Source organism: Paenibacillus allorhizoplanae, from assembly GCF_927798215.1.
GTDB lineage: Bacteria > Bacillota > Bacilli > Paenibacillales > NBRC-103111 > Paenibacillus_E > Paenibacillus_E allorhizoplanae.
The window spans coordinates 230,687-346,029 of record NZ_CAKMMW010000001.1; the positions used below are offsets into that span (position 1 = coordinate 230,687).

The 115,343-nt window shown below is 45.8% G+C and carries 71 protein-coding genes (2 of these 71 running past the window's edge); 7 read left to right on the top strand and 64 right to left on the bottom strand.

Annotated features, from left to right (window positions below):
- The 6 genes from L6I86_RS00850 to L6I86_RS00875 form a co-directional block, all read right to left on the bottom strand.
- Window positions 1–365 carry the beginning of a glycoside hydrolase family 172 protein gene (locus tag L6I86_RS00850; RefSeq protein ID WP_236284025.1) on the bottom strand. Its footprint begins 736 nt before the window's first position, so the window shows 365 of its 1,101 coding nt (coding positions 1–365); it begins with the start codon at window positions 363–365; the stop codon falls past the left edge of the window.
- Window positions 366–393: 28 nt separating this feature from the next.
- Window positions 394–1,473, bottom strand: coding sequence for a Gfo/Idh/MocA family protein (locus L6I86_RS00855; protein WP_236284026.1), 1,080 nt, complete (start codon window positions 1,471–1,473; stop codon window positions 394–396).
- Between the two features lie 157 nt (window positions 1,474–1,630).
- Entirely contained in the window at window positions 1,631–4,897 is a 3,267-nt protein-coding gene (locus L6I86_RS00860; protein WP_236284355.1) for a glycoside hydrolase family 99-like domain-containing protein, read from the bottom strand.
- A gap of 97 nt (window positions 4,898–4,994) precedes the next feature.
- Entirely contained in the window at window positions 4,995–6,560 is a 1,566-nt protein-coding gene (locus L6I86_RS00865; RefSeq protein ID WP_236284027.1) for a DUF3502 domain-containing protein, read from the bottom strand.
- A gap of 86 nt (window positions 6,561–6,646) precedes the next feature.
- Window positions 6,647–7,549, bottom strand: coding sequence for a carbohydrate ABC transporter permease (locus L6I86_RS00870; RefSeq protein WP_236284028.1), 903 nt, complete (start codon window positions 7,547–7,549; stop codon window positions 6,647–6,649).
- Between the two features lie 12 nt (window positions 7,550–7,561).
- On the bottom strand, window positions 7,562–8,473 hold the full coding sequence (locus L6I86_RS00875) for an ABC transporter permease (RefSeq protein ID WP_236284029.1): 912 nt from the start codon (window positions 8,471–8,473) through the stop codon (window positions 7,562–7,564).
- A gap of 302 nt (window positions 8,474–8,775) precedes the next feature.
- Between L6I86_RS00875 and L6I86_RS00880 the strand changes: the two genes are divergently transcribed.
- Window positions 8,776–9,468, top strand: coding sequence for an endonuclease domain-containing protein (locus L6I86_RS00880; protein ID WP_236284030.1), 693 nt, complete (start codon window positions 8,776–8,778; stop codon window positions 9,466–9,468).
- Between the two features lie 953 nt (window positions 9,469–10,421).
- On the opposite strand, the gene L6I86_RS00885 is transcribed toward L6I86_RS00880, so the two are convergent.
- From L6I86_RS00885 to L6I86_RS00935, 11 genes are all read right to left on the bottom strand, one after another.
- Window positions 10,422–12,785, bottom strand: coding sequence for an AraC family transcriptional regulator (locus tag L6I86_RS00885; protein WP_236284031.1), 2,364 nt, complete (start codon window positions 12,783–12,785; stop codon window positions 10,422–10,424).
- Window positions 12,786–12,843: 58 nt separating this feature from the next.
- Window positions 12,844–13,611, bottom strand: a complete 768-nt coding sequence (locus L6I86_RS00890; protein WP_236284032.1) for a sugar phosphate isomerase/epimerase family protein — start codon at window positions 13,609–13,611, stop codon at window positions 12,844–12,846.
- 39 nt (window positions 13,612–13,650) lie between these two features.
- Window positions 13,651–16,707, bottom strand: coding sequence for a glycosyl hydrolase family 2 protein (locus tag L6I86_RS00895; RefSeq protein ID WP_236284033.1), 3,057 nt, complete (start codon window positions 16,705–16,707; stop codon window positions 13,651–13,653).
- A gap of 566 nt (window positions 16,708–17,273) precedes the next feature.
- Window positions 17,274–18,326, bottom strand: coding sequence for an alpha/beta hydrolase family protein (locus L6I86_RS00900; protein WP_236284034.1), 1,053 nt, complete (start codon window positions 18,324–18,326; stop codon window positions 17,274–17,276).
- A 197-nt stretch (window positions 18,327–18,523) separates the two neighbouring features.
- On the bottom strand, window positions 18,524–20,764 hold the full coding sequence (locus L6I86_RS00905; protein ID WP_236284035.1) for a glycosyl hydrolase family 95 catalytic domain-containing protein: 2,241 nt from the start codon (window positions 20,762–20,764) through the stop codon (window positions 18,524–18,526).
- A gap of 15 nt (window positions 20,765–20,779) precedes the next feature.
- On the bottom strand, window positions 20,780–21,658 hold the full coding sequence (locus tag L6I86_RS00910) for a carbohydrate ABC transporter permease (protein ID WP_236284036.1): 879 nt from the start codon (window positions 21,656–21,658) through the stop codon (window positions 20,780–20,782).
- A 16-nt stretch (window positions 21,659–21,674) separates the two neighbouring features.
- Window positions 21,675–22,640, bottom strand: coding sequence for an ABC transporter permease (locus tag L6I86_RS00915; RefSeq protein ID WP_420851822.1), 966 nt, complete (start codon window positions 22,638–22,640; stop codon window positions 21,675–21,677).
- 87 nt (window positions 22,641–22,727) lie between these two features.
- Window positions 22,728–24,362 (bottom strand): type 2 periplasmic-binding domain-containing protein, encoded by a 1,635-nt coding sequence (locus L6I86_RS00920; protein WP_236284037.1) that lies wholly within the window; start codon window positions 24,360–24,362, stop codon window positions 22,728–22,730.
- A 212-nt stretch (window positions 24,363–24,574) separates the two neighbouring features.
- Window positions 24,575–26,890 carry a helix-turn-helix domain-containing protein gene (locus L6I86_RS00925; protein ID WP_236284038.1) on the bottom strand — a complete coding sequence of 772 codons (2,316 nt, stop codon included), beginning with the start codon at window positions 26,888–26,890 and terminating at the stop codon, window positions 24,575–24,577.
- 83 nt (window positions 26,891–26,973) lie between these two features.
- The gene (locus tag L6I86_RS00930; RefSeq protein WP_236284039.1) at window positions 26,974–28,101 is read right to left on the bottom strand and encodes an alginate lyase family protein; all 1,128 of its coding nucleotides are present in this window, start codon (window positions 28,099–28,101) and stop codon (window positions 26,974–26,976) included.
- A gap of 140 nt (window positions 28,102–28,241) precedes the next feature.
- Window positions 28,242–33,167: an S-layer homology domain-containing protein gene (locus L6I86_RS00935; RefSeq protein WP_236284040.1), complete on the bottom strand. Its 4,926-nt coding sequence runs from the start codon at window positions 33,165–33,167 to the stop codon at window positions 28,242–28,244.
- Between the two features lie 345 nt (window positions 33,168–33,512).
- Between L6I86_RS00935 and L6I86_RS00940 the strand changes: the two genes are divergently transcribed.
- A complete protein-coding gene (locus L6I86_RS00940; RefSeq protein WP_236284041.1) occupies window positions 33,513–34,979 on the top strand; it encodes a right-handed parallel beta-helix repeat-containing protein in 1,467 nt (488 codons plus the stop codon).
- Window positions 34,980–35,183: 204 nt separating this feature from the next.
- Here the strand turns inward: L6I86_RS00940 and L6I86_RS00945 are convergent, their stop codons facing one another.
- From L6I86_RS00945 to L6I86_RS01070, 26 genes are all read right to left on the bottom strand, one after another.
- Window positions 35,184–35,504 (bottom strand): helix-turn-helix domain-containing protein, encoded by a 321-nt coding sequence (locus tag L6I86_RS00945; RefSeq protein WP_236284042.1) that lies wholly within the window; start codon window positions 35,502–35,504, stop codon window positions 35,184–35,186.
- Window positions 35,505–35,565: 61 nt separating this feature from the next.
- Window positions 35,566–42,369 carry a polysaccharide lyase family 8 super-sandwich domain-containing protein gene (locus L6I86_RS00950; protein ID WP_236284043.1) on the bottom strand — a complete coding sequence of 2,268 codons (6,804 nt, stop codon included), beginning with the start codon at window positions 42,367–42,369 and terminating at the stop codon, window positions 35,566–35,568.
- A gap of 78 nt (window positions 42,370–42,447) precedes the next feature.
- Window positions 42,448–44,028, bottom strand: coding sequence for an extracellular solute-binding protein (locus L6I86_RS00955; RefSeq protein ID WP_236284044.1), 1,581 nt, complete (start codon window positions 44,026–44,028; stop codon window positions 42,448–42,450).
- Window positions 44,029–44,093: 65 nt separating this feature from the next.
- Complete coding sequence (locus tag L6I86_RS00960) at window positions 44,094–44,960, bottom strand: carbohydrate ABC transporter permease (RefSeq protein WP_236284045.1); 867 nt, start codon at window positions 44,958–44,960, stop codon at window positions 44,094–44,096.
- 2 nt (window positions 44,961–44,962) lie between these two features.
- Window positions 44,963–45,817, bottom strand: coding sequence for an ABC transporter permease (locus L6I86_RS00965; RefSeq protein WP_420851832.1), 855 nt, complete (start codon window positions 45,815–45,817; stop codon window positions 44,963–44,965).
- Window positions 45,818–46,113: 296 nt separating this feature from the next.
- Window positions 46,114–47,652: a response regulator transcription factor gene (locus tag L6I86_RS00970; protein WP_236284046.1), complete on the bottom strand. Its 1,539-nt coding sequence runs from the start codon at window positions 47,650–47,652 to the stop codon at window positions 46,114–46,116.
- Between the two features lie 34 nt (window positions 47,653–47,686).
- Window positions 47,687–49,504, bottom strand: a complete 1,818-nt coding sequence (locus L6I86_RS00975) for a cache domain-containing sensor histidine kinase (RefSeq protein ID WP_236284047.1) — start codon at window positions 49,502–49,504, stop codon at window positions 47,687–47,689.
- A 181-nt stretch (window positions 49,505–49,685) separates the two neighbouring features.
- Complete coding sequence (locus L6I86_RS00980) at window positions 49,686–51,161, bottom strand: protein adenylyltransferase SelO (RefSeq protein ID WP_236284048.1); 1,476 nt, start codon at window positions 51,159–51,161, stop codon at window positions 49,686–49,688.
- A 34-nt stretch (window positions 51,162–51,195) separates the two neighbouring features.
- On the bottom strand, window positions 51,196–53,295 hold the full coding sequence (locus L6I86_RS00985) for an ABC transporter ATP-binding protein (RefSeq protein WP_236284049.1): 2,100 nt from the start codon (window positions 53,293–53,295) through the stop codon (window positions 51,196–51,198).
- Between the two features lie 17 nt (window positions 53,296–53,312).
- Window positions 53,313–54,206 carry an ABC transporter permease gene (locus L6I86_RS00990; protein ID WP_236284050.1) on the bottom strand — a complete coding sequence of 298 codons (894 nt, stop codon included), beginning with the start codon at window positions 54,204–54,206 and terminating at the stop codon, window positions 53,313–53,315.
- Between the two features lie 39 nt (window positions 54,207–54,245).
- Window positions 54,246–55,172: an ABC transporter permease gene (locus L6I86_RS00995; protein WP_171631346.1), complete on the bottom strand. Its 927-nt coding sequence runs from the start codon at window positions 55,170–55,172 to the stop codon at window positions 54,246–54,248.
- 21 nt (window positions 55,173–55,193) lie between these two features.
- Window positions 55,194–56,846, bottom strand: a complete 1,653-nt coding sequence (locus L6I86_RS01000; RefSeq protein ID WP_236284051.1) for an ABC transporter substrate-binding protein — start codon at window positions 56,844–56,846, stop codon at window positions 55,194–55,196.
- Window positions 56,847–56,878: 32 nt separating this feature from the next.
- The gene (locus tag L6I86_RS01005; RefSeq protein WP_236284052.1) at window positions 56,879–58,213 is read right to left on the bottom strand and encodes an LLM class flavin-dependent oxidoreductase; all 1,335 of its coding nucleotides are present in this window, start codon (window positions 58,211–58,213) and stop codon (window positions 56,879–56,881) included.
- Window positions 58,214–58,347: 134 nt separating this feature from the next.
- A complete protein-coding gene (locus L6I86_RS01010; protein ID WP_236284053.1) occupies window positions 58,348–59,241 on the bottom strand; it encodes a LysR family transcriptional regulator in 894 nt (297 codons plus the stop codon).
- A gap of 33 nt (window positions 59,242–59,274) precedes the next feature.
- Window positions 59,275–59,568: an HPr family phosphocarrier protein gene (locus tag L6I86_RS01015; protein WP_236284054.1), complete on the bottom strand. Its 294-nt coding sequence runs from the start codon at window positions 59,566–59,568 to the stop codon at window positions 59,275–59,277.
- Window positions 59,569–59,762: 194 nt separating this feature from the next.
- Window positions 59,763–60,962 carry an MFS transporter gene (locus L6I86_RS01020; protein WP_236284055.1) on the bottom strand — a complete coding sequence of 400 codons (1,200 nt, stop codon included), beginning with the start codon at window positions 60,960–60,962 and terminating at the stop codon, window positions 59,763–59,765.
- Between the two features lie 85 nt (window positions 60,963–61,047).
- Entirely contained in the window at window positions 61,048–61,668 is a 621-nt protein-coding gene (locus L6I86_RS01025) for a thioredoxin family protein (RefSeq protein ID WP_236284056.1), read from the bottom strand.
- Between the two features lie 25 nt (window positions 61,669–61,693).
- Window positions 61,694–62,752, bottom strand: a complete 1,059-nt coding sequence (locus L6I86_RS01030; protein WP_236284057.1) for an LLM class flavin-dependent oxidoreductase — start codon at window positions 62,750–62,752, stop codon at window positions 61,694–61,696.
- Between the two features lie 29 nt (window positions 62,753–62,781).
- Window positions 62,782–63,060: a hypothetical protein gene (locus tag L6I86_RS01035; RefSeq protein ID WP_236284058.1), complete on the bottom strand. Its 279-nt coding sequence runs from the start codon at window positions 63,058–63,060 to the stop codon at window positions 62,782–62,784.
- Window positions 63,061–63,265: 205 nt separating this feature from the next.
- Entirely contained in the window at window positions 63,266–64,696 is a 1,431-nt protein-coding gene (locus L6I86_RS01040) for a PAS domain-containing sensor histidine kinase (protein ID WP_236284059.1), read from the bottom strand.
- A 210-nt stretch (window positions 64,697–64,906) separates the two neighbouring features.
- Window positions 64,907–69,907: a polysaccharide lyase family 8 super-sandwich domain-containing protein gene (locus L6I86_RS01045; RefSeq protein ID WP_236284060.1), complete on the bottom strand. Its 5,001-nt coding sequence runs from the start codon at window positions 69,905–69,907 to the stop codon at window positions 64,907–64,909.
- Window positions 69,908–70,004: 97 nt separating this feature from the next.
- A complete protein-coding gene (locus tag L6I86_RS01050) occupies window positions 70,005–71,135 on the bottom strand; it encodes a glycoside hydrolase family 88 protein (protein WP_236284061.1) in 1,131 nt (376 codons plus the stop codon).
- Window positions 71,136–71,183: 48 nt separating this feature from the next.
- Window positions 71,184–72,593, bottom strand: coding sequence for a sulfatase family protein (locus L6I86_RS01055; protein ID WP_236284062.1), 1,410 nt, complete (start codon window positions 72,591–72,593; stop codon window positions 71,184–71,186).
- A gap of 7 nt (window positions 72,594–72,600) precedes the next feature.
- On the bottom strand, window positions 72,601–73,479 hold the full coding sequence (locus L6I86_RS01060; protein ID WP_236284063.1) for a carbohydrate ABC transporter permease: 879 nt from the start codon (window positions 73,477–73,479) through the stop codon (window positions 72,601–72,603).
- 34 nt (window positions 73,480–73,513) lie between these two features.
- Complete coding sequence (locus L6I86_RS01065; protein ID WP_236284064.1) at window positions 73,514–74,173, bottom strand: carbohydrate ABC transporter permease; 660 nt, start codon at window positions 74,171–74,173, stop codon at window positions 73,514–73,516.
- Between the two features lie 303 nt (window positions 74,174–74,476).
- Entirely contained in the window at window positions 74,477–75,796 is a 1,320-nt protein-coding gene (locus L6I86_RS01070; protein ID WP_236284065.1) for an ABC transporter substrate-binding protein, read from the bottom strand.
- Window positions 75,797–75,924: 128 nt separating this feature from the next.
- On the opposite strand from L6I86_RS01070, the gene L6I86_RS01075 reads away from it, so the two are divergent.
- Window positions 75,925–77,400, top strand: coding sequence for a sensor histidine kinase (locus tag L6I86_RS01075; protein ID WP_236284066.1), 1,476 nt, complete (start codon window positions 75,925–75,927; stop codon window positions 77,398–77,400).
- Window positions 77,401–77,436: 36 nt separating this feature from the next.
- Complete coding sequence (locus L6I86_RS01080; protein ID WP_236284067.1) at window positions 77,437–78,123, top strand: response regulator transcription factor; 687 nt, start codon at window positions 77,437–77,439, stop codon at window positions 78,121–78,123.
- A 168-nt stretch (window positions 78,124–78,291) separates the two neighbouring features.
- Here L6I86_RS01080 and L6I86_RS01085 read toward each other — a convergent pair whose 3' ends face one another.
- Both L6I86_RS01085 and L6I86_RS01090 read right to left on the bottom strand, forming a co-directional pair.
- Window positions 78,292–79,455: a serine hydrolase domain-containing protein gene (locus L6I86_RS01085; protein ID WP_236284068.1), complete on the bottom strand. Its 1,164-nt coding sequence runs from the start codon at window positions 79,453–79,455 to the stop codon at window positions 78,292–78,294.
- 154 nt (window positions 79,456–79,609) lie between these two features.
- Window positions 79,610–80,440, bottom strand: a complete 831-nt coding sequence (locus L6I86_RS01090; protein WP_236284069.1) for a phytanoyl-CoA dioxygenase family protein — start codon at window positions 80,438–80,440, stop codon at window positions 79,610–79,612.
- A 66-nt stretch (window positions 80,441–80,506) separates the two neighbouring features.
- Between L6I86_RS01090 and L6I86_RS01095 the strand changes: the two genes are divergently transcribed.
- Window positions 80,507–81,397 carry an AraC family transcriptional regulator gene (locus tag L6I86_RS01095; protein ID WP_236284070.1) on the top strand — a complete coding sequence of 297 codons (891 nt, stop codon included), beginning with the start codon at window positions 80,507–80,509 and terminating at the stop codon, window positions 81,395–81,397.
- Between the two features lie 8 nt (window positions 81,398–81,405).
- Here L6I86_RS01095 and L6I86_RS01100 read toward each other — a convergent pair whose 3' ends face one another.
- From L6I86_RS01100 to L6I86_RS01130, 7 genes are all read right to left on the bottom strand, one after another.
- Window positions 81,406–87,744: an endo-alpha-N-acetylgalactosaminidase family protein gene (locus L6I86_RS01100; protein ID WP_236284071.1), complete on the bottom strand. Its 6,339-nt coding sequence runs from the start codon at window positions 87,742–87,744 to the stop codon at window positions 81,406–81,408.
- Window positions 87,745–87,830: 86 nt separating this feature from the next.
- Entirely contained in the window at window positions 87,831–89,492 is a 1,662-nt protein-coding gene (locus tag L6I86_RS01105; protein ID WP_236284358.1) for a helix-turn-helix domain-containing protein, read from the bottom strand.
- A gap of 48 nt (window positions 89,493–89,540) precedes the next feature.
- Window positions 89,541–90,437 carry a carbohydrate ABC transporter permease gene (locus L6I86_RS01110; RefSeq protein ID WP_236284072.1) on the bottom strand — a complete coding sequence of 299 codons (897 nt, stop codon included), beginning with the start codon at window positions 90,435–90,437 and terminating at the stop codon, window positions 89,541–89,543.
- A 1-nt stretch (window position 90,438) separates the two neighbouring features.
- On the bottom strand, window positions 90,439–91,320 hold the full coding sequence (locus L6I86_RS01115) for a carbohydrate ABC transporter permease (RefSeq protein WP_236284073.1): 882 nt from the start codon (window positions 91,318–91,320) through the stop codon (window positions 90,439–90,441).
- 68 nt (window positions 91,321–91,388) lie between these two features.
- Window positions 91,389–92,705 (bottom strand): ABC transporter substrate-binding protein, encoded by a 1,317-nt coding sequence (locus tag L6I86_RS01120; RefSeq protein ID WP_236284074.1) that lies wholly within the window; start codon window positions 92,703–92,705, stop codon window positions 91,389–91,391.
- A gap of 127 nt (window positions 92,706–92,832) precedes the next feature.
- Window positions 92,833–94,593, bottom strand: a complete 1,761-nt coding sequence (locus L6I86_RS01125) for a sensor histidine kinase (protein ID WP_236284075.1) — start codon at window positions 94,591–94,593, stop codon at window positions 92,833–92,835.
- Between the two features lie 108 nt (window positions 94,594–94,701).
- Window positions 94,702–95,715, bottom strand: a complete 1,014-nt coding sequence (locus L6I86_RS01130) for an S-layer homology domain-containing protein (RefSeq protein ID WP_236284076.1) — start codon at window positions 95,713–95,715, stop codon at window positions 94,702–94,704.
- Between the two features lie 358 nt (window positions 95,716–96,073).
- Here L6I86_RS01130 and katG point away from each other — a divergent pair, with 358 nt between their 5' ends.
- Window positions 96,074–98,263 carry a catalase/peroxidase HPI gene (katG, locus tag L6I86_RS01135; RefSeq protein ID WP_236284077.1) on the top strand — a complete coding sequence of 730 codons (2,190 nt, stop codon included), beginning with the start codon at window positions 96,074–96,076 and terminating at the stop codon, window positions 98,261–98,263.
- A gap of 189 nt (window positions 98,264–98,452) precedes the next feature.
- On the opposite strand, the gene L6I86_RS01140 is transcribed toward katG, so the two are convergent.
- The 5 genes from L6I86_RS01140 to L6I86_RS01160 all read right to left on the bottom strand — a co-directional run bounded on the left by L6I86_RS01140 (window position 98,453) and on the right by L6I86_RS01160 (window position 104,440).
- Window positions 98,453–99,409, bottom strand: a complete 957-nt coding sequence (locus L6I86_RS01140) for an NAD-dependent epimerase/dehydratase family protein (protein WP_236284359.1) — start codon at window positions 99,407–99,409, stop codon at window positions 98,453–98,455.
- 121 nt (window positions 99,410–99,530) lie between these two features.
- The gene (locus tag L6I86_RS01145; RefSeq protein WP_236284078.1) at window positions 99,531–101,015 is read right to left on the bottom strand and encodes a multicopper oxidase family protein; all 1,485 of its coding nucleotides are present in this window, start codon (window positions 101,013–101,015) and stop codon (window positions 99,531–99,533) included.
- A 262-nt stretch (window positions 101,016–101,277) separates the two neighbouring features.
- On the bottom strand, window positions 101,278–102,159 hold the full coding sequence (locus L6I86_RS01150; RefSeq protein ID WP_236284079.1) for an NAD-dependent epimerase/dehydratase family protein: 882 nt from the start codon (window positions 102,157–102,159) through the stop codon (window positions 101,278–101,280).
- Between the two features lie 90 nt (window positions 102,160–102,249).
- Window positions 102,250–103,695 carry an MFS transporter gene (locus L6I86_RS01155; RefSeq protein WP_236284080.1) on the bottom strand — a complete coding sequence of 482 codons (1,446 nt, stop codon included), beginning with the start codon at window positions 103,693–103,695 and terminating at the stop codon, window positions 102,250–102,252.
- 223 nt (window positions 103,696–103,918) lie between these two features.
- Window positions 103,919–104,440 carry a TetR/AcrR family transcriptional regulator gene (locus L6I86_RS01160; protein WP_236284081.1) on the bottom strand — a complete coding sequence of 174 codons (522 nt, stop codon included), beginning with the start codon at window positions 104,438–104,440 and terminating at the stop codon, window positions 103,919–103,921.
- Between the two features lie 369 nt (window positions 104,441–104,809).
- Here L6I86_RS01160 and L6I86_RS01165 point away from each other — a divergent pair, with 369 nt between their 5' ends.
- Window positions 104,810–105,454 (top strand): 50S ribosomal protein L25, encoded by a 645-nt coding sequence (locus L6I86_RS01165; RefSeq protein ID WP_236284082.1) that lies wholly within the window; start codon window positions 104,810–104,812, stop codon window positions 105,452–105,454.
- Between the two features lie 201 nt (window positions 105,455–105,655).
- Here the strand turns inward: L6I86_RS01165 and L6I86_RS01170 are convergent, their stop codons facing one another.
- The 7 genes from L6I86_RS01170 to L6I86_RS01200 all read right to left on the bottom strand — a co-directional run.
- Complete coding sequence (locus L6I86_RS01170) at window positions 105,656–106,126, bottom strand: DinB family protein (protein ID WP_236284083.1); 471 nt, start codon at window positions 106,124–106,126, stop codon at window positions 105,656–105,658.
- Between the two features lie 236 nt (window positions 106,127–106,362).
- Window positions 106,363–109,608 carry a hypothetical protein gene (locus L6I86_RS01175; protein ID WP_236284084.1) on the bottom strand — a complete coding sequence of 1,082 codons (3,246 nt, stop codon included), beginning with the start codon at window positions 109,606–109,608 and terminating at the stop codon, window positions 106,363–106,365.
- A 122-nt stretch (window positions 109,609–109,730) separates the two neighbouring features.
- Entirely contained in the window at window positions 109,731–110,732 is a 1,002-nt protein-coding gene (locus tag L6I86_RS01180) for a zinc-dependent alcohol dehydrogenase (protein ID WP_236284085.1), read from the bottom strand.
- A 27-nt stretch (window positions 110,733–110,759) separates the two neighbouring features.
- Window positions 110,760–113,039 (bottom strand): helix-turn-helix transcriptional regulator, encoded by a 2,280-nt coding sequence (locus tag L6I86_RS01185; RefSeq protein WP_236284086.1) that lies wholly within the window; start codon window positions 113,037–113,039, stop codon window positions 110,760–110,762.
- A 22-nt stretch (window positions 113,040–113,061) separates the two neighbouring features.
- Window positions 113,062–113,925 carry a carbohydrate ABC transporter permease gene (locus L6I86_RS01190; RefSeq protein WP_056619592.1) on the bottom strand — a complete coding sequence of 288 codons (864 nt, stop codon included), beginning with the start codon at window positions 113,923–113,925 and terminating at the stop codon, window positions 113,062–113,064.
- Window positions 113,919–114,803 (bottom strand): ABC transporter permease, encoded by an 885-nt coding sequence (locus L6I86_RS01195; protein ID WP_236284360.1) that lies wholly within the window; start codon window positions 114,801–114,803, stop codon window positions 113,919–113,921. Before L6I86_RS01195 ends, L6I86_RS01190 begins: the two co-directional genes overlap by 7 nt.
- 174 nt (window positions 114,804–114,977) lie before the next feature.
- Window positions 114,978–115,343, bottom strand: the end of a protein-coding gene (locus L6I86_RS01200) for an extracellular solute-binding protein (protein WP_236284087.1). The gene runs 1,248 nt beyond the window's last position; 366 of the gene's 1,614 nt are visible here — the last part of the coding sequence; its start codon lies off the right edge, out of view; the stop codon is at window positions 114,978–114,980.

A 115,343-nucleotide genomic window follows, 5' to 3' on the forward strand; every position in this document is an offset into this window, starting at 1 on the left:
TTACAGAAGAAATCTCCTAAAGGTACTTCCACAGATGGCGCGTCTTCATCATCCCAATACATGCGAATCACTAGGTCACGCAGGATATAGCTGCCTTCCTGAGCACGATGGTGAAGTTTATCTGTGACCGTTACCCAGAAATGCTGTAGAACACCAGGCCCTTGTATGTTGGCTATTGTGACCGTTTCACCTGCCTGAATAGCAATACAAGGACGCCCTTTGCGGCCGATGCCAAGATGGTTTGCTGCTTGCCCTCCTTGCCCTTTATCACCGTTCGGATTCTCAGGCGAGATGGAACGACTTCGGGCATTCGTTACAAGTGAAGCGGCGGCTAACTCACTTCCATTGCCTGATTGTAGGTTCATAGGTAACACCTCTTTACATGGAGTGACTTCACGCGAAATCTGTGCCTTTCTTCACTTCGTCGATGATACGAACAACTTCAAGCGCTTCTTCCATCCGAATTGGAAAAGGCTGATCAAGCCGATAAGCGGCATACAACTCATCCCAAATATTGAAGGTTTGAGATGGTTTCACTGGTATACGCTTTTCGATCCATACCAACTGTTCGCTGGATTCATAAGTGCCCGTCTTGCCGAACGCTTCTCCAGGTGTTCCCGGATTAGCTACCAATTTAGCAAGCGGCACATCAGGATCCAAGTAGCGAAGATGAATGTCGTTATCAGTTAGCGAAAGGGCTCCTTTCGTTCCATACACCATATAAGTAGGTGAGTTGATTGCGATTCCGCCGCTTATCTCCAAATCAACAATACGCCCGTTTTCTCCAGCCATAATAATTTTCAAATGATCTTCTGCATTTCCCGCAGCTACGACATGCTTCAGATCGCTCCACACCTGCTTCACAGGACTTTTCAGTAGCTGTAGCCCATGATCAATAATGTGCGGCCCCCAATTTAACAGCTGCCCGCCGCCATAAGCTTTAATCGTCTGCCAGTCCGCACGGCGCTGATAATTATGCCGCGTGAGACGAATCTGATAGACATCGCCTAGAATACCGCTAGCGATAATTTCACTCACGTGCAGGAAATCAGGATCAAATCGCCGGTTATGACGGATGAAGATACGTCTGCCGCCTGCTTCCGCTGCCTTGCAAAGCTCGAGCGCTTCTTCATAGGTTTGTGCAAACGGTTTTTCGATCTGAATATCCTTGCCTGCGGCTAACGCGAGCATTCCGTGGGCGTAGTGGTCACTGGAGCGAGTCGCGATATCCACTAACTCGATCTCCGGATCTTGCACCATCTCTTCAATCGTCTCATACGCGCGGATCCCGTTTTCTTCCGCAGTTTGGCGCCGTAAGGCAATCGGATCTGTCACTGCCGTCACGATAAACTGCTCGGGCTTATGTTTCAATTCCCCATAATGGGCATTCCATCCAGCCCGCCCCAGCCCTGCTATACCAACACGAATTGGCTTGATACTTTTTTCTACAGTTGGTTTCTCAACTTGTTTCATCTCTTTTCCCTCCCGAGTGTTGACTTAATTCATACGTCTGGTTTGGTTGCGCTATCATTTTCGGCGACAGAGATGACACCTCCGTTGCTTGAAGCCACCGATGCGATTTCGATGAAAGATTGAAACAGCATCGGTCGCTATGAACGAAGGAACCAAACTAGGAAACCTTTCTTACTTCAACATCATCCAGATAGTACGTATCCATTTGTGCAGGTGCGTCAGTGTAAATAAACATAGCCACATCGGTTACCGTACCGACTTCATTAATCGTATAATTCCCTGTAACTTGCTTCCAACTGGTTGTATCCAGGCCAGGGCTTGACAACATAATAAGCTGCTTCAGTACGCCATTCAGCTTATATTGTATGCCTAATCGCAATACCTTTCCGGATGTTGAATCCGGATTCAATTTGGCCCAAGCTGAATAATGATAAGCTTCACCTTTGGCAATATTGAGCGGAATCTGGAAGCTGCCATAATTATTCGTTTTCGTAATTTGTAAGGCTTGTGCCCCACTATGATGTTCTGTCGTCTTCAATTGTTGCTGAATGCTGTACCCGGAATAATGCGTGATACTGTCTTCAAAACCAGGATCGACGACTAAATTCGGACCTAGCGTTGGCTCAGGATCTGGATTTGGCGGGGGCGTGATTCCCTCAACCGGGTCAACGGTTCGAATATAATCGATGCTAAATGAACCGGGATCATTCAGCATATCTACCCGAATTTGTCGTATCGTTCCTTGCCATCCCGTCTGCTGATACATCGGTATGTTGTACACAAACTGATTCTCGCCATCATGCTCCACATAGAATCTGATCACTTTATTTTCACTCCAAACACCATCTGCTTCAGTAATAAAATAAATCTGTCCACTAGCTCCTAAGCTTGTGGTCATCCCAATTTGGAGATAAGCGGCATCCGCTGCAGCTATTCCCAAATGATCCGCTGAAACAATGCCTGGATCGATGCCTGTTGTCGTACCGGAATAATTCCCTCCCGATACTGTCAAATTGCTAACTTGTTTCGTGGCGCTCCACCCCTCACTATCTCCGTCCACATTAAACTCCCACTGGTCAGAATAATAGGTTGTGATCGGTGGTGCTGGAGGTAGTGGCGGCCACACCACTGGTACGTGTCGATCTGTTGGGTACAGCACGTTAATTCTGTTCGTTTGCGCAAGTGTAGGCTGACTATCGGCGTGATTGCCTCCCATGGTAAAGGTGCTTCGAAGCGCATCCAAATAGTCAAAACCATGCAGACCAGAAGGCATCAGATAATGTCCTTCACCAAACTCATTCCAATTGTCCAGCATAATGACCTTCTTACCTAAACTGGAAGCAGACAAAGAAGGAATAAACGTGTTCTTCGCCCATGTGGCAAGCGATAGAAATTCGCTAGGTGTCGTCCAATAGCCCGGCTTATTGGTCCACGCTGTGTCATCTCGGCCCATGCTGAGCGTAGGTATAATATCAATAATGCCTAAATCCTTCTGCTTAACCATGTTTTGTTCTTGAAGAGCAGCATGCGACTCGAGTGCGCCAAATGAATACGTATAAGCCGCATCAAATCCAGTTGTTTGCAATTCGGTTAATTTCTGAACGTCCGTGCTGTTGCTAACTGTAATAACAATGACATCATCGAATCCGGCCGCTTGCACAGCTAATCGTAAATAATTGATTTCGGCTTGGGCGTTTGCCACGTTACCGAAATCCCGCACCATGCCACTCAACTGATAAATGGAGATGACAGGTTTATTGTCAATTTTTAGATACCGAGGATCTTTGAAATAGTACTCAATCCAATAAGGTACGATATTCGTCCGGAAGTCTTCACTGTTCTTCGAATAGGAGCTGGAGTTCTCCCATGTAATGATAAATTTCATTTTATCGCTGTACTTCGCATTCAAATATCCGTCATGCAGTGCATAACCTAGATACGGATCTTTGATCGGCAAGCCTTCGTTGCCTCGTGGTCGGAACCAGCAGTAGTTCTCGAAAGTGATGCCATGTTCCACCATCCACTTAATTTCCCAATCGGCCGCTTCCGGATTTCCTTCATCATAATAGCCAAGGTAAGGTTTGCGATCTGGGTACGGATTAACGGTATCCCAACCAAGATGGCTTCCTTCTCTCCACATCGAGCAAGATTGAGCCCCGACTTCATAGCCTTCTGATTGTGGCACTACGGGAGCAGGTACATAATCGCTCGGAAGCGGTTTGTCTTCATATAGTTTAATATCATCCAGCCACATTAGCTTGCCGGTACCTGGTGGTGAGTAGAATCGCAATTGCCCGATGCCATTAACCTTGGAGGTACTCGGGATTTTATCCACAAGCAGTTTCCCATTCAAATAGATGTACGATTTATCCTTGTCCGTAATCTTAACCTTGATGGCGTACCAGATATTCGCTTGGTAATCATAGAAGGGAACTTGCTTTCCTCCACGGTTGATATAGTTTAACTTTCCATTCGCCGTAACAAGCTTTAACGCGCTTTTGCCATCACCTTGCAATTCGAAGGTTAAACCATCTGCTTTGGAAGGAATGAGCATCTTGAATTCAAATACCTGATCCTCTGTTTGTATGGGAATCGTTTTAGAGATGCTAACGCCGTTAGCAGAACCTGAACCGTCTAGTTTCAAGCTGTAAATATCGGGGCGTGTCGCGCTTTTGTTTTCTGCGACTTCAATTAAGCCGCCTGTATTCACAATCTGCCAATCCGTTGGCACGTTCGTCATCGTAGAAATGAACGTTTCATTAACGTTGTATCCTTTATATATTTTCACTGGCGTTACAATGACTTCTCCAGTAGAAACCGCACCCGTTTGCATCCAGAATCCGTTGATCTGGTTGGTCGCTTGGGTAAAATCGGCTTGACTGACCTTCAACGCGCCATTGACGTAAATATCTGCTTTATCCGTAGAGATATTGGCTATCACTTTCACACCATATTCCGTATTAGGTGCATAGGTCTGTAAAACTTGTATGCCTGAAGGCGTTTCCAACACAAGATTATTATTGTAAGTCGCTATACTCACGGATGGCGTGTTGTCATTTCGCAGCTGCCATTTCATTCCATCCATGATGGTTGTTGGTTTGAACCGATATTCTAGCGTAACCGTTCCTGCCGTTTGTGTGAGTATCTTATGGAAAAATGTTACGGGAAGCGAAGCACTAGTATCACTAATTTTCATATAGTTGTTGTAGCTGTAAGTCACATTACCTCCATTGCGCTGAATATCCCACCCAGAAGGTTGATAGACGTTGTTTGGAGCCGTAAAGAGGAAAGAGAAATTCTCATCCAGCAAATAGCCAATGTCGACTGGTCCGCCTTCTGCCTCTGCTTTATTGAGGGCAATTGTCATACCGAATAAACAAACTAACAACGGAAGAATGAGTTGAACAACCCATTTCATAGGCATTCTCACAATTTTTACCTCCTTAGTATGTGTTCATAGATACGGCCGATGTGAGCTTCATATTGAAACCCAGACCGGCCGTTGTCCTTGTCTTCCTCACCTACTTTTTGTTGATGGTTTTCCATTCATCCAACTGTTTCTGCATTTCCACCATCACTTTGTCATAACCGGCATCGACATACTTTTTCTTTGCTTGCGCAAGGAAAGCATCGAAATCATTCATTGAACCTGTGATGAGTACAGGATTTACCTCTTTGGCAATTGCGCTTATTTGCGCAATTTCTGCTTTAACCGGATCTGGATTAAACGTGAAGCCAACAATTTTGGAAGCAGTTGCGTTCTTGTTGTTATCTTGCATAACCTTCAGAGCAGCAGTAGAGTTCCAGTTGGAATCCCATTGATCCCAAAGTGGTCCAAGCCAGTTATGCCAGATCGCCCAAGTTTGCTCCGCGCCGGATTTAGCCGTAATGGAAACTTGAGGTGTTCCTGCACCAGACTTAACGGTATAGTTTTTACCCTCGACCCCATAAGCCAATGTATTGGACAAGGTCGGATTCTTCCAAATTTCATTGAGAAGCATAATGGCACGATCTGGATGTTCGGACGTTTTACTAATTACAGCCATCGCACTGGTTATAGCACCTGTTGTAATCAAGGTTTGACCGTACTTCGTTTCAAGTGTCGGGTAACCGAAAAGCGCTGTCGATTTGGAGCCATCTGCGGTATAACCGCCCGAATCCTCCAGAACCGCATATTTTCCTGATTTGGCTTCCGCTATGAAATCAGTTTTGATTGCAGCATCTTTCGCTACATAGCCTTTCTTATAGAAATCGTTCATCGTTCGATAAACGTCTACGTTGTCTTCCGCTTCTAGCGGATTAACCAGTTTACCTGATCTCTCGTCATAAAACACGTTATTTCCTAGATTGTTATAGTGATACAAACTCGTTCCGATCGCCGCCACTTTTCCTGTGACCAACAATGGTGTCATGCTCGGCTCATTCTTTTTAATAATCTCTAAGTATGGCTCAATACTTTTCAACGTTGTAACTTTAGTCGTGTCAAATTTATATTTCTCTGCAATATCCTTCTTAAATACCCAACTATGAGCATCCGAATACGGCGTTTGGCCTGGGATGGCATAAATTTTCCCATCAAACGTTACGGCTTCCCAAGCACGTGGATCGACCTTTTTCTTGATATCAGGACCATATTTATCCAAAAGATCATTTAATGGCAGGATAGAACCCATTTTCACATTGTTCATAAATTTATTCGATCCAGACGTTGAGAAAGCGATATCATATTTCGTGCCCGTTGAGTTCATTAAGCTCATTTTCTGTTCCCAGCTCGCATTGTCAATAAAATTAAAGTGCAAGCTGGCGTTAATGCTTTCTTTCAACATCTTATTTGCAACTGCTTCGACAGCCTCTTGATCTGTTTCGCTGTTAATCGGACTCTGCATATACCAATTCAGATTTACAAATTCCTTGGCAGGTTCCGCTGCTTTTGGTGTTGCTTGAGCGGATGTTGCAGGCGCCGTTGTACTGTTAGGACTAGGAGTGGAAGTGGAGCTGCTGCAAGCGCTTAACACTACAGGTATCGTCAAAACAAGGGGTAAGGTAGTTCCTAACACTTTGAATTTTCTGGTTTTTAGCTGACTCATTTTTAAGTCCCTCCCGTATCATCTTCCATTTACTCTTATCATGCTATATAAAACAGTTACTGCGCAATAGCACAGTAGCTGGGATACTACCCTTTCACCGAACCAACGGTCAAACCGCGGACGAAGAATCTTTGGAAAAAGGGAAATACCACAAGCATCGGACCCGCAGCAAGCACACACATCGCCATGCGAGCACTGAGCGAAGGAACTACCATACCAGGCTTCACGAGTCCATATTGGATGGCCTCCGCACTATTTAAGAATTCCATATTCCGTAGAACTCGGATCAGCAGGTATTGAAGCTTCAGCATATCCTTGCTATCGACATACAACAGAGTCAGCCACCAATCGTTCCAATACTGTAGAACGAAGAACAGTCCGACCGTTGCCAGTGCAGGCAACGATAAAGGCAGCACGAGTTGAATGAAAATTCGCGTCTCGCCCGCTCCATCCATTTTGGCTGATTCAAAGAGAGCGTTCGGTAGCGCTTGCAGAAAACCTTTCATAAGCAGAACAAACCATCCACTGATCAAATAAGGCACAATCAGAGCCAAAATATTGTTCTGCAGACCTAGCCATTTGGAAATTAGGATGTAAGAAGGTACGAGCCCTCCCTTAAAAAGCATCGTGAAGAAAATGAGAAAAGCGAGAATCCCTCGGTACGCATAGTCATGCCGTGAGATGGCAAACGCATAGGAAGTCGTCACCCACAGACCGACAATTGTTCCAATCAACGTGGTTACAATGGTAACTACATACGAATTCAACAACTGCTTCGGCTCGACCAAGATTACCCGATAGGCATCCAGATTAAACTCATTAGGAATGATTGAATAGCCGTTCTGAACAATACTGTTCTCGGACTGAAATGAAGTCGCCACAATAACGAGAAAGGGGTAGAGACATGCCACGCAGACCACGATAAAAATGACATGAATCCATGTTTGTGTGACTGCACTCGTATTTCGTAAAGCCATAGGTTTGCTCATAGTTCATGCTCCTTAGAATAGCGCATTTTCCGCATTGACTCGGCGAACGATGAAGTTCGTCATTAGAACCAATACGAAGCCGACAATGGATTGGAAGAATCCCGCAGCAGACGACATACCGATATCCCCCATATCAATCAATGATCTGTATACGAATGTATCAAGGACGTCCGTAGTCGGATAGAGTAACGTCGAGTTTAACGTGACATTGTAGAACAATCCGAAATCACTGTAGAACATACTTCCGATATGTAGAATCGTTAACATAATGATCATCGGTTTGAGCATCGGTATGGAAATGGAGATCACCTGACGCAATCGGCTTGCGCCATCGATCTTGGCCGCTTCGAAATATTCAGCATCAATTCCCATTAGCGATGCGTAGTAAATGACTGATCCGTAGCCTAACCCCTTCCATACGGCAGCAGCAACAAGGAGTACTGGCCAATACTTCGGTTCGTTGTACCACATGATCGGATCCTTGCCCAAGGCCGTCAACACTTGGTTGAAAACACCATAATCCATATCGAGCAACGCTTTAAAAGCAAACCCTGCCACAACCCAGGAGATAAAATAGGGAACAAACATAATCGTCTGATACACTTTGACAAATTTACGGTTTAGTTCAAACAACAGCAGCGCAAAGCCAACAGAGAAAAACGTTCCGAGCACTATAAAAACCAAATTGTAGAGAATCGTATTTCTTAACACTCGAATTAGAACGTTACCATTAAACAAGAAATCAAAGTTTCGCAATCCCACCCAAGGGCTATTCCAGATCCCTAGATCGAATTGATACTGCTTAAACGGCAACAGTAATCCATACAATGGCACATAATCCAAAATAATAATGAGTATGAGCCCTGGCAAAGCCAGTAAGGATAACCCGCTATTTTTTCTAAAAATCTTAATTGCTCTTTGCATTCGTTCTCACCTCCTACTTGGTTGCCATGTCGCGATTCACAATCAAATCGTAGTTAAAATTGGTGGGATTGTATATTGCAACCTAGGAAAAACTCTTCAAAATCATGCACAAACAGCTGAAAATACAGACTGTGATTGAAGTAAAAGTCTTGTTTTTGGAGCAGTAGATTATTTTAGTAAATTATGGTATATTTACTCCCGTTGCAAAACTTACATAACGGTTGTGAAGCACACGCCGCTTTTCCAAGTTCAGCTCATGCTGGCTCGGGAGGCGGCTTATTTATTTCCAGGGGGCATAGTTCATGAAAATACCGTTTATCAGCTTATATGATACCTATGTCGACAAACATCTTAAGTTACGCACTGGCGAACGGCACCGTCGACTCCTTGAAGGGCTTGGGCACGCAGAGAAACTATTTCTTGAGAAAGTTTGGTTTCCTGCATTTGACCATTTTGAGTTTCTTCATCCTGAGTATGAAGTAAAGGATTTCCGCGATGGCACACGTTTCATCGACTTCGCATTCATACGGCAATCCCTCAAACTTGCCATTGAAATTGATGGCTTTACAACACATGTACAATTAAGCCGTTCTCAATTTGCTGATCAGCTAATCCGCCAGAACCACCTCACCCTAGACGGTTGGAAAATACTACGGTTTACCTATGACGATCTCAAAGATCGCCCACGTATGTGTATACAAATGCTCCAACAATTCATGGGCCGATTCCTTGGTGTTGCTCAAGCTGCATCTATTCCGATGAATGCTCTTGAGAAAGAAATCATTCGATTAGCTCTTTCTAATGATTCACCAATCAAACCATTACACGTTAGTAAACTGCTCGAAATCAGTAATCGGAAGTCATGTCTTATGCTCAAAAGCATGTGCAAAAAGTCCCTTCTCCAGCCTGCAGGAAAAGGAACGTCTTGTGTACGTAGTTACAAATTACATGATTATGCGTTAGGTATTTGGGAAGCTAATCATCATGTGATTTGAAGTCACGAGTTGATTTTACTTTCTCGAGTGCAGTTTTCGGCGGCTCAGAGTGAATGTGAGGATGTTGTGCTTCTGAGACTGCTGTTTTCGACCGCTTGCGTTGGCTTTTCGTTTCTTCGGCTAGTTTGTTTCGCTGAGCGTGCATTTTTCGGCGGCTTGGAGTGAACGTGAGGATGTTGTGCCTCTGAGACGGCTATTTTCGACCGCTCGCGTTGGCTTTTCGTCTCTTTGACTAATTTGTTTCGCTGAGCGTGCAGTTTTCGACGGCTCGGAGTGATTGTGAGGATGATGCGCTTCTGAGACGGCTGTTTTCGACCTCTCGCGTTGGCTTTTCGTTTCTTTGGCTAGTTTGTTTAGCTGAGCGTGCATTTTTCGGCGGCTCGGGGTGAACATGAGGATGATACGCTTCTGAGACTGCTATTTTCGACCGCTCACGTTGGCGTTTCGTCTCATTGACTTGTTTGTTTAGCTGAGCGTGCATTTTTTGGCGGCTAAGAGTGACGTGAGGATGATGTGCGTATGAGACTGCTATTCTCGACCGCTCACGTTGGCATTTCGTCACTTTGACTAGTTTGTTGCGCTGAGCGTGCATTTTTCGGCGCCTCAGAGTGAACGTGAGGATGATGCACTTCTGAGACTGCTATTTTCGACTGCTCACGTTGGCGTTTCGTCTCTTTACTAGTTTGTTTCTCTGAGCGTACATTTTTCGGAGGCTCGGAGTGAACATGAGGATGATGCGCGTATGAGACTGCTATTTTCGAACGCTCACGTTGGCGTTTCGTCTCATATGTAGTTGACGGGGAGCGGGTTGGTTAAGGCGCCCAGCACTTTCAACCGCTGCTTTCACATCGTGCACAGCACATCTAGCCACGCCAGAGGAGGCAATGCACGAAAAAAGACAGAGCGTTAGCCCTGCCTGATTCGCATTTATTTAACTTTTGCCGAACGACACATTAATCCGCTTGATACAGCTTAACTGTCTTCTTCTGTAGGGCGTATTCCCGTGGCGTAACGTGGAACCTTTTCTTAAATAAGCTGAAGAAATAACTTTCGTTCACAAAACCGACCTGTTCCACAATTTCACGCACACTGATTTGTTGATCGACCAGCAGCTCAGCAGCTTTCTCCATCCGCAATTTATTTATATAGTCCGGAATGGAGATATCCATCGACTCTCGGAAGATTTTACTTAGTTGCCTTGCAGAGATTTTCATGGTTGCAGCAATGGAAGGCAGGTTGAGCGATAGATCGCGATAATTCAGATGGATATATTCTTTTATGGCATCGACAATGTAATAATTGTGTTCATTATGCTTGTCAGTACGGTCGTTCGCCATGGCATCCTTCAAAGCAGTCTGTAGCAGATCTCGAATCTCTTCGATGGTTTCCTTCTCGAGGAGGTTCCGACTGATTGCGGAGATCGCCGATGACAAATTCGATGTTGCTGAAAACTTCGTTTCCACGAGTGTATCTTTCACTAAATCCACGAATCGAATCACCGAAACTAAGGCATTATTATAGCTCAAAGCTCCAATCTCGTTGAAAATTTGTTCCAAATGTTCGCCTGTAAGTGAAGCATTTCCTGCTTTCAAAGCGTGCAGAAAAGTCTCCTCCAGGTTGCGATCATAGCTCATTTGCTTATTCTCACTATTTCGCTTAATCAGATCGGACGTGATGATGCTGGAATGACCAAGAATAAAGCGGTACATCGCTTGGTTCAACGATTGATTATACAAGTTAGCTAATTCGTTCAATGCATATACCGTGTCACTCACCATGCAAGAAAATGTGACTTTAAAGTACTGAAAGACATTTTCTTGCACTTCCTGCATTAACGTGTGAATGGTGTGTAAGTAAGCTTGCTCCTCTTCTGGAATGCGAACGATTAACACCACTTGATCATCCATCATATCTAGTCCTTCGTTCGGATATACCCGTCCAACGATTTCAGAAGCGATGTTGCTGATGGCATAACGGATGGTTTCCTGATCTTTGGCATGAAAGTTTTGTTTGAAATCTTTGTATTTGTCAATTTTCAAAATAAGCAGGGCATACGGGCCTTCCAGTGGAAGCACGATGCGCATTTCTGCAAATATAGGCTTCAGCTCGGAACTGCTAAGTGTCAAACCGTCACTTATAATCCGGTTCAACCAATAGTTTTTCATCACATTTTGATACCGAAACTTCTCTTGATTAAAATGCTCCAGCTTCACCATCGATTGTTTATACACGGTTCCTAGATAATTAATTTCATCGATCGTGTCGACCTCTTCCAATTGCGAGTGACCCAATCGGTCCGACATAATCGTGTGAACCAATTTATCGAATGGCTTGTAAATTCTGCGTGAAATACTGAATGACAGGATCAACGCAAGAACAACAAAGATAAGTGTAATGAGTACGATGGTAGTTTTCAGCCGCTCAATGGATTGAAACACCTGATTAACAGGCTGAGTTTTGATCAGTGTTAAGCCTGTTTCTTTCTCGATCACATACGTAACGTAAAGCTTTTCCCCCTCATACTTACTTTGGAAAAATCCATTTTTTTGAGCATCCACATGCGATGTGGCGTATTTCATATATTCATTTTTCAACCACATTTTATATTCGACTTGATCGTTGTTGCTTTCAAGGAATTCACCAGCATCATCCAGCACATACACCCGATCGCCCTTTTTAGGATCAATGGAATTGATCTTTACGATATTATTAATGAGCCACTCGGGTTTGACATTGACGACAACGACCCCATCAGGTTTCGGGTTATTAATCGATGAACTATAAATAAAATACGAGAATACCCGCTCTGGCACCGTTTTCCCGTTCACCAGATTTTGGATATTGCGAATGACGGGTTTCAAAATAGGCAGCATTTGATTAGCATTATAAAAGCCATCTACAAAAGGATCTTTGAAGAAAATGGAACTTCCCACATTATAAAATTGATCTAGATTGCGGTTATAGATACTGACCGAATGGATATATGGATTCGCAGTCACCAAGGAAGTTACAACTGTATTCAATCGGGTGGCGACATCAGCCATATTTTCCGTTTTTGCATACATAATCGAAGCCACATCACCATTTACAAATAGAAATTTGCTAAGGTTTTGGATAGATTCATCCATCACGTCCATATTGTATTCGATCTGATACAAAATTTTCTGATTGGACGAAGACTCATTCCGAAGTAACAGCTTCTGCGTACTTATGTATTCAACCAGAGAAAGAACAAGGACTAGCAGCAGCACCGCCGCGCTAATCCACAATACCATTCTTGCAAAATACGTTTTGGTTCCAAACCATTTTCGCTTCATCAAAATGGCCTTAACCTCCTCGTGTATCCATTAGGTTGATGTAACCGATATGTTCCTGCTACACGTCAATTCCGAGTCGTTTCAATCTCTCCAGACTGATGGCTACACTATCAAATGGATTCCGATCAAAGCAGAAATCCTGCTCCACCGCTCCCCATTCCACGCCAATTTCTCGGCAAGCTGCTAAGATTCCGGCAAAATTCATATTCCCCTCACCGATTTCGGCAACACGCTGCTCTCGGTTATGCGTCACTAACATATCCTTCAAATGAACAACTTTCATCCGTCCATTGAATTTGCGAATCCATTCAACCGGGTCCGCTCCGCCTGCTTGTGCCCAATAGACGTCCAGCTCGAAGTGAAAGGCTTGACTGTCCGAGTTCTCTCTTAAGATGTCCATGCCCGTTTGACCTTCAAATTTGGCAAATTCAAAATCATGATTATGATAGATAAACGTCAATCCCGCTTGTTGCAGCTTTTTCCCAATCTCAGAAGCTTCTCTGGCGAATGCCGCGTAACCTTCTCCGCTACCTTTATATTCGTTAGGTAATCCACCAATTCCTACATACGTACAATCCCAAATGTGATGTTGTTCAATTACGCTATCGATCCGATTAACCAAGTCCGCATAGCTGATATGCGTTGCGCATATTTTCAGACCTTCACGATCGGTCATTTCTTTCAATTCCTTGTGTCCGATCGGTCCCATTCCCGAAATTTGGACGGCATTGTACCCAATTTCCTTTACTTTTTTGAGCGTAGATGCAATATCGTTTGGCGTCTTGAGGTAATCACGAAGCGTATATAATTGTGCTGCAACTTTCATGTCCTTCACCGCTTTCTATTAATTGTGTATATAATGAAATCAATTCTCTACTAAAATAATAGGCCCTTTCGATAATCCAAAAGGCACGATCGTGTAGTCATCACGCCATAAACTCGCTTGCCCTGTCAGCCTGCAATCGTACCAATCGACTTCGCCAGTTCCCCGATACGTCCAGCTCGTCTGGCCAGTGAAGCTTTCTGGACTGACCTTAGTTAGTTCACCACCAATATGGTGATGAGGGCCCAGCATATTACGAAGAGAGTTAGCTAATGTGAGTTGCAAATGATTTTCACCCGCTTGTATAGCTTCTGTCACTTCAAACCTCCAAGGACTGCTGGCGATGGTTCCCAACATTTGGCCGTTCAATTCCGCTGTAAGCGTTATCACATCGGCCCTAGGGAAGGCGAAAAAATATCGCTTGTCGGTCTTCTTTACTGGCAAAGAGAAGCTGCATGAGAGATGAAATTCGCCTGCATAGAAAGGATAGCCTTCAATCGCTAAGTCACCTTTGAACGTCTCTCGTTCTGCCGTCATTACAAAATTAGTAAGCCAGTGAACACGAGGGGTTTCTTGATCTGCCACTTCAGAACTTTCAGCCTCAATACCGAAGTCTCCCGCCACATAGATGCTTTCGATTTCCGTTCCATATCTTAAAACCGCCTGACTGCTATCTAAAATAGGAGCGATGTAATGTAGCATGAGCGTGATGCGATTGGCACCTATCTCTAGGCTATCCGTGATGTTTATTTTACGAAATGAAGCATCTCGATACGATTCGCAATCTTGAATAGGAATGGTTCGTCCATTTACGGCTATGCACTCATACATTTCAGGCTGCTCTACAATAAGAAAGTCTTGTAAGGGGAGAACGGCCACCTCACATGCATAGGCTAGTATAAGCGAGCCGTTATACCCTGTATCCGTAAAGCGCTCATGAATCCCAATGACAGGTTCCAGTTCGCTGTAAGTTTCACCCTCATCGGTTGAATATCTAGCATAATCGAGTGTGAGCAAATTCGGATCTTGACGAATTCCTTTCCATGGCCCTTCCAATGTCAGGATAGGATCGAGTTTCCCTGGCAAATGATAATCGCCTGAAATCGTTGCTCCTCGCGATGCCTCGCCCGTTGTTACGATGAAGGAATGAGCGGGCTCGAGTCTCACATGGAACTTCCCCTCTTCGTCCGCTTTAAGATGATGAGCATGACCAGTTTCAGGATCCCACAGCAGCGCACTTTCAACTGTTTCTTGTAGCTTAAACGCATAATCGATCTCCTGTGCACGGGAAAGGTTAATGAAGTAAACCAGGCTACCACCCTCTAAAGTTCTATGCTGTGTCCATATGGAAGAGACCTCTTCGCCGAACAAACGAATCAATGGTGCAACCGCTTGGGCGAGCGCTGTTTCTAACTGATCCTCTTGAATAGGAATGGCATACGATTTCAGCTTATCCAGGGTAGCCGTATCCTCCTCTCCATCCACATAGGTCGGATATCCACCAACTGTGAGAACTTTACCACCGTTCTGCGTAAAAGCTTCGAGTAAGGTGAGCGTCGATGGTCGGATGGTGCTCATATAAGGCAGCAAGACGATCTTGTAGTGCATTTGGCCAACCTGCAACTGATCCCCCTCGATCTTGCCAATGTCTTGAAGAATTTGTTCATCGCCCAAATCATAATCTCGATGAATTCCCATTAACTGCTCTAGGAGCGTAATGAATTGGGTGTCGCGTTCATTGATGCTAATCGTACTTACCGCATTAATGGAAACAACATCCGCCCCTGGAAGTTCCATGATACAGCTCTCCAGCGGGTGCAAGACCAGCAGCTCGGGTGCAAATTCCCCTAGAGCCGTTACGTAGCAAATCCGCGCCATGTAATCTTCCACCAGCTTATTGTCTTTCCAGTAAGGTTGCTGCGGTGAAATCGTAGGCGGATAATCGCGCTTCCTGCAGCCCTTCATGCTATATAAAGCGAGATGCGGGCAAAAGTGATTGATACCAAGCACAGCGTGCCAGCCAGCGATCCATTTGCGGTCTTCAAAGCTCATATTTTGACCACTGATGCCAAACAATTCAGAGAGCCTGCGCGTCATCCCGTACTGATTGGCGACGCTAGTCAGGCTTTTGGCGGCAATTAGCCCGCCATCAATCCGTAAACCCAAGTGATCAATGCCAGGTTGTTGCATATGACGATACTGAATCATCATATTACCAACATTCAAAATAATGGAACCAAAAGAGTTCTCCCCATTAAAATGACCCGTCCACGTCAATCCCGCCTCCGCACAATATTCGCCAATCTGGCGGCTAAAGCTGTTTTCTAACAGAGCAGATAGGCTCCGATAGTAGTCTAGTCTAACTTTCCTGTACGCACCTGTGTTGTCAAAAAGGGATTGCACGTGCTCCAATATGTCATAGCCATGCTGGCCTTGGAAAAATTCCCTCAACCAAGGCGAGTAGCTGATCATCCCCTGATGGGGAAAGCTGACAGCTCTTGGACTGATCTGGGGTTCATCTGTGAAAATCCCTTTGGCCGTATGCCCAAGATAGGCTTTGTATTTCTCAGCGTAGGGCGCGTAAGAGCAATCGATAAATGACTTTACCATCTCCGGATTCATTAAATCGACCCAACAGGTGCCGTTGTACCACGCATTGCCTAGCGCATCTTTGCAGCTTACATAGATATAGGAATCATCCTCTTGTAACCATTCACAGTTAGGGGGAAGCTCTGTCCCTTTGACCAGTCTAATTAGTGATCTCGCATGATAATCCGAACTTAGGTTAGGAACAATCCCGCCCGCAAAACCGGAAGGCCATTTCTCCTCGTCATAAAACCAAGCCTCAATCCCCAGCTCCTCACACAGTTCACAGGCAGCTTGGATCGCAGCCCACCATTCTTCTCCCAAATATTCCGTCATTAACCCTGTTCGACTATGGAGGTATACCCCTCCAAATCCACCTTCAGCAAACTGCTGCAGTTGTTTTTTTATTTCAGCGGGTTCCAATCGGTCGTTTAAAGACCAGAACGGAATCGAACGGAATTGAGCGGGAGGATTCTGAAACGCCTCAAAATTAATTTCCATTGCGTCTGACATTGCGCTACCTCCTGAGTTGAACCTTGCCCGTAAAGGTGAACCTTCTATTTACCTCTACAGTTATTCTAGGAGGCGCAATTCACAAAGTAAATTGCAATATAGGTAATTCTCTTGGATATGCGACATGCTGCGAAGGTGTATAAATAAAAAACGGTTAAGGCAGGATCAAACTCCCACCTTAACCGTTTTATGTTCATTACAACTCTAGAACTTCTAAATTAATTTGTGTGCGTCCCAAAATATTGAAAATTCCCTTTCGGATACTCAATCCATTGGAAAGGAAGATACGTACTAACTCCTCCACCGAACTAGCCACTTCTTTAACACCAGAATGCCCACTGAGCAAAAGCAGTATATTGAAAAGCATCAGGCATTTGCCAAAATTAGTGAAAAAACTCGCGCAAAAAAGTAAAAATCAGAAAACAGGTCTCTAGACCTATTTTCTGATTTCGCTTTATCAATTCTTATTTGTAATCAATTAATTAAATTCTTTCACCTTACTTATGTAATTCGACAGAAACAATCTAAGCATGAGCCCTCTCTTCATGCCAAAAATCTCCATTTTTCTATCTTGCATGTATCTCACAACATCCGCTTACAACAGTCCCATCCGCCCATTCTAAATAATACGTATACTCTGCTGAAGCGGTTAATCGGACACTGCGTTCCTCAACGTCATACACCAGTTCAGCGAGATGATTCACAGAGTCTAAATGAAGCTTGAAGTACTTCGTGTACACATACCCGCCCACTAGAAGTTTACCCTGTAACGGAAGCTGAATTGGCCTCGGGTGGTCGCTCCTATTTCGCTCTGATTCTACTTTCACTCGGAGTGACTGTTCGGGTCGAATATGCGCTAGATGTCCTTGATCTCCGACACCTGCAAGCTCATCATAACGAACGAGCTGCTCTTTGTTCAATTGCTGCATCTTCTCTATATAATTACGAGAGTGAGTGACAGGCACTCGAATATCCCCATCACCATGGGTGATGTAGATCGGAGTATGCACATTCATAGCCAAGTGCAAGCCACTTCTTGCCTGGTATCGCTCCATATCTTCTTGCGGCGTGCAGCCAATCCAGACATCCATCTCGTCGCGAAATTCTCCTATTTGATCTTGTTCGTACCAAACAGCGTAATCAGACATCCCGTACAAGGCCGACGCTGCTGCAAATAGATCAGGAAACTTGGCTACGGTAGCTAGTACATTACCGCCGCCACCACTTCCGCCTTCCAAGTAAGTAGGCTCCTCAGCGAGCAGCCAGTCTTTGTACACTTGACGAACGAACTGGACGGCATCGTAGATATCAATCAGCTCGAACCCATTACAATCTGCGTTCCCTTGGGAGAAGGCACGCCCACGCATATCCACTTGTACAATCAAATACGAGCTTTCATTAGGGGTATCACGCCGTTGCGGCTTCGGCATACTCATATGCCAGCCGTGCAATTGAATAAGCAGTAGACCCGGATTCTCCGGTTTGATCACATTCATTCCGAGTCGAATTCCTGGAGTAACCGAAGAAGGATATAATCGAAAATCCTGATACGGCGAATAGGCTTCTGTCAAACCTTCCATCTTATCTAATCGTTCGGAGTCCTCGTACTGTGCAAACATGCAGCCACCTCATTTTAATTAAAGTAACACATCATCACACTCTGCTATTCGACACGAGGTAAGTCTTCCCCTTTGGCATGCCTGATACAATAAAATGTGTCTATATAAATAAAGCAAAAGCCGTCCTAAAGTAGAAGAATCTACTTATGGGACAGCCTCATATTCATTCCATTATCATGCCAGAACTATTTACCGCTTTATTTGTCTGAATGAAACCCGTATAACCGCCAGGGCTTGTGTCCGCCGAAGTAGCGCACAACCTTGTCCCTTCCTCCGACCGGACTTACATGGAAATCAGGAACCTCTTCACCTGGGTAGAGAAAAGCCTCTTCACCCTTCTTCAACTCCAGTGATAGTTCATCATGGATAACCATTTCACCAGACACTCGCTCTGTTCCGTCTACGCCGATGATGTTCCATCGAATCCGTCCATGCCAGCCCGTCTTAATCAGACATGCTTCTCCAGCCAAGCTCTTCACCCTGATCCACTGTGTGGCACCATCCTTGCGGACAGCGCTGACCAAGAAGGCGCCTTCCCCTCGTAAGTCATGGAAGGCCAGTTCTGTCCATGCTTCCGGCACAGCTGGAAATACCCGCAGCTTACCGCCCCAGCTCTGAAGCAGCATATCCTGGATCGATTCCGCACCGGCCAGCGGCGTTTCGATCACCGGTCCCGCTTCCTTGTACATCGTATTCGGCTTGATGATGAGCAGCAGCGACTGCAGAAGCCGCATCGCCTCATCTCCCCATCCAAGTACTGCGGCAATCGAGGCCGCTCCGGTCATACTGAAGCCACGCAAATCGCCTTCTTTCGCCAGCCAATGACGCAGAGAAGTTGCGATTAAAGCACGCTCTTCCTCCGTTTCTCCGCTGATTAGATGCAGCGGGAAAATCGCCAGCAAGTGACTAAAGTGACGATGCCCGTAAGCAAGTGGCATTTCGCGCCCCACCATAAAGCCAGTCTCATCGACAGGCAAGGGGACCAAACGCGCCAGAATGTCTTCCCATTTCGGATTGAGTGGTTCGCTAATGCTCAACCTCTTGCATATCGCAAGCAAGGTCTCACAGCCCCAGCGCAGCAAGGAAAGATCATAATGACAGTCCGGCACCGTTGTCCGCATGAATGAGCCATATTCGGGAGATATTGTCGGAGGCAGATGCAAGCATCCGTCTTCTCCCTCCTCCAGCAGATGGATATAATAATTCACACTCCGCTTGAGAATCGGAAATAACACTTCCTCCAACATGCCATCATCCATGGTATATCGGTAGTGCCGCCACACGTTATGACAAATCCACGTTAAATTGCCAATCTCATCCTCTACATTCGTCTGCAAGTCGAAGCTGCAGCTTCGTCCTAAACCAGCTGAATCGTGCTGGAAAGGTTCTGGCACATTGCGAATCAGCTGATGTCTATTCGCATGCAGAGAATGAACAAGAGATTCCCCCATCTCCAAACGATTAGCCGTATAAACCGGTGAATAACTCATCTGTACATTCATATTGAACCAGACACCTGGCCAAGGCGTCGATGTCAGCCAAGGACCTTGATTATCAATCAAGGGTTTGTCTACTCGCGTAGCTGAAGCCAACTTATACATTTGTATCCAGTAAAAGCTTTCCAATCGTCCATCCGGCAGCGAAACGAAGCTTTGCTGGTAATAGCGGTGCCACCAATCCCTATGTGCTTGCACCCATTCTTCGAAATTCGCTGCTGAAGCCTGCGCTACCGCCTCTACAGCTTCAGCCTTTGTCGCTTCACTATGCCCCCGTGCAATGGACAGCCAGCAGATACGCCGATTCGGTGAAACCTGCACGTCCTTCCAAGCGGTTACGCAGCCATCTTCGCCCGAATACCGCTGGGTACACACGCGGATGCCATCCTCATCTTCCGTATAGGCTACTTCCGTCTGCGGCACATATTGATTTAAATTCACGCCGTCTGCGTTCTTCAGAACAGGATCGACTTCTGGAAAAGGGTACCATGCAAACCGAGCACCATTTTCTCCATCTGTCGTCTCGATCTCTATGGCGATCACCGGATCAAGACTGTGGACGAGTGAGCGCAGCTTGACCTCTCCGCTTGTTGTCGTCAGCGTAGCCTGCAGTTCAGCGTTCCATAAGCTAATGCGCATCTGTGTGGGATGATAGATCTTCCCTTCCAATTCCAGATCCAGCTCACCAAGCTGAACGCGGGGCGGGAATCCTGGTTTATCCATACGGATGGCCGTGACATCCGTGCGTCCGGTCACCATGCGAAGCACATTTCGCTTACTCGCATGCTCCTCGCCATAAACCATCGTGCCGAGCAAGCCATTGCCGAGGAAAGCTCCTTCGTCCCAGCTAACAGGCTTAACTACCCATTCCATATCGTTATTGGCCATGTAGGCTTCCCAATCGACCTCTAGTTTAACCGCTGAGCTGTTTACTTCTTTCACGCAAAGATCCCTCCTCTATCCTTTGACGGCTCCGATCAGAGCACCTTTCACAAAGTATTTCTGTAAAAATGGATATACGAACAAAATCGGAACCGTCGCAACGATGATCGTCGCATACTTCAAGGTAGCGGCAAGCATGGCGGCATCGTCATCGGAAGCGCCTGAATTGGCATTGGTTTCCCCTTGCAGCAAAATCCCCCGCAGCACTAGCTGTAATGGATAAAGCGAACGCTCCTGCAGGAAAATCATCGCATTAAACCAGGAATTCCAATGGCCAACGCCGTAATACAGCAGCATGACAGCGATAACGGGCATCGAGAGCGGGAGCACAATCCGAAAGAGAATGACGAAGTCGTTCGCTCCATCTATTTTGGCCGATTCCTCAAGTGCATCTGGAATCGCTTCGAATGCCGTCTTCATTAGAATCAGATTAAACGTATTAATGGCAGTTGGAATAATAAGCGACCATAAGGAATCGATTAATCCCACACCTTTGACCGTCAAGTAAAGGGGGATCAACCCGCCACTAAAGAACATTGTAAAAATGATAAACAACATAAGCGGCTTGCGGTACTGCAAGCTCTTTCGCGAGAGCGCGTAAGCCCCGAACGCAGTGAGCGTAATGTTCAGCACCAAGCCCGCTAGTACGACAAACAGCGTATTGCCGTAGCCTCTTACAATCATCGGATTGCGGAATACATTCGTATAAGCATCAAGCGAGAAACCGAGGGGACGCCATAACATGCCCGTATAGCCCATCAAGCTTCCTGCGTCACTAACCGAAGCAAACAGCACATAAATAAGTGGATATACGGTAAGCAGCATCATTAAAATCAGCAGCAAAACATTGAACGTATCAAAACATATTTCTGAAAAGCTCCTCTTGTTTACCATCCTCACGCACACTCCTTTACCACAAGCTTGTATCGTTGAATTTGCGGCTCAACCAGTTGGAGGAAATGAGCAAGGCAAAGTTGATGACCGAGTTAAACAAGCCCACCGCTGAACTGTAACTATAATTGAAGTCCTGCAGACCAACGCGGTACACATAGGAAGAAATGACATCTGCCGTTTCATAAGTACCCGGATTGTACAGCAAAATGATTTTCTCAAAACCGACATTCATCATTTTACCTATGTCGAGAATAAGCAAAATAATGATGATGGGCATAATCCCCGGTAACGTGACGTGCGTCATTTGTTTCCAGCGGCCAGCGCCATCGATTCTAGCTGCCTCGTACTGTTCTTGATCAATTCCGGTTAAAGCCGCCAAGAAAATAATCGTCCCCCATCCGATATTTTGCCAGATCCCGGAAGTCACATAGACAGAACGGAACAGACTTGGTTCTAGCAAGAACGTCGAGCGTTCCCCTCCGAAAAAGGCAATGATATCGTTGATAACTCCATCGCTGGTTGTAAAATCTTTCAATATCCCGCAAATGACAATCAAAGAAATAAAATGCGGCATGTAAGTAACGGTCTGGACCAATCTTTTAAACATAGCATGTCTTAATTCGTTCAGTAAAAGGGCCAAAATAATAGGCGCCGGGAATCCGAACAACAACTGGTAGAAGCTGATCAGAACCGTATTCTTAATCGTACGCCAGAAGTAGGCTCCGTTGAAAAAATTAATAAAATGCTCGAACCCAACCCAGTCGCTCCCCCAAATACCGATCCTTGGAGAGTAATCCTTGAAAGCGATCAAGGCGCCATACATCGGCGCATAATGAAAGACGACATAATACAGCAGAACAGGCAGCAACATTACATAAAGCAGTTTGTTTTTACGTATATCCAGCAATAACCCGAAACGAAATACTTTTCGTTTGTCTTCAATGGCTGTAACTGGCTTCGTTTTGGAAATCATGGTGTTCATCGCATCACCTTCTCCTGCCACGGCCCTATTCTTGCGGAAGATCGGAACAATACGCTCCTACTCCCGCAAGATTTTGCCGTAAACTAATTATCGCTTATTGTATCGATCTAGAGCTTGTTGATAAATTTGGGTCACCTTGTCGATCCCCATTTCATTAATCCGTTTGACATAGTCATCGAATTTGCTGATCGGCTCTTTGCCCATGACAAATTTCACGAACATTTCTTCTTTATAGCTCGTAATCGCTGTACTCAATTTTGCCAGCTCTTTGCTTTCTTCTGTTGTCGGCGTCAAGAAAGGAGGCATCACATGCTTAGCAGCGTCCGTTTGCTCCCAAATCTTGACAGCGTCATCTTGCTCTTTGTACGTATTGAAGCTCTTCCGGCTGTCACCCAAGAACGGACCGTTTGGCTTCGTATACTGGGATACCATTTGCTGCAGGCTGAATTTCGGATCTTTGGTGATTTTATCAGTAAACGTAGGCACGCCATTGTTCATCGTATAACTTTCGCCTTCAATACCGAAGTTGAAGAGTAATGCGCCCTTCTCGCCAAACGCATAATCCATCCACTTGACAGCCAGCTCCGCATGTTTGGAATCCCCTGCAACAGCTTTACTTACAGCTGGGTTGTATTTAAAGTCACGTTGACCGATGAAAGCACGTTCGCCTTTGTTCAACGTCGGGTATGGAGCAGCCACTAGCTGGTAGTTCGGGTTCGTCTTCTTGCCCGTATCCATCCATTTACCCACAGCGCTGAGTAGGCCAACTGTCGCTCCGGAAGCGTTGCTCAGTAATTTCGTATCCTGCGATTTGGAATCTGTATTCAACGCGAAATCCTTATCCAGCAAACCTTCCGCATACCATTTGTTCAGCAGAGTCAAAGCATCTTTGAATTGAGGGTCGATCGGCCCGTATTTCACCTTGCCTTGATCATCAACGTAGAAACGGTTGGCTGTTTTATAAGCGCCAATGAAAGCATCCTGAATATTCAATTCATTGCTGTATTGAGCGGTCAAAGCTGCGGAAGCTCCTTTTTTCTCCTTAAACGCTTTCAATACGGTGTACCATTCATCAATTGTTGTAGGCACTTTGAGGTTCATCTCATCCAGCCAGTCTTTGCGAAGCATCGGTCCGCGGAAAACCAGGCCATTGTCCGGACGAATCATTGGAAAAGCGTAGTAGGTGCCGTTGTCCGTTTTAATCATTTTGTCCAGTTCTTTATCCTGTTGCAACAGCTTCTTCAAATTAGGTGCATTCTTATCGATCAAGTCGTTAAGAGGAAGGATGACCTTGTCGGCAATCGCCTTCTCCGGTCCACCTGGATACGCAGCCGTTCCGCCGCCGCCCCAATTATATTCAATCACATCCGGTAGATTGTTCGAAGCGATCAGCAAGTTGAATTGTTCCTTCGATTGACCGTCAGCAGGATGCGTATACTTGACCTTAACGCCGGTTTCGCTCTCCAATCGCTTGCCAAATGGGGAATCGCCAAGGTTAGGAAATAACGTTGTCAAGTTCGGGTTAATTTGCTCCCAAGATGTTAGTGTTTCTTGCGTAGCAATTGGATATTTGCCTGCTGCGGCAGTTGGTGCTGTCGTTGTAGTAGCTCCCGTTTCACTTGGAGACTTCGTTGCCTCTTTGGAACATGCGGCGAACATACTGGAAGCGACCACAACGCTTAGTGCCAGGCTAATGGATTTTCTTTTTGAACGACTGCTCATGTGGAATCCCCCTCATATTTTCTAGTGCGATTGATTTCGTTGTAGCACTGTAACTTCAGTATGGCTGGTAAAGCACCCTTTTGAATATCGTCAAAACTGCAAATCCCTATTTAAAATCCATAGAAAGCAATCATCAGAATCCAAAATCACTGTGCAAAAAATGAAAAGTCGCGCAAGCAAGCTTGTACGACTCCATGTCAAACAGTAACGTATCACTTTAGTTCTTTATATTTCCCTGGCGTAATGCCCTCAAATTTCTTGAAGGTTCGATTAAACGTATTGATATCCGCATACCCAACTTTCCGGGCAATCTCCATAATGGAGAGCGATTGTTCGCTTAGCAGCTTCTTGGCCTCTTCCAACCGTGTTCGACTAATAAAATCAAGCAGTGCATCCCCGGTTTGTGCCTTAAATTGTTTGGATAAATAAGAAGGTGTGATTCCGAACTTCTCTCCAATCATCGAAATGTTTAAATTATCTTCCGCGTAATTGGCTTTCACAAATGAAATTACAAGCTCGCCAAGCGGACTGTAATCCTGTTTACGCTCAGCTTGGATGGACTGGCAGACCTGCTCAAGAATCGAGAGGATTTCCCCTTTCATTTCTTTCATCGTTTCGCAGCCGAAAAGTCGTTCCACAGGATGAAACTGTTCGATAAAGGACGCTTTATTGCTTTGCGAGCCGATTTCATTCATCGTTTTCAACATCGTGCTAGCCAAATCAAACATGAGACACTTGCCGAGTGGGACGGACAACACCGCATTAGATGCATTTGTTTCTATAATTTGCTCAATGATGGAGCTCGACTTCTCATAATCGCCTGTTTTGACAAAATTAATTAATTGCTGCTCCACATGCAACGGGTAATAATAATTTCCGGCCTGGTGGGCAGCTTCGGAACTCGGTAATTCATCGTATCGAATGATCGCTCCGCCTCCTATAACAAGTCGATAAGCCATCGCCGACAGCGCTTCTTGATAGGCCCCGGCAATCCCGAACAACTCGGTATGAATTCCGCTAATCGACACTGTCAAATGGACATGGAAATGGTCAAGCAAGAACAATTTCACCTGTTCAGCAACCTGCCGCAGGTCCTCGGGGTCCTGCCCCATGCCGAAATTAAAAATACAAGCCTGCATATCATCAATTTCAGTTACGTAACCTCGATGCTGGCTGCCGATTACTTCTTCTACAACATTCATCAGGATGAACTGCATCAACTTCACCTTTTGCGGATCAACGGTGACATCGTCCTGGAACTTGCCAAAATGATCGATATGGAATAAGAGTACTGCAAAATGATCGGAAGACAATCGAATATCGTGCGCTGAGAGCGATTCATGTACAGGAATATCCTGTTCCAGGTTCCCCTTTAGAAGCCCCTGCAGAAAATGCGAACGAATGGCATCGCGGTGCTGATGCAAACGGCGATCAACCTGCTCTTTCTCGGCGAATGTATTGTTGAGCGCATCTTGCAGGAAGCCGTACTCATTCGTGCCCTCGGCAAATGAAATCCCTGCTTTCATTGAGAAGCTGCGGATGAGAAGATTAATCGGATTGTAATTTTTGCGTAGGAACAAGAACGTGACCACCCCGCCTAGCAGAAGGCTGAGCAAAATGCTAGCATAAACAAGCCTTTTCATATATCTCATCTTGTCATCAAAGCGCTCAGCAGGAATCATCGACATGTATTTCCAGCCTGTCCTAGCTGACGTGGTATAGGATACAGCAACCTGTTCCCCGGCTACATCCCCATAGAAGAGTCCATTTTCACCAGTAAATTTGTCATAGGTAAGAAATTGCGGCCTTTGCTCAAGACCACTAGAAGCAACTAGTCGGTTTTCTTTATCCAGCAACGCCACAGATGTCGCTTCAGATGGCGGAAGATTGGCAAGCAGTTTCGTATCTTTCATTACAAATAGGAGCACCGCTCCTGGCTGATCGCGATTCGCCAATGAAACGGATTTGGCAAATAAAACAGCTTTGTACGAATTGTCATTCTCTTTCATCGTCACTGGCATATAGGTCTGGACATAGCGAGCGTCTAGAAACGACTTCCATGCGTCATAACCTCTCAAGGTTTGTCCGTCTAACATCTGAAACAATTGGCGGCCATCCGTCCGATTACGGGTCGATATAACCGTATCACTATTTTTGTAATACAGATAAATTTGTTCTATGAACTCATTCGCTGTCTGATACACCCGCAAATCATTCGAAATGGTGACTAAATCGTAATAATCGTTATCCGAAAGCGGCAGTGAGGTATTGATAAACGCATTTACCTGTTTATTGAGGGATATTTCCAGACTTAATCGCTCAATACCTCCCAAACTGTTATCTATCGCCAATTCCATCTGCTTCAATGCGTTCGTGTTGGCACGATTTACTTCCGATTCGACCACATGCCAGGAAGCCGCGTAAAGAATTCCGCTGATGATGATTGGGACGAGCAGCACGGAAATATAAGAAGTAAACCAAGTAAACATTACGCTGCGTTTATTAAACCGGATCCGATTAAACTTCATTAGCACTAACCCCTTATCCCCATTTGTAACTGTTTTCATATATTATAGCGAAAATAGAGGAACTCGTCTCGGTTTTAAGTCCCTCATATCCAAAGCAGCGGCTGCTTAATGGCCATATTCCGCCTCAGTTCATCTTCTTTCGGTTTTTGATCTAATTTATGCCATAAGGCCATTAGCCTATCAGAATCATAAGCCAACCCTGCAAGCAGTAAAAATGACATAGCTACAGGCCATTGCGCATCATATTCGACATCTCGGCCATAGGGCCAAGTTTGCTTATTTTCTATATAGGGTAATAAAAAGTTGATCCCTTTCTCTATCCCTCTGCCATCCGACAGTTGAAATTCCCACAAATTATCGTTAGGTGTGGAAAGAAGATGCGTAAGCGTAACGAAATTATCGAGAGTAAAAAGGGAGTAGGCATACGGCTTCGTACGGGACAATTCCCGTGGAAAACTGCCATCTGCAGCCATCTGCTCGACCAGTAGTTTGGTCTTGTATTGTTCTCTGCACCAATCCAACATCGGTTGTTGACCGGTTAACCGCGCGAATGCGGCCGCCTGCACATACCAGCATACCCCATGATTGTTTGGTTCGTTTCTCTCTTCTACCCCTTGTGGATGCTCATTCATCCATTTCAAGTAATCTGCGAACCATACGGAAACATTTTGTAGGACGAGAGAATCTGCTAAGGACATAGGACTACGTTGTAGAATCTGAACAGCTGCTGCCACATCAATCAAATGCAGCGTATCAATTACACCGATCCCTCTCCCGTCGCATACGCCAGGCACAGCTTGCGCGTAAAGCAGATGCGGATTCATTCGTGTGCTCTCATTGACAAAGAATGCGTCTAGCAGCCGAACCGCGTGGGACGCGTAATGCGGCTCACCTGTTATCCGAAATGCGGCAGCCAGACAAGCAACACGAGATCGCATTCGGCGAAGGAGGATCCGATGTGCATGAAAATTATTTGGATTACTCTCGCCATCACGGCGTACATACGGCAATCCATCTGGCGTATCGGGATTTGGCCACCAATAATCGCCGTTTGAATAATAGTCATGAGCATTTCCCGGGCTATGCAGAGCTCTCTCATCCGTAATCTGTACAGGAAAAGTCGTCAGGTAGGCATCAGCCTGTTGGATTATCGCTGTCAGATCAACATATAAACTCCAATGTTCTTTAATTATTTGGCCAAAATGTTCCATCTTTAAATTCTCCCTTCATATATGCAAACAAAGCACTAAATGCAGCAGGCCAGGTCCCAAAAAAAACGGGATGCCAGGCCTACTGCATATGATCTACCCTTTATGTGTAATTGTGCATGAGATATGAGATTAAAATGGTGTTATCGATCCAATAACCGCATAATAATCGTTACCGCTTCCGCTCTCGTTGCTCCAGCTAACGGCTCGAACATATTTTGCTCACGTCCAGTTACTAGCCCTAGGGAAACAGCTTGCGAAATGGCTGGCAATGCCCAAGCTGGAATTTGGGAAATGTCGCTAAATGACACTTGAGATGAAACTCCCCCTTGTTGATTATAAGCCCTTATTAGCATAGCAACCATTTCTGTTCGGTTGATCGGTTTATTAGGCCGCAAAGACTCGTCTTCATAGCCTTGCAGAATGCCCGCTTTCAGCGCTGCCCCCAATTCGCCGACTGCCCAGGCTGGTATGTCTGCCCCATCGGCAAACTTAGTTGCTGACGTTTCGGCCTTCAAACCAAGAGCTCGAACCAGCATAGCAGCAAATTGCATTCTCGTCATGGGCTCGTCAGGTTTGAAGCTGCCATCTGCGTAACCGTTCACGATGCCTTTGGCAGCTGCGCGAGAGATAACCTCCGACGCCCAGTGATTCGGCACATCAGCGAATGATTGCTGTTTGGACGGATCTGTAGGAATTACAGGCGGTTTGCTCGGTTCCGGTATTGGCTTCGGCGTTGGTGTTGGTACAGGCACCGGGGTAGACCCAGATGTGGATCCCGATGAAGATGAACCACTTGCCGGTGGACGCTGAGCCAGTATCGTGTATGTTTTATGTGCACCAGAAGGCATTGTCACATCCAACAGAACTACACTGCCGTTAACAGCAATGGCGAGTGGTCTGCTCTCGCTGCCGCTGAGAACGGACTGCAGCGTTCCGCCGTCTACGCTCACATGAATTGCCGCCCCCTGACCGATGGAAGTCGGCGTCAAAGTCAAGCTGTTGATCCCCGTTGGGACCATCACCGTGTAGTAAGTGATCTCCGAACTGAATGCCGGTGAGATCGTCAGATTCGAACTGATTTGAAGGCCGCTTAAAGCCGGCTTCTCCTCTTCCACCGGCACGTTCCGTCCTGCAGTTGGCCCAACATCGGCCGATGTTAGCGGCCGTTGTGTCAGCTCGCCTACAGGTACATATTCATCCGCACCGACGTCAACGGTATTGGTCCGTCTTTGACCGTCCATATCATCCCTCGGCAGGTATGGGCCTTGGGCTGCATCGATCGCTGGACTTAATGGCGATAAGCGGATCAATCCGTCGATGCCACGAACCAGCTTCAAATCACCTTTGTACGTGGCGTTTACAACAGTCGCAGCTGCTGACACAGCCGCAAGGCCATCAGTCATGTTGCCGGCATAGGTCGGTCTGCCATCAACCGTAATTTTACTGGTCTCATTAAATATGGTTCCCGCATTGCTGAAGATCACATTATTATACACTTGCGTCCCAGTCGGCTCGAATGTCCGTTTGTCCATTTTCAGCGCGGAAGCTTTGCTGGCTAAATTAACAATCGTATTATTAAAAATCTGTACGTTATATTGCCGCCAATGTCCGCGAAGCAATTCCGTCTGTCTTTCCTCTGACAAGCTCCGGAGTGGAGCCACCTCATTCACGCCGATCCCCCAGTGGATCATCGGATTCGCGCTGCCATCCGGTCCCGCATCCTCCGTGCCGCCATCAACTGTAATGGCATCGTCAGTCAAGCCTTCCATGTAATTGTTATATATTTGATGATCATTCCCATAAATACGGAATCCACTGGTACCTTCTTTTTTCCCGTCTGCAATAATAAAGTTACCATAGAAGCTGTTACGATGACCATGCCGAGCCACCAAGCCTCCAAAGGAATTCAGAATCGTGTTGTACCGAATCGTATTGTCGCTGCTTTTCACCGACACGATCTCATCTTCGCCGTTCAAACCATCGAATAGGTTGTATTGCACAGTCACATGCCCAGGTACCAGAGACAATCCCGAAAGTCCGAGACGAATCGCTTCCATCCCATTGGAGACCCTTGGACCCATATCGTGGAAATAATTGTACTCAATCACGTCGTATTGCGAAACCATATCTTTGCCATCGTACGTAATTGCAGCGCCAAAGCCGGTCTTCGGTCCAATATCGTTGTAAGCAATCCGGTTATGACTGCCGTTGCCCTCTACTCGGATATAGTGCCGATCCGTCCCACCATCCGTTTGCAGCGTAGAGCCCGGTGTATGCGACGTTTCTCCTGTATAGACGGCGTTGTTGGCGTTATATTCGCTGCCATAACGGCAGCTGTTCTCCACACCGATGACGCACCAGATGATCTTATTCACACCGTTCTCAGTTTTTGAGAAACGGTATCTCTGCCCCGTTTCATCCAAAGCAAACGTGTTGCGCAGGATGGAGACATTGTTAGTGTCATACAGTTCTACACCAGGGTGTAACCCTTTCAAAGTGCCTAAAAAATTTATGTCAACAATACCTCGACTTTTCAACGAATCTTCGCTATTCTCCGACCCGCCGCCGGAGTGGAACGTAAGCCCTTCCACGCTGACGTAGCTGGCATTGTGGATATACATATAGCTGTCCCCAGCGATAATCGCCTTCCCTTGCTCCACAGCCACCACCCGAATCGGTTGCGCAGCCGTTCCGTGCTTATCCTTCATGATGAATGCCCCTTGCTGCTCATAGGTACCATTCTGCAATTCAATTGTCGTCCCTGGCGTAGCTTGATCGAGCGCAGCCTGCAACTCGCTTGCGGTATTCACACGAACAACTTGAACTGGCGGAAGCGGATCTACCGGTTTATCCCCCGCTTGCGGCGGCCCAGTTGGCCCTGTTGGCTCGTTCACTTCCGGAGGTGTTCCCGTGTATAGTTCAACTTCGGTTATACTATTCCAACTGCTTGAGCTTCCTGACGCATTATTGCCATACCCAACTAACCTCAAGTAGCGATAAGCTGCTGGCTGACTAAATACATAAGGCTGTAAAATGCTTTCGCCAGCGCGCAGTGACCGGCTAAGTCGCTTGGGCAACAGAACCGTCGATTGCTGGAAATCCGCCTGATTCGAGCCTAAAATTTCAAAGGAGGACAGACGATCGACCGCATTCAGAAAAGCAATGTTCATATACGTCACTGTCTCCGACTGCCCCATATCGAACTGCAGCCACTCCCCTTGCCCCGAAGCCGACCAACGCACATCGCCATCCCAGATCCCGTCCACGACATTGGCCGGAATATTCGTTGTGTTCGGTTGGTACGAACTGCCGGTCACCGTGGTAGCGTTCATCGGAATACGGCCGTTCGTTCCTTTGGCCGACAACCGATACGCTTGCAAGGCATATGTATTCATCGAGCTGCCGCTGGATGAGTTCACCTTTATTTTATTAATTCCAGGCGTCATGGCAATCTGGTTCATATCGCCCACCGGCTGGTTCGTCACCGCATTGTTCGTCAGCGTCGCATCCACGGAAATCCCTGCGTCCGCTTGCGGATTCAAGCGGATCGTATCGGCATCCTCAGGAACTGTTACCTCATAACCGTCTAGCTTGGTCGGTGAGAAAGAGGGTGTCATCCCCAGATGCTGACTGCCCGCCCAAACGTCCAAGGCAGATAGCTGAATGTCTGGCAATTTCTCTGCAAAGGTAAAATACGAACCATTGGCAAGCGTCGCATCCGCTGCATAGTACGTTTCCCCATGCAGGTTAACCTGGGTTAAAGGCAGAGACACGGCATCGCTGAAATCACCGCTGCTGCTCGTTAACAAAAGCCCGCCTGACGGAAGCATCCCTAGCGGAAATGCGACCTGCACAGCGCCAACATTACCGGTGTTCTGAGCCTTCCAAATTCGTGTCGATCGCTTAAAGCCTGTGCCGTAAGGAATAGAAGGCGCCGTGCTCTTATTATCTCCCCAGAGCAGATACTGTTTATCGCTGAGCGATTGTTTTGCGCTGATGATGATTTGCGATGCTGTCGGATCTTCACTGCTTCGGCTCGTATCCAGAGCTAACGCGCCATCCTCGTCCTTGGCAATTCCCGCTACATTATTGTTAAATGCCGCGTTAAGCGTGGACGGCCATACTACTTGCGGAGACACCCCTGCCGAAACGTAATCCTTCCCTTTCAGCGGCGTTCCGAATTTGAGGGCCATATATGTTTGTACTTGCTGATGCTGCATAGCTGTCAGCGCATCATTAAATACAATCAACTCGCCTAGTTGTCCGTCGTAACCGGAACCACCGCTGAGTGCAGAGCCAATTGTCATCGGATTGCTCCCGACTCCTTTCATCGGAAGACGTGAAGATGTTGAAGTCGCATACGATTGACCGTCAAGCGTAACGGATTGGTAGACGTTTCCTGTCACTGGCTGCGAATCAAATTGAAACCCCCAACTGTTATATTGACGAAGAGGGACGCTATACCCTGTTGTAAGACGTGGATTGCTACCCGAGGCGAGATCACCCGCATCCCACAAAATTTGGGTGTTAGGATTAGAGTAGAAAGGAAGGTACGCCCCCAATTTCCCTTTCCCTTGTAACGTTTCATAGAAAATTTGTGAAGACTTATTCGTTTCCGACAATCCGCCGGCCGTCACATACACACTTGCACGATCTACGACTTCATCTTGTGCGAACAGCCCGTCACCGTCTACTAATATACTGCCGGTGCCTGCTCGGATAAATTGCACCGAAGGCTGGAAATTCAGCGACGGATTTGCTGCCACATATTTAGGCTTCGTCCGGGGACTAGAAGTCCCAACTGTCCCATCATTGATAAAATTATTCCCTTTCGGACTGCTGTCCTTCCAAACGGTCACTTCCCCGCTCCCATTCACGGTCATACTAGCCGGATCTGCTTTTAACCATAATTTCAGCAAGCTCTCATCTACGCCCCCCGGCGTTCCTGCCACAGTACTATCGGCATGCGCTTTGGAGAACCCTGCAGGTAGTCCCGCTAAAGTTAAAGCGCTTGCAAGCAACAAGCTGGCTATCCGTTTTGCATATAAGCTTGATCCTTTCTTCAATTCACCATCACCTCTTCGTTAGGATTGCGCTCTTCGGCAACAGGGCTGATTAGCGTACAAGCAATTACACTCATCATATGGAAACCCTTACAAATAGGAAATCGTCAAAACCCAAACTCATCATCAAAAACTGGAATGGCACTGATCAATATGTAGACTGTACCTGCAAATTAGGGAATCTATGTATTCTGTCTCCCTATTTAATTAAGTTTCCCGGGTTTTAAAATAAGGTATGTATTTCGATATATTGGAATTTACGCGGTTCCTTCTGCGGTTTATCCTTACTACAGGTGGATCTATTCACTGAGCAAGCTATTAAACGATGAGTATGGGAGGAGAATGATTATGTCCATGAAGAGCAAGTATGCCTTACTATCACTCTTGGCGTTCGTACTTTTGTTAGCGGTTACATGGAATCCAACACGAAGTAGTGCTGCTGAACCGCCAACCGGCAAAGTCCGGATCAGCCACAACAATGACGCTTATTTCGCAGAGGTGACATCCATCTCGGATTGGAGCAATGTGAATAATTACAGCAAAAACGCCACGCAAGGCGGAAGTGTTTGGACGATTACGAGCATAGGAAATGGAAAGTATAAAATCGAGGCGGCTGGCAAAGCTTTAACCTTGAACAGTTCCACCGATTGGGATCCGGTAAAAACGGCAGCTTACAGCGGTTGGACCACACAACAGTGGACCATTACGGATCTGGGGAACGGGAATTTCAAGCTGGAATGTAATGGGAAAGCGCTGACCGGAGATACCGCTGGTAACGGAGTTACAGTGAAAAATGTAACGTATAGTGGCTGGACTACGCAGCAATGGAAGCTGACATCGGTGGATACAACGGGGTGGCCCTCAGGTTCATGGAACTGGGTATATCAAAATGTAGACAAGACCACACGTTTGGAAGTTGCATCTCGTGAGAATATTTTGATTATCGGCACCACCATTCATAATGTAAGCAATGATCTAGGTATGCTGATCTCCAATTCCAACCATATTCAAATAAAAAATTCGACTGTGAGGAACATCACCGACAATGGCAATGAATTTGGTATGGGGATGTATTTGTACAGGTCTGATAATATTGTGGTCGACGATTCCGTGATTAAGGAGCTGACCTGGACAGGCACTGACTTTCATGCGCATGCCATACATATTTATGGCGGAAGCAATATCACGGTAAAGAACTCGCAGATCTACAATGTAGACGGCAACGGCATTACGGTAGAAGCCGATAATGCCAACGTGCTCATTGACAATAACGATATTTATAGTACGGGACGCAATCCGTTCTCCTCCAGCGCTCCATACCACGGCATCTATGCGAAGGCTCCAGATATGACCATTCAAAATAATCGCATTCACGACAGTCTTGACGGATCCGCCATTTCGATGCGCAGCACGGGCGTCGTTAAAGGGAATACCCTGTACAACAACAAACACGCATCCATTGCCTACTGGCCGGATTATCCAAAAGGCACCAGCAATAAATTGGATATCATCAATAATATCATCTCGCAAGTTTCCTACACAGCTATCAATTCCAAGGCTTCCGGAATTGCTATCAATTATACGAGCGGCAAGCCTGCTGACAATTATTTCAACAATTTCTACATAGATCATAACCAATTAACCATCACTGACGGAAACAGTTACGGCTTGATCGCTTGTTTTCAAGCGACTGGCACCTGGTCCATCAGCAATGTCCAAGTTACGAATAACACTATGACCGACGGCCGCGTTACTCCTAATTATTTGGACGGTGAATCGTTCATGAGCGTCATATCAGGTAACGTAAATCAATGATAAAAACTACTAGTGAAGTCCAGCGAGGATGTGCGGCTGCGAATTTTGATTAACTGGAAAATATGTAGTTAAAACTGCCTTGTTTGTTCAGATCAGATAAAATAGTCAAAAATAACTACAGGCTATATTATATAAAGGGAAACTTCGCAACCCCTACTGAAAATACGAGGGACAGCGGAAGAATCTGCTGTCCCTCGTAGTAGTTCAGCGTTTATATTGTCCAGGTGTAACCCCTTGCATATCTTTAAAGATTTTGATGAAATATTTCGAGCTTCGAAACCCCGTTTTTTCTGCGATTTCTCTGACTTTCAACCGATCTTCCTCCAGATACTCACAAGCTTTCTTAACCCGCATTTCATTTAGTACATGGATAAAAGTTCGATCGGTACAGCTTTTGAGAATATGATTGACATAGGTGGTACTTAAGGAAACCTCTTCACACAGCTGCTCCAAAGACAAATCCTTCATATAATTCCCTTCCATATAGGCTATGATTCGATGGTAATATCGATATTGTCGCTCCAAAGCTCTCCCTCCTTTACGAAAGAAGCCACAGCCGAGAGATTTCAGCTGTGGCGCATGTCAGTTAATTCATAAACCCAAGATGCTGTAATACCCGCTTCATCATGACAGCAGCTTGAGCCCGCGTTGCTTCCGTGGAAGGCTCGAATGCAGTATCTGTCATACCGCTCATAATGTTCATGTTCAATGCTTCGCCAACAGCTGTGACCGCCCAGTTGGAAATAGCATTTCGATCGGTAAATTGGTTAAGTATGCGTTTACTGTTTACACTTGCTTTCTCTTTCCCATTTACCGTTGCCATTGCTCTAACCATCAGAACGGCTAGCTGCTCACGTGTCAAAGTTTCGTCCGGTTGAAATGTTCCATCTTCGAAGCCGTCGATTAACCTAGCTTTCACAGCTGCCCCGATTGATCCGGCAAACCAATCTCTACTAGAAATATCCGCAAAGCGCAACGCGCTTCGATCCTCCGTAAGGCCAAGCCCCCTTACCAATAAAGTGACAAACTCAGCACGTGTCATACGTCGATCCGGACTAAAAACATCTTTGCTTACGCCGTTCACAATCATCTTAGAAGCCAGCTGTTCGATATCCGCTTTCGCCCAATGCTGTCCAAGATCCATGAACGATTTATTCGTTTCGGCGATCGTGTAGATACTATTTCCATTACGGATAATAGTTACAGTCGTTTGGCCATCCTTGACCTTAAAAGTGGCTGGGACGAAAGTCAGGCTGCCAGTTGCCGGGTCATAGAGTAGAACCGTCGTCTGATCGATGTCCACAGATCCGTCTATAACAACGGAACGGGATACATACGTACTGCCGAAGTTGTCGATAACTTGCGACTTCCCGTTGCCTTCCACGCTGACGTGAAAGTCGACAGGTGCTGCCAGAAGCTTAACCCCGGCAACACGGGAGCTGTCTTCAATGGCCTTGCTCTCCGTGTCATCGACCTGCATGATGGAGACAACGATTTTTAAATCCTTGACATCAGTTCCTAGCGATTTCGCCGCATCTGCCAGCTGAATCGCCTTAACTGGTAATACATAACCGTATTTGCCAGCTTGGATGGAGATAGCCGCCAATGGTGTATTATTGGCGGCTTGAGTAATCGCTGATGCAGGCAGCACTACGCTCATACCCGCATACTCGGCATCCACATGAATCGTAATCATTTGCCGCGATTGTCCCTCGATCCTTTCAAAGGCTTGAGTCAATGTCTCCGAACTGACTTGCAGCTTGATAATCTTGGTACCGTCCGGTCGCGTCTCCGTTTCCCCTTCACCTGTCACTTTCACGCCGTCGACGTCATTCACAAGCACAGGATCGGAATCGGAAGGTGTGACTGGCGTGGTTGGGGCGCTTGGCGCCGAACTTGATTCCTCATCCGGTTCGCCTCCTCCAGCGCTAGGCAGAGGCGTTGTATCCGTGATAGTAACCACAAGCGATACATCAGCCCCTGCGCTGAATTCAAATTCCAGTGCCAAAGAACCTAACATTTGCGCAACAAGATATGCTTTTTTCAAGGTAACCCGGTTGCCGACAACCGAGTAGTCCCTTCCTTCCACTAATGTTGTACTTCCATCACTGATGCTTTCCAGACGGTTGCCATTCAAGGATACCGCTATCGCGATATCCTTGAATTCTGCGCTGTCCACATTTTTATCGAAATTTACTGCAATCGGGTCAATAGAAGCATCATGTACAGTTCTGTCATAGGTGTGAGTAACTACTTCGAGATACGGCTGTTTGTTTGTGTTTTCGCTAGAATATACAAACATTTTCCGCCCAACAAGCACTTCCTGAACAAGCGCCAGATCCAGCGTTGATCCGTTCCTCAGCTGCTCCCTCGCAAAATTTGTAATATCGTAGCTTTTATCAGCTTCTATACTCGTAAATCGATTTTCTCCTGAAATCGCCTTGCCCAGCGACGGCTTGTTTGTATACTTAGCCGAAGCTTCATCCCAGCTAGTGAGAACAGGCTTCACAACGGTGTCGACGAAGGTGCCGCCGGTATCTTCCAATTTTCCTGTCGCATGGAACTTAACCGATTCAATCTCTCCAGCAATACCGCTCAAGTCAAATGTAAAATAAGCTTCCCGGAAATCGTCTCCCCCCGCGTTCTTCACATACAGCTTCGTATCGTTGCCATACGTATCCTCTTGATAAATACCGGAGCGGACAAACGTATCCTTGCCCGGAAACCGTGTCGTTGCCGTCGGATTCGCCGAAGGTACCAGCACTTGCACTTTTGCCGTCTTCGTAACTCCATTCAGATCAACTACAGCTTCAATCTCAGCTGTGCCAGGACTGATTGCCGTGATGGTTCCTGCCGAATCTACAACAGCAACTGTCTCATTACTGCTGGAATACGATACGCCTGCCTGACTTACATCCACCGCACCTTGATCATCCAAGGTTGCGTTCAACACCACAGCTGTGGAGCTTCCAATTCCGAGAACACGGAATTCAGCATCAAATTCTGCCGAATCCAGAACAGGAATCGTAAAGTCAGTGACTTCAGTAGACGGATCGAACGTGAAACTCACGTTATGAGTTTTCCCTGGGTCTATCGTCGTATCCACCTCGAACTTGATCGTCGGAGACAGCTGGAGTACTGTCACTGTACTATCCTTGCTGATCACGCCTATGCCCTGCTTCTTGATCTCGAAGCTGATTTTATTCTGCTTGTGGCTCGGATCAGAAACCGCTAGCTGCAGTTCATTTCCAGCTTCCTTTACCATGAGGGAAGAGGGATCATTCGCTTTTACGCTGCCCAATATCCCTCGCTTCCAGAAATTCATGCCTGTGATGCCCAATGTCGTATCCGTTGCAGCCTGCACATCAGAGGTATTCGATAGGATCGTTACATCTGGTGTCGCACTATAGGCAGCCACATCTGCTGCGTCCTTCTTGGGTAGCTGAATATAGCTGTATGCCGCATCGTGAGGTTGAACATCGTGATTCAACCATAGCGTCATGTAATTCCGCGTATGCCAGATATGGAAGAAGTCGAAGCTAGCCATCGCTTCTATGTTAGTGCCTGTGCCGCTTTGCGCATAGAGCCCCATTTTCACACCCATGTTGAGCCGATCCGTACCGGCCAAGGAGTTCGTAAACGTGTAAAGCGGTTCGCCCCAAGACGCTTCACTTCCGCTGGCATAAACTGTGTACTGGTCGCCGCTCTTGTCAATCTTCAGGAATACATCCCCCGTCACTGCTGTAGGGATAGGGAAGTCAACAGCCTGAGCAATCCCACCGATCTCGTTGACGGCGATAATTCGGCTGCCCTGAGCGGTCATCCCTTTCGCCACGGATACATAATTATCGTCATCCTTGCGAATGATGATACCTGCTTCCTGCCCCTGCTGCGTCGGCGTGAAATCTAACGACGTTGTTAAATAGAAATCTTCCTTAGGAGCTGCGGTCTGGAACAGGTTCGGAGTAGAATTGGCGCCCTCACGCAAGGTTCCCTGCTGTGAAGTAATTTGCAGCTCGGTACCTGTCAGCGTATAATGCGTCCGGTCCTCACGAAGCCATGACCAGTTGGTTGCACGGTTGACACTGTTGAATTCGTCATAGCCAGGGAAGAAGAACTTCTCGTTAATATCTTTCGATTTGCCTTCCCGCTCTTCTCTTAACATCTGAACATCCGAACCACCGGGGAATACGTATCCCCCTGTACCGTCAAGATGAATCCACTGGGTGTCGTCCAGCTGCGTTTGCTGTCCCATGGACGTATGATCAACCGTCCCATTGACAGTTAGCGCATTGTCACCAGTCGCATTCAAGGGACGATTGTCGACAATCGTCTCGATCGGTCTATCGGAGGAACTATTGATGCCTGCGCCTAACGCCACAATTTCATCGTCAAACATAAACCAAGACTTCTTAGCCGAAACATCCATATCCGAATAATGATGTTGTTTGAAGTCCATTCCTGCCGTACCGTATTCACGATCCATCGATACGCCGCCAGTCCAATTGTTTGTCATCAACTCTCCGTCACCTGCAAACTTGCTAATATCCACATAGGGACGGTTGGCGGATGTAGCTGCAGGCCGATTCACATCTCGGTCGACAGTAATACCTGGCAAACGGCTTGGATCTACCGTGGTCCAGAATACAGACAGATAATCCAAGGGATCTAGGTAGAGCTGTGTCATGCCGTCGGCTTCATACCAGCCCTTCAGGTTTTCATTGCTTACAGTCTCATAGTTCGCTATGCGGTCAGAGTGCATCGAGATGCTGTACAGCCAGTCGTTGCCTCTGTGAACCACGTTGTCTTGATTGTAGAAATTAAAGTTGCCACTCGGCGGCGTGTAAGCCTGAACCGTCGGGTCATTTAGAATTTTCTTAGCTTTTTGCATACTCCAGATGGTTGATGTGCTCAGAAAAGATCGGACGCTGGCGTTTTCAATATGGTATTTGATCGCGCTTTTCTGCCTATCCACAAATGGGTTTCCCGCTAGTTCAATCTGTGTCAGCAGCGCATTGACGATGCCATATCCTAAGAAGGTATACTCTCTGGATATTTCCCTGCCGTCGATCGCATTGATGATTTGTCCCTCGTACATGTTGGGGTCGAACGCTTCAAAGTACCAGTCGAAAATATTCGACTTCTGTGGATCTTCATTATCCCATTCGCTGCCGCTTACTAACCATAAGGTATCCGTAATGTCCTGTAGAAGCGCTTTACCGTATCCACCGGCATAAGGGAAATAATCGTGCTGAATGAAGGAACCGTCATCATAGAATCCGTCACCGGACTTCACATTCGGGAACACATCCGTCAATCCTTCGGAGCCCATTTGAATTCTACCGCTGTTCTTTCCAGTAATTCCTCTCAGAATTATAGCCTTGCTGATGTACACGCGGTTTGCCCCCGTGTAAGACGCCGAAGGATCGAACTTATCAATCCCCCGGTTCAACTTATCGATTAGATCAGGATGGGCGCTGTATGGAATCGTCTCGTATAAAAGGATCATGGAGTCATTAATATTGTTGGGCACATTGACCCGCCAATCGAACCAATTGTCATACATGGCGATGTTCTCGTTATAGCGCGTCGCATTGAAACGATCCCAGCTCTCGATAATGTCGTGAAGCATCGCCTCATTTTGATAATAAACCGAACCGTAAGTCGCCCATGCCTTAGACATCGCTCTCAGCCTGGACGATGCTGTCGCCAATTCTACCGACTTGGTCGTTGACGTCAAATCCGCCCACGTGTAGGTCGTCATATTCAGCGAGTCCCAGTAGTTTTTGGCATTGCCGTCCAAGGAACGGATAATCAGATTGATATCCGGATCGTTCACATCATACGAATCGTCGGGGTCGTAGCCGGTCAGCTTCTGAGCATACTTGAGTCTCAGCTCATCATACTGATCTTGAGCAACAGGGTACACCCGAATCAACACGGGTGACGACTCTTGCGTAATGCCATCCAGCGAAACAATCGCTTTAATATGGGCCGGTCCCGCATAGACCGCGTTCGCCACACTATTTCCTGCACTCGCGAACGCGAGGCTGCCGCTGTTGCTAACATAGGTAACGTTAGCCTGTGACAGATCCGCCGTAGATCCGTCTTTCATCTTTCCGGATACAGTAAACAAAACGGTTTGTCCTGGCTTCACCATATCCGTGCTAGGAGACAGTATGACCTCCTTCAGAATATTCAGCTCCTCGTAGACGAACGTGTAGCTTGTTCCCGTCGAGAGGTTGCCCGCCATATCTGTTGTCTTCAAAGTGAACGTATAGGACTGTCCAGCATTCAGATTGGCTGCTTGGAAGGCACCATTGCCTTTGGCGACAGTGCCGAGGATCGTGCTCCCATTATAAATGCTCACACCTGCATAATCGGCATCCACTGGATCCGTCCAAGTCAGCGTGTACTCACCGTTAACCAAGCTTCCCGACAGACTAGTAACTTCGGCAGGTGCTGCACCGTCAGCGGTGAGCAAAATGGTAGCCGTCTTTGTGACACCATCCAGTGTGACGGATGCTGTGATATTGGCGGTGCCGTTAGAGACGGCCCTAGCTACACCAACAGAGGGGTTATCAATTACGATATGCGGACTATCGCTCGAATACTGGACGGTCGCGCCGGACAAATTTGCTAGCGTATTCGTATCCAACATCCCCGTTTGTGTGAGGTTTGTCGTCTGGCCCAGCCCGATTGATGATGCGTCGGATTGTAGTGTAACTGTCTTCAAAGCAGGCGTACCGTTAATTACAAGATACGGTTTGGCTTTTTGGCCTGTTGTATCATTAACGCTGGTGGTATGCGATTCAAGTCGGATCAACGCATTCGAGCCCGCTACGGCAAAAGTGGCAATTTTATTCGCAGTAAGCTCACTTTGGATAAAAGCGGTCACGTCTAGGCTTGCCCAAGCAGAACCTGATAGGTTAGGGGGGAATGTCATGGAACCGATTACATTATTCCCGAGACTAGGCTTCGTATTCCAAGTAATCGTGCCCTCATTCCAATTGTCGGCATTCGGTGTATTCACGCCATATACCTTTGCGGTTACCGTGTTAGGTGCAGTTTCAGAGTTTCTACCGTACAAGTACAAAGTAGCCGACGTGATATGCTCGGGATAATTGGTTAGATTAAATTGCAGATAAGCCTCCCTTGTAGCTTCTTTGACGTTCAGGTATTGAGGTTTATTTGCGCCATCCCCACCATTAATCATATTGCTATAATCGGGACTAGAAACCGTTTTCCTCACAAAGTTATCTTGGGAAGCGATTACATTGTATTGCTGGGCAGAAGCTTTCGCGATAGGAACGCCAAGTCCAGCGAACATGCTGATAACAATCGTCAAGGCTAACACAGCAGACAAGCCTCTTCTTGCAAATATTTCCATTGTTAAACCTCTCTTTCTAAAATGGAGAGGCAGCCCATGATCATAGGACTGCCTCTTTGAGAACTCATCATCCGTATCTTATTTTTTTACTTTGGCATACCACTCTCTTGCACGCTTCGTTACTTCTTCACCGCCGGACTTATTCCACTTCTCGACGAATTCATCAAACTTGCTGATCGGGTATTGCCCAAGGATAATCTTAGTCGCGTACTCAACATACAGTGTACGGTTATTAATATCAGCAAAGCCATCATAGATACTTGCAGGCAAACCGTCTCCCGCAATCGTTTTCACGTATTTCTGATTCTCCGCCATGTTTCTTGTATTTTGCCCTAACGCCCATAGACGCTCAGGTGAAGTCGCATTTTTCAACAAATTGGTTTTGTATTCCAACGTATCTAGATCGTTAAACGGCTGGAACAGCTTATTCTCTTGCGTGCTTTTATCTGGGGCGATGGACACTTTTTTGCCGTCCTTCACTTCATGGTGCATACCTTCAGCACCGTAGAATAGATTCTCCCATTTGCTTTTGTCATACAGATTATTCAAAAGCTTCATGGTAGCCATCAGCTTCTTCTGATCCTTATTGTTTTTGACAACCCAGATCGGGCTCCCCATCTTCTTCTGTGTATAGAAACCTTTGAATCCTGGTACTTCTGGAATAGGTAGAACAGAGTAGTCACCCTTCACGTTGGTGTTTTTGAAGATTTTCTCCACATGTCCACCAGCATCCTCAGCCCAGTGATAATAAATGCCTACCTTATCGGAATCGATTTTGCCGTCCCATTGCGCCTTGTTATTCAAAAGGGTCTCTTTATCCAGTAATCCGTCCTTATACAGCTTGGCAATAAACTCCAACGATGCTTTCATATTTGGCGTCACAGCTGCGTAAGTCAACTTCCCATCGTAGATGTCCCAGTCCGGTTTACCTTCGTTCATAGCTACGCCATACATGGCGAACAATTCATCCATCCATGCTGCCTGCTCACGACCGCCTGTCGGAAGTTCATCTTTCTTGCCGTTACCGTTCGGATCCTTATCCCTGAATGCTTCCAGCACTTTGACAAAATCTTCTTGCGTCTTCGGCATCGGCAATCCGACTTTATCCAGCCAATCTTTACGGATCAGTCCGCCCATTCTTCCATAATCCAGCACACCAGGCACATAATAAATGCGACCTTGACCTGTAGGATCGTTAGCCTTCACAATATCCCACACATCTTTGGGAATCGCATTCCATAGATTTGGTGCATATTTGGGAAGGAGGTCCGTCAAATCCGCAATAGCACCATTCTTGGCTAGGCTTGCTTCCATACCTTGTTGTGGAAAGAACATATCTGGCATTTCATTCGCTGCAATTTTCAAATTCAATTGATTCAGGTAAGATGTCCCGCCGTTCCATTCCACATAAGGGTGGATGACACCGACACCGAGTTCCTTTTTATAAAACTCATATAGCTTGCTGCCTTTCTCAATTGGCTTAAATCCGAGATTCGAGTACCAGACTTCAAGATCTACCAGTTCCTCGGTTGCAGCTGTTGCAGATGGGCTCTTGGATTGACTTTGGCTGCCTGTCTCTTCTTTCTTGGCACAGCCGCTGAATACGGATACCGCCATTGCTGCAGTTAACGTAATTACACTAAGCTTCTTCCACGACATTCGTGTATTCCCCCTATATTGGTATTCATATTTAATAGCCCTTGGGGCTTCTAAACCGTGATGGATTACCCTTTCACTGAGCCGATCATGGCTCCTTTGACAAAGTATTTCTGCACGAAAGGATAGACGAGAACAACTGGGATAATGGCAAATACAACAGTAGCAGATTTCAATGTGCGTTCACTATAATTAATATCCATAATGGACTCGACAAAAGGCATTTCATTCGGATCGGTTATAAACTGTCTGATCTTCAACTGGAGCGGAAACCAATCCGGATTCTGGATGAAAAAGAGAGGATGTTGGAATTGGTTCCACACGACAACCCCATAGAATAAAGCCAGTGTCGCCAACACAGCTTTGGATAGCGGAAGCACGAAGTAGAACAACATTCGGAAGTAGCCGCAACCTTCCATAAAAGCCGCTTCCTCCAGTTCCTTCGGGAACTGTTTAAAGAATGTCCTCATAATAATGAGATTAAAAGGACTTAATATATGAGGAATGACCAGCACCAACGGATTGTTATACAAGCCAATGCTTCGTACCGTAAGAAAGTATGGGACGATTGGCGCCTTGAACACCATCGTAATGACCACCGCGACCATGAGAATACCTGCGGGAAGAAATTCTTTTTTAGATAAAGGATACGCTAAGAGTGCAGTGACCAGCAAGGCGAGAAATGTGCTGATAACGGTTGTAAACACTGTCAAGATGAAGGATCTCCACAAGTCCCATCGCGCAAGCAAATATGACCATGAGTCAAACGTGAATCCCTTGGGCCAGATCGTCACTAGGTTTAAATCCACGGCCCGGCTCGAACTGAACGAGATTGAGATGACCGACAGGAGTGGAATCAAGGCAATGACAGAGAAGATACAAAGCAGTACCAAGATTCCATATCCAAACGCCTTTTCACTTCTGGACAAATGCATAATTACCAAAGCCCCCCATCTGAAACTTTCCTGGACAATCGATTAAACGTGTAAACCAGGATAAATCCGATGATTGACTGAAATAATCCAACGGCTGTCGCAAAGCTGTATTGCGCTTGCTGAATACCCGTCCGGAACACATAAGTATCTAGGATATCTCCGGCACTATATGTCATTGGCGTCAACAGGTTATATACATGATCGAAGCCTAGTTCCATAAAATTCCCGATTTCCAATAGAAACAGAACAAGGATCGTCGGAAGCAGCAACGGGAATGTCACATGTTTCATCTGTTTGAATCTCGATGCGCCATCCATCATAGCCGATTCGTACAGCTGCGGATCAATTGAACTGATCGCCGCCATGTAGACGACCGTGCCCCATCCGGCATCTCTCCATAGTCCAGTAAGAACATAGATTGGCCGGAAATACGAACTTTCTTGCATGGCTAAAACTGGATTAAAGCCGAACCAACCGATGACCATATTGAACAATCCACTCATTGCGAACAAATCAAAAGCGATTCCTGCTACGATAACCCATGATAGAAAGTGCGGGATATATAAAGCAGTTTGAATCCCTTTCTTGAGTGCAGCCTTCCTGACCTCATTAATCATCAGGGACAACACGATCGGTACGGGGAATACGAACAGCGTCTTTAATATGCCTAAAATGAGTGTATTGGTAAACACCCGATTGAAATCTGGGTAATCCAGCAAAGTCTTAAAGTGCTTGAAACCAACCCAAGGACTGTCCATAAAGCCTTTAAACACCGAGTAATCCTGAAAAGCGATAAGCGATCCAGTTAATGGAATGTACTTAAAAATAATAATAAAAGCCATACCAGGGATAGCCATCACATAAAGCGGCCAATAGCTTCTTATATTGTGCCAAAGCAATGAGACAGGACGTACTCCCGTTCGCTTTGCCAATTTCTCCTTGCCAGCAACAGACATTGCGCTGTTCATTTGGTTCTCTCCACATCCTTCATGTTTTCTGTCTAATTGAATCCGTTTTCATGATAAAAATATACCTTGATTATAATAAAAGCTCAAAGGGGGGTTTTTAAGTTTACACTAGGGTACTTTTAAGTTTTCTGACAAAAAACACCCCAACTCTCCTAGGCAAGGAAGAAGGGGTGCCACTTTATTCGTTATATTTTACACTTTTTTCTATATTCGGTTGGTGTACAGCCGTTCATCCTTTCGAATAGCTTACTGAAATGAGTTGTATCTGCATAACCGACCATCTGGCAAATTTCATATATTTTCAAGTCCGTCTCTTCTAACAACTCTTTCGCTTTCTTGATACGGATTCCCATCACATAGCTTAAGTAGGTATCCCCCGTCTTTTCCTTAAAAAGCTGGCTCAAATAATAGGGATTAATAAAAAATCTGGCAGATAAGTCCGCCAAGGTGATGTTGCTATTATAATGGACTGCTACGTACTCCTTGATATCGGAAATTACATCTTTTTTCTTCGGCGTACCGCGAATCAATTTATGCTCAATGATACGTTCAGTCGCTTGAATCAACCATAATTTTAAATCTTCCAATGTGTTAAAACGGGATATTTCATCCTGGGAAAGAATGTATTTGCCAAGGGAATCGTTCATCTGTAGTTGCATAAAAGACATTCGTCTCATACTGGATAATAGAATAATCAAGATTTGATGCTGAAGGTCGGCAAGACTCAACCTATTCTCCGCTTCGATGATCCGAAAGATCCGTTCAATGGCGGCGCTACTACCTTCGGTATCCATATCTTCAATGCATTTCTCCAATATGGCCATATCCTCTTCCGATACGATTATGCTGCTGTCGAAAATCCGCTCTGTTTCCTTGTATGGAATGACTGCATTAATGCCCTTAATCAACTTATAACGCAGCGCTTGTTGCGCCTCTTCGAACGAAGTGCTTAATCCGTTCGGCGCTGGGTAAGACCGACCGATCCCCACTGTTACCGAAATCCCCCCGAATTGATTAAACGCTTCTTGCAGTGTTTTCAGATCACGCAACAGATTGGATTCATTGATACTCTTCTCACTCACTATAATGACTGCAAACTGAGATCCTTCGTAACGAAATGCTTGCACCTGATCGTAGTGGCTTAAGTCTTCACTCAATCTGCCTAAGATACGTTCCTCTTGCAACTTGCCTGGTTCACTACCGAACTCCAATAATGCGCATACGCAATGATGACCTGAAACGGGTACATGCAGCAAATTCAATATTTGGCTCTCATGTGTTGCGGAGTTATATCCACTCATCAGAATATCTTTCAGCATTAAGTCATTCCCATGCCGTGCTTGCACATTCTCCATATGGATCTCAGCAATGACTTTGGTTACGCATTCTTCGAGTTCTTCTTCTTCAACAGGCTTGGTGATATAAAACTTTACCCCTAACTCGATCCCTCTTCTAGCATACTCAAATTCAGCATAACCACTTAAGATGATGAACTTGGCCTTACAGCCGGAAGTTGTCAGATTGCGAATCATCTCTAAACCGTCGGCTTGCGGCATTCGGATATCCGTTATAACGATATCCGGTTGCACCTCCTGAACAAGCTTAAAACCCTCGATCCCATTGTGCGCCGTTCCGACCACCTCACAAATGGGCAGATAGCGCCGTACAATGGTTTTCAATCCATCTACGATGCCTTTCTCGTCATCTATAATGACCAGCCTCATATAAACTCCCCCTTTGCGTCAAAGTCTCTCCTTCTTACTCACGTCTGGGTATACGAAATTCAACAACTGTTCCTTCGCCCCGCAAGGAATTCACCGTCATGTCATACCGATCTCCATATTGCAGCTTAATCCGCTCCGCAATATTTCTCAGGCCTATACTCATCCCCGAGGCTTCTATCAAGTCATCCAACTTCAGCTTGTTCGCTTCTGCCTCTGCCAGATTTTTGTTCAGTTCTTCGACTTGTGACGTATCCATACCCTCCCCGTCATCCGAAATTCGAATCCTGAGATCGTTATCATCTGTAATGGTTCCTTCAAGATAAATATTCATAACCTTGCTATAATCGTGAAAACCGTGGTTGATGCTATTCTCAACAATAGGCTGGAATATAAGTGGCAGAATGCGACATTGCAATACTTCTTCGCTCATTTGAACATGTAACTTGAATCGGTCGTCGAATCTAATATTTTGAAGCTTCAAATAGTTCATCGTATAATCGACTTCATTGCTGACCAAGTGAAGACCTGCTTCTTTCCCCAATGACAATCTGAACATACGAGCGAGAATCTTAATCATGCCAGCGATTTCATCTTGTTCCTTTACAAGCGCTTTCATTCTTATGGATTCGAGCGTGTTGTAGAGCATGTGCGGGTTGATTTGGTGCTGAAGCGCAAGAAACTTGGCATGCCTTTGCTTGATTTCTGCCAAATAAACTTCTTCAATAAGCGTCTTAATGGTGATAATCATCTTGTTATAGCTATGTATCAGACTACCGATTTCGTCATTAGAAATTTTCAGCTCAATCGGGTGGTATAGCCCTGCTTCCGCTTGCTTCATGCTTCTTCGAAGATTCATAATTGGTCTAGTAATATAAGAACTCATTGCAATCGAGATCACAATAATAAACAAAAAACTGATGGCAATGACCAGAATGGTCGATACTTTCATATTCCCGATTTTCAGCAGCAATTTATCACGAGGAATTTCCGTTCTAACGACTAGCTGATTAGATACCATACTGCCGGTCAGTACAATCATTTTCTCGTCTTTCTTTTCCATTGCAGGGTTGCTCTGACTAGCAGAGAGCTGTTTCCAGTTTGTCTTACCGCTGGTCAGGTCGGAGTGGTAAACCATTTCTCCCTTTTTGTTACTGACGATAACACGCATATCATAACGATCTCGAGCCACTATAAAATTCTCATTCAGCTTCAGCAAATGGGATGGGTCCATATCAATTAACAGGACGCCGGCGTAAGAACCGTTAGAGTTAAGCAACACTCTGCCGACCGTCAGAACCGCGCCTTCACCTTTATCCTCGTAATAGGACCGGTCGTGCAAAGGTGTGATGAACAACGTCTCCTCCGGATCCATACTCTTCTTATACCAATCCTGCTGTAGCAAAATACTTTCATTCACCACGCTGGAGGTATTGGAGTAATGATAGACATTATTCCCTTTCGTAATCAGCGTCATGTAACTAATTTCCGGCTTGAGTAATGCGATTCTCATTAAAATACGGTTGATCATATTATTATTAACAATCAATTCTGCCATCGGAAGCTTCTCTTCGCCTAAGCGAGACAGGATATCGTTGTCAATCAGAACCGTCTTAGTCACCCTGTCATACTCCTGAAGAAAGTCATTCATCGACGATTCAATCTGCGACGTATACAGCGCAGCAAACTCTTGCGAAGCTTCTTCCAAACTATTAGCTGATTGGTAATAAATGATTGTACTTACAATTAATAGCGGAATGATACAAACGAAGAGATAGCTGGCCAAAAACCTCTGATTCAACTTCATACTCGGCACAATGATATTCAGCCGTTTGATCCATTTCGTTAGGGCCATAGGTATTCCCCTTCGGTATGTTATGGTTGTTTCTCCAATAGTAACATACACGTTCTTGAAGCAACAATACAGGAAAAAGAATGCTACAACGTTGCTAAAAAGCCTTACGATAAATCGTAAGGCCAATCTAATTTCCAACATTCATTTGTAACTTAAGCATAAGTTGTATCATTTTCATTTCTCAAGTACCACAAAAAGTTCGGTAAGGACAGGCTGTTAGCTCAGCTGGATTGGCATAATCAACCTGTTTAGGGGAGTATGCGAAGGGGTTTGACAGAACACGAAGCAACCGCTCCATCACACGATAGTCTCCTTGATTGACCGCTGATGTTAGTGCTTCTTCTACCCGGTGATTACGTGGGATAATGGCTGGATTATGATTCCTCATGAGTTGATGCGAGTATGCTTTGGTTTCATGCTGCCTACTTAATCTAGCCTGCCATCGTTCATACCACTGCCTGAAATCAAATTTGTCATACATCAATGTATCCTCAGGTTTATCCAAAGTTAATGCACGAAACGTATTCGTGTAATCCGCTCGATATGTCTGCATGACATTCAGTAGTCCTTCAATCAGTGATTCATCCTCTGATTCCTCATGACATATCCCCAGTTTGGACCTCATACCCGCGTGCCAATTCGCGTGATACTGCTCAGAAAATTGTGCAATCGCATCCTCGATTAGTTTGGCACCCTGCTTTTCATCGTCATGCAGTAAGGGTAGGAGTGTTTCAGCAAATCTAGTGAGATTCCAAGCAGCCATTTCCGGCTGTTTACCAAAGGCATAGCGGCCCTCCGTGTCTCTGGTGCTGAATACCGTCGTTGGATCATAGGCATCCAAAAAGGCACAAGGACCATAATCAATGGTTTCTCCACTGATGGCTATGTTATCTGTGTTCATGACTCCGTGAACAAAACCAACGAGCTGCCATTTGGCAATTAGTTGCGCTTGGAGCTTAATCACCTCTTGAAGCAGCGCTAGATAGCGATTCTCAGCTCCATCGGCATCTGGGAAATGTCTGGCTAACGTATAATCAGCTAATACTCGGAGCTCTTCCACCGTGCCAAATTGCGAAGCATATTGAAAGGTTGCAAACCGAATATGACTGGCGGCGACACGGGTTAGAATTGCACCTGATTGTTCCGTTTCACGACGGAAAGTTTCACCTGTTGAAACAACCGCTAAACTTCGGGTAGTTGGAATACCTAGTGCACACATAGCTTCACTAATGATATACTCGCGCAGCATCGGTCCAAGTCCCGCTCTCCCATCCAAATAGCGGGAGTATGGCGTTTTACCTGATCCCTTCAGTTGAATATCAACTCGTTCTCCTTGGGGAGTCAACTGCTCACCAAGGAGATGAGCTCTCCCATCCCCTAGCCTGTTAAACTGTCCAAATTGATGCCCAGCATAAGCTTGCGCAATGGACAGCCCTCCATCAGGCATCTGGTTCCCTGCAAATATTGCTAAGCTGTCACTACTTCGCAACGCCCCCTCATCCAACCCCAAGGTTGCACCCAATGGAGCATTCAGTATAACTAACTTCGGAGAGCTCACAGGAGTTGGATTAATCTTGGTATAAAACAATTTAGGCAACCGCGAATAGCTGTTGTCGAAATTCCATCCCGCATCTTTCTTAGCTTGTTTCTCTGACATCATGTCTCCTTCTCCTGTTGCTTTACTGCTAGATTTACAAAGGGTAATGGCAGGCCGTCCAGTGTCCTTCCCTGATTGGCAATAAGGCAGGCTGCTCTTCTTTACACCTTGCGGTTGCCGCTGGGCAGCGCGTGTGGAATCTACAGCCAGAAGGCGGATTCGCAGGAGAAGGGATTTCCCCTTCGATCTCGATCCACGCTCTTTTTTGTGTAGGATCCGTCGAGGGTATAGAAGAAAGCAAACCCTTCGTATAGGGATGGGAAGGATGGAGAAACAGCTCCTCACTAAGTGCAATTTCAACCAATTTCCCCAAGTACATCACACCGATACGATCAGATAGATGGCGAACAATGTTTAAGCCATGGGCGATAAATAAATACGTTAATCCCAGCTTTTTCTGCAAATCCTGCATCAAATTTATGATTTGAGCCTGTACGGATACATCCAATGCAGATACGGCCTCATCCGCGAGGATAAACTTAGGATTGAGCGCGATGGCTCTAGCAATACCAATTCGCTGTCGTTGCCCTCCCGAGAATTCATGAGGGAACCGATCATACACGGAACGATTCAGCCCAACTAACTCCAATAAGTCTTCTACTTTGGCCCGCTTCTCAGTTTTGCTTAACGATTCATGGATATCAAAAGGTTCACCAATAATATCGCCAACCTTCCAACGCGGGTTCACAGAACCGTAAGGATCTTGGAAAATGACCTGCATGTCTCGGCGTGCGTCTTGCAGTCCTTTGCTCGAAAGTTTAGATAAATCTTCTCCTTCAAACAGAACCTCTCCCTCGGTTGCCTTCTCCAACTGTAGCAACACCCGGCCTAAGGTAGACTTGCCGCTGCCCGATTCACCAACTAAACCAAATGTCTCGCCCTTTTTAATTGAAAAGGAAACATCTTCAACCGCACGAATGTAGGACTTCGAACGACTGAATGTTCCTTTCCCTATGGGGTAAAATTTACTTAACCCTTTCACCTCGAAAAGCGTCTCATTCGTTAAAATTTGTTCCCCTGCGATAGCGGGAGATCCGTGATCTATGTTGGTATCTATGTTGGTATCTATGTTGGTATCTATGTTGGTATCTATGTTGGTATCTATGTTGGTATCTATCTTCGTTTCTACAATCGCTGCATGTTGCTGCCAATCTGCATGCTCAACTAATTCTTCCGCGTACCAACAGGCAGTCAGACGTTCATTCACGAACCGTAAGGGAGGGCTATCTTTCACGCAGCGTTCGGTCGCAAAAGGGCACCTTGGGTGAAAACGGCAACCCGATGGCAGATCCGATAGATGGGGAATCGTCCCTTCAATGGAGAACAATCGGGATGACCGATTGCTATCCATCGTCGTAATGGATCGAAGTAACCCTCTCGTATAAGGATGATGGGGCTTAGCGAACAATTGCCCGACACTTGCTTGCTCAACGATTTGTCCCGCGTACATCACGATGATTTTGTCTGCCATCTCTGCCGCAATCCCCAAATCATGAGTAATAAGAAGGATGGACATATTGAATTCTTCTTTAAGCTCCTGCAGCAGGTGAAGAATCTGCGCCTGAATCGTTACATCCAGCGCAGTTGTTGGTTCATCCGCAATAAGCAGTTGCGGACTACAGGTGAGCGCCATAGCAATCATTGCACGCTGCAGCATCCCGCCAGAAAGCTCGCCAGGATACTGGTTCATTCGGATTTCCGGTTCCGGGATGCCTACACGCTTTAATAAATACACTGCCCGTTCCCAGGCTTGTTCCCGATTCCCTTGTTTATGCTGAATAATCACTTCGGTAATTTGACTACCTATCGTAAAGACCGGATCGAATGCAGCCATGGGCTCTTGGAAGACCATAGCCATCTTTTTCCCACGTAATGCCCGAAGATCTTTCTGTGACAACGTCGTTAAATCTTCGCCATCGAGAACGATTTGACCACCGGAAATATGACCATTTTCGTAATCGATTAAGCGCATGACGGATTTTGAAGTAACCGATTTACCACTGCCGGATTCTCCGACTAGACAGATGGTTTCACCTACGCCTATTTTCAAAGAGACGTCTTGAATGGCCGTGAACGATCCCTTATTGGTTGTGAATTGTACACTTAATTTGTCAATTTCAAGCAGTTGCTTCAACTTGCGCCGCCTCCTAGCTATGCCCTTCTCTGCTTTGGATCTAGCGAGTCACGTAGTTTATCTCCGATTAAATTAACGGATATGACGAATAACGTGATCGCGAGGCCGGGAAATGTACATATCCACCAAGCCACTGTGAGGTAACCCCGTCCTTGTGAGAGGAGGGATCCCCAATCAGGAATCTCTTTGAGCACGCCTAATCCAAGGAAACTTAGACCTGCACCGACTAGAATGGATGCACCTAAACCGATCGTGGACATGACCAAGAGTGGCGACCAAGCATTCGTTAGGACATGGCGAAAAAATATACGCATGGAAGAAGCGCCTATCGATCGAGAGGCCGTAATGAATGAGCGATTCTTGATGCTCAGAATCTGACCTCGCATGACCCTTGCGTATTGCGGGATGGAAGCAGCTGCAACTGCAAAGATCAGATTAAATAAATGAGGACCAAGAGCAGCAGCTATGGCTAGTGCCAATAGAATACCTGGAATCGTCATAAGCACATCGATAATCCGCATGAAGATCGTGTCAATTACGCCGCCAATGTAGCCAGATAGTGCACCAATGCTTCCTCCAATGATGCCTCCTGCGAGTACAGAGGAGAAACCAATAATGAGAGAATCACGACTGCCATATACGACAAGACTGAACACATCTCTGCCAAAATAGTCCGTTCCAAACAAATGTGATTTACTTGGCGCATGCATAATTTGATCACCGAGCATCGCTGTAGGTGCATACGGAGCAATCCATTGCGGAAAAAGCGCGCAGCCAATAATAAACAAAGCCATAATCGCAGCTAGATAAACTAAAATTTCTGAAGCATTCCATGCTCTGGGTATCTTTGTGATTCGAAGATTCCACTTATGTTTGAGCCAAATCGTTCTCGCAGAAAGAACATCTTTCATCGTCATCTTTCTCCTCTCCACCATGCTTTCATATCCGAACTATTGTGTTCGGCGAACCCGTGGATCTATGAATACATAAGAAATATCAACTAACAAATTTACGATGACGTAAATGATTGCCGAGAAAAATACGACACCTTGCACAACAGGCAAGTCTTTGGACATAATGGCATCTGCGAGAATTCGGCCAATCCCTTGTCTGGAGAAGACGGTTTCGATCACAACGGTTCCTGCCATCAAATCTCCGATGTGAATGCCAATGATCGTGACCGCAGGAATTAAAGCATTGCGAAGTGCATGTCGATACATCACTAATCGTTCCGATAATCCTTTGGCTCGCAGGGTCACAATGAAGTGCTCATTGATGACTTCGAGCATCGAGTTTCGCACCATCCGAACGATAAATCCAGCTCCCACGAATCCGAGTGTAAGTGAAGGAAGGACAAGTGTGATGAATCCCTTTGAACCCATGGCCGGAAACCAGCCTAAAGATACGGAAAAAATAAGGATTAACAGAATGCCGGACCAGAATGTCGGCATGGATATACCGAACAACCCGACAATGCGAGCTAATACATCGATCCATCGATTGCGATGTACGGCTGAAAGAACACCGAGCCCTACACCGATAATCGTGGATATAAGCGTACTAGCTAAAGTGAGTGCCAACGTTGCTGGGAGATGTTTAAGAATTTTGGGCAACACTGGTTCACTGTTTAGTAAAGATTTACCGAAATCCCCATGGATCATGGCCATGAAATAATGTCCAAATTGCACATAGAAGGGTTCATTCAAGCCGAGTTGATGCCTTAAATTTGCAATTGCCTCCGGTGACATGGAGGAAGGATCAATCATGGAAAGCACAGGATCTCCCGGCAGCACATACAAAATACAGAAAACAAGGATTAAGGAACCAAGAATGACCAGCAATGAAACTAGTAGCCGCTCCGTTAATATCCTGCTCATACCAATTAGCTCCCTATAGCATTATTTTTGAATAAACGTATCATTAAAGAGCGGATAACCTAACGAGTCAAATTTCAACCCTTTCACGGTCTTCGATGCGGCTACCGTATAAGGGAACACATAAATAGGAATGATGACCGCATTATCGATAATGGATTTCTGGACTTGTTTATACAGGTCCGCTCTCTTTTTATCATCAGGTTCAATCGCGCCTTGTTCCAGCCACTTATCTACTTGTGGATCTGCAAGTCCTGGAAGCGTTGGTCGAGCTTTCGGATCGCTTGTATGATAGAAGGCATAGAGCGCATTGGGATCCGAGTTCACTTGACTGTTTCCATAGATGTCATAGTCACCTTTAGTATAAACAACATTGGCTGTATCCTTTGTAATTTCTACTTCAACCACAATACCTACTTGTTTTAACTGTTGCTGAATGATGACAGCAATATCATTGCGTTTCTCACGGTTAGGTGATCCATCTACGTAATGCAGAGTAAGCTTCTTGCCATCTTTTACACGAATGCCATCTGTTCCCTTGAGCCAACCGAGTTCATCCAATAATTTGTTCGCTTTCGCAAGATCCGGCTTAACCCCATTTTCTAGGGAAGCATCATAACCGAACACACCAGGAGATAATGGTGACCAAGCACGTGGATATGTCCCCAGATAAAGTGTTTTGACAATTGCATCCACATCAATCGCTGCTTGAAGCGCTTGTCTGGCCTTCACCTCACCCCAAGGCGCTTTTCGTTGATTAATAAATAACGTATAAGGCAATCCATTGGTATTAACTTGGTGAACTTGGATACTGGAATCCGTCTTTAACGAAACAATATTTTGCGGGGGAATCGTCTCACCAGCAAGAACTTGCTTACTTTGAACACTGCCGATCCGAGTCGCTTCTTCCGGAACAATACTAAAGGTGATTTGATCCAAGTATGACTTCCCTTTGTTTTCCACAATCTCCGGCGCCCAGTTGTAATCAGGACCACGCTTAACTTGAATGGAAGCATTCTCTTCCCATTTCACAAATGAGAATGGACCTGAACCAACTGGATTTTTACCAAATTGATCCCCGTATTTCTTCGCCGCTGTTGGTGAAACAATACCAAGTAACGCTTGACTCAGGTTACCTAGAAATGCTCTGGAAGGTGTTTCGAGATTGATTTTTATCGTGAACTCATCGATGACTTCTGAAGATTTATAGGGTTTAAGTAAAGCCACTGAGTTGGCCGCTTTCGTTGCTGGATCAAGAATCCGATCATAATTGTATTTCACAGCCTCGGCATTCAATGGCGTCCCATCATGAAACTTAACGTCTTTCCTTAATTTGAACGTGTAACTAAGACCGTCAGGAGAAACCGTCCATTCGGTTGCCAGCCACGGTTTAATCGAACCATCCGGTAATTGAACAACCAAACTATCATAAATGGTGCGAAGTACCCTTACTGCTACGGCAAGGCCACTGCGATGCGGATCTAGAGAATCAGGGGAAGTTGCCAGCGCATAAGTAAGCTCTCCGCCAACCACCGCTGTTTGTTTGCCCTCTTGCTTAGGACTCACTGATTGTGAGGCATCCGAACTTCCTTTTTCTGCTGAACCACACCCCGTTAATACAAGTGCAATGGCTAACGACAGCGCACTAAACTTAATCCAACCTTTTGATCTATTCATATTCTACTCTCCCCCTTAATTTATCTATCAGATTAGTTACTTACAGTCTCTTTCACATAGCGATTTGCTGGAAAAGGAAGACCCAAATTTCCTCTGAGCGTATCCGACTCATAGTCCGTTCGATAAATGCCACGTTCCTGTAGAATAGGAATGACCAGATCTACAAAATCGCTCAAACCATTCGGAACGCCCGATCCAACAATAAATCCGTCTGCTGCGCCGCTCTCGTACCATTCTTGTATGCGATCTGCTACTTGTATCGGAGTACCAATAAAAAGTGGTCTTGGAGTTGCGGATTGCAAGGCAACTTGTCGAAGGGTTAACCCTTGTTCTTGCGCATTTTGTTTGATGCGATCCGTCGTACTTTGGAAGCTGTTTTTACCCAACTCGCCCAAGTCTGGGAAAGGAGCATCCAGATCATATTGCGTGAAATCGTGATGTTCAAAGAAACGACCTAGATACGCAAGTGCTTCTCCGATCGTCACCAAGTTGGCGACTTCCTGGTATTTACGCTCTGCCTCTTCTTCTGTAACGCCAATGATCGGACCAATACCTGGCATAACGACAATTTCATCGGGATTTCTACCGAAGTTAGCTGCTCTGCCTTTTACATCTTCATAAAAGCGTTTCGCATCCTCCACTGTCGGTTGACCTGTAAAGATCGCATCAGCTTCTTTAGCAGCTAAATTTTTCCCATCCTCCGATGATCCTGCTTGGAAAATAACCGGTCTGCCTTGCTTCGATCTACCGATATTAAGAGGTCCCTGTACGGAGAAAAATTCGCCCTTATGATCCAAACGGTGGAGTTTATCCGGATCGAAGAATACTCCCGATTGTTTATCCCTTGTAAAAGCATCATCCTCCCATGAATCCCATAATCCTTTGGATACCTGTAGATATTCAGATGCAATTCGATAGCGCTTAGGATGATCCGGATGTTCCTCCAGCTTCTTATTGTAGTTTAGTGCTGAGCCCTCCAGTGGGGAAGTGACCACATTCCAACCTGCTCTGCCATCGCTGATATGATCAAGTGAGGAGAATTGTCTCGACACTGTGAAGGGTTCACTGTAAGACGTAGATAGCGTACCTACCAGACCGATCTTAGAAGTTACGGAAGCAAGTGCGGAAAGAATAGTAATCGGCTCAAACCGATTCAAGAAATGGGGAATCGACTTCTCATTGATGAACAATCCGTCAGCGATAAACAGTAAATCAAATTTGCCAGCTTCCGCTTTCTGTGCTTGTTCTTTGTAATACTTGAAATTCACACTGGCATCCACAATCGCATCCGGATGTTTCCATGATGACATATTGCCACCAACTCCATGAATGATAGCCCCAAGTTTTAGTTGTTTTTGTTTCGGCATCCTAATTCCTCCCTTTTTCAATTAACAATAATTCCTATTGGTTTAATTGGGTTTAAGCTTTGTACTTACTGTATCACCGCCAAATGGGACGGTCAATCTTAGATAAAGATGTTCTATTGATGAATAGAATTGTTCTATGTAGCGGTTATTTTCCAATCAAATTCTTTCAATATGTCCAGAAATAAGTGGGAAACATCGAGGCTTGATTCTTTCAATGTAATGAGAATTGTACGCAAAGAGAGACCTCCTAACGCCTGAATATCAATAGGTACAAGCAGTCCTTCTTTCACTTCTTGACGTACACACAGTTCCGGCAGAAAAGAAATCCCCAAGCCTTTGGCCACAAGCTTCTTGGCTGTTTCCAGGTTATCGATTTGGTACTCAATTTGTGGAGGATGATCCAGTGTTGCAAAAAGCCGATGGATCTTCACCCAATCGAGTGATCCACACTCAAAGAACACCAGCGATTCGCGACCTACATCATTAATCGTCAAAGGTTTCTTTTTCACAAAAGGATGGCTAGGATGAACGAAAAGACGGATAGGATCCTCGTAAAAACCCAGAATGTCTACATGGGGATGAGTCACATTTCGAACAAAACCGATATCGATTTCTTTATTGAGAAGCATCTCCAGAATAGCCTCTGTTGGTGCTGTCGTTACTTTAATCTGAAGATGAACATGTTTGTTTTTTATCCATGGAAGAATTTCGGGGATGATATAATTGGAAACAGAAACGGTACAACCGACTCTGAGTTCATTGTAATCCTTATTGACATGTTGGAGCAGTTGCTTCCCCTTCTTATAGGATTGGAGGATTTGCCCCGCAAAGGGAAGAAACTGCTTTCCTTTATCTGTCAGTGTGAAGTTTCTACCTTCTCTCTCGAAGAGTAACGTGTTTAAATCACGTTCCAATGATTGAATTCGGGCTGTTACGGAAGGCTGCGATAAGAACAACGCATCCGCTGCCTTGTTGAAACTGTTATAATGAATGACATAGACGAATGCTTCGATATTTTCAATATTCATTTAAGCATGACTTCCTCTCCGACTTACCTATCATCAAGAACTACGAGAGTACGTTGTATGTAAAGCATCATCCTGATTTTGTAGATAGGTAGATACACCCTCGAACGCTTCCTGTGCATCGATTCCTTCAAGTTGAAGAGCAATGGTCGATTGTTTACGAAGTGACATACTCCAAGATACGATGCCTAGTAAGCCTTTCGCATTCACCTTTTCTCCGTGCGAACCTAAATAAATCTGACTCGTATATTGATTAGCCATGGTCACAAAATTCAACACGCGATCCAGAGTCCAAGGTTGATCCAACGTAAATGTCCAATCTATTTTCATAAGAACTCCTCCTCTAAGCTATTATCGAAAAAAAGAGACACAAACATCCTAATAAGGATGAAGCATCTCCAGTTATCTGGTTGATTCCGATAATTCCGATTAATTTACTTGTATTTAAATTATAGTAAGTCAGACAACCTTTTGTCAACGATCATTTTCGTGAATTTCCATTTTTTCTTAAATGTAAATGACCCTCATCCAAGCATCTTCTGGTCCGTACGCTTCGTATTGACCACCTTCCTCTTCCATGCAGCTCCAAGAAGAGTTAAACCTGTCAGGAGGAATACGAATTGAATGCTCAGCCAGCTCCCCATGAACCCACCTAGTAAGGGGCCAACGACAATGCCGAATTGACTGGATGATTGGTTCAAGCTCACGGCTCTACCGCGGAAATCAGCTTCTGTATATTTGACGATAAGCGCATTCAGCGCTGGAAAAACAGCAGCAAAAAACAAACCATAACTAAAACGAAGAATGCCAAAGCCAATAAGATGATGAACGCCGAGCTGCAGCAGATTGCCAATACCACCGCCTAGCAACCCAATAAACAATACCTTCTCATAACCGATTCGCCCGCCGATAATTCCCCACCGAGGACCCATAATGACCGTGGCTACGCCCACTGCTGAGAATACAATCCCCGAGCTTAGGGTAGCTTTGTCTACACTTCCGCCGATTTGCACGACATAGAGTGTCAGCAGCGGCTCCATAATCATTACTGAAGTAGAGACGAGTAAAGTTAACCCAAATATCCCCATTAGTTTGGAGTTATGCGCCGCATGTTTAAGATCCTTGAAGACACTTATACGAGCTTCATCTTGTCGCTTATGAACTTCTTTCACACCCACAAGCACGATAAGAGCAGAAATTAGCGTAATTAGGCCCGAGGCAACGAAGCACACTCGCAGTCCCATCCAATGACTCAGTACACCTCCAACAAGAGGTCCAATAATTCCTCCAGCTGCCGTTGATGTTGAAATTACACCCAGTGCGTATCCGACGTGCTTCTCCGGTGTATTCGTGCCAACCAAAGCAATGGAAGCAGGGCCAAAGCCTGCCATTAGTCCTTGAAATATCCGAACAAGAATGAAACTGAACAAATCATACACAAAATAATTGGCGAAATGAGCCAAGGCTAAGCCAATACCTGAACGAATTAACATGGGTTTCTTCCCAAACTTATCGGCTAGCGCCCCCCAAAAGGGCGCACATAACCCACTTATCAGAAAACTAATGGAAATGGAAATACCTGACCACATTTCAAGCCTATGCTGAATACCTAGATCATTTTGCAAGAAAATTGGAAAGAACGGTACAGATAGGGTATATGCGATATGGCTAATAAATAAACCCAGCCATAATATATGCAGATTGCGTTTCCAATAGTGTTCCATTTGTCACTCCTTTTGTAACCTCCAAGCATGAAAAGAACCTCACAGGCGATGCTGTAAGGCGCATAACGGGGCTATGGTTCTCTAACTAGCCTAGAATGGAGCGGATGATTTGGATGATAGCTGTCTTTTCCAGCTCACGCGCTTGTGGGCGCTGTTCCTTTAAATAATCAAATAACGCTTTCCTTACGTCTTCATCGACCTCGGAAAGTGCTTTGCCTTCGCCCTCCCATTCGGGGTGGGATGCCCAAAACTCATCGATCCAATCTCGGTTTAAATACGTAACCTGGTCGGGGCGTTCTGAGAAAAATCCTAATTCCTCGCCCGCTCCATTGAAGAATACATAAGTTGGAATATGATTGCGCCCATCTGCGTGCAGGTAAGCGGCAGCAATATCTTGATTGTCTGGGTCTCTTGGTAAAATATGCAGTTTTAATTTACCCGTGACCTGTTCAATTTTTCCGAATAAGGGTAAATTCGCAATCACATCCCCACACCAGTCATGCGCAAGTACTAGTACATCTATGTGCTCGGTAAGCCCATCAAAATAAGTCAGTTCCTGCTCGGTCAATTCATAACGTTCGAAATTCTCATGCAACCTCTCCACATTTACTTTGGCGCCGCTAACAAATTGCTCATACGTTACGGCTTCTTGAAAGGCTTTCGCCCTTCTCTCCTTCGAAATCCCTTCTGCTTTCTGAATGCTCATCGTGACATCCCTCCAGAAATGGTTTTCATATCGTTAAGCCCACTGGTGAATGGTTCCATACTGTACTTGGAATCTCTCGTCGCAAAACGGGTGCAACCTCGGTGGCAAATCGCTCAATCTGTTCGCGCTGCTCCGTTTCGGTCAAGCCATCTACACTGATACTGACAACTTGGTGACCATAAGCATCATAATAGTTCAGGATCTTCTCGATCAATTGATCTGGACTTCCAATTAAAACAGGCCCATTCCTTACATTGTCCTCAAGGTCTTTGAAAGGTGAATTGTTGACCTGTGATGCCGCTGTTGCATGGAAAGCATCGTAATAAGGACGAAAGCGCCCAATAGCTTCTTCTGTGGTATTAGCCAAATACAAGCTTCCAAATCCTGAGCCTACAACAGCCTGTTGCGGATCATGGCCATAATAAGCCAATCGTTCACGATAGTGATCGATTAACGCTTTGTATTTGGCTTGTGGATGGAACGTATTCGAAGAGAAAATCGGTTCACCATATTTCGCAGCCAACTCCGTTGACAATGTACTTGATGCGCTGCCATGCCATACAGGAATAGCAGACTGAAAGGGTCTCGGCTGTGTCGTCACATTATCCAATGGTGAACGGTACTTGCCCTGCCAAGTGACGTTCTCTTCCTTCCACAAACGTTTCAGGAGTGCATATCTCTCCGCAAGGGATTCCCACTGTTCCTCTTCCGTAATGCCAAAAAGCGGATAGTGGCGAGGGTCATTGCCTTTGCCAATAATCATCTCAATTCTTCCGCCTGAGAGATGATCGAGTGTGGCATAATCCTCAGCAACACGGATCGGATCAAGCACACTTAGTACAGTAACCGTTGTTAACAATCGTATACGGGAGGTTCTAGCAGCAATTGCGGTTAGAACGACGGGTGGCGAAGATGAGATAAAAGGTGCACCATGCCGCTCCCCCACACCATAAGCATCAAAGCCCAGTTCTTCAGCAAGGACGGCCTGTTTCAGTACGTTCTCGAATTTCTGATTAGTTGTCAGGGTTTCTCCGCTTACAGCATTCGGTATATTCATCATTAAGCTAAATAAGGCAAACTTCAAGGTCTACATTCTCCTCTCTACCGCCGGGATCAAAACAACGGCACTCTGTATTTATCTCCTTGTTCCGAGTAGAGAATTGCCTCTGAGTTATACAAATCAACTTGCTTTAAAGAGGATTGAATATTCCCTAGCGTTAGTTTATTCGTCTTTAATGCATGCAGCAAAGAAGGGATCTGTTTATGATCCGTACCGATTAAATTCACGTTCACCATTTCTTGATTGAATAGGATATTGGTTTTATTAAATTCAGCCCAACGATCCACTTTATTTAAGCTTGTAAGTTCTAAAGAGTCCAATAATACGCCCATTTACATATCCACTCCTCTTTTTAAAATAAAAAAATAGCATGGATTCAAGGATCCATGCTTCCGGGTGACCAGTCAGCTTTTAATTCCGATTAATTCAATGTGTTTTATAAGTTTTAAATTATCATTGTTTTACTGGAATGTCAACCCAGGAAAATGATCCCCATCTAATTTCAATTTATACCTAGTGAGTTTTAAAAATATTTGTTTATATACGATATCTTGAGTTAATTATAGGTAGTGCGATTTCAACGGTAGTCCCTTGACTAATTTGGCTCTGAATGGACAATTTACCACCATGACCTTCCACAATCCGCTTGCAAACCATGAGTCCTAAACCGGTTCCATTCGCCTTTGTTGTAAAAAATGGCTCACCTAACTGGGCTAACATCTCTTCAGAAATACCTACGCCTTGATCTTTAACACAAATAATTAAGTCTTGATTCATTCGATTTCTACACGATATTTGAATTAATCCCCCACTGTCCATCGACTCTATCGCATTCTTCAACACATTAATTAATACTTGTTTGATTTGGTCAGGTATACAAGTTATGACAGATATGTCTGGGTCCATTTCCAATTGTATTTGAACATTATACAGAAGTGCATGCGGTTGTAAGAAACTAATGACACTTTGAACTAGCTCTATAGCCCTACTCTCTATGTAATGACTTAGATGTGGCTTTGCTAGCATCATAAATTCATTGACAACATAATTGATATGTTCAAGTTCTTCCATCATAACGTCAACATAGTCTGTATTTTTATATTTAAGTAATTGTACAAACCCTTTCAAGGAAGTCAATGGATTACGTATATCATGTGCGATACCAGCAGCCAGTTGACCAATTAAAGCTAATTTTTCAGACCTAATCATCGTTTCTTCGGACTTTTTACGCTCAGTGAGATCACGAATCACACTCTGTACAACAGGAAACCCCAAATTTTTATAAACATAGATAGAAGAAATTTCTACATCAAAAAAAGTGCCATCTAACTTTCGCATCTTTCGCTCAATAAATTCACTGTAGCTATCCATCTCCGAATGCATGACCTGTTGAAGTCGCGCTACAATGAGGTTCCTGTCATTTGGGCAAAAAAATTCATAGATGGATTTTCCTTTGAACTCGTCTGAAGAAGCACCGCCAAATAGTTTACAACAAGCATCATTTACAAACTGGATGATCCCATCCTTATGCAGCGCGATAGGTTCAGGGTTGAGTTTTAGCAATTTTCTAAATTGTTTTTCTCTTTCTAAAAGATCTTCTTCCGCTTTTTTCTTTTCGCTAATATCCCTTTCCACACCAACAAATCCAATGACCAACCCATCTGTATTTTTCACAGGAGACACTGTTACATTTGCGTAAAATGAAGATCCATCTTTTCTAAGTTTCATCGTTTCGAAATTCTTGATGGGCTCGCCGTTTATTAATGATTGATATAGTCTAAACGCATCTTCTTTGTACTCGTCAGGAGTCATCGGCAATACTTGCCCAATAACCTCTTCCCTCGTCCACCCATGCAACTCTTCAAATTTCGTATTTACATCCAACACTACGCCATTTAAATCAACGATTACTATCCCATCCGAGGTTGCGTTCATTAGGGAATTGATTACATATTCTTTTAGACTCACAAGTAATCGTCCCCCATTTATTCAATCGATTTTGGTTCTATTCTTCTTAAATTGATAAAATCCTCTATTAATCGCCCTTAAATTTGAGAGTTTGTACGAATCGACAAAAGCAGACAGCCAATCTACATCACTCGACTGTTCCACGATACAAATAAATTCTGCGAACCAAGAAAAAGGCAGCCGCTCTCACGGCTACCTCTTACATGGTTTCTATTTTTTCCTGAGGAAATTGTACAACGCTTCAGCCGTTTCCTTTCGTAAAGCTATGGAAGAAGGAGAGAATCGTTCGTTCGAGATGCCTGAAAGAATGCCGAGCTCGATCGCCTTATTCACATCTTCTAATGCCCAGGTAGAAATTTCGCTTTGATCTGCATAGTCATCAAGTTTACTCTTGATAGACGTATAGCTGCCATTCAAATACTCATAAGCTCTGACTAATAGGATCGCCATCTGTTCACGTGTCATTTCTGCATTCGGATCGAATGTCTGTTCCGTTACACCTGAGATCAAACCGGCTCGTCTTGCTGCAGCAACATCTTGGGCATACCAGTCATCTGACTGAACATCTTCAAATTCCGAAGTCCATGTTGCCTGCTTCTTCAAATGTAAAGAGCGAACCAACAACGCAGTAAATTGTGCTCTCGTCGTTTTCCCATTGGGGTTAAATTCACCCAACGTTATGCCTTCAATGATATGTTTCGCTGACAATACCTGCACAGCTCGTGAGGCCCAATGTGATTCAGGCATATCATCAAACTTCTTATCATACGCCAGTATAGTGTAAATGCCCGGCTGGTCCGGCATGAATGTAGCTGATTTAGACGAGAGATCAATTGTTCCACCTACGTATTCCCATTTCCCGCTCGTTTTTTCATAACGATATACACCAAGCAGCGCTGGATCCTTACCTGTAGACTCAAATGGGAGAACAATTTCAACTCCGGATTGGAGCTCATTTGCTAACCACGTTTCACCAGCCTCAGACCGTATGCGTAGTGCAAATTCAATAGCTTGACTTGCTAGGTTTACACGAACGGTAGGATCTGTTGCACCTGCCTGCAAAATGGAAGGCTCTAAGATGGGCCGCGCCGTAATATCAAGTATTGTTTGACTACCGTCGCCAACTACTTTCTCCTTCAGTGCTTTGACTACTTCAGGCTGAACAGTAATCTGAGCTGTCACTCCATGAACTTGTAGAGGAACATTCGGAATCTGCTTCGTTGGCACGGAGACTGTAACCTTGTCATGTCCCATTTCTACAGTAGCTTTATCATCTTTCACGATGATGATATCTGGTTTTTCCGTTGGTTCAGGTTTTGTTGCTTCAGGCTCTGTCGAGTCAGGAATTGTTGGATCAGGAACCGTTGTGCCAGGTCCCGTTTCTTCTTTAGGTTCAGGTACCAGTTGCAACGAGATATACTGAGATTTCCCCATCGTATCCTGTACATTTACTTTGAATTTCAACTTCGGACTAAGTTGTTGAATCTCTATTCGAATATCCTTGCTAATCACGCGTTGAGCAGGCTTATCTAACTCAATTTCAATGAATCCATTATTCTCCATGGTTGGATCCGCAACTGAAATCTCATATACACCAGTAATTTTGTTTCCATGCATCATGACGGATGCTTGGCTATTTGACGTTAAGCCGTCAACGGAAGTCATTTTATCCTTCCAGAAATTGAAGCCAGTCATGCCCAGCTTGTTTTCACGAACCGCTTGAACGTCCTGTGAATTAGCCAGAACCGTGTAATCCGGAGACGAAGCATACGCTGAGGTTTCGGTCTTGCTCGCATTAGGCAGGATCGCATATTGATAGCTATCATTGGTTGGATTCGAACCATGATCAAACCACATGGTCAAATAATTATTTTTTAACAGCTCCGTAGGCACCGTTGTTTCAGGCGGATTGCTCAAGCTTGTATCCGAATATCGGCCTTCTTGTTCCGCACGCATTAGTTTAAGTGATTGTGTACCCGGGAAGACGTAGCCAATATCGGCACCAGCCACATTGCCTTGCAAATGAACCCATTCAGGATGATCCAGGGTTTCTTCTCCAAAGAATCCATTCTTTAGTTCCCCATTCACATAAAGTTCATTCGTATTATTTCCAGAGAGCTTGCGCTGTTCTACGATCGACTCGACGGGCTTATTATCTGTACTTGTAATATCCGAACCTAAGGCAATAATTTCGTTGTCAAAAGTAAACCACGACTTATTCGCTTTCAGCTGTGTGCCAATCTGAATTAAATTCATGCCCGTAACACCATATTTACCTAATACCGCGCCACCAGCCCAAGCGTTCGCAGGAGATGATTCCCCATCGCCATATTGGTACTGGTCTGACGTTCTAGGTCTAACAACGACGGTTGTACCTGGTAAACGATACCAATTAAGCGTTGCCCAATAATGATCCGTGTATTGCGATAAATCATTGTTGTACAGATAGGTCATGCCATCACCGGTATACCATCCTTTCGCATTTTCACCATTCGTTAATTCGTAGGTTGCAATTCGCTTCGAACTCTTACTTACGCCAAATAGATAGCCATCCCCTACATGTATGCTGCGAGCCATCGCGTTCATTTCAACATGTTCTGGTAGTTCAGCTAAAGGTTGAATAGCTGGGTCTTCCATCCATTCTTTAATCGTATCCGCCAAATCAAAAGGAAGTTGACTGTATGTCAGCCCTCTAGCCAAAAGAAACTGGAAGTGATATTTAATGAAGCTTTTTAAATAGGCAGCCCTGTCCTCTGAAGCCGTTTGCGCGATACGGGACATACCGATTATAATATTTAGGCCTGATCCATAGGCATCTAAGCCTTTCCTAACGATCGCACGTCCACGTGTCATATCCAAGATCTGACCTTTGTACATAACCGGAGCATATCCTTCTTTCATCCATCGATAAACATGCTCTACCTCAGGAACGACAGGTTGCCAAGTGCTCCCATTCAATAACAGCAACAAATTGCCCATCCCATTAATAAGCACTTCACCATAACTACCTGTATAAGCAATTTTACTATGCTGAATAAATGAACCATCCTCATAGAAACCATCGCCCGTTGTCACATAATCAAACAGTGGCGTCAGTCCATCACGCGCATGAATAAGACGATCATAGTTTTTCTCAACAAGACCCAATCTCGTTTCAATCAACATAATATCTGAACGATTGGCCCCTACCTGTGTAAAAGTAGGTAAACTTACATCGCCAATGTAATGATCGATGCTTGCTGTATTTCTGGCAATTTGCTCTGGCGTCAAATCGTCATACATGAGGATAAGAATATCCGCTAAACGAGTTGGGGTACCGATATCCCAGTTCCACCAATTACCAAATTCAACCCCAGTGTTCGTGTATAAATGATCTAACATCCAATCCATAGCTTGAAGAATGTCTGCCTTTAACGCAGGATTGTTAGTGAGATTAGTCCCCTTCGTTGCATATGACTGTGCCATCGCTTTCAAGCGTGTATAGTGATCGAGTACGAACGTTGAATCCGAAGCGGAAGGCACTAAATCTGTCCATAGCGTCGTACTGGCACCATTCAATTGCAGGCTATCCCAATACAATTGTGCTTTCGCTGCATTGTTATCAATTCTGCTTTTGATCTCACTATTAGTAACATCTAGAGAGTCTTTGCCCGTTATCGTTTCCTTCCAACGAATTCTAAGTTTATCGTATTCTTGCGGATCCTTCAGCACGGGAGCCTTAACTTCAATCGTAGCCGATGCTTGCTTACCATTGGAAGCCGTTGCTGTAATGGTTGCCGTGCCTACTTTCAATGCCCTTGCAAGTCCATCCTCATCAACACGAATAATACTTGAATTATTAGATTGCCATGTTAGCAGCTTGTCGGTTGCGCTAGCTGGCTCAACGGCAGCTTCCAATTGCAAGGTATCATAGTTGGTTATTTGCAATGGCGCATTCGTAAAACTTACACTTGTAAGGGGAATAAACGGTGTTACGGTTACCGATGTATGGCTTGTAAGCGCATTGTTTAATTCCGATGTAGCTGTAATCGTTGCATGGCCTTCACCAATTCCGGTTACGATCCCATTCGTATCTACAGATGCAACACTGGAATCGGATGATTGCCAAATCAGCTTTTTATTCGTCGCGTTATCAGGTTGGAATGTGACCTGTAACGGTAGGGTTTTCCCTTCTACCAAGGAAGCTTGGTTAGGTAAGGTAATGTTGGTCAATAGGACTGGTTTGGTGACGGTTATCGGAATCGTTTTCGTGAATGCGCCCCCATAAGTGCTTACCGTAACGGTCGTGTTGCCCTCCTTTACTGCGCTAACCAAGCCATAAGTGACGGTAGCAACGGTTGGATCGACCACATGCCATAAGAAACGTTGATCAGATGCATCTACTGGTAGGGTAGTTGCCGTGATGGTGGAGCTGGTTGTCTCTGCTAATTCAAGTGCATCAAGCGAGGTAGTTAGACCTGACACGGGTACATAATCCGAGAGTTTTAAATCGTCCACATACCACTCACCCAGCACTCCACTTTTAAAATATTGATACAAATAGATATGTCGGATATTCAACCATGCCGCTGGAAGGGAGGCTTCTCCTAGAAGTTGATCATTTGCAAAGTAACTAATTTTTCTGGAAGCGTTATCAATAAATAGTTTCAAACGGTACCACGTATTGGCTTCATAGTTGGTCAACGCTAGATTATTCGCATCCCTTATTTTCCCAGTGTTATCAAACGAAAGGACAGAAACATTCGTCGTTGCCGAAGCAGGAACGGGCGCATTTAAACTTCTGAATTGAATATCCCTGCGATGCTGGGTACTATTCATATAGACAGAAGCTTCGAATACAAGATTACCCGAAATCCCGGTATTTCCTGCTACGGATCCGCCTAAGTTGTTTCTTCCCGTATTGATGTTTGTTGCATTGGAAACCATCTTGAGACTGTAGTCATCACGCAAGGGAGCTTGTGTCATCATGACATAATCTGTATTCGCAGCCGAATTATAAGTCCCCCAGGCGCCTCCAATCGTACCATTGTAGGTTGTCCCATTGTAAATCTTCGTGTTTTTAACCGTTGCACTTTCATCATAATTCACACTAACATGCACGGTAGCAGCAGCCTTAGACCTTGGCAACCCACCGCCGCCTGGAAACCCAATTGAGAAACATATCGCAACAACCATGACACTAGCTAACCATTTCTTGAATGATAGAACCATACATGACCTCCAGGATCTATAAATTTAGTAACTCTTTGATCAAAAAAGAAGAACGTACATGTTATAAACTGTGCGCCCTTCTAGTTGTCTTCGCCTATTACTTCGTCTTCCGTTCGTACCAGTAACCTGGAATTCCGCGTTCCATACGCATTAACGCTTCCAAATAGTAATAATCGCCCCAAATCATATAGTCATCCAAGCCGCTATTGCCTCTTACATGGTAGGAACCGTGCTTCAGCAAGCCTTCCGCTTCTTCGCCAATGGTTGCATACTGGTTCACAAGTGAATTCATGGTTTGATTCAGTCCCTGCTGGATCCAGCTGCGATCTGCATCGCCTACTTGCAGGAGGTCCATCAGCTCCAGCATTCCGCAGGCCGTGATGGCCGATGCCGAGCTGTCGCGACTCGTATTCGCTTTAATCGGCACGTTGAAATCCCAATAAGCAACATGATCTTCTGGTAAATGATCAAGGAAATAGCTTAACAACCGTTTAGCCGTTTGCAGGAAGGCAGGATCTTTGGTGTAACGGTAGGAAAGTGCGAAGCCGTAGATCCCCCACGCCTGACCTCGCGTCCAAGTTGAGCCATCCGTGTAGCCTTGATGGGTGCCTCCGCCAAGCGGATCTCCTGTCTCCTTGTTAAAATAAAATGTATGATACGAAGAATCATCGCCCCGTACCAGATACCGTCTAGAAAGCTCGGCCTGCTTGTAGGCAACTTCTGCATATTTCGGTAGACCCGTCACTTCGGAAGCCCAATATAACAAAGGCAAATTCAATAAGCAATCAATAATGATGCGTCCACCATTTTTCTCATCGTTTTCTGGACCCCAAGCTTGCAAAAATCCGCCTTGTTCCCGCCATCTGCCTAACAAATGATCCGCCGCTTGTAGAGCCAGATTACGAGCACTCTCGTCCTTCTCTACGATCCATCCAGCTAATGCTGATAGTCCGTACAGGAAACCGATATCGTGATGTTCTAAGCATATTTTCGCTCCCAGCCGCTGTTTAAAATCTGCAATTTGCTGCTTCGCTTCATCTAGGAAGAATGTATCTTGACTGTACTCATAGCTCAGCCAAGTAAGCCCAGTATGAAACCCTTCAATCCAATCTTCATTCGCAGACCATGCATACCGCTTTTCATTGGTGATATGCGGAAAAGTGCCTGGATGCTGCTCCAAGTTCCGGCGAATTTTGCCGATTGCATCTTCAATTGCTTCACGCCACATCGCTGTCATCCTCTCTGTTTGCCCGTTTCCTATTCGTTATTTCAACTCTCATGCCAATTCAAACTTATCATGAGTACGATCTAACCAGCTTTGCAGTTCTTCCTCTAATGTCATAAGAAGCTCCGTCTGTGGCCGCTCACTGAACACAATAGGATTGAGTTGATAAGGGTCCTTCTCATGTTCATACAATAGACGCTGCACTTCTGCGCCAGGCGCATAACCTTTATGCACGACATAGGTGTACTGGCTTGTGCGGATTCCCCGCCAGCCAAATCTCCGATTGTCTAAGCCAGCGGAAGTGAAGAGTTCAATCGCATCCTTCCTTCCGGGGAAGGCGCAGATGAAAGCAGATGAAATATCAGAATGGCTCGTTCCAAGCAGATCACCGGACAGATCGAGTCCTTCAACTGACGCAGGCACGGGGACCCCAGCAAGACCGAGTAACGTAGGCATAATATCCACACTGTTAAAAAGCATATCCGTGCTTCCCTGCCCAATCGTGCCTCTCCAGCTCATCAAACAAGGGATCGCAATGGATTCCTCATGCCAGGAATGCTTGGCCATAAGGCCGTGCGAGCCCATAAGCTCACCGTGATCCGACGAGAGCACGATCAGCGTGTTCTCGGCAAGTCCAAGATCTTGAATTTCCCGATAAATTCGGCCAAACTGCTCATCCATCCCAGACACCGCTGCGAAATAATCACGGGTGTACCTGTGCAAAGCCTCATCCCCACTCTCAAAAGGCTCGCCTGTATGCGCTGCAAGATGCTCCGAACTCACATTCGGACGGAGGTTCAGCTCTCGTCCCTTGTATAGCTCCTTGTAGCGTTCAGGTACCAGCTCGAAGGGACTATGCGGCGGATTCCAAGAGACAAATAACGCAAACGGATCCGTTTGTTCTTTTCCTCGGGCCCGTATAAAGTCCAGCGCCACATCGGTCTCATGCTCCAATGACCATTGGTCGACTTGAATCATCTCCAGCGTGTCTTTCCAATAATGCGGCTTTAGATGATGATCATACGCACCGTACGAATACCAGAAATCAAAGCCGTGCCGTTTGGGACCTGGCGGTGTAAACGCATCCCATTCACGCGCGCCAGATGCAGGCTCTGGACACCCATTCTGCTCAGGTAAATCCAAATGCCATTTACCGATATACCCGGTTTGATACCCCGCAGCCTTCAGCGCATCTCCGATACCTACCTCGTCGGGACTCAGCATAACGTCCGCGCCGATTTTACAGTTCGTATAGACCCCCGTCGATTGCGGATACTTACCCGTCATGAGCGCTGCCCTGTGCGGTGAGCATAATGGCGTACAAGAGAGCGCATGGTTAAATACCAGACTCTCCTGTGCGAACTTGTCGATATTCGGTGTGATCACCGGATCTTCACCAGTAAAACCAACAGCTTGCTTTCGCCATTGATCTGCAAAAATATAAATGATATTGGGCTTCATGTCGGGCTCACCCTTTAACCGCGCCTGCGGAAATCCCTTCGACGAATTGGTCTTGGGCCATAAAGTAAATCAGAATCGTTGGAATAATTGCGCATACCGCCGCTGCCATCAACGGCCCATACTCCGTCGCATGCTCCGATTGGAAATGCTGCATGCCTAGCTGGAGTGTAAACAAGCTATCCGAATTCAAGTAGATTAATGGACCGAGGAAATCGTTCCACGCATGCATGAAGGTAAAGATCGTTAAGCTGGCAATCGCTGGTCGTATTAAGGGTAGAATGACCCGCGAATAAATGCCGAACTCGCTCAGTCCGTCAATTCTGGCCGCTTCTGAGAGTTCCTCCGGAATCGCCATAAAGAACTGTCTGAATAAGAACACACCGAAAGGACTAAAAGCTCCTAGAAGAATCAACGCCCAATGCGAATCGATGAGCCCGATTTTCTTCATTAACATAAACTGCGGAATCATCATGACCTGATACGGCACCATCATCGTCGCCACATATAAGAAGAACAATTTATCCCGTTCAGGAAATTTCACTTTGGCAAACGCATACGCAGCCGTGGAACATGTGATAATTTGCAGCAACGTGGTAAGCACGGCAATTTTGATCGTATTCAAGTAATAGGTGAAGAAAGGAAGTTCCGTCCATACCTTGCTATAATTCGACCAGTAAAAGTGGCTCGGTATCCACTGAATCGGGAAACTGAATATTTCTGCCTCGGACTTCACGGATGCGGAAAGCATCCAAAGGAAAGGAACAACCATGGACAAGGCAACAGCGATAACAACAAGATATAACACTGCTTTTCTCACTACTGCGCCAAGCTGTGGACGCTTCGACAGCCTCATGGTGAACTGACTTGATTCTAATTGCATACTCATGCTGGCTTCTCCTTTCTCTAAAGCAATCCGCTCGTTAGGAATAGTTCACCCAACGTTTTTGTCCTCTAAATTGAATCAACGTAATAATGAGAATAATCGTGAATAGCACATAAGCCATTGCAGAAGCATAGCCATATTCAAATCGTTGGAAGGCCGTGTAATAAATGTCGTAAACCAACATGTGCGTTGAACGACCTGGTCCTCCTTTGGTCAAGACGAACACAAGATCGAACACTTTGAATGAATTGATGATACCCATAATCACCGTGAAGAAAATAACAGGCGATAGCATTGGCACCGTAATTTTGCGTAATTGTGCGACTTTACCTGCACCATCGATTTCAGCCGCTTCATACAGATCCTTAGGAATCCCCTGCAAGCCTGCTAAGTAAAGTACCATGTAGTAACCGATGGAATGCCAGATACTGACGATAATCACAGAAGCCAGTGCCCATTGTGTCGAAGCCAGCCACATTGGCGGATTATCGATTCCGATGCTTCTAAGTATCCCGTTAATGGGACCCATGGTCGGGTTATAAAGCAGCTGCCACACGACGGCTACCGCAATCGTTGCTGTAATGTGCGGCAGGAAAATCGCCGTTCGGAATATTTTAACGCCTCTCAATCCTTTATTGAGGGCGACTGCTGCCAAAATTGCAAGGAACAATGTAACCGGTACCGAAACTGCTGTCATTATTAAACTGTTGAACAGTGAGATACGAAACGTTTCATCCTGCCATAAGTGCGTATAATTCGAAATTCCAGCCCATTTAATTTCGCCAAACCCGTTCCATTCTGTGAAGCTCATAAGGAAGGAAGCACACACTGGCAAGCAAATAAAAATTAAAAATCCAAGTATATTGGGAAGCAAAAATGTATACCCTGTCAACCGATTACGTCGTAATGCTTTGCTTGTAACCTTCATATACTTCACCCCTATTGAAGCAATCGAGCCCCACCTTCATTCGGCGAAGCCCGACTGTTTCTGTTCTATGACTTATTTCTTGCCTGCTTTGTAATCCTTGGCATATTTATCTGCCCATTCAGAAGCAACACGCTGACCGATCTTTTGAATCGCTTGATCAACGGTTTGAGCGCCTGTTAATGCCATTTCGCCTTCTTGCTTGTAGACGCTGTTCACCAGAATGTTTTTCACACCAGGTAGCAAAGGATATTCTGGATATTCCTTTTGTTCCACGAAATAGTGAATGTTCTTAGGCTTCAAGCTACCGTCGCCAATATACGTCTTGCGAATATCATCGTTGATATAGCCAGTGAGGAAGCCTTTGGCTGCGAATTGCTTCGCGCCTTTCACACCGGTCATGAATTGAACCACTTTAAACGCCTCTTCTTTGTGCTTGGAGTTTTTACTGACCATCAAAGATACCGGGGTCGCCAAGCTTGTATTAGCAGCTACGCCTTCTGGATGCGGAACGGGCACAACGTCCCAATCAAAGCTAATTTTCTTCTCTGTTTCTGCTTGTCTAAGCTGTGCCACATGCCAATCGCCGATTAAGTTCATCGCGATATTTCCTTTTTGGAAAGCAGCGTTGTAATGCGCGGACGTTGTAATTTGTTCTGCCCAGCCCATGATGGAGCCGTCTTTTTCCATGTCCATTCGGAATTGAAGCCCCTTCTTGAACGCGGATAAATCTTTATCAATGATTGAAGCGCCAGTTTGAACGCCTTGCATATACCATGTTTGTGCCCATGGATGTACGAATGCTCCATACACTTTGTTCGAGCCATCGCCTTTCGTCATCTTCTTAGCTAGCTCCCGGAAATCGTTCCAAGTCATATCCGCTTTCGGATAAGCAACACCGGCTTGATCGAACAATGTTTTGTTGTAGAACAGCATCCAGTTGGATTTCCGATACGGAAGTCCGAACACTTTATCGTTTACTTTTAACGCATCGTACAACGGGCCAAATCCAGATACATCTACATTTGCTTTTTTGACATAATCATCTAAAGGCTCTAAAATGCCAGTATCCAAGAACACGTCCATCGTCCCGCCGAACAAATCCATATCCTCTCCCGAGGACAGCTGCATGCGAAGCTTCTCGTAATACTGCGCTTGTGGAATCGTTTCAAATTGCACTTGTATATTCGGGTTCTCTTTGCTAAATTCGGCATAAGCCGTTTTAAACGTTTCCAAATCATCTGGAAGTACAGTTGCTTTCAAATTGACTTGTGCCGCTTTGGCATCCGGGGAAGTTGTATTTTTATCTCCCGTCGTTGTCCCAGCGGAGCCGCATCCTGCCAGCAATCCCAACAGCAATGTGCCTGTCACACCAAGCTTCAAACTTTTTTTCATTGGACACTCACCCTTTTTTTGATATGATTTGTTTGCGTTTTCTTAATTTGAATTATACGTAAATGCCAAAAAGTCTAACAGATGAATGTTTTATTCCCCCATTTGGCTGCTGAGAAGGAAGTGATCCGATGCTGTTCGTTACGTTAGTCCTGCTTATTTTCACCATTTTATTCACATATAAAAAGCTAAATCATGCGTCAACCCGCTTCATGTACGGCATTATTATCGGCTGGGTACTTTCATTCGTATCGTTTACGTTATACCTAAGTAAATTCAATTACTACTTCAATGTCATTCACAGTTTCTTTGATTTCAGCCCTGGCACATGGAATTACTTGGTTTTAACCAAGTTTAACCCCAATTGGCTCATTCGCATGCTGAACGTAGGCGTAGGACTGTTCTACTGCTCGCTGCTTGGCTTTGCCATCGCCTTCACCCGCAGTCTTAGCCTTTCAAAGCAGCGGATCATTTATGGCGGCATCTCGCTCTTTTTTATCATCGAGACGGCTTATTATGATCCCGCTTTTCATATTGTACTAAGCCATTGGATCGACAGCCTGCTATTCTTGAACACGATCGAAATTGCCTTAATGAGCCTTCGCTACCTGATACTTTTTGTTGCTTTTGGTGTGCTCATCAACTATTATTTGAATTATCCGAAAATTAGGTTTATCAAAAATTTAACCCTGTATCATGTTCTGCTCTTTATTCCGCTCGTCGTCATCCATCTATTTATTTTCTCATGGGCCCCGAAAGTATTGGTTAAGGAAACGTATTTGAAAGGATATTTCAACTATCTGCAGCCACCCCTTGGCTATCAGTCGATCTTACTACCTGTATTTCCTTTTGCCATTTATTTAACACTAGTCTTGATGATTTACCTGGTGTACAAATTTAACTCGATAGAGAATTACCGCAAAAACCGCGATATTCAAATCAATAAAAGCATCGACACGGCGACGCTCGGAACGCGCGCGTTTACACATGCCCTCAAAAATCATTTGATCGGCATACAGTCCGAAGCAACTTATCTGAAAGAGCGCCATCAGGCGGACAGCGAATCCTTATACAGTCTTGACCTCATCTTACAATCGTCGCAGTCGGCACTCGCCAGTATCAACGAAGCCGCAGATAAGTTGAAAAATATGAACTTGAATCTCCAGCCGATGTCCATCGATATTCCGGTTGAGCAGGCAATTGCTCGGTTAAGTGAACAAGCTATCGGCTGCCAAGTCGACTATTCGCCTGGCACACTCCCAGCTACTAGCTATATTGATCCCGGTCATTTGACCGAAGCCATTTATAACTTACTTCTTAATGCCAGCGAATCCCTGCAGTTCCGCGAGGATGGCCGCATTGTGGTTGAACGCAGCCAGCAGAACGGCTGGGCGCTTATCCGGATTTCCGATAATGGCCCTGGTGTTGCCGAGGAGCATTTGGAGGCGATTTTCGATCCTTTTTTCACCACGAAAGCATCGGTAAACAACTGGGGGATCGGCTTGTCCTACTGTCATAAAATCATCTTAGGCCACGATGGCAAAATTGTCGTAGAAAGCAAGAAAGACGTTGGAACGACCTTTACGGTGTTCCTGCCGATTATCTAAAGAATGGGACAGCTGAAGAAAGGGGAGGACTGCACAATGACACAACAACCTATCCGTATTCTCATCGCCGATGACATGGAAGCCCACCTCAGAAGGCTGGAAAGGACATTCGCCAAACACGATGATTTTGCCTGTGTGGCGCGTGCTTCATCGGGACATGATGCGGTTATTCAAGCAGCGCTGCATCAACCGGATGTGATTCTCATGGATATCGAGATGGAATCTCAATTTGCAGGTATCCAAGCGGCCAAAGTAATTAACGAGAAATACCCGCAGATGAAAATCATCGTACTCACCGTTCACAAGGATGAGAACTTCATTTTCGCAGCCTTCCAGACGGGCATTACGGACTATTTGCTCAAAAATGCTGCCGACGGCGAGATCATGGAAGCCGTGCGCTCCGCCTTCATGAATGCTTCGCCTATCCGCCCGATAATCGCCGAGAAGATACGCGAAGAATTTGCACGCGTGAAGCGAGCTGAGAGCTCCCTGCTGAATATTATTCAGATTATTTCGGAGCTTACCCCCAGCGAATTACAGGTACTAAGACTGTTATGTGAAGGTAAGAAGCGAAAGCAAATCGCCGAAGAACGGTGCGTTGAGTATGAAACGATCAAGAAGCAGATCAATTCTATTCTGAAGAAATTTCAAATGCCAGATTCGACGATGGTGATCCAAACGATTAATGATTTGCGTATTTTCGAGGTCATGAAGAAGCTTTAGAGATACCGCGCGCCCCTTCTGAATCGCAATATCTCCGCACATCGCTGAAGACAAGGAACCTGGTTCCCTTTCACAGCACCGTGGTCCTCGCTGAAGCGATAAAAGAGGATGTCTCGAAAGGTCGATTTAGACCTTGAGACATCCTCTTTTTCGTTAAGAATCTTCCCCTTAGTCCAATGCCCCGTAAATCGCAGCACGCAGTCGCGGATGTATGAAGGGCTCCTGGCTCGGCAGCATCTGCTGCATGTACACAACGGACAGCTCTTCTTTCGGATCAATTAACATGTACGACCCGGCTAGACCAGCCCAACCGAATTCACCCATGGAGCTGTTAATGCCACCAGCAGCTGGATCCATCATGACGCGAACACCTAAACCATAGCCATAACCACGCAATTGCTGCCAATTAAAATCCTTGAGCTGTTGCGGATTTAAGTGATTAGTCGCCATCAATTGAATCGTTTTCGAACTAAGAAGACGCACCCCTTCATGCTCCCCGCCTTTGGCAAGCAGCTGTGCAAACTGGCTGTAATCCCCAATCGTCGAAAGCAGGCCTCCTCCTCCGCTTTCATAGCGGCTTCCAGGTTGATAGCTGGCATCTGTCTTTGTATTAGGTGTCAGCGCGCCGCCTTCTGGACGATCGTAGATGGTGCATAGACGATTTCGCTTATCTTCCGTTATCCGGAATGAGGTGTCGATCATCCCTAACGGATCGAAAATTTCCTTCTGGAAAAACTCACCAACCGTTTGCCCCGTAAGCACTTCAATCAATGCGGTCAGAACATCGTGACTGAAACCATACTTCCAGCGCGTGCCGGGATCGAATTCCAGCGGAATGGTTGCCAATCCTTTGGATAACGCCTGCATGTCCATCGTCTCTCTTTTAACGTTTTCCAACATAGTACGAGTTTGTCTTTCGGTTTCCGTGTCTTCTCCAGGATAGGTAAGCCCAGAAGTCATCGTGAACAGGTCCTTGATCAGGATTGGATTGGTCACAGGAGACAAAGATTTCGTACCATTGTTATCTCGGAATGTCTGTTGATTTTTGAAGGCGGGTAAGTATTCCTCCAATGGATCGTTAAGCAAATAGAGCCCTTTCTCATACAGCATCAGTGCCGCAACGCATGTAATTACTTTCGTCATTGAATAGATCCGGTAGATCGTATCTGGCGTTATCTCTTTCTTCTTCTCTAAATCCGCATAACCTAGGGTTTCTTTATAGATTACTTCTCCTCGCTGCACAACGGTACAGGCGCAGCCCGCTGGTCCCTTTTCCATGATACTCTTAAGAAGTGGCGTCAATCGTTCTTCAAGTCGTTTAGTTGTGTTCATTTGCTATTCCCTCCTAAAATCGATTTTTCGCCTAAATCTGCTCACTTTATTGGACATTCGATAATTACCATATTTTTATTCTAACTTTTATTGGTACTTGCTACAATAAAAAAACCAGCTAACATCCGATTACGGAGGTTAACTGGCAATTGACTTATTTAACATGGCCCTTCGGTTTCTTACCGCTCCATCTTTCATCTACTTTCTCGTTCATCGACTGATACCTTGCATCTACACTAATCCGGTACTGGTTCGTCGTATTTTCAAGGGAACAGTGCATCAAGAACATGCCGAAGATAAGCACATCCCCTGCCTGGAATTCGGTTGTTGCCCACTTACCGCCAAATTTCTCCGTAATGAACAGCGGATCATCTGTATAATGATTCACTCCATCACGATCAGCATCCTTAGAGCCGTAGGACGCTTTCAATTTCTCGAAACGGTGTGAGCCAAGACAGATAGCTAGACCTCCCATCTCATAGGAGATATCACCCAGCGGGGACCATACCGTATACACATTATGTGTTCCTCTCCCCATGTAAACGATATCATAATGCGCCCCTGTGAAATCACCTTTGCCTACAGCTCTCAGCCATTTGTAATGGTAGGTTAAGGATTTGTCACCCAGAAATTCATCAAAGAAGCGCATAATATGTTCGCCATTCAAGACATTCAAGAGTGCAGGCAAATCTTCATTCGTTCCCCCCATGAAAATGGTTTTGCTGCCATCGGCCATCACACCCTCCTCAAGCTGAGTGTCGCGATTTAGCTTGCCCATCTGAGCCATTTTTTCCAAAATGCTTGTACGAGCTTCCAACACCTTGTCCCGATTATGAAATCCGCGAATGAGTAAGTATCCATCCTCTTCCATACGTTCACGCAACGCTCCGATATCATGAAAGATATCATTAGAGTTTCTAAGTTCCTCTAAATGCTGCCCATGCAGCTCTAATTCGCGGTTGCCGACTTTCACCATCATCTTCATCCACACTCCTCCGTGTTTTCTTGCTTGCTTATAGTCTAAGTATAGGGTGAACAGCTTATTTCAACCATGGATAAGCGTTATCATTTCATGTATAATCGTACAATATTGAAGAAGAACAAAGCGAAGGAGCACTCTATGACCTTTATCGATATTCCCTATAAATTAGAAAAGAGAAGTGTTCCTTTCCCTGTATTTCACTCGATCTGGAAGGTGCATGCCGATAATAGCTATGAAGTGTCTAAAAGGGAAGGCTTCGATATGCCAGGTCTATTCCTTACATTTGATGGTAAAGGCAGTATCACAATGGCTAATCAGACGTATGAACTGGATAAAAATACTTTTTTCTTCGTGGAGGACGCTACCCTTGCCATGTACAAATGTCTGAATAACGATTGGAAGTTTTATTTTTTAGATTTCAGTCAACTAGACATGGCCCGCTATCTTCAGCTTCCAGTAGGGGAAGTTACCTCTACAGGCAAAATGGCAGAAGCCATGCAATTGTGCGAACGGATGATTGACGGCTTAATTGCTCAGCCTATTGGCTACGAATATGCGTCAAACATCTTGCTGCAAGAATTGTTACTCTTGTTTACTAGAGAGCATTCCTTGGTTGCTCTTTCTCACCACACCGAGCTCAACCAAATCCTCATCTATATCCATCGAAATTTGGACAAGCAAATTCGCATTGAAGACCTGCTCCAGCTAAGCGGCTGGTCGCGTACGACCTTTTTCACCCGGTTCCGTGCACTGACAGGCTTGTCTCCAACCGATTATCTACTAAAACTAAAGCTAGCGGCTGCGAGAGTTGCTCTCGAAACCACTAGCTTATCGTTGAAAGAAATCGCAGCTAAGCTGCATTTTTATGATGAATTTCACTTTTCCAAGCTATTTAAGAAAGCATTCGATCAATCACCTTCTACGTACCGCAAACTGAAATTAATGGGTACTGAGAGGTAATAGTAAGACTAGTTTAAAATCTTAGTAGCAATCCAAGCAAAATCCGCAATATCGATCACGCCGTCTTGATTAACGTCTGCAGCTTTAATGGAATTCCAGTCCGCATCCGCCGAAGTTGCTCCATAGTGCTTCGCAACAATAGCCAAGTCACCGATACTTACTTTCGTATCGTTGTTTAGATCGCCTGCTGTTCCCGTAATTATTAAAGCTTTGAAGGTTGCAAGGGCAGCATTCAATGCACTCGCAGCTTGTGCAACGTCATCTTGGCTTGCAGATACATTATTAATGACCACAATCGCCGAATTAATGGCCGCAAGTAAATTCGCTTTGGAACCAACTGGATATTGGCCGACGAGTGTGCCTTCCGCTGCCCCATCATGCCATTGCTGAGCCTCCGATATGAGCGCTTGCAACGACGCTTTATCCACATACGCAATGGATATGCCATGCGAAGTGATTGCGAGACTTGTTTCCTCTCCAACGGCGTTGGCGATCAACAACTTTGAAATCGTAATCGTGGTACTCGACGATTCATGAAGTGATTTGGATTTCCAATGAAGCTGCAACAGATCGTCGTTAGCAACTGCTTCTGCATGACCTCCAATTTTGACAACAAGAATTCGAACCTGACCTTCTGTTAGTTTCTTGTCTACAATGGTCAAACCATTACTGACAGATTCCACACCATGGAATTCTACTTTTGCTGGATCATAGGTGAACGTCAAATCCTGAGCTAAGATGTTATCCGCAGTATTGGCCAATCCGTAGTTCAAATCAAACGTGCCTCCAGCCATCACCGTATTCACACCATCGAGTAGAACTTTATTAGGTTCTTCCGATTGAGCTGGTACGACAACGGGCAAGCTCACCGTCACCGCTTTGGTACCATCGGATGTCCGCGTTATTTCCAAAACGAGATTCACTGTGTTCTCCGCACTGGATGGTACAATAGTTCCATCCATGTGAATGATAGCTGGATGATCCGTACTTTTAATTGCAATGGTATAACCGGCTGGAACGTTTGGCAGTGTCAATCTGCCTGCATCCTGTGCAGGAGCTGCTATACTCGTAATTCCAGCAGCAACTTGTGCAGCTGTGGGCGCTTGCGGATTGGTTAAATCATCGACAATTAAATCATCCACAATCAAGACAACATCAATCGCTGATAATTGCGGCTGTGCTGTTTGTTTAACAGACTCAATAGCAATGTAATAATCGTCCTTGGCACCTGTTTCAAAATCTAATACCGCGTTCGCAGTACCTGTTGATTTGATAATGGGTAGCGTAAATCCCGGTATGAGAGATTTACCTGTACCTGTGGCAGTGGATAAAGGTACGCTATACGTCTGACCATTCGATCTTGATTTGGCTGATAGACGATACAGCCCGGCTTTGTTCGCCTCATAATTCATACTGATTTTGTAATGGGTATTTGGCAATAGCTTCAGCGTTGATGGCACAGTTGCCAGTAGTTCAGCAACAAGCGGTGTACTTGCATTTGAAATGAAATCTTGTTCATTTGACTTCAAGGAGAAATTCCCATTAATGACGTACGTCATCGGTTGCGAAATGGTTGGATCGGCAGCTTTCACTGCATCGCTCACCTTCTCAGCCAAATGCGTCTGACCTCCGCTTGATGCCGCTTGAAACATAAATGGTCCATAGCCTTCCGAGACATTTTCGAAGTCTTCGTAGAAGTAATGTGTACCAAAATCTGTTTTGCTTGGGTTTTCCCACAGCTTCACATCATCAAACCACACGTTGGAATTCGCAACGCTTGTTGCATCCGCTTTTAGATAGATCGTTGCTTTCCCGGTAGCATCAGCCGTAAAATCGACTTTCATGCGTTGATAATATGTGTTTTTGAATTTACTAGGCTCTTCTAAGTTCTTAATTTTCGATGAAGTGATGAAATTCGTTACTTCAGGTCCGCCGTAGTTTTTCACGCCAATCGTAACTGTTCTGTCGGACGTACTGCGGGACTTATTTTCGCTGCCATTGGATGTTGAAGCATTATTAATATCTACCCAGACTGAGGCAGAGTAGGTTTTGCCTGCTTGTAAACCATATACAGTCTGCGTGATCGTAGCATCTTCCGCGCCCTTTACTTTCAGGAAGTTATTCTTCAATGAATCATGCTGGGCCGTTACGTTCCCAGCTGTAGCGTTCGCCAAGGAAGATTTCTCCCAGGATGCAAATGCACCGCTATCAAAACCTGGATCCTTCACAGGTCCGCCGAATCCGAAATCGCCAGCTTGCTGCGTATCTGCACCTTGCTCATCCGCTTTGGATTTGTAGATCACATACGGAACATCGATGGTTGTATTACTTATCGTTACGGAACCATTGGCAACTGGCAGCGTACGCTCCCAAACACGTCCTGTATCCGTCAGCTTATACATTTCAATGGAAGACAAGCCGCTCCAGCTGTTTGGCAATTCCCACGTTGTTGAACCACCTTTGGGATTCCAGTAGTAGATCTTGGATTCATTTTGTGGATCCCACGGTAAGAACAATTGGCTTTTTTGATTACTTACATCCAATTGGCCAACACCGATATCTCCCCAGTCTTTATGATTCAGCACATCATATTTGGCAATCGTTTTGCCGTCCTTTTTAAGCGAAGCCGTGCCAATGAGATAGTTCGAATCTGCGCTATCTGCATGGTATTCATCCAAGGAAGCGACGACTCCGCCCCCGAAAACGACTGTTTTATCCATACCAGAAGCATCATGTGTCGTATTAAGAATAGGGAAGTGCTGCATATATTTCGTTAACAAATTATTATTATAAAATAAATCAATTCCGTTCTGAATGTCCGTTCTACCTTGCCAAGTACCAACTCCTGCTTGCAGCATACCTCTTAGCAATACACTGGTATACGGGCTTGGTGCTTGGAACGTATCTTGATATTGGTTTTTAATAAAACGGATAATCTGACTGCCCGGCGTTTTACTAGGATAATAAGGATCGGTTCCCCAGTGGGTCCAAATCACATTTTCCTCCAGGGGTCCAGAGAACTCTGTTGCAAACCAGAAGCCTAATTTGTTCTGAATCACATTAGCAAATTGATTTGCATGCCAACCTGCTCCGCTATATACATCATCGTAAATCATCGCAAGATTGGGAACTTCTTGTTTAAGCTGTGTATACCTTTTCTCCAAATCTCCACCAGCTAAATCTTTGGCTCGATCAGACGGATATGTAGGGTCAACCCAGTCATAGTTCGAGCTTGTGCTGCCCCAATTTTCCGGTTTGGCATAGTAAGCATCTGGATCTTGGCCATCAATGTTGGTATGAACGCCGACTTTCACATTGTATTTTAACCCTTCATCAACAAGCGTGTTAAAATCTTTCAGCCCACCTTCACGAATGCCGAAGTGGCCAGCGAGGTCTGGATGACTGTCGTCATGCCCTTCTGCTTGATATCCTTTTTCCAAAATAAGCTGTCCGAATCCATCGTACAAATTATAAAGCTTCTTGGCGTTATCCAATGTACGTAAGAATGGGTTTTGCGCTAAGCTGTTGAAGTTCATGGCGATATAAGAGACATAATTATTGATTTCGCTTGCGCCGGGAAGGAGATTCTCCGACCAAACACTGCGGAAATCAATCGCTGCATCTTTCCAATCTGCCGTGTGATCATCGTTCCGATCAGGTGAAATAATAATTTTCGATGAGAAATCCAATTTAGGCGGGAATTTGCTGTCATCGATGATATCTCCTCTTGCCTTCCAAACCCCGTTCCACATCGAAAGCTGCTTATTGGTACCATCTTGCTCCGCTGCAATGTTCATGACAATTTTGGCTGGTGTATCTACAACGTCATTCATGATCGCTGCCGCCAATGTGCCATCACTAACAAAACCATACGTTCTTAGCTTACTGTCTACCGTTTGATCTTTTAATTTCGTTCCATAAATGGCGTCATTGGTATAGAACTCATCATTCATCTGATTCCATTCCCCAGTTACCCAAGAGGACGCCCCTTGTGCTTCGGGATTGCTGCTCGACACCGTAACTAACTTATGATTAGGGAATTCCACGGTTCGTACTTTATAACCCGAAGGCTCACTATTGATATGCGTTGCCATATTAACGATATTGCCTGTGACTTTATAAGTCACTGTCATCTTCACTGTGCCTGCTGCAGCTTCTGAGTTATCATCTACGACGGGAACGTCTAATTGATAAACGACCGTATCCCCTGCCGTTTTCGTTGCACTTTGTACCGTTGCAAAGCCGTCATTGCCGTTTATTTTCACATTGTATAGAAAATCGCTTTGACCTTGCAAAGTTGCATTCGGAGCCTCACTTCCATTCCACGTATAACTGCGTATGGTCGGGAAGCGGTTATCCATGGTTACACTCAATTTGTCTGATGCGATCGAAATCGGTTGTAACGCTGTCGGTTGTGGCGGTGTTGGCGGGATATAAGCTTCCTGTGAGATTTGGCTGATCGTTATATTTTTCGATGTGAACCAGCTTCTCAAGCCTACCTTACCTTCGGCAACCGGGAAATCCGCACTTCCACTGACAACCAAACTATCATTCAACCAGACTTTAATGTTTTTGCCGATATATTTAATTTTCAGCGTATAGTCCGTATTGGCTGCTAGATTAGGCCCGCTGGTGGTCAAATCGCCGTAATGCGATGCATCTGTTTGCCAGCCCCAATTTCCGTTCGTATTATAATAAATCATCGCGTAAGGCTGTGATGGTGAGATATATCTGAAAATAAATCCGATACGCCCCGTATCAATATTTGTTCTGAACTTGATGGTGTAAGTACCATCTTGAATCGGCAACGAATCGTTATCATAGATTTCCCCAAACATATTGGTCATGTTCAGCTGATTATTCACGATAGCTGGCGTCGGTGTGTAGGCTGTCCCATCGATTTTATTCCAAGTACCCGTTAAGCCATCGTTATAATTCCGAATGTACGTCGTTGGTTTCGGCGGCGTGTAGACGTCACTTTCTTTATATGTAACTTGCATATCATCCATAAAGGTCGTTAATGTCCCCGTGGAGCTTGCAGTGTAACCCTGACTGCCATTCACAACGGACATCCCCACTTGAGTACCCGTAAAGATTTCTGTACCATCCACGGTAACTGTATAGGTATCCCCTTCATAATCTACACCCACATTGTGTACCACACCTGAACTTAGAGGTTGAGGCGTACTCGTTAAGTTATACGAGACATCTGCACCGTCTTTTTTACCCGTCAATGTCCAATTCCCAGCACTATCGGTTCTAACTGAACTCCAGTTACTCTCATCGACATATCGGAACAACAGTCCAGCCGAGCTATAATTGCCGTCTAGTTGCAGTTTGGTACTGTAGGTTCCGTTAATCGCTAATGGCGATTTACTATCAACAACTTGGCTTGCGCCATTGGTTGTCGTAATTTGTGCAACCTTTCCATTAAAGCCTGATAAAGGTGTTTTGAATGAGTACGTAGGAACGACTGTACTTGCAGCTCCCATTTGTAAGCCCGGCGTTGCGTCATCCGTAAAATTCCTTGTATAGACGACCGCATTCCCCTTATCACTATCCGTCACTTTCACATCATCAATATTTAATGTCTTTGCAGCGAAGTAGGAGCGAAAGCCAACCTTACCACCTGCTGTGGGAAGCTTGCCCCCTGAGGTTGACGTGTACACAAGCGCGCCGTCTAGATAGACTTCGTACGTATCCCCGCTGAATGTCATTTTGAAGGCGTACGTTTTGCCTGGATCCAATTTAATTGTCTTGTTCAGATAAGAACCCCACACTTCACTGCCACCATTATACCCATCCCACAACCAACCGTTCGCGTCACGGGAAACCATCGCATAATGCGTTGGATCCTTATATCTGGCTATGAATCCGAACTGCTCAGAAGCCCCTCCGTCTATGTTCAGCTTGGCTTCAAATGTCCCATTAGCCACATCAGGCATATCGTTAAAATAAAAGATTTCATTGCCGCCGTTCGGATTTTTGGCAGCTAGAAATTGTCCATTCATTTCCGAGTAGGTAGCCCTTGCGCTTACCGCTGTGTCGGACGTTACTGTCCCTTTATCCGAGAGATTGACTTCTGTTCCATCTTCAAAATTGTTCGTGTAAGTCACACTCTGACCACTCGCTGCCAATGCTGTAGCATTGCCAAACATCTGTAACGCACCTGGTAATGGTAATACACTGGTAGCTATGAGTGTAGTTGAAAGAATAATGCTTAATTTACGTCCAGTTGCCCTCATCTTATTACCTCCGATATCAGCCTTTTTATATTGATTCCAGTCCAAATCAACGGATGTTTTGCCATAAGCCGATGCCACAAATGGTCTTACATGTTCCGACAATACTCGACATGATACGACATGTATCATTGAAGACATAATGAATCAAGTGTATCTTCAGCGAAAATACACTTTATCATCCTATACCACTACCCGTTCATCAAACTCTCCCGATACAGCTTCGGACTGTATCCTGTCGTTTTCTTGAACATTCTGCTGAAATGCTCGACATTCAAATACCCGACCGTTTCAGCAATATCCGTAATTTTATTGCCCTTCTTTTTCATTAACCTTTTCGATTCCTCAATGCGTAAATTTGTTAAATATTGGATAAAATTACATCCAACCTCTTTGGTAAACTGCTTACTTAAATACCCTTCGCTAACGCCAACCATATCGCTGATCAACGTGAGGTTGACGTCCTCCATATAATGGAGATCCAGAAATTGCTTCGCTAGTGTGACAACACCGCTATAGTTTGCCTCTGTCGTCATTCCGTGAATGTGTTGAAATAACTGACTACACATGCGATGCAGCCAGGTTTTCGTTTCATCCAATGTCTCCAAACTCTTCATATATTCAAAAGGATGCTGGAGTTCTTCGTCGAGGTCATCCCAACGAATCCCTTTGCGATACAGCAGCCCGCCAAGCTCCCAAAGCAAATCCTCAAACGCGGTGTGGACATCTTGCGGTCTCCAGCCCCATGTTTGCCCAAGCAACAGCTCCATCTGCTCAAATTCCTTAGACCATAACTGGGCGTTACTTTGCTCTAGCAGCTGTGCAATCCCTGCTCCCGTTGATTTCAACGTAACCTGCAGCTTACGGGCATGCTCAATTCCGCTCTCAGCACCGTACTTCCCCAGCTCCATGCAGCTTTCAGGATAGAATACCTTATTAAATCCGGCAAAATAACTCATCGAGGCCAAATGGGCTGCTTGCTGATACAACCGGTACCATACCTTCATGCCGCTTGCTAGATCGCTAATCCCAATCGAGACGGACACATTGACATATTGATTAAGTCGCGTTTGAATCATAGAGAAGGCAGCCTGCACTTTTTCTCGAATCATACTTTCACTTCGTAACGCTGCGAACGAACAAAATAGTACATATTCGGACTGGCTCTTCCCATATAAGAGATGCTTCATTGACGTGGCGTCCAGAACGGTTTGCACGGACTGCATGATAAAGCGCTGCGTATGACTATCTTTTAAGCTTCTCCCCATCCTTGCGCCCTCAGATGAGCCTTGCGAGATGGTAATCACGGCAACCAACTGATTCGATTCTTCAAGCCACTCCGTGATACCAACCCCTGCGGCAGCATAGGCTGATTCATCCTGCTGTGGATTGATGGATATGAGCTGTCGAATGGTTTCACTTTTCCGATCGATCTCTTCATCCGTACGTTCGACGACAGACGTTAACGTCTCCTGCGTTCGAAGTTCATTGAGTGCCTTCAAAACAACAGGAACGAGGTGTTCCTCATCCATATCTGACTTCACGATGAAATCAATTGCGCCAAGCACAAAGGCTTCTCTGACATAACTATACTCACTGTAGGCACTCAGCATGATGGCGACAGGTCTTCGCTTCTGTACAATTGCCGGATGCGCTCGCAGCAGCTCAATGCCGCCCAGTCTGGGCATCTCAATATCAAGCAGCATCAGATCGATATCGCCTTGCTGCTCCAGAATAGCAAGAGCTTCCATGCCATCGCCAGCTTCAATAACCACCTGGATGCCCATACTATCCCAGTCGATCATATGTTGAAGCGCTAGACGAACGAGCGGTTCATCGTCGACAATCATCATTTTAAACAACCTGTCCATCTCCCATCTGTGAAGTTGAATCCTTCGTATTTATCCTTTCACCGCTCCATCCATAAGTCCTTTAAAAATATATTTTTGAAATACGATATAGAAGATGGCACTCGGCAATAAAACGATAATAATACCTGCACAGAGCATAGACAAGTCTGAACTGCGCGTACTCACGAATGAAGTTAAGGAAGTAGCCAGTGTCGCCAATTTCTTGTCAGGCATATATAACTGCTGAACAAAGATATCATTCATAATCGTTACGCTTTTTAAGATCGCAAGCGTTGCCGTTGCAGGTAACAGCAGTGGGAAAATGATCGAACGGAAGATTCGAACATAAGAAGCGCCATCCAGCATAGCACTCTCATCAAGCTGTACCGAAATCTTTTCGAGAAATTGCATGTAAATGTAAATCTGCATAATATCCGTTCCAATATAAATAAGTAGCGGTGCCCCGAGCGTATTATAAACGCCGAGTGTATGCAGGAGTTGAAAGCGAGCAATTTCTGTCGTGTAGGCCGGAATGATCATCGACATCATGAAGAGCAGGAGAATCCACTTTTTCATGCGGAACTGAAACCGATTGAGCACAAACGCGGTCATCGTCCCGAGCAGCATATTGCCAAGCATACTCAACACGACAAGCAGGAATGAGTTCCCCAGCCCGCGAATCATGTTGCCTTCTTTCAGAGCACCTACGTAATTATCGATATGTAGAAAACTCTTCGGAAGCGAGAACGGCGATGTTTCGGCGAGCTCCAAATTCGTTTTAAACGAGCCGAATACGACGAGTAAAATGGGTACGAAAATCAGGATAGCCATCAACGTAAAAAGCACATAGTACACGATATTAGCAGCTACTCGCTGTTTGCTCATTGATCGCGTACGGCTTGGCAACGGCTGCTTTCTCTTTTGTTCAAGTGATAGTGCACGTTCCATGTTAAGCCTCACTCCTGTCTTTCACGATCCATGCTTGCAACGATGAAAAAATGATAATCATGAGCAAGAGAATAACTGCCATCGCTGAGGCCAGACCGTAATTGTTGTAAGTAAATGCCGTTTGGAGTGAAAAGAGTCCAAATGTACTGCTTGCACTGCCTGGACCGCCGTTCGTCATAACAAGCGGAATGTCATATTGCAGAAGGGCTCCAGATACATTCATGAACAAAATAATTTCGATCACGCGTCGGATGCCTGGGAGCGTTACATACCTTTGCTGTTGCCAAAAGTTCGCTCCATCAATTTCAGCCGCTTCATACAGGTCTTTCGGAATGGATTGCAGTCCCGCCAGAAACAACACGATATGCACGCCGCTGTAACGCCATAAAGAAACAACGACCAAGGAATAATTAACAATCTTCGCATCGCTTAGCCAGCTTTGAATCCATGATTCAAGCCCTATTGCTTTCAATAGCTCATTCAATGGACCATTGATCGGGTTATAAATGTAGCTGAACATATAAGCTACCGCGATACCATTAATAATGTAAGGCATCAACACCGAGAAGCGGAAAAACGCGCTCCCTCGCAGTGTTCTTGTTAAGAGTACAGCCATGATGATTTCAAGTGGTATGGCAATCGCATGTAAAACAAAATAGATGACGTTGTTTCGAATGGCATGCCAAGCTTCTGGAAAATCAAACAGCATTTGCTTATAATTGTTCAAGCCAATGTACTTAAAACTTGGGCTATACCCATCCCAGCTAGTAAAGCTGTAGCGAAACAACTGCAAAGTCGGATAGATCAGAAACAAAAGTAAGAGCGCAACGGGTACGAATAGAAACGAAACGATGACGACTTTCTGCTGCATGCGATAATTCATGTAATCACTCCTGTATACAAGAGAGGGCACTATTCTAATCGCTCAGATAGCACCCTCTATTTAATTACCTATTTGTTCGATTCAACCGCTTTCTTCCACTTATTGTTCAGTTCTTTCTCCAAGGTATCGATTGGTTTACCGGAGTATATTTCCTGTGCCGCTTTTTTGAAATCAAATTGTGCCGCACCGCTCACTTTAGCAAAGCCTTCATCCGTAGCTGAGTAAATAAATGGTTTAAACGGATACTTTTCTGTCCATTTGTTAAAGAAAGGAAGGTCTGTGCTCACACCATTGATCGTTGAGAACTGTTGCGCCATATTAATGAAGGATTGGTACACATCTTTACTGAACATCCAGTCGAAGAATGCTTTGGCCTCTTCTACATTTTTACTGTTTTTGTTAATCCCGATATTCATATCGGATACAGTCATAGATGTTAGTGGCTCGCTTTCTGTACTACGGAAAGGAAGTGGGAATACGCCAAGGTCTTCATCCGTTTTTACTTTCGTCGCGTAGTCGCCGTAGTACCATTGACCCGCAGCGATCATTGCCGCTTTTTTAGATTCAAATAACTGTGTGGATTGATCAAAAGATATGGATAGAGCATCCGGTCCTGCCAACTTCTTCGTGGACATTTCTTTGATGATTTTCCCAGCTTTATCAAATGTACTGCCTTCACCGAAAGGCTCTGGCGTCTTAGCCAAATTCGCTAAGTAATTCTCATCCCCAGAGAGGATGTGAGGGCCGAACTCCATGAATGGATAGAACGTCCAGTCTTCCTTACCGCCGATGGCGATTGGTGTATATTTACCATTCGTTTTAATTTTCTCCATCGTGGATAAGAACTCAGGCATCGTTTTCGGCACATCCAAGTTCAACTCTTTAAAGATACTTGGGTGAAAGTAGACAAATTCCGAGAAAGAAACGAGCGGTGCACCTAATATTTTCCCATCAATTCTCGCTGGGAACTTATTATTCTTCGCCCCAACTAAGTCATCGAGTGGAAGAAGGGATTGTTTGTAAATTTGCATATGCGCAGGCTTGAGGTAGAACAGATCTGGTAAATCATTGGCAGCTAATCGTACCTTTAAGTATTGACCGCCGTTATCCGGCACCATCTCAATATCTACGGTCACGTTCGGCTTCAGCTTCGTGTATTCCTTCACTTTGTCTGTCCAAAACTTAAGATCTCCCTTGGCATCCCACATCGCAAGTTTTAACTTAACGGGATCCGCCGGTTTTGGCGTCGCAGCTGCCGCTTTGCTTTCGGCTGGTTTAACGGAAGCTGCTGCAGGTGCTGCCGTGTCCTTGGAGCATCCTGTCAATGCACTCAGCATAACAAGTCCGCCCACTAGCACTGTGCTTACGAATTTACTTTTTCCCATTCTTGAAACCCCTCCAATGAATGTTTCTTTGATTCGGTTGATTGTTTAACCTGTCTTTATCATACACGGGATGAAAACGCATCCAAATGATCTTTTCGGCTATGAAGTTGATCTTTTATGAACTGCTTTAAGCTTCCAACCGAAGTGGTCGCTCTTCTTCCTGATCACGATGAATAATCGGGATTTTCATCGACACTTTCGTTCCTTTGGGCTCATTCGCAGTCAAAATAATACCGTAATCCTCGCCATGGTGCAGCTGAATCCGGTGATGGACATTCGCAACGCCCATGCCAGTAAACGTATGAGGACTGCGCCTAGTGCGGAACTCCTCAAGTTGCTCATCTGTCATCCCCTCGCCATTATCGGAGATTACAATATGTAGACTTCCTTCATAAATGCGTGCTTCTATGACGATTTTCCCACTTGTTTCTTTGCCTGCCATACCGTGTACGATGCTATTTTCCAAAATCGGTTGAAGCAACAACTTGAGCAAATACTTCGATTCTGACTGCGGATCTATGTGCCATTCAACTTCAAATTTGTTCCCGTAACGAATTTCCATGATATACAGGTAATGCTTTAAATTAGCGATTTCATCGGAGAAACGGATAAGCACGCCGCCTCGGTTAAATGAGGAGGATACGAGACGCATCAGAGCATTGGTCATGTTACGGATGTTGTCCGTCCTACTGATCAGTGCCATTAGCTTGATCGCATTCAATGTATTAATAAGAAAGTGCGGATTAATTTGCGACTGCAAGGCAGCGAATTCTGCTTTCCGCTTCGCTTGCTCTTGTTCTTCTCGCTGCCGTAAAAGCAGCTTAATTTGATCAAGCATATGATTGAACGTTCTGCCGAGCGCTGCCATTTCCGCAATTTTGGAAGTCCCAATCTTGGCGTTCAGCTCCCCTTCCATCACAAGGGACATTTTACGAACTAAGACGTGAATAGGCCTCGTTAAACTGTGAACTAAATAAAAGGAGATCAGTAAAAATACAACGATAACCGCGATGGTTGCAAATAGGACGAATTTAAAAATACGTCCATAATTGGCCGTTACCTTACTGTAAGGTATCTCTTGTATGGCTTTCCAGCCTGTATCTCCAACGCTTGCATAAGTTACTAGCATCTGACGATCACTAACCTGATCGATAAAATGTCCTTCTCGCGCACCTCTGATTTGCTCTAGCTTTGCCGGCGTTAAGCTCGATTGGTCCCAATTGTAGCTAGCTGTGACCACTTGACCTTCCTTGCTGACAATGACATAGGTAGAATCATCATTGGGCTGCTGCCTTAAGATCTTATCGAACGCTTCCTCATTAAGTGAAAAATAAATCATTTCGATGTTACTTAGCGTATGATAGTCACTGGGTGCGATCGCCGCTGCCACGGCTAAAGGTACAGTCACACCATATAAGAGTGTTTGCTGAAGACTAAGAAATTGAACATTATCTTTTTGCTGTAGTAATTTCTGGTACCATGCTTCTGAACGCAGCTCCTGCTCGTCCTTGGTCAAGTTCTGCTTGAACGAATACACACCTCCATCTTTATAGAAAAAGTGGATCGCCAGAAGCTGGCTGGACATTGAGTAAGTGTATCTGCTCAGCGCAAGTGTAAGGTCGTTGATATACTTGAATCGGTTGCTCTCATCCGCTTGATGCAAAGATGTAGCTGTTGATAAAATATCTCGATCCACACCGACGGCAGCAGCAGCATATTCGATTTTACTAATCTCCTGCTGGGCTGAATAGGTGACCGCATGGAGTGTTTGCAGGGTTCTCTCCGTTGTTTGCTGTAGCAAATCGCGTTTGTATACTTGAAGAATCATGGTACTGATCGTCACAATCGGAAAGACAACCATGACGACTAACAAGATATGGAGAGTCACTGAAAATGACCATGGTTTAGCAAATAGCTTCAATACCTTCACCCCGTAATTTCAAATACGAAATATGACTTCGTAGACATAGATTCGGTCTAAACAGGGCGATGTCCTTTAATTGTATGTAAGTCGCTTTAGAACAACAACGGCTTCGGCTCGGCTTGCAGATGCCAATGGCGCAAACTCTGAAGCGGTTCTCCCCTCCATGAGTTTATCTCCAACTGCAAGCTTTACGAAGTCTCCTGCCCAGTCACTTACTGTATCTTCATCTTCAAAATGGATCGTATCGTCCATCTTCAAATCCTCCACTTTAATTACATCCGCATAACCCTTAGCTCTGATCAACATCGCTGCCATTTCTTCACGTGTTATGTTTCTCTCAGGAGCAAATTCTGTTGCAGAAACCCCATTAATGAGTCCAGCCGAGTACGCCTTCTTCACATCCCCTTGATACCAACTGCCTGCTGCTACATCGTTGAATGGCAACTGTCCGCCAATATTAACTTTCAAATTTAATGCTTTAGCTAGCAGGGTCGCGAATTGCGCCCTAGTAACTTTCGTATCCGGCGCAAAATGATCATCATCCATTCCCTCTACGATACCTTTATTCACCATCTGCATCACGTCTGTCTTGGCCCAGTGCCCTACAAGATCACTGAAGATTTTACTGAAATCCGCAGCATCCTCCCGAGTAAACAATTGACTTTTCAAATTGTGATCTAAAATTTTCAGGGAAGTCCATTTGATGTTCGATACCCCCGCTTTCTTGGCTCGGAAGGTGATTGTCCCGATATCCAGATTCCCCTTCTCCCCATCAACCTTGCCAACTTTGGTATGCGCAATGGTAACTTCATTATTTCGAATAACTGGCGAGACGGAGAATCCATCTATTTTCGTATCTGATTTGACCACTTCGAGCTTATTGGCATCGAAGCTGAATTTGGCCTCATACGCATATAAATCCTGAATATTATTTCCTTTCAAAGTAATTGTAAATTCACCTGTCGATTCGGTATCTGATGTCATCATAGAAAATTGGGAAGTATTCTCCCCATAAGCAGAAGCTGTCCAAACCAATGCCACACAAAGGTGGCAGATTGCGGTAGCTAGGATTGTTTTTCGTTTCATCCTCACTCATCCTCTCCTATAAAACGACAATATTTGCAAACGTTTACAAGTATAAGATCACCAAATAACACCGGTTACTCAGAAAATTATAGCTTCTGTTGTGGCGCACTTTCATGATCTTTTTTGTCCTAAACATGATTATTTCGGATCATTAAAATTCGCGCGATCTATTCGAATAGTTGAATAATAAGGAATTCATTTTCAACTAGAGCAATATAATTAAGTAAGACAACCATTATTAATACATAAATGGCTTTGGTTTGTACAAAAAATCGTTGATTTTTGCCCAAAGTTCATTGTATATTAATTATAATAATTATTATTTAGAAATTAATTTAATTTGATTGGAGAGGTAGAAATGAACCCAATGGATACTGCTAACTCAGGAAAGTGCCCATTCTCTCATGGAAATGGAAGCGCTACAAGTCACAAATCTAGTGGCACGACGAATAAAAACTGGTGGCCAAATCAGTTGAATTTGAACATTCTCCATCAACATGACCGCAAATCAAACCCTCTTGGCGACGATTTTGATTATGCCGAGGAATTCGGAAAATTAGACTACCCAGCGCTCAAACAAGATCTTCGTGATCTCATGACGAACAGCCAAGATTGGTGGCCAGCCGACTTTGGACATTATGGTCCCTTCTTTATTCGAATGGCTTGGCACTCCGCAGGGACTTATCGTACAGGTGATGGGCGCGGGGGTGCTGGAACCGGCACACAGCGATTTGCTCCACTGAACAGCTGGCCTGATAACGGCAACCTAGATAAAGCTCGTCGACTCCTGTGGCCGATTAAGCAAAAGTATGGCAACAAAATCTCTTGGGCGGACTTGTTCATTCTAACCGGCAATGTGGCTATTGAATCCATGGGCGGCAAAACATTTGGCTTCGGCGGTGGCCGTGCGGACGTGTGGCACCCAGAAGAAGACATCTACTGGGGTGTAGAAACCGAGTGGCTGGGAGATAAGCGTTATACAGGCGATCGCGAGCTTGAGAATCCACTTGCCGCCGTTCAGATGGGACTTATCTATGTGAACCCAGAAGGTCCGAACGGCAAGCCAGATCCACTTGCCAGTGCTCGCGACATTCGCGATACATTTAAACGGATGGGCATGAATGATGAAGAAACAGTTGCTCTCGTAGCTGGCGGACATACCTTCGGTAAAGCACACGGTGCAGGGGATGCTGCGCATGTAGGTGCAGAGCCGGAAGCCGCTGCTATCGAAGCTTTAGGCTTAGGTTGGATCAGCACACACGGCTCCGGTAAAGGTCGCGATACCATCACAAGCGGTATCGAAGGAGCTTGGACAGCAAATCCGACTCAGTGGGATAACGGTTTCTTCGAACTTCTATTCGGGTATGAATGGACACTTACGAAGAGCCCTGCAGGTGCACATCAGTGGACACCAATCAATCCTGCTGAAGAGCATCTCGCGCCAGACGCGGAAGATGCATCTATTCGTGTGAAGACCATCATGACTACGGCAGATATGGCCTTGCGCGTGGATCCAGCATATGAAGCCATTTCTCGTCGTTATTATGAGAATCCAGAAGAATTTGCAGATGCGTTTGCTCGTGCATGGTTTAAACTTACGCACAGGGATATGGGGCCTCTTGCCCGATATCTAGGACCGGAAGTTCCCGAAGAAGTTCTGATCTGGCAAGACGCTGTACCGGCTGTTACATACACATTAACAGACGCTGACGTTGAGGATATTAAAACAAAGATTCTAGCTTCCGGTCTTTCAGTCAGTGAGCTCGTAACGACAGCTTGGGCTTCAGCCAGCACCTTCCGTGGTACGGACATGCGTGGCGGTGCCAACGGTGCTCGCATTCGGCTTGCCCCACAGAATGAATGGGAAGTGAATCAACCGAATCAACTGACCAGAGTGCTTACCATTCTTGAAGGCATTCAAGAAGACCTGGATGTCGAAGTGAGTCTCGCTGATTTGATCGTACTTGGTGGCAGCGCCGCGGTAGAAAAAGCTGCACGTAATGCAGGCTTTCAAGTAACAGTTCCCTTCACTCCTGGACGCGGTGATGCAACAGAAGAACAAACCGATGCAGAAAGCTTCGCCGTGCTAGAGCCCATCGCTGATGGTTTCCGCAACTATCAGAAGAAGCAATATCGTGTAAGCTCAGCAGAGCTATTAGTCGATAAGGCACATCTGCTTAACCTGACTGCACCAGAAATGACAGCCCTTATTGGTGGCATGCGTGTACTAGGTACGAACTTCGGCGGCACCAAACATGGCGTTTTCACCGACCGTGTAGGTACACTCACGAACGACTTCTTTGTTAACTTGCTCGATATGGGCGTACAGTGGAATCCTATCGGTGATGACGTATTTGAAGGACGCGATCGCAAGACAGGTAAAATCGTTCGTTCAGCAACGACAGTTGATCTCGTCTTCGGTTCAAACTCCGTTCTGCGTGCCATTGCAGAAGTTTATGCGCAAGATGATAATAAAGAAAAGTTCGTGCGCGACTTCATAGCTAGCTGGGTCAAGGTCATGAATGCTGATCGATACGACTTGAAATAGTAACTTAACTTCTCCACGTAAAGCAAAGAGTGTCAGCAGAAAATAATGTAATAGACAAATTAAAACAGCGACAGCCAAGGACGAGAAAATAAAGTCCTAGACTGTCGCTGTTTCATTGAACTAAAGTTTTTCGTTAGTTGGACGAAACTGGTTAATGGAGTAACCAACCAATTGCTGTGGGATAAATATTTATTTCCTCAACTGAAGTGCTTTTATCGTTGAGGAAATACCCTCTTGAAACGATGTTGCCACAATCGGACCTATATAACGTTCGTACTTATTGCGGCTTAGCGTCAGCGGTTCTTCAGTTAAGTAAAGCATCTCCACGACTTCTTTCATGACGGGTAGGCCGAGTCCTAGCAAGGATAAGCCTATTTTCTTCAACGGAATAACCGGTTTGACGCTGCCACTTGACGCTTGCGCAATCTTCACAATATCTCGTCCGCTAATCACCCCGGCTCCTGGGATATTCCAATTCTGCTGGTAAGCGAAGTCCCTGCTAGCCAGCTCAACAATCATGGCCGCCGCGTCTGGTAAATAGATAAATTCCCGGGGAATTTGCATGTTGCCGATGTAGAACGCCATCTTGCCGGCAGCAATGGCTTCCAGAGTTGAGCCTAAATACGAGGCCTCATTGGCCGTAGGCCCATAATAATCGGGCAACCGGGCAATCAGAACCTTGACCTTGTTCCACCGCTTGCTAAACAGCATTCGTTCATAGTCCAAACGAACTTTTCCTTTACGAGTATGCGGTTGCTTGGGATGCTCCTCGGTCACCAGGTCGGCCCGTCGCCTGCCGTAAGGATAAATACCATCAATTGCGACGACTCGGGCGGCCATACGCTCCGCCGCCTCCATCACCGACTCACCCAGCGGAATCAGCTTGCTCGCCATCTCGTGGTAAGGAACATTCGCGCAATGAAACCATACGTCCGCTCCTCTTGCTTGGGAAACAATATCGTCGGGTCGCATAGCGTCCCCTACGCCAAGTGTTAGATTCGCGGGGTTGCCTAGCCGATCGGCGAGTTGAACTAATTTCTGGTGCGAACGCCCAAATGCAATCGTGTCAATCCCTCGTTTTACCAGTTCTTCCGTAATCGCGGTTCCCGTTCCGCCGGTTGCTCCAATTACCATTACCTTCATCATTGTCATTACAATATGCCTCCTTCAATTTTTTCAGTTCTGGCAAGTGGATGGCTTCTTCTTGAATCGTCATCGCCTGCATCTGGTCTTTCATCACAATTTTGAGCTCTATTATGATCTATTTCTATAGGTCAGGAAGATTGCCTGACTTGGTTCCCACCCGGTACGGCGTCGTGATGCCTTCGTAATTAATCATCATGCTCATGCCCATCGAGGCATGCTTGAGATCGTGGCAGTGCGCCATCCAGAGGCCCGGATTATTGGCTTCTAACATCAGCTCATAGGTCTCACCTTTCTTTGTTAGGAGTGTATCCAGATACACCGGACTACCTTTCAAGGCAACACTGTCCCTGCTTAGGACGCGAAACACATGCCCATGAATGTGGAAAGGATGATCTCCTCCGCCTTCGTTGGAGACTGTGATGAGAATATGATCTCCATTCTTAACGTCCATCGGAGGAATCTCGTGGAAAGACTTTCCGTTAATGGACTTGGTGAAAAGGGTTTGGCCTAGCTTGAGCTCGAAACGCTGGTCGGGCTCGATATGCAGGGCGGAATCGTTAGGTAATGGCGTGCCGTAATCGACAAATGAGAATAACTGCCCGCCTTCCGAATGCTGCGGTTGGATTCCGCTACCTATCATAATCGGTGAGCTCTCAGGGCTATTAATGACGACTTGGCCAGACTCCGGAACTTTGATGAGAAAATCATAACGCTGTCCAGCACCTACCGGAACAATCGTTCCGTCCAGCTCCCCAGGGTTGTGCAAATCATGTCCATCCATAGCCATGACCCGGAAGGGTGCCCCCTCGACGTCGAATTCCATCGTTTCATTACCTGCATTGATCAACCTAAGTCTGACTTGATCACCCGGTTTGCCCGGAACCGACAGCCCATTCGTGTTTCCGTTCACCAGCATAGTAGAGCCCAGTTGTTGATAGAGGACTGTCGCTTCTAATGTCGAAGGATTAGATTCAGGTTGTTGCTTAGGCTCGATGATCAGCGCGCCCAGAAGCCCTTTGCTAGCCTGAATTGAGCTCATCTGGTGGGAATGGTACCAGTACGTGCCTGGTGTCGTTGCGATAAATGTATACGTAAACTGTCCTCCCGGTGCCACGGCATCCTGAGTGACTCCCGCAATACCATCCTGTGAGCATGGAACCGCGATCCCGTGCCAATGAATCGTAACACCGTCCTCGATGTCCTTGTTATGGAGCGTAACGACAACTCGATCACCCTCCGTAACGCGAAGCTCGGGACCCGGGGACGAGCCGTTGAAGGTCCAGGCGTCGGCCATCTTTCCGTTATCCAACTTCAGTGTCGTCCGTGCCGCTGTCATATCGAACTTGCGTGTTGGACCCGATGATTCCGGCGCCATGATCGCGGCACAGGACACCATGCCTTTTTCGGAAACAGAAGCCGTCATGCTCACCATATGCTCCATGTGCGTCATTCCCGCCATATCAGCCATATTCGCCATGTTGACCTCATCCGGCTTCTGAAGCCGTATCTGCCAAAAATAAGTAGTCACCGCCGCTACGACTATTAGAACCACGATCAAAGATAGGCCGATATTGATCAGTCGTTTTACGCTTTTTCTTTTAGCCAAGAGTATCCCCCCATCAAATAATTAAGCAATCACTAACTTATAATTGGTTACCCCTATTGTTTTACCGATCGAACTAAGAGCGAATCAAATCAGTTGCCTGCCTCGGCTGTTATCTTGAGATTTGCGAGCCAGGCTTCAAGCGAGGATTCGAGTGCTGCTCGCATCCACATTGCCTCCACCATCCACGAGGTTATCTTTCTGCCAAGTTGGCCACTGCTCGATATCAGTCTGGATCCTCTTGATTTCATCACATATATTACTTTTAACTACCTGTGGACTCTTTTGCTACATACTTTTCCAACATGTGCTTAACCGTTAAGACTATCCCCTCTTCATACGAGGTTGGTGATACTCCGTCATATGCCATGCTAGAGGTTCCATAATTCTTGCCGGATCGCTCATAGCTTTCCAGTTTGATCCTCATCTCCGGCTCATACCACTGCAGCAATCGCTGCTGCCACTTTCCGATGGTCTCGAACCGCAGCGCTATCTGAACAACTGAACCCGCAAAGCCAAGGAACTCCGTTTGCGAGATCGAACCATTGCCACAGAGATGCCAATTGCCCCCATACGCGGATTCCGTCGAAGCCAGCTCATGTACATACCTGGCGGCATCATCTATGAATAGATAATCTCGTCTGATGGATGGATCAATGGGCAGCTTGACGGGCTTCCCTTGAACAATTTTGCGAAGCGCGTAATGAATAAGTGTGTTGGAAGCAGCCTCGCCATACAACTCTGGACTGAAGATTCGCATTGAAGTAGGACTGGGGACGTTCGCCGATTCCTTCACGACGACAGGCCGATAGACCCCTTCCACGATTACCAATTTAGCTCCGATTGCTGCGGAGACGCTTCGAACGGCTTCGAGCATCTGGTGCACCTTCTCTGGCTTGTCATCGTAGGTTAAGTAGACTCCGCAGAAAATAACATTCACGCCGTTCGCAGCAACTAGCAGTTCGTCTGGGTTAACGACATCTCCTCTGATTATTCGCAGAAGAGGGGAGGAAATGTTCATCTGCAAGGTTTCCAGCTTCCGTTGCGAGCCGGAATAGGCGATGACTTCGACATTCTCTTCGACCAATCGTTTGACAAGCACCCTTTCCCATCCACTGCCTGCTCTTACTACCATTGCTTTTAACATTCTGATCACTCCTATTATGATTTTTTAAGCTCTATTGCCTTTGCCTTACTTGGTTATTAGCATATAAGGTGTTGGAATATTTTTAATTGATCAATCACTAACTTTAAAAGAGGGCGATTGTCGCACAACCACGAGAACCGCTATTGCCCCGATGAGCGCGAATGCTGCTGCTCCGAGGAACACCCAGGAGAACCCGCCGGTTAACGCTTGCGCTTCGGCTACCCCACCGCCAAGCAAGCGATCGATGCGAGCCGAGGCTACCGTCGTAAGTACCGCGAGTCCGATGGCTCCACCGATCTGCTGACTCGTATTGACTAAGCCGCTAGCTAGCCCCGCTTCATCGTCCGCCACGCCGTGCACTGCTAGCTCCGTTCCAGAGATGAAGGCTCCTCCCAATCCAATTCCCATCAAGATGGATGGGCCTAGCAGATTGACAGCGAACGAAGCGTTGCTAGGTGAAAATGAGAGCCAAATCAGGCCCACGGCCAGCAGAAACAGTGACGCCGCCAGCGTCTTGCGCGTTCCAATGGCCTTGACCACAGCCGGAACGACTCCGGCAATCACGACTAGCGAGCCAGCCAGCGGGAGCTGGGTAAGGCCTGCTTTTAACGCATCATAATGAAGCACTTGCTGCATGTAAACCGAGAGTGCGAAGAACAGTCCTGTCGTTGCTCCTCCGATAAGGAACATGGCCAGATTGCCGCCCGTAACGGACTTGTTGCGGAAGATGCCTAGTGGCATAAGCGGATTCGAAGCGCGCTTTTCGATGAAGATGAACGATCCAAGCAGCACAACCGCCAAGCTTGCGAGAATCAGCGTCTGCGGGGACGTCCAGCCGACCCGATCCGTACCGGAGAGCGCAGCGACTAGTGCTACGATTCCAGTCGTTACCGTAGCGGACCCTGACGCATCCAGACTTACTCGTTCGACGTGCGCCTCCTTGGGAATAAGATAAGGAACCGCCACCAGAACCAAAGCTACTACAGGGACATTCACAAAGAACACTGAAGACCAACCAAGCGAATCTGTCAGCACACCGCCCAACAAAACACCCGCCGCACTACCAATGCCCGCAACCGCACCCCAGATGCCGAGTGCCTTGGCCCGATCACGCGGATTCGTGAACAGCTTCGTAACGAGAGCCAGAGCGGCTGGGGCAAGTAGGGCAGCCGATGCGCCTTGAACCGCTCTCGCCGTAAGCAGCCAAACTCCCGAGGTAGCCAGACCAGCCGCTGCCGACGCAAGTGCGAATCCAGAGACCCCGATCATGAATAACCTACGATGCCCGAAGCGATCCGACAACCTTCCGCCGAGAAGCAGCAAGCCCCCGAAGGGCAATACATAAGCCGTAATGACCCAGCTCAGTGTACTAGTGCTCAGATGAAGCTCCGAGCCGAGAGCGGGAAGCGCAATATTGACGATGGACGCATCCAGCACTACCAAGAATTGCGCGAGGGCCAGCGCGATCAGAGCCCACCACCGATACTTCAACGTGTCAGAACGATTCGCGATTACCAACTGAACCATGGAATTCATAACAATCTCCTCCTGTTATTGATTGATTAATTACTTACTTTTAAAATTTTTATCAGTCTAACCGTTTGTAAGTAGGGCTTTAAATTCATCCAACTTCGTTTACAGCGTGCCTTGATCACCTCGCTGCTTTAATCTGTGATTGATCAATCACTAACTTCTTGATCTCACTATAATAGATTGTTAGTGATTGGTCAATAACTATTTTTTGAGAAAAAATCTCCCCTTATCCTTCCATCAATTCGGGCAGATTAATCGCGACGGCAACATTACACAGTACTCCGCGTGCGAGGAACAGCATTGCCCGCTCTTCAGCATTTTCCATACCGGCATCACGGAACGCCACCAAAATCATATTGCGGATATCCTTATAGGCGTTGCACATCGTTTGTTGGATGGCGTCCTCCCGAATGGTCTGTGCTTGCATCTGCAAAAGCATTTCGTTCTGGTACATCGACTGAATTTTAACATACTCCTGAATAAGTTTCGTCTCAAGCAATTCCGTAGAAGTCGTCTCCACCACCTGGCGGAACGATTCAATTACCCGACTCCAAGATGCCTCCAGCGCGGCTAACAGCAAAGTTTCCTTGGTCGCGAAGAATCGGAATACGTAGGGCTGGGAGATTTTTGCCCGTTCGGCCACCTGTGCCGTCGTAGCACGAAAATAGCCAACTTCCGCGAAGACTTTGATCGCCGCGGAGATGATATCGGATTTGCGATTCACCGATGTTGCTTCGGATTTAGCCATCTTTATTCTCCTCCTATCTGATAGTGATTGATCAATTATAAATCCAGTATACAAAGGCTGCCGCGGCAATGCAACCTTATTAGAAACTTCAATTTCATTGGGAGGCATCCTAACTGATCAATATCGATCAATATCGGTAGCCTCCAAATGTTCATTATTATTCTCTCGTTCCTCGACAGCGTAGTAAATGGATTTACCTTAGTGAGTCACCTTAGAGAAAAACACTTGGATCCTAGAAAGCGCGGCTGTTTATTTTGGGGATGGAACCTCGAAAGTTGGGGCATGTTATGAACTAGCTGTTAATCACCCGGCGGTGCGAGCTTTGGCTCCATTGGATGCCGGGCTAAATTTTAGGGGGTTCTTTTTCATATGGCTGTCTCTTTACAAGCAGAAGTCCGCAAAGAAGCAACAAAATCAGAAATTAAGCAAATGCGTTCCAAAGGGAAGATTCCCGCTGTTGTGTATGGCAAGAACATGGCGAATACGGTCCTAAGCATCGATTTGAAAGAATTGCATGTCGTTCTTCGGCAAAATCCTCATGCCATTATTGATTTGGCTATCTCTGGCAGTACAAAAACTCAACCTGTTATGATTAATGAAATTCAGCGCAATCCGCTGAACCGCGAGTTGTCCCACATCGACTTCCATCAAATTAATATGGATGAGCCGATCAAAACGGTCGTAACGCTGGAATTTATCGGTGATGCTGTGGGTGTGCATGAAGGCGGGATTTTTCAAATTCAGATGCACAACATCGAGATTCGTTGCATGCCGAACCAAGTTCCGACTTCCATTCAAGTGGAAGTATCTAACTTGGGGCTAGGTGACAACCTGCATGTCAGTCAAATTGTAGTGCCCGCCGGCATTGAAATGAAATCCGACCCGAATGATATCGTCGTGACAATTCTGGTGCCTCAGAAGGAAACGGAGACACCAGTGGCTGCGAACCATGAGGAGCGCGTGGGTGAAGCTGAGACGTCCAATGAGGCTGCAACAATAGGACAGCCAAGCTAAGCCAAGTTAACCACAGTGCAAAGAAGCCCTGCGTCAACCGTGAAGGCTTCTTTCGCTATGCCTACTTATGTAATCGGTTAATATAACAAAGGAATTCAAGTGTGAATATGAATATCTAAAGGATGAATTCCTGCGAATAGACGAACTTGCGTGAGGAATTTAAATCCTACCGAAGGGGTTTAATCTATCTTACTTTAAACTTCAATCCCAAACCTTTGGTCGCTTTATTCCGGCTATTCTTAAATAATCTAATAGTTGACCTGAATGGACTGCTTCATGGTAGGCAATTCTCATAAGCATGTCGCCTAATGATCGAATATACCCTACGTCTTTTCTATCAATATTGATTCTTGTTAAATCCTCTTGTGTATAGGATTTTACTGTATGTATAAATTCATTCCGATAGGTTTCTGAAAAGTTGATTTCCTCTTTGATCGTTGTAAAAGTACGAGACTCATAAGGGGATTCATAAGCAGTTAAACTTCCTTCATTCAACAAGGCAAGATGGTAATAATGTTCACTATCTAGGACATGGCGGATCATTTCTTTTATACTCATTGCTTCTGAATCCGGTCTCCAATCCAAAACCTCATGTGGAATACTTTCCCAAATAATCATACTTCTGCGCCTAACCTCACTCAAATTCTGAACTATAGCTTCTATTGCGTTCATAGCTACTTCCTTTCGACTTCAATTTACCCCTACATTATATCAGAACTTACGTTCGTAATACATCTAAAAGATTTTTTACGCCCTCCTAACTGATAGTAAAGTAACTCGGTCAATAACCTAAAAATAGAATAGGCAACCGCCCCACAAGGGTTGGCTGCCTATTTTTGTTGTTATTCCTTCTAGCCTCGGATAATCCAAACGGTCCGCTTTCTATAAGCTCGAACGATAATACCCTGTTACAAATACCCTGTCAGCTTTTTCAGGATTTGCGCTTGCTCGGCCGTCAACTTCCTGCCGCTCAGAACGTTTATCTCAATAGCGAAAGCGTGAAGTATGCCTTCCTTTATTTTCATTTTGCCACGCTTCTCCGCTTCTTGCGCCAGCATCAATTGCTTGCAGAGACCTTCCGCTACCAGCCGGTCTGAGCCCAGGAATTGACGGATGAGTGCGCACATGCCTTCATAAGTGACATCGATCCGGTACGTAAAGACCGCCGCAGATGTATTGCCAGCCCGGTCCGCAGCTGCAGCAGCGATTTCATGATTGCCTGGCTCCAACGTGTAGGCTGGTACCCCTAAGAGCGGTTCCGAGCATGGATTCACAGTCAATCCGGATAAAACATCCGAAGCCATGCAGCTGATATAAACCGCTTGCTGGACGGTATACACAGGCTGGCCGGAGAATTGAACAACGGGTGCCGTCTTGTCGATCCTAACATCAAAAGTCCTGGTTGCTTCCGATAAACTTGAAAAGTTAGTGGCGGCATACGTAACTGAAGTGACCCCCTCTGTCGTGATAGGGAAATGAACCTTATTTCCCTGTACGGTCGTTTTGACGATTGGCTGCGCGCCCTCGGCAGCATACGTGATGTTATACGCGCCGCTTGCCTGAACCGTTACCTCAGCATCATGGTTAACCCAGCCGAATTCATTAGGCTGGGGATCCATGCTGACAGTTGAAACCGGCAGGTAGGTATCTTTCACACTCACAGCGAAGTCATCGTAGTAGGCCGACGAAATGTTGTAACGGCTCGTCACAGCAATGAGACTTGCGCTAACCGCCCCCACTGGCGCTTTGCCTTGAAGCGTCACCTTCTGCCATTGCGCTAACCGGGATTCGTCGAGATGGATCTCAAGGGTTGAGATTGTTGCGTTGTTTTTGTCAAAGAAGCGGAACATGAAGCCTGGTTGGCCCGATTCAATGTAAAGGTTCATGCTCGCTTTGTATTCCTCGCCCTGGTTTACTGGGATCTTCGCGCTCTGCAACGCAACGGATGCCGTTCTTAATTTGTCGGTAATTTTCAAGCTCTTCGTTCCGGAGAAGTGCTGAGCATCACTAATTTCATAGCGGTAATCGGCAGCGGTTGCGAACAGCGAGGTCCATCCGGGAATCGTGCTGCCGCTCACTTGCTCCTCAAATCCGGCATTGCGTACAGCAATAGGAAGGCCTGGCGGCGGCTCCACATATTCACCGTCTACCTCAATCCGGTACAGATTCGTATTCGTCGCTTGATCCGTGAAGTACAAGTTGCCGTCCATACCTAAATCGAACCTGGATGTGTCTGCAAGCGTGCGAAATTCCAGTGTCTCCGGGTCGATCACCGTCAGCTTATTATTAAACAGGACATAGAGCAGACCGTCTTCGGACCAGCGAAGCGGATGATGAGCCCATTGGCTGAAATTGAGGCTAGGATAAATCTTCTTGCTCTTGACAACAGTGTACGTCACCGGATCAATCGCAAATATATACTCATAGGAGGCTCCCCATATGAGGCCGTCGGGCCCTGCCGAGAGATCTCCAATGAAAATCGGCTTTGCTAATCCGGGAACTCGCAGCGGAAACTCGGCGATTTTTTGTTCGGAGGCGACGTCCCACACGAAAATCTTCGCTTCCTCCGCCGTAGGCTCTGAACCAAGACCTCCGCGAATAGTCGTGGAGCCGAATATTTTGCCGTTCAAGTACGCTGTGCTGAGCAAACTTTGATTCTCCACGACATTGCGGTGTACATCGGTTTCCCCGGTAGCCGGGTCATAGACCGTCAGTGAACCGCCCAGCGTACCGTAACCTGAAATCGTGGATATGAACAGCTTACCCTCTGCGCTCGTCATATTCACCAGACGTTCCTGATCGTTCCCAAGCACGGCTAAGCGCTTGGGATTCGTTTCACTCGGTTCGGCGGTCAAATCATACTCATACAACCCGCCCTCCGGGTAAACCCCCATATACACTTTATTTCCTATGGGGTAAACACTGTCCGCCTGGCCGATACTAAAGGGCTTCGCCGTGTTATTCGTCAAATTCACAAGCGAAGAACGTGCCTGAGAGCCTGTCGTTATCAGCTGTGTCGGGGAAACCGCCGCTATTCGGTTTACGACACCCGGGAGACCTGGAATTACCGGAGGCTTCAGAATGACTTGCTTCGTCTCGATATTCATAAACGTGACACCGCCGTCGTACCGTACGGTGACCAATGTTTTGCCTGGCAGCTCAGGGTTCGGGAATTCAGCCCAATCCGCGCCGCGCAAGCCGGTTGTGTACTCCATTCCTGACAGCTCCACTTCGTGGGTGGCGAGATCGAATGTTTTCAGCTTTTTGTCGGACATATAGTAAAGTTTACCGCCTACCGAATCCGTGGCATGCAGCCCTGTCACATTCTCCAGCTCCAGATCCAGCCAGGAGGAGGTTTGCGTATCGTAGATATACGCTTCTCCTGGTATGCCGCTGCCGTCTGTATACCTTGCAAACAAATAGCGGTCGTCGATCGTATCCAAATCATAGACGGTATCGTTCTTCACTGTGAGGGATGCGGCAATATCCGTCTTTTCCCCGGTCGCCAAGTTCACACGAACAATCTGCTTATGGGCCGTTCCGGCATAAATATTGCCGCCTTGATAGGCGATGGAGCGAACGTACTCCTGATCGGTTGCGCCGATGACTCTGCCATAATCTTTCGTCAGCTTCGTACCAGGATCATACTGATACACCTTGCCTCCGGGAAAAGTACCTACATAGACACGGCCTTGCTCATCCGTGGTGATGCTGTTGGGCACAGATTGCCCATCGAACTGGGCCACCTGTACAGGCGTATGGGTCACTGGCGAGTAGCCCCACAATCGGGCTCCACCGCCGTCAGCGGCAAGAAACAGGGTGCCATCAGGAGCGACAGTGTGCGCCCATGAACTTTCCGAAGGTGCGAGCGGAATGCTTCTAAGCAGCTTATAATCCTCGAGATCGATGACGTTAAGATGTCCCGGCTTTCCTTTGCTCGTGGCATACAGCACATAACGCCCCTCTTCCTTCCCGACTGTTCCGTTAAAAACAGCCACTGTATAATTGTTCGGGATGAGCAGCTCCTCCGGGCTCCCGTACGTTTTTTGCGACAAGCGGCTGCCTTCCGCCGAAGCAGCTCCTGTTCCCCAGCTCGCCAATGCGATGAGACAGCACATCATAAGGATAAGAACTCGAAACCTTGCGTTTATCATGACATAGCCTCCTTAAATTCTTTACATGTTTTTAAACACACAGGAATTTGTAAGCGCTTTCAACGCGTACAAGCATAATCCGTGCTCCTTACCTCTCGTTCACCGTAATCAGATTCACAGGCTTATTTGCCGTAAGTCAAAATTGTCCCCATCCTGTCAGCATGCTGTGCGTATCCCTGATAGGCTTCCGCCGCCCGTTCTATCGGGTACTTGTCTGAGATAAGTCCTTGGAGCGAAATCCTCTTCTCCGCAAGCAATCTCATATATTCGCCGATGTTCCGGCCTTCCGTCCAGCGGACGAAGCCGATCGGGTAGTCTTTATTTTCCAATTCATACTGGACATCGTATCTGCCTGGGCCGCCTGCTCTGGATATCAGCACCTGTGCTTCCTTGCCAAACATAAGCCCTCTTGAAAATTCAGTTGATAAATCCCCGACGATAACAATTTTCCCTTTATCCCGTATCAAACGAAGAGCGCTGTTGATTAGTTCCTCTCCAGGCCCTCCCGCACATAAAATGATGCTGTCGGCGCCATGACCATCCGTCAACGCAGCTAACTGCTCTTCCAGTTTTTCCTGACTGTCATAAGCGTCTTCAACTCCACGCTGCCGTAGCAGCTCTGCCCGGTGAGCAAGGATATCGAAGCCCGCAACGCGGAAGGCTGCCGCCGATGCGATTTGGGCGATCAGCTGCCCAAGAATGCCCAGCCCCACGACGACGGCGGATTCTCCAAACCGCAGATCAGCCGTGCGGAGCGCATGAATGGCGATGGCGCCTAGCCCTGCAAAGGCCGCTTCTTCCGGTTGGACATCTGAAGGGACTGCTGCCGTCAGGTTCGTCGGAACCGTCAGCCATTCCGCATGCCGGACATACGGCGCCCCGTAGCAGGCTACACGCTGGCCAACCTGTAGGTGATGTACATATTCGCCCAGCTCCTCAATCACACCAACAGCGCTATACCCTAATAATCCCATCTTTTCGGACGCACGGCGAATGAAGGTCATTTCCGTTCCTGGACTAATGGCGGAATATTCCGTACGTATCTTCACATGCCCTGCGGGAAGTGGACCAGCCTCCAGCTCTGTAATAAGAATGTTCCCTTTTAAAGCCGCAACAGCTTTCACCTTGCTTCTCCTCATTTCCTTCAGCATTCAACCAACCGGCTTCTTGCGAAACTCGCTCGGCGAGATGCCATAATATTTCTTAAAGGTGGTGGTGAATGTGGAGGCATTCAGGTACCCTGTCTTCTCCCCGATTTCGGCCACACTCAACTCGCTATGCTTGAGAAACTCTCTGGCATGCGACAACCTTACCTTGTTCAGATAATCCACATAACCGACACCGAAAGCTTTCTTGAAATAGTTAGAAAAATACTTCGGACTCGTATTCAGCACTTCGGCCATATGATCGAGATACAAGTTCTCCATGTAGTGCAGCTCAATGTACTGGGTAATAAACTCCGGATTCAGCTTGCTTTTTCCTTCTTGAAGCCGTTTGCTGCCGATCCATTCAACGACTGCTTGCAGAGCGTCCGTGATATCCCTGTAGCTATAAGCGTTATCTACCTGCAGGCAAAACGCCATTTCCAGTTGGAAACTCTCCTTGCTGCCGACATGCGAAGTCTCTGCATGTTTCATTAGGTAGTAAAAAATGCTTTTCGCAATATGCGCAAACTGGTGATGGTGAATGCCACGCTCTGTATTTTCGTGAACAATGTCCTGCAAAATGTGCTTGGCATCCTCCGTTTTACCGCTCAGCAGCGTATTCGACAGCTTCTCAATTTTCTCAAATGGAAAGTGAATATGGGATACGTACCGGATTGACTCCAAATCGACGACCGCTCGCTCCGAATTGATGTTCCGGTATATCCGGGCTTTCTGAATATCCTGATAAGCCTCCTGGCAATTGGTCATCTTGGAATCATACAGCTTGCTGACGCTCGCCCAGAGAGCGAGCCCCTGCAGCTCTTCCTTGGCCGCCCGTCTCGTCAAGTTTTCTAGGCATTCGATGACCGCTTTGCGGGCCGAAGGCTGACGAATCGCTACGAGTGCCACAAATTGCAAATGTCCCGTGTAGAAGACTATGGCAGGACCCGCTTCACGGAGCTGATCTTCCAGCATTCCTGCAATATCAGCTACAGGCATACCTGGCTGCGAATCGCCGTCTGAGGGAATCTTAAACTGGATCGCAGTCATCACAAATTGTCTTTCAGGAAAAAAGAAAGCATAGTTCTTCTGCAGCTGCATTTCTAGCTCTCGGGAATATGCGTAACCATCCAGCATCTGCAAGAAAATGCCTCTGCGGAGCTCCTTATCCGCAAAATCCATCTGCGTTCTCAGCGATTCATTCTCCGCTTGCACCTTGACGATACCGCTGTAAATTTTACGGAAATCGTTCCCCTTCACATGGCCTCCGCCAAGTAGTTTCAAAATGTCTTTCACCGGGCGATACAAGTAGACGCTGAGTAGCGCGGACAGCAGAACCGCACTGATGATCGCAGAAATCATGATCATATGATTGGCTGTTTCCACGGAGCCGATATTTTGAAACTGATAAGGAACTTTGTTGATATAAATGAAATCGTTATAATCCGACTTATAGAAGTTATACTCGAAATCTTTGCGGGTCAGGGTCGCTTCTTTGGCAGGATTAAAATAAACCTCATCCAAGATGTCACTAGGATCTTGCGTTTGATCGGTGCTGAGTACAACATTTCGATTGGCGTCGAGCACGACAAGGGATGCGCCAGGGATCATTGATTTGAGATCGATTTGTTTGAGCAACCTTTCCGCATTGAGCAGAACCATCACATTCTTATTGGACAGTCGGACTTTGTTGCCGTCCATCACCGTCATCAGCTGCTGGGTTCTGCGGGTTAAGCCGTCGGTCGAGACTGCGAAATCCGCAATGGGGAACACCGTCAGAGCATGCTTGGAATCGGAAAACATTCTCCAATAATTAGCACTATAGGTGTCATGCTTATACTTTTTATCAAAAAGGACGCTGAAATCGCTTGTTCCCTTGGAAGTAACGGCCAAGTCAAGGCTATCGTAAAATACAATCACATCTTCAACATAATCGATTGATGAGGCAAGCCTGGAAATATGTTCTTGCAGCGTGTAGGCCTTGGACATATCCATGCTCTTATCTTCCGACTCTAGATCGTACGGCAGCCCGTGTACGGTAAAGATCAGATTGTTGACTGCAGCGAAGGAGCTGTCAAACGACTGGATAATATTTTTAATAACAAGCCGGTTGTTCTGGGTCACTTTATCATAAATGCCGGAAATGGAGTTTTTATAGACGATATAGTTGGATACAAACATGATTACGATGACTAACAGCAATGCGAAAAAAATTTGCAGAAGTCCCCTGCTCGCCATTAAACGATGGATAGGCGTCACCTTATCACCTCTTACGATGTTATCCAACTAATATTCCACATTCGTCCCTTCAACCCTTTTCCGAACCGAGCATCACCCCTTTGGCAAAATATTTTTGGGCAAACGGATAAATAAGCAGAACAGGAATCATGGAGAGTACAATCGTCGCATTTTTCATCGCTTGCGGAGCAAGCGCAGCCCGATCGACAAGCCCGGCATCATTCTCAGCGTTGTAGATGAGCATATCTCTCAGAACAACCTGCAGCGGATACATCTCCTTGTCGCTCAAATAAATCATCGGGATGAAGAAGCTGTTCCAATGTCCCATGAAATAAAACAGCCCGATCGAGGCAAGCGCCGGCTTGGAGAGCGGAATGACAATGGAGAACAAAATGCGATAATCAGATGCCCCGTCGATGAGTGCAGCTTCGCGAATTTGACTGGACATGTTCTCATAGAAGCTTTTCAAAATGATAAGCTCCATGGTCCATATCGCATTCGGAATCACAAGCGCCCACACCGTATCTAGAAGCCCAAGCTGCTGCACGACCATATACGTCGGTATGATCCCCGCATTAAAGAACATCGTAATGATGATCATCAGCATAAACCACTTCCGGCCGAAAAACGTGCGCTGGGAAAGCGGATAAGCCGCAACCGCAGTGAAAAGTAAATTAATGAACGTACCGAGCGCTGTATAGTACACGGAATTGAGATAAGCTCTCGGGATTTTATCGTTCTTCAGTACTTCCTTATAGGCATCGAAATTGAACCCTTTCGGAAACAAGAACACTTTGCCCTGTACGACAGCCGATGTATCACTTAAGGAGACGGCCAGCATATACAGCACCGGATAGAGTGTCGCCACGGCTACACCAGAAAGGAGAAGCGCATTCAGAATGGTGAACCAAGTTATTTTGCGGTTTCCTACCATAACCCGTTCCCTCCGATCCTTTTGCTTAAATAGTTGGCTCCCAGCAGCATAATCATCGCAACCAAAGCTTCGAACATCCCAACCGCAGATGCGTAGCTGTAGTTCGATTCCAGCAAGCCCTTCCTATACACATAGGTGGAGAAGACGTCCCCTACCTCGTAAGTCATCGGGTTGTACAGCAGCAATACTTTTTCATAGCCGATCCGAATCATGGAACCTGTTTTCAAAATAAACATGACCAGCAGGGTAGGCAGCAGCCCTGGAAGCGTGATATGGCGCATCATGCCGAATCTGGTTGCTCCATCGACTTTCGCCGCCTCATACAGTGTCGGGTTAATACCGGCTATTGCTGCCAAATAGATGATCGCTTCATATCCGATCTTCTCCCAAATATCCGAGATGACATAGATCGGGCGAAACCAACCCGGATCAATCAGAAAATATTTCTTTGGAAATCCTAGAGCCGCCAGAAATTGATTAAACAGCCCGTTATTCGGAGACAAAAAATCAATAATCATGGAAGAGATGATGACAACGGATAGAAAGGCCGGCAGATAACTCAACGTTTGAACAGATTTCTTGAACCACTGCACTCTTACTTCGTTTAGCAAAATAGCAAGCAGAATGGGAAACGGAAATCCGAAAACAAGTGTGTAAATCCCTAGCAAAAACGTGTTTCTAAACAACATCCAGAAATCTTGATTCGTGAAAAATTGAATAAAATACTTGATTCCCACCCAATCGCTGCCCCATATTCCGGTGAACACGCTATAGTCCTTGAAGGCAATAATTAAACCGTACAGCGGACCGTATCGGAACAGAATATAGAACAGCAAACATGGCGCAAAAAGGATCAGCAGCTGTCTGTCCCGCTTCATGTGCCGAAAGACATCGGCAATCCTTGCCTTCAGCGGCTTCTTGGAGCGTGCCGGAGCTCCCGTCCCTACGATTGGTTGTTGCACAATAACTTCCCTCCAATCCGGATAAGTAGCGCCCTTCGGCCTTGCGGCGTTATCTTTCGAGGGCGCCTTCCCGGTTATCCGTGTTTCGTCTTATTTAGCTGCGTCATACCGCTTCTGCGCATCGTTATAGACTTTCATATAGGCATCCAGACCTTTTTTGGCAATGTTTTTCTTCCATTCTTCCCATTGCTCGCTGCCGTACTTTTTATCCAAAACATACTTGGCGTTAAACTCTTCGGCTGCTTTCTGCAGCGTCGTTTGCAGCTCAGCCAGCGTGGAAATCTCGGCATCGGTGAAATTCAGAATCGGATCAGCCGCTTCCCGTTTATTTCCTTTGAGAATTTTATCCTGAGCCTCTTGTTCTTTCTCCGAGAATTTGTAGTACACGCTGCGGCGGTCCGGCCGGAGATACGCGCTTTCAAGCCACATCGCGTAGCGGTCCTCCAGCACACTGAT

Bases quoted from the DNA above. Each gene is read 5' to 3' on its own strand.
- L6I86_RS00910 (WP_236284036.1), bottom strand. From the start codon at position 21,658: ATGGTAAACAAGAGGAGCTTTTCAGAAATATGTTTTGATACGTTCAAT.
- L6I86_RS00975 (WP_236284047.1), bottom strand. From the start codon at position 49,504: ATGGCCCTAACGAAATGGATCAAACGGCTGAATATCATTGTGCCGAGT.
- L6I86_RS01060 (WP_236284063.1), bottom strand. From the start codon at position 73,479: ATGAGTATGCAATTAGAATCAAGTCAGTTCACCATGAGGCTGTCGAAG.
- L6I86_RS00980 (WP_236284048.1), bottom strand. From the start codon at position 51,161: ATGTCAGAGAAACAAGCTAAGAAAGATGCGGGATGGAATTTCGACAAC.
- L6I86_RS00890 (WP_236284032.1), bottom strand. From the start codon at position 13,611: ATGAAAGTTGCAGCACAATTATATACGCTTCGTGATTACCTCAAGACG.
- L6I86_RS01080 (WP_236284067.1), top strand. From the start codon at position 77,437: ATGACACAACAACCTATCCGTATTCTCATCGCCGATGACATGGAAGCC.
- L6I86_RS01170 (WP_236284083.1), bottom strand. From the start codon at position 106,126: ATGAACGCAATAGAAGCTATAGTTCAGAATTTGAGTGAGGTTAGGCGC.
- L6I86_RS00960 (WP_236284045.1), bottom strand. From the start codon at position 44,960: ATGCATTTGTCCAGAAGTGAAAAGGCGTTTGGATATGGAATCTTGGTA.
- L6I86_RS01000 (WP_236284051.1), bottom strand. From the start codon at position 56,846: ATGAATAGATCAAAAGGTTGGATTAAGTTTAGTGCGCTGTCGTTAGCC.
- L6I86_RS00950 (WP_236284043.1), bottom strand. From the start codon at position 42,369: ATGGAAATATTTGCAAGAAGAGGCTTGTCTGCTGTGTTAGCCTTGACG.
- L6I86_RS01095 (WP_236284070.1), top strand. From the start codon at position 80,507: ATGGATAAGCGTTATCATTTCATGTATAATCGTACAATATTGAAGAAG.
- L6I86_RS01140 (WP_236284359.1), bottom strand. From the start codon at position 99,409: ATGATGAAGGTAATGGTAATTGGAGCAACCGGCGGAACGGGAACCGCG.
- L6I86_RS01025 (WP_236284056.1), bottom strand. From the start codon at position 61,668: ATGAGCATTCAGAAAGCAGAAGGGATTTCGAAGGAGAGAAGGGCGAAA.
- L6I86_RS00965 (WP_420851832.1), bottom strand. From the start codon at position 45,817: ATGGCTATCCCTGGTATGGCTTTTATTATTATTTTTAAGTACATTCCA.
- L6I86_RS00900 (WP_236284034.1), bottom strand. From the start codon at position 18,326: ATGTTTGCACAGTACGAGGACTCCGAACGATTAGATAAGATGGAAGGT.
- L6I86_RS00865 (WP_236284027.1), bottom strand. From the start codon at position 6,560: ATGAGTCAGCTAAAAACCAGAAAATTCAAAGTGTTAGGAACTACCTTA.
- L6I86_RS01150 (WP_236284079.1), bottom strand. From the start codon at position 102,159: ATGTTAAAAGCAATGGTAGTAAGAGCAGGCAGTGGATGGGAAAGGGTG.
- L6I86_RS01070 (WP_236284065.1), bottom strand. From the start codon at position 75,796: ATGAAAAAAAGTTTGAAGCTTGGTGTGACAGGCACATTGCTGTTGGGA.
- L6I86_RS01105 (WP_236284358.1), bottom strand. From the start codon at position 89,492: ATGATGATTGTCGACGATGAACCGCTCGTTCGTCTAGCGCTTCAACAT.
- L6I86_RS00875 (WP_236284029.1), bottom strand. From the start codon at position 8,473: ATGCAAAGAGCAATTAAGATTTTTAGAAAAAATAGCGGGTTATCCTTA.
- L6I86_RS00990 (WP_236284050.1), bottom strand. From the start codon at position 54,206: ATGAAAGATGTTCTTTCTGCGAGAACGATTTGGCTCAAACATAAGTGG.
- L6I86_RS01035 (WP_236284058.1), bottom strand. From the start codon at position 63,060: ATGGGCGTATTATTGGACTCTTTAGAACTTACAAGCTTAAATAAAGTG.
- L6I86_RS01195 (WP_236284360.1), bottom strand. From the start codon at position 114,803: ATGAAGCGGGACAGACAGCTGCTGATCCTTTTTGCGCCATGTTTGCTG.
- L6I86_RS01020 (WP_236284055.1), bottom strand. From the start codon at position 60,962: ATGGAACACTATTGGAAACGCAATCTGCATATATTATGGCTGGGTTTA.
- L6I86_RS01065 (WP_236284064.1), bottom strand. From the start codon at position 74,173: ATGACAGCAGTTTCGGTACCGGTTACATTGTTCCTTGCAATTTTGGCA.
- L6I86_RS01130 (WP_236284076.1), bottom strand. From the start codon at position 95,715: ATGAAACGAAAAACAATCCTAGCTACCGCAATCTGCCACCTTTGTGTG.
- L6I86_RS00860 (WP_236284355.1), bottom strand. From the start codon at position 4,897: ATGCCTATGAAATGGGTTGTTCAACTCATTCTTCCGTTGTTAGTTTGT.
- L6I86_RS00955 (WP_236284044.1), bottom strand. From the start codon at position 44,028: ATGTCGTGGAAGAAGCTTAGTGTAATTACGTTAACTGCAGCAATGGCG.
- L6I86_RS01005 (WP_236284052.1), bottom strand. From the start codon at position 58,213: ATGCCGAAACAAAAACAACTAAAACTTGGGGCTATCATTCATGGAGTT.
- L6I86_RS01115 (WP_236284073.1), bottom strand. From the start codon at position 91,320: ATGAATTATCGCATGCAGCAGAAAGTCGTCATCGTTTCGTTTCTATTC.
- L6I86_RS00915 (WP_420851822.1), bottom strand. From the start codon at position 22,640: ATGAACACCATGATTTCCAAAACGAAGCCAGTTACAGCCATTGAAGAC.
- L6I86_RS01190 (WP_056619592.1), bottom strand. From the start codon at position 113,925: ATGGTAGGAAACCGCAAAATAACTTGGTTCACCATTCTGAATGCGCTT.
- katG (WP_236284077.1), top strand. From the start codon at position 96,074: ATGAACCCAATGGATACTGCTAACTCAGGAAAGTGCCCATTCTCTCAT.
- L6I86_RS01055 (WP_236284062.1), bottom strand. From the start codon at position 72,593: ATGAAGCCCAATATCATTTATATTTTTGCAGATCAATGGCGAAAGCAA.
- L6I86_RS01110 (WP_236284072.1), bottom strand. From the start codon at position 90,437: ATGGAACGTGCACTATCACTTGAACAAAAGAGAAAGCAGCCGTTGCCA.
- L6I86_RS00920 (WP_236284037.1), bottom strand. From the start codon at position 24,362: ATGAGCAGTCGTTCAAAAAGAAAATCCATTAGCCTGGCACTAAGCGTT.
- L6I86_RS00870 (WP_236284028.1), bottom strand. From the start codon at position 7,549: ATGAGCAAACCTATGGCTTTACGAAATACGAGTGCAGTCACACAAACA.
- L6I86_RS00940 (WP_236284041.1), top strand. From the start codon at position 33,513: ATGTCCATGAAGAGCAAGTATGCCTTACTATCACTCTTGGCGTTCGTA.
- L6I86_RS00930 (WP_236284039.1), bottom strand. From the start codon at position 28,101: ATGGAACATTTTGGCCAAATAATTAAAGAACATTGGAGTTTATATGTT.
- L6I86_RS01050 (WP_236284061.1), bottom strand. From the start codon at position 71,135: ATGTGGCGTGAAGCAATTGAAGATGCAATCGGCAAAATTCGCCGGAAC.
- L6I86_RS01085 (WP_236284068.1), bottom strand. From the start codon at position 79,455: ATGAACACAACTAAACGACTTGAAGAACGATTGACGCCACTTCTTAAG.
- L6I86_RS00880 (WP_236284030.1), top strand. From the start codon at position 8,776: ATGAAAATACCGTTTATCAGCTTATATGATACCTATGTCGACAAACAT.
- L6I86_RS01160 (WP_236284081.1), bottom strand. From the start codon at position 104,440: ATGGCTAAATCCGAAGCAACATCGGTGAATCGCAAATCCGATATCATC.
- L6I86_RS00995 (WP_171631346.1), bottom strand. From the start codon at position 55,172: ATGAGCAGGATATTAACGGAGCGGCTACTAGTTTCATTGCTGGTCATT.
- L6I86_RS01015 (WP_236284054.1), bottom strand. From the start codon at position 59,568: ATGAAAATAGATTGGACATTTACGTTGGATCAACCTTGGACTCTGGAT.
- L6I86_RS00925 (WP_236284038.1), bottom strand. From the start codon at position 26,890: ATGAAGTTTAATCGGATCCGGTTTAATAAACGCAGCGTAATGTTTACT.
- L6I86_RS01090 (WP_236284069.1), bottom strand. From the start codon at position 80,440: ATGAAGATGATGGTGAAAGTCGGCAACCGCGAATTAGAGCTGCATGGG.
- L6I86_RS00895 (WP_236284033.1), bottom strand. From the start codon at position 16,707: ATGTCAGACGCAATGGAAATTAATTTTGAGGCGTTTCAGAATCCTCCC.
- L6I86_RS01175 (WP_236284084.1), bottom strand. From the start codon at position 109,608: ATGATAAACGCAAGGTTTCGAGTTCTTATCCTTATGATGTGCTGTCTC.
- L6I86_RS00970 (WP_236284046.1), bottom strand. From the start codon at position 47,652: ATGAGGCTGGTCATTATAGATGACGAGAAAGGCATCGTAGATGGATTG.
- L6I86_RS01010 (WP_236284053.1), bottom strand. From the start codon at position 59,241: ATGAATATTGAAAATATCGAAGCATTCGTCTATGTCATTCATTATAAC.
- L6I86_RS01120 (WP_236284074.1), bottom strand. From the start codon at position 92,705: ATGGGAAAAAGTAAATTCGTAAGCACAGTGCTAGTGGGCGGACTTGTT.
- L6I86_RS00855 (WP_236284026.1), bottom strand. From the start codon at position 1,473: ATGAAACAAGTTGAGAAACCAACTGTAGAAAAAAGTATCAAGCCAATT.
- L6I86_RS01155 (WP_236284080.1), bottom strand. From the start codon at position 103,695: ATGAATTCCATGGTTCAGTTGGTAATCGCGAATCGTTCTGACACGTTG.
- L6I86_RS01165 (WP_236284082.1), top strand. From the start codon at position 104,810: ATGGCTGTCTCTTTACAAGCAGAAGTCCGCAAAGAAGCAACAAAATCA.
- L6I86_RS00885 (WP_236284031.1), bottom strand. From the start codon at position 12,785: ATGAAGCGAAAATGGTTTGGAACCAAAACGTATTTTGCAAGAATGGTA.
- L6I86_RS01075 (WP_236284066.1), top strand. From the start codon at position 75,925: ATGCTGTTCGTTACGTTAGTCCTGCTTATTTTCACCATTTTATTCACA.
- L6I86_RS01045 (WP_236284060.1), bottom strand. From the start codon at position 69,907: ATGGTTCTATCATTCAAGAAATGGTTAGCTAGTGTCATGGTTGTTGCG.